The 115,343-nt window shown below is 42.3% G+C and carries 122 protein-coding genes, 1 pseudogene and 1 riboswitch (1 of these 124 only partly in view); of the genes and pseudogenes, 55 read left to right on the top strand and 68 right to left on the bottom strand.

The annotated features are described in order from the left end of the window. A protein-coding gene (locus tag ACGF49_RS00285; RefSeq protein ID WP_113040824.1) for an efflux RND transporter periplasmic adaptor subunit crosses the window boundary here: on the bottom strand, positions 1–170 show its 5' portion. Its footprint begins 1,024 nt before the window's first position; the window shows 170 of its 1,194 coding nt (coding positions 1–170); it begins with the start codon at positions 168–170; its stop codon lies off the left edge, out of view. Between the two features lie 129 nt (positions 171–299). Between ACGF49_RS00285 and acrR the strand changes: the two genes are divergently transcribed. The 4 genes from acrR to ACGF49_RS00305 all read left to right on the top strand — a co-directional run bounded on the left by acrR (position 300) and on the right by ACGF49_RS00305 (position 2,969). Then, entirely contained in the window at positions 300–941 is a 642-nt protein-coding gene (gene acrR / locus ACGF49_RS00290) for a multidrug efflux transporter transcriptional repressor AcrR (protein ID WP_113040825.1), read from the top strand. 138 nt (positions 942–1,079) lie between these two features. Then, positions 1,080–1,754 carry an energy-coupling factor ABC transporter ATP-binding protein gene (locus ACGF49_RS00295; RefSeq protein ID WP_113040826.1) on the top strand — a complete coding sequence of 225 codons (675 nt, stop codon included), beginning with the start codon at positions 1,080–1,082 and terminating at the stop codon, positions 1,752–1,754. Continuing rightward, a complete protein-coding gene (locus ACGF49_RS00300) occupies positions 1,751–2,380 on the top strand; it encodes an energy-coupling factor transporter transmembrane protein EcfT (protein WP_262977772.1) in 630 nt (209 codons plus the stop codon). The genes ACGF49_RS00295 and ACGF49_RS00300 overlap by 4 nt, the downstream gene beginning before the upstream one ends. 40 nt (positions 2,381–2,420) lie before the next feature. Further along, positions 2,421–2,969, top strand: coding sequence for a biotin transporter BioY (locus ACGF49_RS00305; RefSeq protein ID WP_113040828.1), 549 nt, complete (start codon positions 2,421–2,423; stop codon positions 2,967–2,969). Here the strand turns inward: ACGF49_RS00305 and ACGF49_RS00310 are convergent. Beyond that, the gene (locus ACGF49_RS00310; RefSeq protein WP_387488823.1) at positions 2,966–3,871 is read right to left on the bottom strand and encodes a DMT family transporter; all 906 of its coding nucleotides are present in this window, start codon (positions 3,869–3,871) and stop codon (positions 2,966–2,968) included. The genes ACGF49_RS00305 and ACGF49_RS00310 overlap by 4 nt on opposite strands. 31 nt (positions 3,872–3,902) lie before the next feature. After that, positions 3,903–4,667, bottom strand: coding sequence for a hypothetical protein (locus tag ACGF49_RS00315; protein ID WP_228901744.1), 765 nt, complete (start codon positions 4,665–4,667; stop codon positions 3,903–3,905). A 123-nt stretch (positions 4,668–4,790) separates the two neighbouring features. On the opposite strand from ACGF49_RS00315, the gene ACGF49_RS00320 reads away from it, so the two are divergent. After that, the gene (locus tag ACGF49_RS00320; RefSeq protein ID WP_113040831.1) at positions 4,791–5,228 is read left to right on the top strand and encodes a DUF1284 domain-containing protein; all 438 of its coding nucleotides are present in this window, start codon (positions 4,791–4,793) and stop codon (positions 5,226–5,228) included. Positions 5,229–5,357: 129 nt separating this feature from the next. On the opposite strand, the gene rsmS is transcribed toward ACGF49_RS00320, so the two are convergent. Both rsmS and priC read right to left on the bottom strand, forming a co-directional pair. Beyond that, positions 5,358–5,525, bottom strand: coding sequence for a pleiotropic regulatory protein RsmS (gene rsmS, locus ACGF49_RS00325; protein ID WP_074524823.1), 168 nt, complete (start codon positions 5,523–5,525; stop codon positions 5,358–5,360). A 22-nt stretch (positions 5,526–5,547) separates the two neighbouring features. Further along, complete coding sequence (priC, locus tag ACGF49_RS00330; RefSeq protein WP_228901741.1) at positions 5,548–6,090, bottom strand: primosomal replication protein PriC; 543 nt, start codon at positions 6,088–6,090, stop codon at positions 5,548–5,550. A gap of 143 nt (positions 6,091–6,233) precedes the next feature. On the opposite strand from priC, the gene apt reads away from it, so the two are divergent. From apt to ACGF49_RS00380, 10 genes are all read left to right on the top strand, one after another. Continuing rightward, positions 6,234–6,785 (top strand): adenine phosphoribosyltransferase, encoded by a 552-nt coding sequence (gene apt / locus ACGF49_RS00335; protein ID WP_113040833.1) that lies wholly within the window; start codon positions 6,234–6,236, stop codon positions 6,783–6,785. Positions 6,786–6,881: 96 nt separating this feature from the next. Next, a complete protein-coding gene (gene dnaX / locus ACGF49_RS00340) occupies positions 6,882–8,858 on the top strand; it encodes a DNA polymerase III subunit gamma/tau (protein WP_349010494.1) in 1,977 nt (658 codons plus the stop codon). 56 nt (positions 8,859–8,914) lie between these two features. Further along, the gene (locus ACGF49_RS00345) at positions 8,915–9,244 is read left to right on the top strand and encodes a YbaB/EbfC family nucleoid-associated protein (RefSeq protein ID WP_049582543.1); all 330 of its coding nucleotides are present in this window, start codon (positions 8,915–8,917) and stop codon (positions 9,242–9,244) included. After that, entirely contained in the window at positions 9,244–9,849 is a 606-nt protein-coding gene (gene recR / locus ACGF49_RS00350) for a recombination mediator RecR (protein ID WP_113040835.1), read from the top strand. Before ACGF49_RS00345 ends, recR begins: the two co-directional genes overlap by 1 nt. 256 nt (positions 9,850–10,105) lie before the next feature. After that, positions 10,106–11,998, top strand: coding sequence for a molecular chaperone HtpG (gene htpG / locus ACGF49_RS00355; protein ID WP_262977780.1), 1,893 nt, complete (start codon positions 10,106–10,108; stop codon positions 11,996–11,998). 175 nt (positions 11,999–12,173) lie between these two features. After that, positions 12,174–12,818, top strand: coding sequence for an adenylate kinase (adk, locus tag ACGF49_RS00360; RefSeq protein WP_262977774.1), 645 nt, complete (start codon positions 12,174–12,176; stop codon positions 12,816–12,818). Between the two features lie 176 nt (positions 12,819–12,994). Then, the gene (gene hemH / locus ACGF49_RS00365) at positions 12,995–13,972 is read left to right on the top strand and encodes a ferrochelatase (protein ID WP_113040838.1); all 978 of its coding nucleotides are present in this window, start codon (positions 12,995–12,997) and stop codon (positions 13,970–13,972) included. 179 nt (positions 13,973–14,151) lie between these two features. Next, positions 14,152–15,255 carry an LPS O-antigen length regulator Wzz(fepE) gene (wzz(fepE), locus tag ACGF49_RS00370; RefSeq protein ID WP_113040839.1) on the top strand — a complete coding sequence of 368 codons (1,104 nt, stop codon included), beginning with the start codon at positions 14,152–14,154 and terminating at the stop codon, positions 15,253–15,255. A 98-nt stretch (positions 15,256–15,353) separates the two neighbouring features. After that, positions 15,354–16,664: an inosine/guanosine kinase gene (locus tag ACGF49_RS00375; protein ID WP_113040840.1), complete on the top strand. Its 1,311-nt coding sequence runs from the start codon at positions 15,354–15,356 to the stop codon at positions 16,662–16,664. Between the two features lie 1,020 nt (positions 16,665–17,684). Beyond that, on the top strand, positions 17,685–18,296 hold the full coding sequence (locus ACGF49_RS00380) for a LysE family translocator (RefSeq protein ID WP_113040842.1): 612 nt from the start codon (positions 17,685–17,687) through the stop codon (positions 18,294–18,296). Between the two features lie 535 nt (positions 18,297–18,831). Here the strand turns inward: ACGF49_RS00380 and ybaL are convergent. Together ybaL and ACGF49_RS00390 are read right to left on the bottom strand one after the other, a co-directional pair. Further along, positions 18,832–20,538: a YbaL family putative K(+) efflux transporter gene (gene ybaL, locus ACGF49_RS00385; RefSeq protein WP_113040843.1), complete on the bottom strand. Its 1,707-nt coding sequence runs from the start codon at positions 20,536–20,538 to the stop codon at positions 18,832–18,834. Positions 20,539–20,779: 241 nt separating this feature from the next. Next, a complete protein-coding gene (locus tag ACGF49_RS00390) occupies positions 20,780–21,997 on the bottom strand; it encodes an MFS transporter (RefSeq protein WP_113040844.1) in 1,218 nt (405 codons plus the stop codon). 378 nt (positions 21,998–22,375) lie between these two features. Here ACGF49_RS00390 and ushA point away from each other — a divergent pair, with 378 nt between their 5' ends. Then, on the top strand, positions 22,376–24,034 hold the full coding sequence (ushA, locus tag ACGF49_RS00395; protein ID WP_387488833.1) for a bifunctional UDP-sugar hydrolase/5'-nucleotidase UshA: 1,659 nt from the start codon (positions 22,376–22,378) through the stop codon (positions 24,032–24,034). Between the two features lie 61 nt (positions 24,035–24,095). On the opposite strand, the gene ybaK is transcribed toward ushA, so the two are convergent. After that, positions 24,096–24,572: a Cys-tRNA(Pro)/Cys-tRNA(Cys) deacylase YbaK gene (ybaK, locus tag ACGF49_RS00400; RefSeq protein WP_387488835.1), complete on the bottom strand. Its 477-nt coding sequence runs from the start codon at positions 24,570–24,572 to the stop codon at positions 24,096–24,098. Positions 24,573–24,769: 197 nt separating this feature from the next. Further along, positions 24,770–25,582 carry a TraB/GumN family protein gene (locus ACGF49_RS00405; protein ID WP_228901793.1) on the bottom strand — a complete coding sequence of 271 codons (813 nt, stop codon included), beginning with the start codon at positions 25,580–25,582 and terminating at the stop codon, positions 24,770–24,772. Positions 25,583–25,990: 408 nt separating this feature from the next. Here ACGF49_RS00405 and ACGF49_RS00410 point away from each other — a divergent pair, with 408 nt between their 5' ends. Further along, entirely contained in the window at positions 25,991–26,308 is a 318-nt protein-coding gene (locus ACGF49_RS00410; RefSeq protein WP_113040848.1) for a type II toxin-antitoxin system PrlF family antitoxin, read from the top strand. Then, on the top strand, positions 26,308–26,757 hold the full coding sequence (locus ACGF49_RS00415; protein WP_113040849.1) for a type II toxin-antitoxin system YhaV family toxin: 450 nt from the start codon (positions 26,308–26,310) through the stop codon (positions 26,755–26,757). Before ACGF49_RS00410 ends, ACGF49_RS00415 begins: the two co-directional genes overlap by 1 nt. Positions 26,758–26,857: 100 nt before the next feature. Here the strand turns inward: ACGF49_RS00415 and copA are convergent, their stop codons facing one another. Next, positions 26,858–29,605: a copper-exporting P-type ATPase CopA gene (gene copA, locus ACGF49_RS00420; RefSeq protein ID WP_387488839.1), complete on the bottom strand. Its 2,748-nt coding sequence runs from the start codon at positions 29,603–29,605 to the stop codon at positions 26,858–26,860. Between the two features lie 138 nt (positions 29,606–29,743). Here copA and cueR point away from each other — a divergent pair, with 138 nt between their 5' ends. After that, the gene (gene cueR, locus ACGF49_RS00425; protein WP_112877971.1) at positions 29,744–30,145 is read left to right on the top strand and encodes a Cu(I)-responsive transcriptional regulator; all 402 of its coding nucleotides are present in this window, start codon (positions 29,744–29,746) and stop codon (positions 30,143–30,145) included. Here cueR and ACGF49_RS00430 read toward each other — a convergent pair. From ACGF49_RS00430 to tesA, 5 genes are all read right to left on the bottom strand, one after another. Beyond that, positions 30,139–30,594 (bottom strand): NfeD family protein, encoded by a 456-nt coding sequence (locus ACGF49_RS00430; protein WP_113040851.1) that lies wholly within the window; start codon positions 30,592–30,594, stop codon positions 30,139–30,141. The genes cueR and ACGF49_RS00430 overlap by 7 nt on opposite strands. Before the next feature lie 2 nt (positions 30,595–30,596). Next, positions 30,597–31,517: an SPFH domain-containing protein gene (locus tag ACGF49_RS00435; protein ID WP_387488842.1), complete on the bottom strand. Its 921-nt coding sequence runs from the start codon at positions 31,515–31,517 to the stop codon at positions 30,597–30,599. A 24-nt stretch (positions 31,518–31,541) separates the two neighbouring features. Next, a complete protein-coding gene (locus ACGF49_RS00440; RefSeq protein ID WP_387488845.1) occupies positions 31,542–32,399 on the bottom strand; it encodes a co-chaperone YbbN in 858 nt (285 codons plus the stop codon). A gap of 68 nt (positions 32,400–32,467) precedes the next feature. Then, positions 32,468–33,253: an SDR family oxidoreductase gene (locus ACGF49_RS00445; protein WP_349010661.1), complete on the bottom strand. Its 786-nt coding sequence runs from the start codon at positions 33,251–33,253 to the stop codon at positions 32,468–32,470. Between the two features lie 51 nt (positions 33,254–33,304). Then, positions 33,305–33,937 (bottom strand): multifunctional acyl-CoA thioesterase I/protease I/lysophospholipase L1, encoded by a 633-nt coding sequence (tesA, locus tag ACGF49_RS00450; RefSeq protein WP_387488969.1) that lies wholly within the window; start codon positions 33,935–33,937, stop codon positions 33,305–33,307. Between tesA and ybbA the strand changes: the two genes are divergently transcribed. Then, positions 33,908–34,594: a putative ABC transporter ATP-binding protein YbbA gene (ybbA, locus tag ACGF49_RS00455; protein ID WP_271858924.1), complete on the top strand. Its 687-nt coding sequence runs from the start codon at positions 33,908–33,910 to the stop codon at positions 34,592–34,594. The two genes, tesA and ybbA, sit on opposite strands and share 30 nt — an antisense overlap. Continuing rightward, positions 34,591–37,023, top strand: coding sequence for a putative ABC transporter permease subunit YbbP (gene ybbP / locus ACGF49_RS00460; RefSeq protein WP_387488848.1), 2,433 nt, complete (start codon positions 34,591–34,593; stop codon positions 37,021–37,023). The genes ybbA and ybbP overlap by 4 nt, the downstream gene beginning before the upstream one ends. 94 nt (positions 37,024–37,117) lie before the next feature. Here the strand turns inward: ybbP and ACGF49_RS00465 are convergent, their stop codons facing one another. Next, the gene (locus tag ACGF49_RS00465; protein ID WP_228901775.1) at positions 37,118–38,392 is read right to left on the bottom strand and encodes a CynX/NimT family MFS transporter; all 1,275 of its coding nucleotides are present in this window, start codon (positions 38,390–38,392) and stop codon (positions 37,118–37,120) included. 55 nt (positions 38,393–38,447) lie between these two features. Next, positions 38,448–39,335, bottom strand: a complete 888-nt coding sequence (locus ACGF49_RS00470; RefSeq protein ID WP_387488851.1) for an outer membrane protein OmpK — start codon at positions 39,333–39,335, stop codon at positions 38,448–38,450. An 807-nt stretch (positions 39,336–40,142) separates the two neighbouring features. Here ACGF49_RS00470 and ACGF49_RS00475 point away from each other — a divergent pair. Together ACGF49_RS00475 and ACGF49_RS00480 are read left to right on the top strand one after the other, a co-directional pair. Next, on the top strand, positions 40,143–40,319 hold the full coding sequence (locus ACGF49_RS00475; RefSeq protein ID WP_158536465.1) for a hypothetical protein: 177 nt from the start codon (positions 40,143–40,145) through the stop codon (positions 40,317–40,319). 55 nt (positions 40,320–40,374) lie between these two features. After that, complete coding sequence (locus tag ACGF49_RS00480; RefSeq protein ID WP_113040858.1) at positions 40,375–40,995, top strand: riboflavin synthase subunit alpha; 621 nt, start codon at positions 40,375–40,377, stop codon at positions 40,993–40,995. Between the two features lie 108 nt (positions 40,996–41,103). Here ACGF49_RS00480 and ACGF49_RS00485 read toward each other — a convergent pair whose 3' ends face one another. From ACGF49_RS00485 to ppiB, 5 genes are all read right to left on the bottom strand, one after another. Then, on the bottom strand, positions 41,104–41,274 hold the full coding sequence (locus tag ACGF49_RS00485) for a hypothetical protein (RefSeq protein ID WP_158536466.1): 171 nt from the start codon (positions 41,272–41,274) through the stop codon (positions 41,104–41,106). Positions 41,275–41,449: 175 nt separating this feature from the next. Next, positions 41,450–42,535 carry a 5-(carboxyamino)imidazole ribonucleotide synthase gene (gene purK / locus ACGF49_RS00490; protein ID WP_387488855.1) on the bottom strand — a complete coding sequence of 362 codons (1,086 nt, stop codon included), beginning with the start codon at positions 42,533–42,535 and terminating at the stop codon, positions 41,450–41,452. Then, the gene (gene purE, locus ACGF49_RS00495; RefSeq protein ID WP_113040860.1) at positions 42,532–43,062 is read right to left on the bottom strand and encodes a 5-(carboxyamino)imidazole ribonucleotide mutase; all 531 of its coding nucleotides are present in this window, start codon (positions 43,060–43,062) and stop codon (positions 42,532–42,534) included. Before purE ends, purK begins: the two co-directional genes overlap by 4 nt. A gap of 148 nt (positions 43,063–43,210) precedes the next feature. Beyond that, the gene (lpxH, locus tag ACGF49_RS00500; RefSeq protein WP_387488857.1) at positions 43,211–43,933 is read right to left on the bottom strand and encodes a UDP-2,3-diacylglucosamine diphosphatase; all 723 of its coding nucleotides are present in this window, start codon (positions 43,931–43,933) and stop codon (positions 43,211–43,213) included. 10 nt (positions 43,934–43,943) lie between these two features. Then, positions 43,944–44,438: a peptidylprolyl isomerase B gene (gene ppiB / locus ACGF49_RS00505; RefSeq protein ID WP_113040862.1), complete on the bottom strand. Its 495-nt coding sequence runs from the start codon at positions 44,436–44,438 to the stop codon at positions 43,944–43,946. A gap of 267 nt (positions 44,439–44,705) precedes the next feature. Here ppiB and cysS point away from each other — a divergent pair, with 267 nt between their 5' ends. The 4 genes from cysS (at position 44,706) to ACGF49_RS00525 (ending at position 47,155) form a co-directional block, all read left to right on the top strand. Next, complete coding sequence (gene cysS, locus ACGF49_RS00510; RefSeq protein ID WP_113040863.1) at positions 44,706–46,091, top strand: cysteine--tRNA ligase; 1,386 nt, start codon at positions 44,706–44,708, stop codon at positions 46,089–46,091. A gap of 301 nt (positions 46,092–46,392) precedes the next feature. Further along, positions 46,393–46,569 (top strand): type II toxin-antitoxin system HicA family toxin, encoded by a 177-nt coding sequence (locus tag ACGF49_RS00515; protein ID WP_334223573.1) that lies wholly within the window; start codon positions 46,393–46,395, stop codon positions 46,567–46,569. Beyond that, the gene (locus ACGF49_RS00520) at positions 46,566–46,913 is read left to right on the top strand and encodes a type II toxin-antitoxin system HicB family antitoxin (RefSeq protein ID WP_113040864.1); all 348 of its coding nucleotides are present in this window, start codon (positions 46,566–46,568) and stop codon (positions 46,911–46,913) included. Before ACGF49_RS00515 ends, ACGF49_RS00520 begins: the two co-directional genes overlap by 4 nt. A 116-nt stretch (positions 46,914–47,029) precedes the next feature. Then, complete coding sequence (locus ACGF49_RS00525; RefSeq protein ID WP_387488862.1) at positions 47,030–47,155, top strand: hypothetical protein; 126 nt, start codon at positions 47,030–47,032, stop codon at positions 47,153–47,155. Positions 47,156–47,241: 86 nt separating this feature from the next. Here ACGF49_RS00525 and ACGF49_RS00530 read toward each other — a convergent pair whose 3' ends face one another. The 5 genes from ACGF49_RS00530 to atoD all read right to left on the bottom strand — a co-directional run bounded on the left by ACGF49_RS00530 (position 47,242) and on the right by atoD (position 52,068). Then, positions 47,242–48,819 carry a phage tail protein gene (locus ACGF49_RS00530; RefSeq protein WP_387488864.1) on the bottom strand — a complete coding sequence of 526 codons (1,578 nt, stop codon included), beginning with the start codon at positions 48,817–48,819 and terminating at the stop codon, positions 47,242–47,244. 729 nt (positions 48,820–49,548) lie between these two features. Continuing rightward, complete coding sequence (locus ACGF49_RS00535; protein ID WP_349010375.1) at positions 49,549–49,695, bottom strand: hypothetical protein; 147 nt, start codon at positions 49,693–49,695, stop codon at positions 49,549–49,551. Between the two features lie 187 nt (positions 49,696–49,882). Next, complete coding sequence (locus ACGF49_RS00540) at positions 49,883–50,041, bottom strand: hypothetical protein (RefSeq protein ID WP_228901024.1); 159 nt, start codon at positions 50,039–50,041, stop codon at positions 49,883–49,885. Between the two features lie 714 nt (positions 50,042–50,755). Next, positions 50,756–51,406, bottom strand: coding sequence for a CoA transferase subunit B (locus ACGF49_RS00545; RefSeq protein ID WP_112894513.1), 651 nt, complete (start codon positions 51,404–51,406; stop codon positions 50,756–50,758). Positions 51,407–51,408: 2 nt separating this feature from the next. Next, positions 51,409–52,068 (bottom strand): acetate CoA-transferase subunit alpha, encoded by a 660-nt coding sequence (gene atoD, locus ACGF49_RS00550; protein ID WP_387488868.1) that lies wholly within the window; start codon positions 52,066–52,068, stop codon positions 51,409–51,411. A 1,006-nt stretch (positions 52,069–53,074) separates the two neighbouring features. Here atoD and ACGF49_RS00555 point away from each other — a divergent pair. Then, positions 53,075–53,290, top strand: a complete 216-nt coding sequence (locus ACGF49_RS00555) for a cold shock domain-containing protein (protein WP_112879015.1) — start codon at positions 53,075–53,077, stop codon at positions 53,288–53,290. Positions 53,291–53,523: 233 nt separating this feature from the next. Here ACGF49_RS00555 and ACGF49_RS00560 read toward each other — a convergent pair whose 3' ends face one another. The 23 genes and pseudogenes from ACGF49_RS00560 to sctN all read right to left on the bottom strand — a co-directional run bounded on the left by ACGF49_RS00560 (position 53,524) and on the right by sctN (position 71,460). Further along, the gene (locus ACGF49_RS00560) at positions 53,524–53,916 is read right to left on the bottom strand and encodes a CesT family type III secretion system chaperone (RefSeq protein ID WP_228901030.1); all 393 of its coding nucleotides are present in this window, start codon (positions 53,914–53,916) and stop codon (positions 53,524–53,526) included. Beyond that, positions 53,913–54,668, bottom strand: a pseudogene (locus tag ACGF49_RS00565) (YopT-type cysteine protease domain-containing protein). Before ACGF49_RS00565 ends, ACGF49_RS00560 begins: the two are co-directional and overlap by 4 nt. A 320-nt stretch (positions 54,669–54,988) precedes the next feature. Next, positions 54,989–55,606, bottom strand: a complete 618-nt coding sequence (locus ACGF49_RS00570) for an HrpE/YscL family type III secretion apparatus protein (protein ID WP_387488870.1) — start codon at positions 55,604–55,606, stop codon at positions 54,989–54,991. Further along, positions 55,585–56,211, bottom strand: coding sequence for a Yop proteins translocation protein K (locus ACGF49_RS00575; RefSeq protein ID WP_349010831.1), 627 nt, complete (start codon positions 56,209–56,211; stop codon positions 55,585–55,587). Before ACGF49_RS00575 ends, ACGF49_RS00570 begins: the two co-directional genes overlap by 22 nt. Further along, positions 56,212–56,949: a type III secretion system inner membrane ring lipoprotein SctJ gene (gene sctJ, locus ACGF49_RS00580; protein ID WP_271859315.1), complete on the bottom strand. Its 738-nt coding sequence runs from the start codon at positions 56,947–56,949 to the stop codon at positions 56,212–56,214. Between the two features lie 6 nt (positions 56,950–56,955). Continuing rightward, positions 56,956–57,294 (bottom strand): type III secretion system inner rod subunit SctI, encoded by a 339-nt coding sequence (sctI, locus tag ACGF49_RS00585; protein ID WP_113040873.1) that lies wholly within the window; start codon positions 57,292–57,294, stop codon positions 56,956–56,958. A 75-nt stretch (positions 57,295–57,369) separates the two neighbouring features. Next, positions 57,370–57,936: a YopR family T3SS polymerization control protein gene (locus ACGF49_RS00590; protein ID WP_113040874.1), complete on the bottom strand. Its 567-nt coding sequence runs from the start codon at positions 57,934–57,936 to the stop codon at positions 57,370–57,372. Then, positions 57,929–58,282 carry a YscG family type III secretion system chaperone gene (locus ACGF49_RS00595; protein WP_113040875.1) on the bottom strand — a complete coding sequence of 118 codons (354 nt, stop codon included), beginning with the start codon at positions 58,280–58,282 and terminating at the stop codon, positions 57,929–57,931. The genes ACGF49_RS00590 and ACGF49_RS00595 overlap by 8 nt, the downstream gene beginning before the upstream one ends. 2 nt (positions 58,283–58,284) lie before the next feature. Further along, positions 58,285–58,539: a type III secretion system needle filament subunit SctF gene (gene sctF, locus ACGF49_RS00600; protein WP_113040876.1), complete on the bottom strand. Its 255-nt coding sequence runs from the start codon at positions 58,537–58,539 to the stop codon at positions 58,285–58,287. After that, positions 58,505–58,744 (bottom strand): EscE/YscE/SsaE family type III secretion system needle protein co-chaperone, encoded by a 240-nt coding sequence (locus tag ACGF49_RS00605; protein ID WP_113040877.1) that lies wholly within the window; start codon positions 58,742–58,744, stop codon positions 58,505–58,507. The genes sctF and ACGF49_RS00605 overlap by 35 nt, the downstream gene beginning before the upstream one ends. Next, positions 58,741–60,009, bottom strand: coding sequence for a type III secretion system inner membrane ring subunit SctD (gene sctD, locus ACGF49_RS00610; protein ID WP_324251590.1), 1,269 nt, complete (start codon positions 60,007–60,009; stop codon positions 58,741–58,743). The genes ACGF49_RS00605 and sctD overlap by 4 nt, the downstream gene beginning before the upstream one ends. Then, positions 60,006–61,856 carry a type III secretion system outer membrane ring subunit SctC gene (gene sctC / locus ACGF49_RS00615; RefSeq protein ID WP_271865586.1) on the bottom strand — a complete coding sequence of 617 codons (1,851 nt, stop codon included), beginning with the start codon at positions 61,854–61,856 and terminating at the stop codon, positions 60,006–60,008. The genes sctD and sctC overlap by 4 nt, the downstream gene beginning before the upstream one ends. Further along, positions 61,844–62,266 (bottom strand): YscB family type III secretion system chaperone, encoded by a 423-nt coding sequence (locus ACGF49_RS00620; RefSeq protein WP_113040879.1) that lies wholly within the window; start codon positions 62,264–62,266, stop codon positions 61,844–61,846. The genes sctC and ACGF49_RS00620 overlap by 13 nt, the downstream gene beginning before the upstream one ends. Positions 62,267–62,280: 14 nt before the next feature. Continuing rightward, positions 62,281–63,114 (bottom strand): T3SS regulon anti-activator ExsD domain-containing protein, encoded by an 834-nt coding sequence (locus ACGF49_RS00625; protein WP_262978339.1) that lies wholly within the window; start codon positions 63,112–63,114, stop codon positions 62,281–62,283. A 114-nt stretch (positions 63,115–63,228) separates the two neighbouring features. Next, entirely contained in the window at positions 63,229–64,047 is an 819-nt protein-coding gene (locus tag ACGF49_RS00630) for an AraC family transcriptional regulator (RefSeq protein ID WP_112879028.1), read from the bottom strand. 757 nt (positions 64,048–64,804) lie between these two features. Continuing rightward, on the bottom strand, positions 64,805–65,860 hold the full coding sequence (gene sctU, locus ACGF49_RS00635; protein WP_113040881.1) for a type III secretion system export apparatus subunit SctU: 1,056 nt from the start codon (positions 65,858–65,860) through the stop codon (positions 64,805–64,807). Further along, a complete protein-coding gene (gene sctT / locus ACGF49_RS00640) occupies positions 65,857–66,645 on the bottom strand; it encodes a type III secretion system export apparatus subunit SctT (RefSeq protein ID WP_113040882.1) in 789 nt (262 codons plus the stop codon). The genes sctU and sctT overlap by 4 nt, the downstream gene beginning before the upstream one ends. Then, complete coding sequence (gene sctS, locus ACGF49_RS00645; protein WP_112879031.1) at positions 66,642–66,908, bottom strand: type III secretion system export apparatus subunit SctS; 267 nt, start codon at positions 66,906–66,908, stop codon at positions 66,642–66,644. Before sctS ends, sctT begins: the two co-directional genes overlap by 4 nt. A 2-nt stretch (positions 66,909–66,910) precedes the next feature. Continuing rightward, positions 66,911–67,564, bottom strand: a complete 654-nt coding sequence (sctR, locus tag ACGF49_RS00650; RefSeq protein ID WP_112879032.1) for a type III secretion system export apparatus subunit SctR — start codon at positions 67,562–67,564, stop codon at positions 66,911–66,913. Continuing rightward, a complete protein-coding gene (gene sctQ, locus ACGF49_RS00655) occupies positions 67,561–68,490 on the bottom strand; it encodes a type III secretion system cytoplasmic ring protein SctQ (protein ID WP_271859326.1) in 930 nt (309 codons plus the stop codon). Before sctQ ends, sctR begins: the two co-directional genes overlap by 4 nt. Continuing rightward, positions 68,487–69,665: a type III secretion system needle length determinant gene (locus ACGF49_RS00660; RefSeq protein ID WP_387488884.1), complete on the bottom strand. Its 1,179-nt coding sequence runs from the start codon at positions 69,663–69,665 to the stop codon at positions 68,487–68,489. Before ACGF49_RS00660 ends, sctQ begins: the two co-directional genes overlap by 4 nt. 11 nt (positions 69,666–69,676) lie before the next feature. Next, positions 69,677–70,138 (bottom strand): type III secretion protein, encoded by a 462-nt coding sequence (locus tag ACGF49_RS00665; RefSeq protein ID WP_113040885.1) that lies wholly within the window; start codon positions 70,136–70,138, stop codon positions 69,677–69,679. Next, positions 70,138–71,460: a type III secretion system ATPase SctN gene (gene sctN / locus ACGF49_RS00670; RefSeq protein WP_112879036.1), complete on the bottom strand. Its 1,323-nt coding sequence runs from the start codon at positions 71,458–71,460 to the stop codon at positions 70,138–70,140. The genes ACGF49_RS00665 and sctN overlap by 1 nt, the downstream gene beginning before the upstream one ends. 305 nt (positions 71,461–71,765) lie before the next feature. On the opposite strand from sctN, the gene sctW reads away from it, so the two are divergent. The 20 genes from sctW to ACGF49_RS00770 all read left to right on the top strand — a co-directional run bounded on the left by sctW (position 71,766) and on the right by ACGF49_RS00770 (position 84,895). Beyond that, a complete protein-coding gene (gene sctW / locus ACGF49_RS00675; RefSeq protein WP_113040886.1) occupies positions 71,766–72,638 on the top strand; it encodes a type III secretion system gatekeeper subunit SctW in 873 nt (290 codons plus the stop codon). After that, on the top strand, positions 72,619–72,906 hold the full coding sequence (locus ACGF49_RS00680) for a TyeA family type III secretion system gatekeeper subunit (protein ID WP_113040887.1): 288 nt from the start codon (positions 72,619–72,621) through the stop codon (positions 72,904–72,906). Before sctW ends, ACGF49_RS00680 begins: the two co-directional genes overlap by 20 nt. Beyond that, entirely contained in the window at positions 72,903–73,274 is a 372-nt protein-coding gene (gene sycN / locus ACGF49_RS00685) for a type III secretion chaperone SycN (protein ID WP_113040888.1), read from the top strand. The genes ACGF49_RS00680 and sycN overlap by 4 nt, the downstream gene beginning before the upstream one ends. After that, positions 73,271–73,636, top strand: coding sequence for a YscX family type III secretion system protein SctX (gene sctX / locus ACGF49_RS00690; RefSeq protein ID WP_112879040.1), 366 nt, complete (start codon positions 73,271–73,273; stop codon positions 73,634–73,636). The genes sycN and sctX overlap by 4 nt, the downstream gene beginning before the upstream one ends. Before the next feature lie 2 nt (positions 73,637–73,638). Further along, complete coding sequence (sctY, locus tag ACGF49_RS00695) at positions 73,639–73,968, top strand: type III secretion system chaperone SctY (RefSeq protein WP_112894985.1); 330 nt, start codon at positions 73,639–73,641, stop codon at positions 73,966–73,968. Positions 73,969–74,015: 47 nt separating this feature from the next. Next, a complete protein-coding gene (gene sctV / locus ACGF49_RS00700; RefSeq protein WP_228901050.1) occupies positions 74,016–76,082 on the top strand; it encodes a type III secretion system export apparatus subunit SctV in 2,067 nt (688 codons plus the stop codon). Beyond that, positions 76,079–76,513: an LcrR family type III secretion system chaperone gene (locus tag ACGF49_RS00705; RefSeq protein WP_112894986.1), complete on the top strand. Its 435-nt coding sequence runs from the start codon at positions 76,079–76,081 to the stop codon at positions 76,511–76,513. The genes sctV and ACGF49_RS00705 overlap by 4 nt, the downstream gene beginning before the upstream one ends. 40 nt (positions 76,514–76,553) lie before the next feature. After that, positions 76,554–76,832, top strand: coding sequence for an LcrG family type III secretion system chaperone (locus ACGF49_RS00710; protein ID WP_113040889.1), 279 nt, complete (start codon positions 76,554–76,556; stop codon positions 76,830–76,832). 18 nt (positions 76,833–76,850) lie between these two features. Then, on the top strand, positions 76,851–77,768 hold the full coding sequence (locus ACGF49_RS00715; RefSeq protein WP_113040956.1) for a virulence-associated V antigen: 918 nt from the start codon (positions 76,851–76,853) through the stop codon (positions 77,766–77,768). Between the two features lie 9 nt (positions 77,769–77,777). Further along, positions 77,778–78,284, top strand: a complete 507-nt coding sequence (locus ACGF49_RS00720; protein ID WP_036809084.1) for a SycD/LcrH family type III secretion system chaperone — start codon at positions 77,778–77,780, stop codon at positions 78,282–78,284. Continuing rightward, a complete protein-coding gene (gene sctE, locus ACGF49_RS00725) occupies positions 78,268–79,446 on the top strand; it encodes a type III secretion system translocon subunit SctE (protein WP_113040890.1) in 1,179 nt (392 codons plus the stop codon). Before ACGF49_RS00720 ends, sctE begins: the two co-directional genes overlap by 17 nt. An 11-nt stretch (positions 79,447–79,457) precedes the next feature. Further along, positions 79,458–80,342 carry a YopD family type III secretion system translocon subunit gene (locus tag ACGF49_RS00730; protein ID WP_387488893.1) on the top strand — a complete coding sequence of 295 codons (885 nt, stop codon included), beginning with the start codon at positions 79,458–79,460 and terminating at the stop codon, positions 80,340–80,342. Positions 80,343–80,361: 19 nt separating this feature from the next. Continuing rightward, on the top strand, positions 80,362–80,730 hold the full coding sequence (locus ACGF49_RS00735) for a hypothetical protein (protein ID WP_113040892.1): 369 nt from the start codon (positions 80,362–80,364) through the stop codon (positions 80,728–80,730). Continuing rightward, on the top strand, positions 80,721–81,164 hold the full coding sequence (locus tag ACGF49_RS00740; RefSeq protein ID WP_112894993.1) for a type III secretion system chaperone: 444 nt from the start codon (positions 80,721–80,723) through the stop codon (positions 81,162–81,164). The genes ACGF49_RS00735 and ACGF49_RS00740 overlap by 10 nt, the downstream gene beginning before the upstream one ends. Then, complete coding sequence (locus ACGF49_RS00745) at positions 81,161–81,394, top strand: T3SS regulon translocated regulator ExsE family protein (RefSeq protein WP_112879050.1); 234 nt, start codon at positions 81,161–81,163, stop codon at positions 81,392–81,394. Before ACGF49_RS00740 ends, ACGF49_RS00745 begins: the two co-directional genes overlap by 4 nt. Beyond that, a complete protein-coding gene (locus tag ACGF49_RS00750; RefSeq protein WP_113040893.1) occupies positions 81,391–81,780 on the top strand; it encodes a YscW family type III secretion system pilotin in 390 nt (129 codons plus the stop codon). Before ACGF49_RS00745 ends, ACGF49_RS00750 begins: the two co-directional genes overlap by 4 nt. A 657-nt stretch (positions 81,781–82,437) precedes the next feature. Next, positions 82,438–83,427, top strand: a complete 990-nt coding sequence (locus ACGF49_RS00755; RefSeq protein ID WP_113040894.1) for a glycosyltransferase — start codon at positions 82,438–82,440, stop codon at positions 83,425–83,427. Positions 83,428–83,698: 271 nt separating this feature from the next. Next, the gene (locus ACGF49_RS00760; RefSeq protein ID WP_112894998.1) at positions 83,699–84,025 is read left to right on the top strand and encodes a phage holin, lambda family; all 327 of its coding nucleotides are present in this window, start codon (positions 83,699–83,701) and stop codon (positions 84,023–84,025) included. A 9-nt stretch (positions 84,026–84,034) separates the two neighbouring features. After that, positions 84,035–84,436 (top strand): structural protein, encoded by a 402-nt coding sequence (locus ACGF49_RS00765; protein WP_113040760.1) that lies wholly within the window; start codon positions 84,035–84,037, stop codon positions 84,434–84,436. Between the two features lie 9 nt (positions 84,437–84,445). Further along, positions 84,446–84,895, top strand: coding sequence for a lysis protein (locus tag ACGF49_RS00770; protein ID WP_113040895.1), 450 nt, complete (start codon positions 84,446–84,448; stop codon positions 84,893–84,895). An 88-nt stretch (positions 84,896–84,983) separates the two neighbouring features. On the opposite strand, the gene ACGF49_RS00775 is transcribed toward ACGF49_RS00770, so the two are convergent. Continuing rightward, positions 84,984–85,379, bottom strand: coding sequence for a VOC family protein (locus ACGF49_RS00775; RefSeq protein WP_228903073.1), 396 nt, complete (start codon positions 85,377–85,379; stop codon positions 84,984–84,986). Positions 85,380–86,055: 676 nt separating this feature from the next. On the opposite strand from ACGF49_RS00775, the gene ACGF49_RS00780 reads away from it, so the two are divergent. The 3 genes from ACGF49_RS00780 to ACGF49_RS00790 all read left to right on the top strand — a co-directional run bounded on the left by ACGF49_RS00780 (position 86,056) and on the right by ACGF49_RS00790 (position 89,973). Beyond that, positions 86,056–87,201, top strand: a complete 1,146-nt coding sequence (locus ACGF49_RS00780; protein WP_387488901.1) for a polysaccharide export protein — start codon at positions 86,056–86,058, stop codon at positions 87,199–87,201. Beyond that, positions 87,201–87,629, top strand: coding sequence for a protein tyrosine phosphatase (locus tag ACGF49_RS00785; RefSeq protein WP_112879068.1), 429 nt, complete (start codon positions 87,201–87,203; stop codon positions 87,627–87,629). The genes ACGF49_RS00780 and ACGF49_RS00785 overlap by 1 nt, the downstream gene beginning before the upstream one ends. Positions 87,630–87,825: 196 nt before the next feature. Next, complete coding sequence (locus tag ACGF49_RS00790) at positions 87,826–89,973, top strand: polysaccharide biosynthesis tyrosine autokinase (protein WP_387488903.1); 2,148 nt, start codon at positions 87,826–87,828, stop codon at positions 89,971–89,973. A 328-nt stretch (positions 89,974–90,301) separates the two neighbouring features. Here ACGF49_RS00790 and ACGF49_RS00795 read toward each other — a convergent pair whose 3' ends face one another. After that, positions 90,302–91,891, bottom strand: coding sequence for an FGGY-family carbohydrate kinase (locus ACGF49_RS00795; RefSeq protein WP_387488972.1), 1,590 nt, complete (start codon positions 91,889–91,891; stop codon positions 90,302–90,304). A gap of 617 nt (positions 91,892–92,508) precedes the next feature. Between ACGF49_RS00795 and ACGF49_RS00800 the strand changes: the two genes are divergently transcribed. Continuing rightward, entirely contained in the window at positions 92,509–93,876 is a 1,368-nt protein-coding gene (locus tag ACGF49_RS00800) for a sodium:alanine symporter family protein (protein WP_113040899.1), read from the top strand. Between the two features lie 45 nt (positions 93,877–93,921). On the opposite strand, the gene ACGF49_RS00805 is transcribed toward ACGF49_RS00800, so the two are convergent. From ACGF49_RS00805 to ACGF49_RS00815, 3 genes are all read right to left on the bottom strand, one after another. Continuing rightward, on the bottom strand, positions 93,922–95,406 hold the full coding sequence (locus ACGF49_RS00805; protein ID WP_113040900.1) for an aldehyde dehydrogenase family protein: 1,485 nt from the start codon (positions 95,404–95,406) through the stop codon (positions 93,922–93,924). Between the two features lie 33 nt (positions 95,407–95,439). After that, positions 95,440–95,607, bottom strand: coding sequence for a hypothetical protein (locus tag ACGF49_RS00810; protein ID WP_158536468.1), 168 nt, complete (start codon positions 95,605–95,607; stop codon positions 95,440–95,442). Between the two features lie 290 nt (positions 95,608–95,897). Continuing rightward, positions 95,898–96,119, bottom strand: coding sequence for a hypothetical protein (locus tag ACGF49_RS00815; protein WP_387488908.1), 222 nt, complete (start codon positions 96,117–96,119; stop codon positions 95,898–95,900). Positions 96,120–96,494: 375 nt separating this feature from the next. On the opposite strand from ACGF49_RS00815, the gene ACGF49_RS00820 reads away from it, so the two are divergent. Then, entirely contained in the window at positions 96,495–96,827 is a 333-nt protein-coding gene (locus ACGF49_RS00820) for a DUF6694 family lipoprotein (RefSeq protein ID WP_113040901.1), read from the top strand. Between the two features lie 186 nt (positions 96,828–97,013). Further along, positions 97,014–97,185, top strand: a riboswitch (M-box (ykoK) riboswitch). A 74-nt stretch (positions 97,186–97,259) separates the two neighbouring features. Next, positions 97,260–98,330 carry a magnesium transporter gene (locus ACGF49_RS00825; protein ID WP_113040902.1) on the top strand — a complete coding sequence of 357 codons (1,071 nt, stop codon included), beginning with the start codon at positions 97,260–97,262 and terminating at the stop codon, positions 98,328–98,330. Between the two features lie 1,071 nt (positions 98,331–99,401). Here ACGF49_RS00825 and pssA read toward each other — a convergent pair. The 3 genes from pssA to ACGF49_RS00840 form a co-directional block, all read right to left on the bottom strand. After that, the gene (pssA, locus tag ACGF49_RS00830) at positions 99,402–100,757 is read right to left on the bottom strand and encodes a CDP-diacylglycerol--serine O-phosphatidyltransferase (protein WP_191214699.1); all 1,356 of its coding nucleotides are present in this window, start codon (positions 100,755–100,757) and stop codon (positions 99,402–99,404) included. Beyond that, positions 100,757–100,966 (bottom strand): hypothetical protein, encoded by a 210-nt coding sequence (locus ACGF49_RS00835; protein WP_146748039.1) that lies wholly within the window; start codon positions 100,964–100,966, stop codon positions 100,757–100,759. The genes pssA and ACGF49_RS00835 overlap by 1 nt, the downstream gene beginning before the upstream one ends. A 79-nt stretch (positions 100,967–101,045) precedes the next feature. Next, positions 101,046–103,688: a bifunctional acetate--CoA ligase family protein/GNAT family N-acetyltransferase gene (locus ACGF49_RS00840; RefSeq protein ID WP_112895010.1), complete on the bottom strand. Its 2,643-nt coding sequence runs from the start codon at positions 103,686–103,688 to the stop codon at positions 101,046–101,048. A 320-nt stretch (positions 103,689–104,008) separates the two neighbouring features. Between ACGF49_RS00840 and ACGF49_RS00845 the strand changes: the two genes are divergently transcribed. Next, positions 104,009–105,022, top strand: a complete 1,014-nt coding sequence (locus ACGF49_RS00845) for a tRNA/rRNA methyltransferase (protein ID WP_228902365.1) — start codon at positions 104,009–104,011, stop codon at positions 105,020–105,022. Positions 105,023–105,069: 47 nt separating this feature from the next. On the opposite strand, the gene emrB is transcribed toward ACGF49_RS00845, so the two are convergent. From emrB to proV, 10 genes are all read right to left on the bottom strand, one after another. Next, positions 105,070–106,608, bottom strand: coding sequence for a multidrug efflux MFS transporter permease subunit EmrB (emrB, locus tag ACGF49_RS00850; protein WP_387488915.1), 1,539 nt, complete (start codon positions 106,606–106,608; stop codon positions 105,070–105,072). A 17-nt stretch (positions 106,609–106,625) separates the two neighbouring features. Further along, the gene (gene emrA, locus ACGF49_RS00855; protein WP_113040905.1) at positions 106,626–107,810 is read right to left on the bottom strand and encodes a multidrug efflux MFS transporter periplasmic adaptor subunit EmrA; all 1,185 of its coding nucleotides are present in this window, start codon (positions 107,808–107,810) and stop codon (positions 106,626–106,628) included. Between the two features lie 230 nt (positions 107,811–108,040). Then, a complete protein-coding gene (gene mprA / locus ACGF49_RS00860; protein WP_112878058.1) occupies positions 108,041–108,568 on the bottom strand; it encodes a transcriptional repressor MprA in 528 nt (175 codons plus the stop codon). A gap of 129 nt (positions 108,569–108,697) precedes the next feature. Next, a complete protein-coding gene (gene ygaH / locus ACGF49_RS00865) occupies positions 108,698–109,036 on the bottom strand; it encodes an L-valine transporter subunit YgaH (RefSeq protein ID WP_113040906.1) in 339 nt (112 codons plus the stop codon). Then, a complete protein-coding gene (locus ACGF49_RS00870) occupies positions 109,033–109,791 on the bottom strand; it encodes an AzlC family ABC transporter permease (protein WP_113040907.1) in 759 nt (252 codons plus the stop codon). Before ACGF49_RS00870 ends, ygaH begins: the two co-directional genes overlap by 4 nt. Positions 109,792–109,916: 125 nt before the next feature. Continuing rightward, positions 109,917–111,107 (bottom strand): MFS transporter, encoded by a 1,191-nt coding sequence (locus tag ACGF49_RS00875; protein ID WP_113040908.1) that lies wholly within the window; start codon positions 111,105–111,107, stop codon positions 109,917–109,919. A gap of 167 nt (positions 111,108–111,274) precedes the next feature. Further along, positions 111,275–111,436 (bottom strand): hypothetical protein, encoded by a 162-nt coding sequence (locus ACGF49_RS00880; protein ID WP_158536469.1) that lies wholly within the window; start codon positions 111,434–111,436, stop codon positions 111,275–111,277. 161 nt (positions 111,437–111,597) lie between these two features. Next, on the bottom strand, positions 111,598–112,596 hold the full coding sequence (gene proX / locus ACGF49_RS00885; RefSeq protein ID WP_113040909.1) for a glycine betaine/L-proline ABC transporter substrate-binding protein ProX: 999 nt from the start codon (positions 112,594–112,596) through the stop codon (positions 111,598–111,600). A 69-nt stretch (positions 112,597–112,665) separates the two neighbouring features. Beyond that, positions 112,666–113,751 (bottom strand): glycine betaine/L-proline ABC transporter permease ProW, encoded by a 1,086-nt coding sequence (gene proW / locus ACGF49_RS00890; protein WP_113040910.1) that lies wholly within the window; start codon positions 113,749–113,751, stop codon positions 112,666–112,668. Further along, positions 113,744–114,943 carry a glycine betaine/L-proline ABC transporter ATP-binding protein ProV gene (gene proV / locus ACGF49_RS00895; RefSeq protein WP_011145607.1) on the bottom strand — a complete coding sequence of 400 codons (1,200 nt, stop codon included), beginning with the start codon at positions 114,941–114,943 and terminating at the stop codon, positions 113,744–113,746. The genes proW and proV overlap by 8 nt, the downstream gene beginning before the upstream one ends. Positions 114,944–115,343 lie beyond the last annotated feature (400 nt).

Raw genomic sequence — 115,343 nt, forward strand, 5'->3', positions numbered from 1 at the left:
TCCGTCGTGACCATCAGAGGTTCAGTTTTCAGCGTCACGATACCGACTTCAGGAGCCTGTTGGTTCCCAGCAACTTGCTGAGAGTCTTTGTCGTTACATCCTGAAAGAGCTAAGCTGCCTGAGAGTACCAGTACTGTAGCCAGAGGCAAAACTCCCCTGTTTATTCGCATAAGTAAACCTCAATATTTTTAGATGTTGACCCTTCAATCCGTAAAACCATTACTCCATTAATAACAGCATGCTATAATACAAACATACGTGAATGTATGTAAATCCATTTTAGGTTAAAATTAGAGTGTATGGCACGAAAAACTAAACAACAGGCTGAGGAGACCCGGCAACAGATTATAGACGCAGCTATAAAAGAGTTTTCTGAGCGCGGTGTCTCGGCTACTTCACTGACAGATATTGCCACAACGGCTGGAGTAACCCGAGGGGCAATTTACTGGCACTTTAAAAATAAAGTAGACCTGTTTTCCGAAGCTTGTAGAATAACAGATTCTAAGATTGACGAATTAGAGAAAGAGTATCAAGCAAAATATCCTAATAATCCACTCCTGATTTTAAGAACTTTAATCATCCATATCCTGACGTCGGTCACTGATGATCCGAAAAACCGGCTATTAATGGAGATTTTTTTCCACAAATGTGAGTTTGTTGGTGAAATGTCTGCCTTGGTGGAAGTCCGTCAGGAGCTGTGTGTTGCAGATTATGTTCGTATTGAAGCATCTCTTTCCGGCTGTATTGCGTCAGGTCAGCTTCCTTATAATCTTCATTTACGGCGAGCGGCTATCATGTTAAGAGGATTGATAACGGGCTTGTTGGAAAATTGGCTATTTGCACCAGATAGTTTTGATATTCAGAAGGAAGCCGAGTCGTTAGTGGATAGTTTTATCGATATGCTTAAATATAGTGAGCATATGAAAGTCACTGAAAAATGAAGAACCAGAATATAGAGGAAAATTAAGGTGAATTCTATTTTGGTAATTGCTAACAATGTGGCTAATGGCAAAAAGTCATTATCTTATGCTCTTTGTTTATCTGCTGATTAAATTCGGAAAGAGAACGGATAACCATCTATGTTGGAAATACGAAATGTGACGCATGCCTATGGCGAGCGAGTAATATTGAAAGAATTAAATTTGCAGCTTAAGGAAAAACGCATTGCCATCGTAGGTAGTAATGGTTGCGGCAAAAGTACATTCGCACGCCTTCTTAATGGATTGTTGGTACCGAAAAGTGGTGATGTTTTGGTAGATGGTCTGAATACCAGAACGGAAGGTAAAGCGATCCGACGTAAGGTTGGTTTCGTATTTCAAAATCCTGACAATCAGATCGTTTTTCCAGTCGTTGAGGAAGATTTAGCTTTTGGCATGAAAAATCTCGGGTTTACCAAGGATAAGATTCGACAAAGAACGCAGGAGGCCCTTTCACGCTATGATTTACTCCAATTTAGGGAGCATCCTGCCCATCTTTTAAGTGGTGGTCAGAAACAACTCCTTGCGATTTCTGGTGTTCTTGTGATGGAGCCCGATTACATTATTTTCGATGAGCCTACAACCTTGCTGGATTTACGAAACAAGCGCCGTGTTGCCGAAGCAATTGATAACTTATCTCAAACTGTGATTGTAGTTTCTCATGACCTTGATTTTCTGGTGGGATTTGATCGTGTTCTGGTTTTTGATGAGGGTCGTGTCGTTGTTGATGACATCCCCTCTATTGCTATCCCTGAATACGTAAGGATGATGTTATGAGCCTATCTGGGTATAACCCTGGTTCATCATTTGTGCATCGAGTTAGCCCTGGGCTCAAAATTATTTCTTTGGTCATTTTGGGAACATTGCTTTTCGTTATTCCACGTATCGATCTTTCTGTTGCGGCATTGGCGGGCATCGTACTTTTATACTTGTTAGCTAAAATCTCATTAAAAACTGCTTGGATGCAATTACGGCCAGCGCTATGGATCATCGCACTTATTTTTATAGTCCAATTGCTTCTACACCACTGGACCGCAGGTGTACTTGTGGTAGTTCGTCTTGCCTCACTTTTATTGCTGGCCTCGCTGGTCACTCTTACTACTCGCTCTTCTGATATGATCGACGCATTGGAAAAGGGTCTTGGGTGGCTGTACTATCTTGGCATCAATCCTGGAAAAGTGAGTTTGGCTCTATCGCTTGCTTTGCGGTTTATCCCTGTTCTGGCGTCAATTACAGAAGAAGTACGGGAGGCGCAGAAAGCAAGGGGCCTTGATAAGAGTGTCATTGCAATTGCAGTTCCTGTTATTGTGCGGATGCTCAAAATGGCAGACGATATTTCTGCCGCTATTGAAGCGAGGTCCTATGATCCAGAATTTGACAGAAATAAATCAAGCAGCAAGTAAAACAGAGGTTGTGGCTTTATCGAAAAGAAAGGGGGATTAAATGTCTACCAAAGATATTGTTTATATAGCACTATTTGCCTCTTTAACGGTAGCACTGGGTTTATTTCCGCCACTGACACTTCCCGTTGTGGGCGTTCCGATAACAGCGCAGTCAATGGGAGCAATGCTTGCTGGTGCCATTATTGGTGCGAAACGGGGTGGATTAGCATTGTTGCTCTTTTGTGTGTTTGTTTCCGTTGGATTACCGGTAATGTCTGGAGGGCGGGGAGGATTAAGTGTATTTCTCAGTCCAAGTGGTGGCTTTATTTTGGCATGGCCGATTGCCGCTTTTGTTATCGGCTATTTGTATGAGAAAAATCTTGTAAAACTGAATATCTTTAAAGAAGCTGTATTTCTTGTCTTTGGTGGAATTATGGTTGTTTATGTAATCGGTATCCCGTGGATTGCCGTATTTGCTAATATCAGCACCTGGCAAGCAGCCGTAGGTTCAATTGGGTTCATACCGGGAGATATTATTAAAATCGTACTGGTTATTTTGATTGTGAAAACGGTTCGTCGGGCTTACCCCACTCTTGAACCGCGTTCTTAAGTGTCAGTTTTTGTCGTGGGTTGATGTTTGTTGGTGATTACCCAATAGTTACCGCTGAGTGTCATCATTGTGCCAATTATGGCCCAAATGGTTGGACGATAGCCTTCTGTAACGCTGGAGATCGTTAAGGCTACGAGTGGAACGAGAAGCATGGTATAAGCTCCTCGTTCAGCCCCCAAGCGACCAACAACGGCAAAGTAAGTTGTATACCCAATTACCGAAGGAAACAGGATCAAATAGAATAGAGATGTTGCATAGGCTGGTGATAGATCAAAATCAAACGTTTGCTTGGTCAAAAAGGCGTAGCTGAGCAAGAATATGGTGCCATATCCCATAGAAATCCCGGTCATTGGCAGAACAGTGGCACCTTTTCGCTGTAACTGAACTGCGGAAATGTTAGCAAATGAGAATGTCAGGGTTGCTGCGATTGCGTAACCGAATCCTGTCCAATTCCATTCATTATTTAAAAATTCTGGGCTAAAGACTAAAATTATCCCAGTTAGCCCAACTACAGCGCCTACCAGCACTGACCATGAAATCGATTGCCGTAGGAAGAGAATTGTATTTATGGAGTTGAATAATATGACTGAAGAGTAGGTAAGGGCGATTAAACCGGTAGTAATCAAGGCCGTAGCCTTGTAAATCATCAAGAATGTGACAGCGAATCCGAATGCTCCAAGTGCGGCAAAAGAGAGGTGCTCGCGCCAGGTGTGTGTAAGTCTTTCCCGTGAAATCACAGCAATCAGAAGTAGCAGTATCGACGCACACCCAAAACGATAAATCAGGGATATTACAGGTGAAACATCAGTTAATTGCAGTTTTGCTGCATACCACGATGTTCCCCCGGTGATGATCGTCACGACATATAGAGCAGCAGTGGAGCAAGAAGAGGAACTCTTCATATTCAGGTCCCAAGTGTTTCGCTGAGATGTATTACGACCATAAAATCAACTTCTTCTCATTTAATACACCGATGAAGGAGCCTGTTGCAATGCGATTGCCACTTGCAGGCAGGACAATATGAGGGTTAGTTGTGTTGAAAATGACGACTGAACCGACTTGAGGTCGAAAAGTGAAAGATTCGCAATTAACCAATAGAGCACTATCATACGGTTTGTATATTTTATCAATGGTAGTATTCTTGAATGGTTGGTTATAGATCACGGTTTCTCCTCCCTGAGAGGGAGATAAAATATAGAGGTTCCAAGCAAGCTGAGTTGATATATCTCCGACGACTAAATTTCCTTTCGCAAAAGTGGGTGCGTAATCTACATGTAGATCCGAGCCACCGGAGATAATTCGAACGATACCGGTAAAATAGGGACCGAACCCCGGTTCTTCTGCGACTGAAATGCTAAAATTTGTATCATGATTGATGTATTGCATGAACCGATCAACGGGATCAAAAGCTTGATTGATAATTTGGATGCGATCTTGCTCAGCTACGCTAACTTGAGAAAAATATTGCTCTTTTGGTTGATCACGATAATGAGCGAGTGTATTTCCCAAATAAAACCCCGGCCTTCCGAATTCATAGGGTTTTGCCTTCATGCTCAGTATTGCAGACGAAAGTTGTTCTGTTTCTTTTGGCGTTGCAAAATCATCTATCATCGCTGCTGGAATCTTGTTATCTATGATTGCCTGCAAGCTTTCTGATGATAATTTGACAAGCTCGTTTGATACCCACCGTGACGACATAATAGTCGATTCCTAGCCGATTTTCTTTATATTAGAAAAATTGATCTATTGATGGTCAGTATCAATCATATAGCATTGATTGTATAAAAATGCAACACTTGATCACATTCAGGAGCGTAACTCATGACAATATCCCTGAGAGGTCACCACCTCTTGTGTATTCTTACCTACGCGGGTAACGGATATTCCCCTAGTTTTGTTGAAAACTACAATAGGATTATTCCTCGAATTCTGGACGAAGATATCTTGATTGTGGCAGGACCGGATGACATATGTATTCCCTTGCTTGGAGAAGACAAACCTCATTGCTTTGGCGAGAGTGTTATTGTCCGGGATAGTCGAGCTTTGGAAGCAGTTAGCGCTCTTATGGGCCGATCAGTTGAGGTAGGTCATACGCTGAGGCTTGATGAAACCTATTTAAAACAGGCGCGATGGGCTTTCAATCGTGGGATCATAAGATCTGCTTGTATAGGCTGTGAATGGAAACCGCTTTGCACTCGAATTGCTGCGGATGATTATTCTTCAACGTTTCTTAAACGAAATAGTGGAAAGAGCGAGTGACGATATAAAGCCGTTTGAAATTTAGCAAAGGCTGATATTGATATGAATGTATGATCACATACTTAAGACAAACGTGAATCTTTTATAGTATCGATCAAGATATCTATTAAGGTGTTTGAAGTAAATCGTTCAATATTCCTTCGTCGACTGTGATTGCTTCGCTAATTTTGCTTGATAGTCGTGTTTGACTATTTCCAGTGCGGCGAGTGCGATTTCAGGAGCGATTTCATTGCATTCCAGTAAATAGATCAGATCAACAGCAAGTTGAACTTCGGGTGGTGCGTGTTCGACTGACATAAAGTATTCCTCATCTGAATCGTTAATCCATGTTCTCTTTGTATTCGATTGATTTTTCAATTCGTGTCAGAGATTGACGGCAACGTGTTAGTCTTCCGGCTAATGCCGCGATTTCTTTCTGTATTTTTTGTTGATGACTAAGTGTAGTTTGTTGATTCAATTTTAGCTCTCTATCATTGATCATTGCGAGCAGACGGCGTTCATAATCCTGATGTTCAGCCAGTTTGTGGTACAGGTCAGTAGCTTGTTGTTTATGTTCAAATCGGCTCTCTTTTTTTCTCAATGACTGGGTAGACAATTCACGCCTTAATGCTTCTATTTGGGCAACTAAGCGTTCAGTCAGAAATGCGACCTGTTCGGTTCGGTGATCCTGCACACACTCTTTGAGTTGTTCCATGTTGTGCCTAACTTCTTGTAGATAACCACGGAGTTTATCGCTGTGTCGGTTAAATAAAGCTTGATCAAACCGGGCAGTAGAGAATGGTGTGTCTGCTAATGGTGCTATCTCTTCCGCCAGTATATCGACCTGTTTTTCGAGTAAATTTAATAATGGCTGCGTATTCATTTATACCTTAAAATGGTTATGCCTTGCGAAGCAAAATTAATCTGGGACGACAAAAAGTAGGCTGGTGCGTGTTCATTAGTTGCTTTTTTCTATCAGTTTGAATAGATTTTAGCACCTTCGTGTTCTACTCATTGGCACCGATTATGACCGCAAATGCGCAGCAACTGCAATTTATTAAAGACAGTATTGAAACTATTCCTGATTATCCAAAACCAGGGGTTCTTTTTCGTGATATTACCACTTTATTGGATAACCCTCTTGCCTACCAGGCAACAATTGATCTTCTGGTGGAGCGATATCAGGACAAAGGCATCACAAAAATAGTTGGCACTGAAGCTCGCGGTTTTCTGTTTGGAGCCCCGGTTGCGTTACGCCTTGGTGTTGGTTTTATTCCTGTTCGTAAAGCGGGCAAACTACCTCGGGAAACATTGAGTGAAACGTACGATCTGGAGTATGGCACTGATACGTTGGAAATGCATAAGGATAGCGTAAGAGAAAACGATAAGGTGCTGGTTATTGATGATTTGCTGGCTACGGGTGGTACAGTTGAAGCCACTGTTCGTTTAATCCGTCGTTTAGGTGGTGAGGTTTCTGAAGCGGCTTTTGTTATTGGTTTGCTTGGCTTAGATGGTGTTGAGCGCCTGCAAAGACAAGGTGTAAGTAGTTTTACTCTACTTGAATTCCCAGATCATTAATCTGCTTATTTTTGTATTACTAACATATCGGCCTCGCTGTCTGTAGTGAGGCTGTGTTAGCATGATACCCAACTGTATTCGATTTTTCCGGTATCAATGAGCTATCAGGTACTTGCCCGTAAGTGGCGCCCACAAATATTTTCTGATGTAATTGGTCAGGAATATGTCCTGACTGCGTTAGCTAATGGTCTTGCCCATGGCCGGCTTCATCACGCCTATTTATTTTCTGGCACTAGAGGTGTTGGGAAAACAACGATCGCCCGTTTGTTTGCTAAGGGGCTAAATTGTGAAACAGGTATTACTGATAAGCCTTGCGGTAAATGTGTTAATTGCCTTGAAATTGAACAGGGGCGATTTGTCGATTTAATTGAAATTGATGCGGCTTCCCGTACTAAAGTTGAAGATACGCGTGAATTGCTAGATAACGTGCAATATGCTCCGGCTCGTGGGCGTTTTAAAGTCTACCTGATTGATGAAGTACATATGCTTTCCCGCCACAGTTTCAATGCATTATTGAAAACGTTGGAAGAGCCGCCTGAGCATGTGAAGTTTTTACTGGCAACGACTGATCCGCAAAAATTGCCAGTGACTATTCTTTCCCGTTGCTTGCAATTCCATCTCAAATCGCTGGATATTGGTCAAATAAGCGATCAGCTTGAGCGTATTCTTAAAGCTGAACATATAGAGAGTGATAACCGCGCTCGTCAGCTATTGGCTCGTGCTGCTGATGGCAGCATGCGTGATGCATTGAGTCTGACAGATCAGGCTATTGCTATCGGACAAGGCTTGGTGACAACTGAAATAGTCAGCTTGATGCTAGGAACTTTAGATGATGAACAGCCGTTATCAATTATTGAAGCATTGATTCGAGCTGACGGTCAGCAGGTTATGGCATTGGTGGAACAAGTTGCTTCACGGGGGGTTGATTGGGAGGATTTGCTAGTAGAAATTCTTGCATTGCTGCATCGTATTGCAATGCTCCAGCTGTTACCTTCTCAGCCAGAAATCGCTTCTTCATCAATTGAAGGCCGTTTGCGGATATTGGCAAAAGCTGTTTCACCGGAAGATTTGCAACTTTATTATCAAACTTTGCTGATTGGTCGTAGGGACTTACCGTATGCACCGGAGCGCAGGATGGGTGTTGAAATGACGCTGTTCAGAGCCTTGGCATTTCATCCGAAAACAGTTATTGAAGAGGTTGCGGCACCGGTGGTACATCCTGCGGTTATACCATCAGTTACAGCACAGCCGAAACATAGTGATCAGGGAGATGTGCCACCTGCTAATTATATTAATGAATTGGCACAATTGGATAGAACTTCTCAGTCGGAACCCCAGATACCTCAGGCGCTTGCATCAAGCCCAACAGCGCAGTTGCTGAAAGCAAGGAATGTGTTATCCCGACAGCAAGAGCAAACGTCAACAAAAAAGCCTGAATCAGCTACGCCTGTTAAGATGAAGTCAGCAACGTCAGCATTGGAACGGTTTGCCGCAGTGTCAGGACAGCGACCTCAGTCATCAATAGATAAAAAACAGGAAAACAAGCCTGAGAAAAAAGAAGCTTACCGTTGGCGTGCCAAGAATATTGAGGAGAAAACAGAAACTCATGTGGCCACACCAAAGGCTTTAAGAACAGCTTTGGAACATGAGAAAACACCAGAACTGGCAGAGAAATTAACGGAAGAATCTAAACAGAGAGATGCATGGGCCGCAGAAGTTGGTAAACTTAAAATTCCTAAACTGGTGCAGCAATTGGCATTAAATGCATTCAAAGAGCAGGTTAGTGAAAATAATATCCGTTTACATTTGCGTTCGAGCCAGCGTCACCTTAATTCCGCTTTCGCACAAAAGTCATTAGCGGGGGCTTTAAGCGAATTGTACGGCGTAACAGTTGAATGCAGTATTATTGAAGATGATAATCCTGCGGAGAAAACTCCGCTGGAGTGGCGACAAGCCATTTATGAAGAGAAATTGGCACAAGCTCGCCAATCAATTATTGCGGATAAAACTATTCAAACATTGCGGCAGGTATTTGATGCTGAATTGGACGAAGACAGTATCCGACCGATTTAACCATGCTGCAATCTGTACCTTGTTGTACGATGTAGCCATAGCGAAGAGAGAAATCTATGTTTGGTAAAGGTGGTTTGGGCAATTTGATGAAACAGGCCCAGCAAATGCAGGACAAAATGCAGAAAATGCAAGAAGAGATCGCCAATCTAGAAGTGACGGGGGAATCGGGAGCAGGTCTGGTTAAAGTGACTATCAATGGCGCTCATAATTGCCGTCGTGTTGAGATCGATCCAAGCCTGATGGAAGATGACAAAGAGATGTTGGAAGACCTGATTGCTGCCGCATTCAATGACGCAGCCCGTCGTATTGAAGAAACACAGAAAGAGAAAATGGCAGGCATTTCCAGTGGGATGCAATTGCCACCAGGCTTTAAGATGCCATTCTGATGCAAACCAGTCCTCTCCTTGAATCCTTGATGGAAGCATTACGCTGTTTGCCAGGGGTTGGCCCTAAGTCTGCACAGCGGATGGCTTTTCATCTGCTACAGCGTGATCGCAGTGGTGGAATGCGTTTGGCTCAGGCATTGACCAGATCAATGTCAGAAATTGGACACTGCAAATATTGCCGGACTTTTACCGAACAGGAACAGTGCACAATTTGTGCTAATCCACGCCGTCAACAAAATGGTCAAATCTGTGTGGTTGAAAGTCCAGCGGATATTCATGCTATTGAACAAACTGGGCAGTTTGCCGGAAGTTACTTTGTATTGATGGGGCATTTATCCCCATTAGATGGCATTGGTCCAATGGATATTGGTTTAGATCGTCTTGAGGACCGTCTCTCCACTGAGGAGATTTCAGAGGTGATTCTGGCGACTAATCCGACAGTGGAGGGAGAGGCCACTGCCAATTATATCGCAGAGATATGCTTTCAGTATGGTGTAACAGCAAGCCGTATTGCTCATGGTGTGCCGGTTGGTGGTGAACTTGAGATGGTAGATGGTACAACATTGTCCCATTCACTTGCTGGGCGGCAGAAGATTACTTATTAATCTTCTGTTAATGCCTTACGGTTTTGTCGAGTTGTGACCGAATAGTGTTGTAGTCTGGTTAGGGCAAGTCGTAAAGGTTTTGAGGCGCTACATTCTATGTGGCGCATGCCTTTTAGTTCATTCTGCTATGATCAAAAGTTACTTCATAATTCTTTTGGATAATCAAACTTGAAATTCAACTTATTTATCCCCATCTGCATATTATCGTCTGATTTTGTCTGTCTGAACTGGATTTAGATTGAGGTAATAAATGAGTATGAAAGGTCAGGAAACCCGTGGATTTCAGTCTGAAGTAAAACAACTTCTGCAATTAATGATCCATTCACTCTATTCCAATAAAGAGATTTTCCTTCGTGAACTAATCTCAAACGCTTCCGATGCTGCTGACAAATTACGTTTCCGCGCATTATCTGTTCCAAAACTTTATGAAAATGATGGTGAACTACGCGTTCGTCTTTCTTTTGATAAAGAAAAGAGAAGCATTACGATTAGTGATAATGGCATTGGTATGACTCGTGATGAAGTTATCGATAATCTTGGAACAATCGCTAAATCAGGAACAAAAGCTTTTCTGGAATCTATTGGTTCAGATCAGGCTAAAGACAGCCAGTTAATTGGTCAGTTTGGTGTTGGGTTTTACTCTGCATTTATTGTGTCTGATAAAGTCACTGTACGTACTCGTGCTGCTGGCGCTTCAATTGATCAGGGCGTATTCTGGGAATCTGCTGGTGAAGGTGATTACACGATTGCCGATATTGAAAAAGAAACCCGTGGTACAGAGATCACCCTTCATTTACGTGAAGGAGAAGATGAATTCCTGAATGACTGGCGTTTGCGTTCTGTTATCAGTAAATACTCTGACCATATTGCCTTGCCGGTTGAAATTGAAACCAAAAATAAGAGCGAAGAAGAGGGTGAAGAGGATACAGTAACTTGGGAGAAGATTAATAAAGCTCAAGCTTTATGGACTCGTGGTAAATCTGAAATTACAGATGAAGAGTATAAAGAGTTCTACAAACATATTTCTCATGATTTTACTGATCCGCTGATCTGGAGCCATAACCGCGTAGAAGGTAAACAGGAATATACTAGCATGCTCTATATTCCATCTCAGGCTCCGTGGGATATGTGGAACCGTGAGCATAAGCACGGGCTGAAATTGTATGTCCAGCGTGTGTTTATTATGGATGATGCGGAACAGTTTATGCCGAACTATTTACGCTTTGTCCGTGGTTTGATTGACTCCAACGACTTACCGCTAAACGTTTCCCGTGAAATTTTACAAGATAATTCTATTACCCGTAATTTACGTAATGCATTGACCAAACGTGCATTACAGATGCTGGATAAACTGGCGAAAGATGATGCAGAAAAGTACCAGCAATTCTGGCAACAGTTTGGTCTGGTAATGAAAGAAGGCCCGGCAGAGGATAGTACCAACAAAGAAGCTATCGCTAAATTGCTACGTTTTGCTTCTACTCATAATGACAGCTCGGCACAAACAGTTTCTCTGGAAGAGTATGTTAGTAGGATGACGGAAGGTCAGGATAAGATTTACTACATCACCGCAGACAGTTATGCTGCGGCGAAAAACAGTCCTCATCTGGAGTTGTTCCGTAAGAAAGGTATTGAAGTTCTGTTACTGTCAGATCGCATTGATGAATGGATGATGGGATACCTCACTGATTTTGATGGTAAAAAATTCCAGTCAGTCAGTAAAGCCGATGAATCCCTGGATAAACTGGCAGATGAAAACAAAGCCGAACAGGAAGAAATTGAAAAGCAGCTGGAGCCGTTTGTTGAGCGTGTAAAAACATTGCTTGGTGATCGAGTAAAAGAGGTTAAATTGACTCACCGTCTGACTGATACTCCAGCAATTGTCACAACAAATGTGGATGAAATGAGCACGCAGATGGCGAAATTGTTTGCTGCGGCTGGTCAACAGGTGCCGGACGTTAAGTACAATTTTGAGCTGAATCCTGATCATCAGTTGGTAAAACTGGCTTCTGATATCAGTGATGAAGTTCAATTCGCGGATTGGATTGAACTGTTGCTTGATCAGGCATTGTTTGCTGAGCGTGGCACGTTGGAAGACCCAAATCAGTTTATTCGCCGTATGAATCAGCTATTGTTGTCTGAGAAAGCTTGATTTAATCATTTTTTGGTGACGATTGGAAACCACGCCTATGAGATGGGCGTGGTTTATTTTTACAGAAAAATATCACGAAATCGTTTACCTGTTTCCTTGAGCGAACCCCATGCTAAATGGTATGGTGGCTCGTTTTCTCAAAATATAAAAACTAACTAGCAAGGGGATTTACGCAATGCGTATCATTCTGCTGGGCGCTCCGGGCGCCGGTAAAGGGACTCAGGCGCAATTTATCGTGGAGAAATATGGGATACCTCAAATTTCTACTGGTGATATGTTGCGTACTGCGGTTAAGGCTGGCACAGAATTGGGTTTAAAAGCAAAAGCGCTGATGGATCATGGTAAGCTGGTTACTGATGAACTGGTTATTGCTTTGGTCAAAGAGCGCATCAAACAAGATGATTGCCGCAATGGTTTCTTGCTGGATGGGTTCCCCCGTACTATCCCCCAGGCTGATGCAATGAAAGAAGCGGGTATTAATGTTGATTATGTCTTGGAATTCGATGTTCCCGATGAACTCATTATTGAACGTATCATTGGACGCCGTATACATGCGCCATCTGGCCGTGTTTATCACATTAAATTTAATCCGCCAGCAGTGGAAAACAAGGATGATGTTACGGGTGAAGAGTTGACTGTTCGTAAAGACGATCACGAAGATATCGTGTGTAAACGTTTAGTTGAATACCATCAGCAGACAGCACCTTTAGTATCCTACTATCAAAAAGAAGCAGAGGCAGATTATACCAAATATTTTAGAATTGATGGTACTCGTAAGGTATCTGAGATTAGTGAAGAATTATCTAAAATTTTGGATTAATCAACCTGAATGATTCTTAGAGGGCGACTAATAAGTCGCCTTATCCTATATTATTTATTTACTGTATCAGGTAAATTAGTCGATTTTTCCTCATTGTTTTCGTAGATAAACATGATTTTCATCTGTATTTTATTATGCTAGGGTTTTCACTAGCGAAACAATGAAGGATCGACATAATGAACAACGGTAAATTTGGTGTTTTATTAGTTAATCTTGGCACTCCTGATAAACCGACAACTGCGGCTATAAGACGTTATTTAGCTGAGTTTCTTAGCGATAAAAGAGTCATAGATTTATCTCGATTTATCTGGAAGCCAATATTATATGGTTTTGTTTTGCCTTTCCGTTCCTCACGTGTAGCAAAGTTATACCAGAAAATTTGGACTGATGAAGGTTCTCCTCTATTAGTACATGGCCGTCGGCAACAGAAATTACTGGCAGAAAGACTTGCTGACATACCTGTTGAACTGGGAATGAATTACGGTTCTCCATCTCTTGAACAAGCGATTGACAACTTACTTAAGCAGAATGTTGAGCAGCTGATTGTTTTACCACTTTATCCCCAATATTCTGGTTCCTCATCTGCGGCTGTATTTGATGGTGTCAGTCTGGTATTGCAAAAATACCGAACTATTCCTGGAATTCACTTTATTCGTAGTTATGCTGATCATCCGGCTTATATTTCTGCACTGAAAGAAACTATTGAGCAGAGTTTCGATAAGCATGGTCAACCAGACAGATTATTGCTTTCCTATCATGGCATTCCGCAGCGTTTTGTTGATACGGGCGATATTTATGCTGAGCAGTGTAAGTTAACAACACGATTGCTAAAGCAAGCAATTAATTATCCGGCAGAGCAGGTAATGATGGCTTATCAATCACGTTTCGGTCGTGAGCAATGGTTGACACCATACGTAGATCAAACGATGCAAACTCTACCTAATCAGGGAATAAAACATATTCAGGTACTTTGCCCTGGTTTTTCGTCTGATTGTCTGGAAACGCTGGAAGAGATAAAACAGCTAAATAAAGAGATGTTTCTTAATGCAGGTGGGGAAAAATTTGAATATATTCCGGCGCTTAACGACAACGCTAGTCATATTTTACTACTTGAAGAGTTGGTCAACGGGTTTGTCAGAAACAGGAATGAATAGTGATAGGATTAATCTATCATTAGGGTTCATTGGCTTTTTAAGGTATATTGCTACACGGATGCCAGCCTAGTGGAACTGCCATACTTGTTTCAGAGTAAATGGGAATTAACCTATAGGCCCAGTGGGATGATGTTTTGTATATCAATTAGTAACAGCATATTTGAATTTGGATATAAATAATGAGTAATAAACCGATTAAAAGCACTAATTTCAGTGAAGAATATTTTAATTATCACAATTCAAAACAAGATGATGAAATTGATTTGTTTGAGTTATTCTCTGTTTTATTTCAATCAAAGTTATTGATTATCACTATTACTATCCTTTTTGCTGTTATCGGCTTTGTAGCAGCATCTTTGATGCCACAAAAGTGGAGCAGTTCTGCTTCTATTGTTAAGCCTCAACTTGAAGAGATACAACCACTTAGAGATCTCCTGACTAAGTTAGAGGTTTTAAGTTTACAACCATCAGTAACTTCATCGTCACTGTATAATAATTTTTTAAATAATTTTAATTCACGGGTTTTGCGTGAAGAATATCTGGTTAATACAGAATATTTTAAAAATCTGGTGGCTGAATCAGGTGATCATTCACCATTTGCAAAAAGAAAACTTATTGAAAAGATTGTGAATGATAATATTTCATCTTCTTCAAAAGCGGAAAAAGATGATGAAAACGGTGAAACTAAATTGACCTTCAGTGCCGAAACCGCAGAAGATGCATATAATCTGTTAAATGGCTATATTGACTATGCGTCGTCTGTTGTCCATGAACAGGTGAAGAGTGAATTAAGTGATATAGTAAAACAAAAGCTTAATTACTCTGAAGGTTTGTATAACGTTGATTTAAACCGTGTGAATAATATACAGGAAGCTAATATTGAGCGATTGAAACATGCATTATCTATCGCTAATTCGGCAGGAATTAAAAAGCCTATTTCCAGTGAAGGAGCAATGATCAAAGACGATCCAGATTATTCCATTGCTTTGGGGGCTGATGCATTACAACGTAAGTTGCAAATTACAGAGGAGATAAAAGATCCCACCTTGATTGATGCTGACTTACGTAACCGTTTGTTCTATATAGAAGAGCTGAAAGCACTTAAAGTAGATAAAGTTAACTTCCAACCATTTAGATATATGCAGGCTCCTTATGAGCCGACAGCGAAAGATTCACCGAAGCGTCTACTTATCTTAATGGGCAGTGCTTTTCTTGGGCTGATCTTGGCTGTGGTGTCTGTTCTAATTCGTCATATGGTACGTAGTCGTCAGCAAGCGGCTTAAGTTTTCCTTGGCAGTAAATGTCGTAGTGACATTTGCTGCCTGTCAGTTTTTATTGTGCTAATATGCTGCACCTTTTGGCGTTATAGCATCAATCAAAAATGAAATTCCCTGGTAAACGTAAATCAAAACACTATTTTCCCGTCAGTCTGCGTGATCCTTTACTCCAGCCAATTAAAGAGATGATGGATGGTGAGAATAACCGAGCTTATATCGTTGGTATCGATCAGACATTAGTGGATATTGAGGCGAAAGTAGATGAAGATTTTATCCAGCGCTATAACCTTAGCCAAGGGCATTCATTAGTTATTGAAGATGATGTAGCTGAAACCTTGTATAAAGAACTTACTGATAATAATCTTATTAGCCACGAATTTGCTGGTGGCACTATTGGTAATACTTTACATAATTACTCAGTTCTTGCCGATGATCGTTCCGTCTTACTGGGTACTATGTGTAGTAATATTCAGATTGGCGGTTATGCTTACCGCTACTTATGTAACACGTCTAGCCGTACTGATCTGAACTATTTACAGGGAGTGAGCGGAGCAATTGGTCGCTGTTTTACATTAGTAACGGAAAATGGTGAGCGGACTTTTGCCATCAGTCCTGGGCAAATGAATCAACTTAAACCGGAAAGTATTCCTGAGAAGATTATTGCTGAAGCTTCTGCTTTGGTATTAACTGCTTACTTGATTCGTTGTAAACCGGGAGAACCAATGCCAGAAGCAACCATGAAAGCTATCGAATATGCTAAAAAGCATAGTGTACCTGTGGTTCTGACGCTAGGGACGAAATATGTTATTGCTGATGATCCACAATGGTGGCGTGATTTTCTGGTTGAGAATATTTCGGTTCTGGCAATGAATGAAGATGAAGCTTATGAGCTTACTGGTTTCAGTGATCCACTATTGGCTTCGGATATAGCACTAGATTGGGTCGATTTAGTTTTGTGTACCGCAGGTCCGGCTGGATTATATATGGCAGGTTATACGGAAAAAGATTATATGCGTCAGACAACCCATCCATTGTTACCGGGTGCTATTGCTGAATTTAACCGTTATGAGTTCAGTCGTGCTATGCGTAAATCTGATTGTCAAATCCCGATGAAAGTTTATTCCCATATTGAACCTTATATGGGGGGACCAGAAAAAATCATGAATACCAATGGGGCAGGTGATGGTGCTTTATCTGCTTTGCTGCATGATATAACGGCCAACAATCACCACAGAATGAATGTGCCTAATTCCAGTAAACATATCCGTACTTATCTAACATATTCATCACTTGCTCAGGTATGTAAATATGCCAACAGAGTTAGCTATCAGGTATTGAGTCAGCATTCCCCACGATTAAGCCGTGGTTTGCCCGAAAAAGAAGATAGTTTGGAAGAATCTTACTGGGAACGATAATTTTAAAATTTCGGCACCGTATAAATTAATGAGGTGCCGAAATTTAGCTATAAAATCATTTATTAAGATTGTAAATGGTAGTTAGAGTTTATTTTATTAATAGCAATGATTTTTGTCGAATTTATAAAAGGCAAAGTATCTTATTCTTATTTATACCCGTCATCTTTCAAGCTGCCTCTTTGTTGGCTGCACTCACTCACCCCGGTCACATAGTTATCTATGCTCCCGGGGATTCGCTCCCTTGCCGCCGCGATCCATCTTGAAATCCATAGGGTATATATATCTGTTTAAATAAATTCAAATAATATTTAAAAATGTCCTAGAATAGAATATTTATATGACTAAGATAACAATAATATGCAAATTGAATTCTCTGTTTGTTTTTTCTCTTTTAATTATCATTTTGTTTTATATATGAAAATTCCACATGGAGGCGCATTGATAATATAGTTAGATCCCGCTAAAATCACCAATCCGGTTCATGCTGATTTGATTATTTACCTCATTTTCTGTTTATTCTAGTAGGGCTTAGCTAAAGGAAGAATTTGGACTAAAATCACAATTTTTAAAAATATTGAAACTGATTTTTCAATTGTTGATTCTACTAATTATAATCAAGATGATTGGCTAAAGAATACTCCTTTATTAGTAATATACTGAAATGATACTCGCTGTGTATTGAAATGATATTCTTTATATATTGAAATGATATCGACCATATATAGAAATGATATTAGTTATATATGGATTGGAGCTGCTATATTTTAGGAGTATTCCCGAAGTTAATACGGAATTTCATATTTTTTGTATATTTTATTACTGAATTGGAGTTATTGAGATTACTAACATTGAGAGAAAAGACGAACCTAATAGCTATTAAGTGAAAGTAATGGTATTTAATGACCGTAACTTATTATTGTTAATTTAAAGAGATGGGGGGCGTGATGAAATTTTTTACTGAAAATTTCCTATTATATTTCAAATAATTAATTATTATGTATAACAGCCACTGAGGATACTATGAATAGTTACTACGATTATATAAGAATTGCCAGCATGGTGAGTATGGTCTTAATTATGCCGGGACCAACAAATACTCTTTTGGTATCATCTGGATATTCACATGGTTTTATTAGTACACTCAGGCTGATATTAGCTGAGGCATTGGGTTATATAATAGCAATTAGTTTGTGGGGGTTATTTTTATCTACAGTCTCTCATGCTTTCATATGGTTACTGGTTATCTTAAAGATGTGTGCTTCGACATACATTGCTTATCTAGCTTTTAAAGTTTGGCATTTCTCATTAGACAAGAACGTAGTAAAAATCCATTTTATCACGGTATTATTTGCCACGTTGCTTAATCCTAAGGCTTTTGTGTTTGCTACATATATATTTCCTCTTACTGCATTTACTTTGTGGTCAGAATACATCCCATGCATGACGGTTTTTGTTTGTGCATTATTACCCGTTTCCCTGATTTGGGTGGGGGTTGGGAAAATGCTATATGTAGGAAAGCTGGGAAAAGGAATTTTAAAACCCGATTTGTTTTATCGTCTTGCTTCTTTAGTGCTATGTGTTTTCTCTGTTTCAATGTTTTACACGTCAATGAAAGGTGTTTTATATCTTTGACGTAATCGGATATTTGATATTGTGCCCTCCCGACTGATTGGCTTTTTCATTAATAGTCTCATTAAGCTAATAGTGGTTGAAGGTAGCTTGGATTGTATATACCCTATGGATTTCAAGATGCATCGCGGCGGCAAGGGAGTGAATCCCCGGGAGCATAGATAACTATGTGACCGGGGTGAGCGAGTGCAGCCAACAAAGAGGCAACTTGAAAGATAACGGGTATAGAGTTTCCTTGTTGTAGCTGGGTAAATACCATGATCATGTTAAGCAACGCAAAAAATTCAATACATGGTATTTACCCGCTATTAATAAAAAATATTTACCTCAATGGGTTGCTGAATCTTGTTTTAAATGGGCTAAGGATTAATTGATAATCCGATTGATTTTTGTTGTACAGAATTGAGTAAAGCAATACTTCAACTGAAAGTTTTGTTCCCTCTGAGCCGTTCTTATCAATGATACTTAAGTGATAAGAACGGTTCATGATCCCTACTCGGCAAGGAATAGGGAATGATTCCATCAGCAGTCACTTTCCTCAAAGTAATGGCGAAAAAGGCGATGCTGGAGGTGGTTCAATCGAATAGCTTTGCTCACTGTTGGCGAATACAGTTGCCATTGTTTTAGCAATTTCATGCTCACCAATAATGACGTGGCTAGCTCCACGCTCTGTGATATAGGTAACTTCATCGTCATAGTCGGCTCGGACGATAATATTAATATCCGGGCGTGCTTCCCTTGCACAGGCGACAATCTCACCTGCTTCATAGCCATTAGGAATAGTCAGTAGGAGGGAGCAGGCGCAATCTAAGCGTGCCAGTGACATAATATCTTTGCTGGCAGCGTTGCCCATGATTGCACTAATACCTTGTTCACCGAGTTCCTCAAATTTGGCTCTGGTGTTTTCAATAACAACCAGAGGGATCTCTTTTTCCTGCAAGCGTTGGCATAGTAAGCTGCCGACACGCCCGTAGCCGACAACGATAGTGTGGCCGCAGATATCGACAGGAATTTGCGTCTCTTCTTCCAACGTTTCTTCCAGTAACTGTTCCTCAATAGTTTCTGTTTTTTCCAGATAGCGATCCAACAGACTAAATAGAACTGGATTTAGCATGATAGAAACAATCGCGCCAGCCAGAACAAGGTTACGGGCATTTCCATCAAGCAGGCCGAGTGCAACCCCAAGACCAGCCAGAATAAAGGCAAATTCACCGATTTGCGCCAGGCTGACTGAAATCGTTAACGCGGTCCGGCGTGAGTGGCCGAACATCTTTACAAGTAACATTGCCGCGGCGGACTTACCAATAATAATGATTGCCAACGTTGCCAATATCGATAGGGGCTGTTGAATGAGGACCATTGGGTCGAACAGCATGCCAACAGAAACGAAGAATAATACGGCGAAAGCATCTCTGAGTGGCAGCGTATCCTGGGCGGCACGGTGGCTTAGTTCTGATTCGTTTAATACCATACCGGCGAAGAACGCGCCTAGTGCGAATGAGGCATCAAACAGAGCAACGGCACCGTAAGCGATACCTAAGGCGATAACCAGTACAGCAAGGGTAAATAGTTCCCTGGAGCCGGTACTCGCGGTTTTTGCCAGTACCCACGGGATTAGACGGCGGCCAACAACAATCATCAGCAAGATAAAAGCGATAACTTTACCGATTGTCATGGCGAGCTCTATAATTAATTGCCCAATATTGGCTTCCTTATTACCAAGAATACCGGCAGCCGCGGGCAGTAATACCAGAGTCAGCACCATCGCTAGATCTTCGACAATCAGCCAGCCAATAGCTATTTGACCTCGTTGGCTATCGATTAGTTGGCGCTCTTCTAGCGCTCGTAACAGAACAACGGTACTGGCGGTTGATAGACAGAGACCAAAGACGATACCGCTAAATAATTCCCAACCCAGTATTGCTGATAGCCCTACTCCGAGTAGTGTCGCGACCAGTATTTGTGCAATAGCACCAGGGATAGCAATAGATTTTACTGCTAACAGATCTTTGAGTGAAAAATGCAGTCCGACACCAAACATCAATAAGATGACACCAATTTCTGCCAGCTCGGGGGCCAGTGATGCATCAGCGACAAAACCAGGAGTGAAAGGACCAGCGAGTACTCCCGCAGTAAGGTAACCAACCAGCGGTGAGATTTTCAGGCGTTGTGCCAGCATACCAAGCAGATAAGCGATAAAGAACGCGCCAACGATAGTGGTGATAAGTGGTGTCGAGTGCTCCATTAAGACTCCTTCTTGCTGAGGCTAGTAAATAGCATAGTGAAGAGGTAGGTGTAACTGTATTTTATAGATAATTCGAGGTAAATTCGCTAAAAAAATGAATAAAACATCAAAAAATATAGATTGAAAGGATTAAACTACCCGTAACAGGTATTTGTGTTGCTCTATTTGAATATTTATGAGGTAAACAAGCACTATTCCCACATAAAAATTAACTTTTATGTGGGGTTGCATGGTGATTTTTCTAATTCTTATCTTCTATATTAGGTAATAAAGCGGTAAATATGCCAAGTAACGGCAGAAAAGCACAAATCTGATAAACCAGTTCAATACTTGTTCTGTCCGCAATATCACCAAGTACCGCTGCGCCAATACCTCCCATACCAAAAGCCAGCCCGAAAAACAGGCCGGATACCATCCCGGTTTTACCTGGAATAAGTTCCTGAGCGTATACCAGGATTGCAGAGAACGCAGATGCCAGAATCACACCAATAATCACTGATAGAATACTTGTCCAGTACAGAGAAGCGTAAGGCAGAACTAAGGTAAAAGGTGCAACTCCAAGGATAGATATCCAGATAACATACTTTCTGCCGATCCTGTCACCAAGCGGTCCACCAATAATGGTTCCTGCTGCAACTGCGAATAAAAAAATAAACAGATGAAACTGGGCGCTTTGTACAGAAATGCCAAATTTGTGTATTAAGTAAAAAGTATAATAGCTACTGATACTGGTGAGATAAAAATATTTGGAAAAGATTAAGATTAGCAAAATAACTAAGGAACCTATCACGGTTTTTCTTGATAAAACTTTAATGGCAGGGCCAGTTTTGGCTTGGTTTTTCTTGATATAATTCTGAGTGTTATACCATTTACTGATCTGTAGCAGCACGATGATACCCAGTAATGCTGCCAAAGAAAACCAGCCAACGTTGCCTCTGCCATAGGGAGCAATAAACAGAGCGGCCAGCAATGGTCCAAGGGAGCTGCCAAAATTACCGCCGACTTGAAAAAGAGATTGAGCTAGTCCGTGGCGGCCACCGGATGCCATACGTGCTACGCGCGACGATTCCGGGTGGAATACCGAAGAACCTGTTCCGATTAATGCAGATGCTAATAGAATTAACGGGAAATTGTTGGCATAGGCCAGCAATAATAGACCGGATAAGGTGAAACTCATTCCAACAGGTAATGAATAGGGCTGTGGATGTTTATCAGTATAGAGACCTATCAGTGGTTGTAATAAAGAGGCGGTAATCTGATAAGTCAGGGTGATCATACCGATTTGCACAAAACTCAGGTTGAATTCTAATTGTAGTAAAGGATAAATTGCTAGAATTAGCGATTGGATCATATCGTTCAATAAGTGTGAAACACTGATTGCTCCAAGAATAGTAAAAACGGTATTCCTGGTTTTTTTGGGGTGAGATGGAACTATGGTGGTATTGCTTTGTTCGCTCATATTAGCTGCCAGCCTGTCTTAATCAATAGTCAGTATATTGGTTATTTGTTGAATTTTAATACATATTAGGCAGAGAGTTGATTTTTTACTATCTTGGATATAGTTTTATACCCTATGGATTTCAAGATGCATCGCGACGGCAAGGGAGTGAATCCCCGGGAACATAGATAACGATGTGACCGGGGTGAGCGAGTGCAGCCAACAAAGAGGCAACTTGAAAGATGACGGGTATATAGTATTCTCGCAAAGACGAAACAAAACATGTGTTAATAACTGCATAACATAACCTGTCTCAAGAAATGATCAATTTATCCCGCCTTGTTAGCTTTAAAAGCTGTTTTTGCATGGCAATTCACTAAAAAAACATGGAGATATACCATGAAATTCTCGTTCAAGACCTCAGCTTGTGCTTTGGTTGTATCTATAGCACTACTTCCAGCAATCGCAAATGCATGGGAGAAGGATAAAACCTATAACATTACCATTTTGCACACCAATGACCATCATGGTCATTTTTGGCATAACGATTATGGTGAATATGGTTTAGCCGCTCAAAAAACGGTGGTTGATGAAATCCGTCAGGAGGTCGTGAAAAAAGGGGGTAGTGTGTTACTGCTTTCCGGCGGAGATATTAATACCGGTGTACCAGAATCTGATCTGCAAAATGCCGAACCTGATTTTAAAGGCATGAACTTGGTGGGCTATGATGCAATGGCGTTGGGTAACCATGAGTTTGATAATCCTCTGTCAATACTGCGTCAACAGGAAAAATGGGCAACTTTTCCATTTCTGGCTGCCAATATTTACCAAACAAGCACTGGCAAACGTTTGTTCAAACCTTATACCATTTTCGATAAACAGGGTGTGAAAATTGCAGTTATTGGCCTGACGACTGATGATACGGCGAAAATCGGTAACCCGGCTAATTTTCCTGATGTTGAATTTCGTGTTCCTGCGACAGAAGCCAAAATGGTTGTTGAAGAACTAAAGAGAGATGAAAAGCCAGATGTGATTATTGCCGCAACCCATATGGGGCACTATGACAACGGTAATCATGGTTCTAATGCGCCGGGTGATGTTGAAATGGCTCGCAGTTTGCCTGCGGGCTATCTGGATATGATTGTCGGTGGTCACTCACAAGATCCGGTCTGTATGTCTGCGGAAAATAAAAATTATAAGCAGATCGATTATGTGCCAGGAACCCCATGTTCGCCGGATCGTCAGAACGGTACCTGGATTGTTCAGGCTCATGAGTGGGGTAAATATGTTGGTCGTGCTGACTTCCAGTTCCGTAATGGTGAATTAAAGCTGACTCACTATCAGTTGATCCCTATTAACCTCAAAAAGAAAGTGCAGAAGGAAGATGGTTCTACTGAACGTGCTTACTACACTCATGAAATTGCACAAAACCCGGATATGTTAAAGTTGCTGATGCCTTATCAAGATAAAGGTGATAAACAACTTGGTGTAAAAGTGGGTTCTATTGAGGGTAAATTGGAAGGGGATCGTAGCAAAGTTCGTTTTGTTCAGACTAATATGGCCCATGTTGCTCTTTCTGCCATGATGGAACGCGCGGGTGCTGATTTTGCGATTATGAGTGGTGGTGGTATTCGCGATTCGATTGAATCAGGTGATATCACTTATAAAGATGTGTTGAAAGTGCATCCATTTGCCAACACATTGGTTTACGTTGATATGAAAGGCAATGAAGTCAAACAATATCTGGCGGCGATTGCTAATATGAAAGTTGACTCTGGTGCTTATGCACAGTTTTTGAATGTTAGCCTGATTGCTGATGGTAAAGGTGTTAAAGAGGTAAAAATCGGTGGAAAGCCACTAGAGCCGAATAAAACTTACCGCATGGCAATGCTTGACTTTAATGCTATTGGTGGTGATGGCTATCCACGTGTTGATAATTATCCAACCTATGTCAACACCGGTTTTGTTGATGCAGAAGTTTTGAAAGACTATATCGAGAAGCATTCACCACTGAAAGCGGCTGATTATGAGCCAAAGGGTGAAATTATTTATCAATAATCCCTGACAGAATGATAAATCGAAAGGGCTGCAATTTTGGCCGCCCTTTTGGGGTAATAATTTAAGTTTTTGCAATATCAGCGAAATTGCCTCTCAGTAATCTACAGAGATCAGACGACGCCAATTCAATATCTACCCCTCGTTTACCACCCGAGACAAATATAGTTGGGAACTGTTGCGCTTGGTTATCAATAACTGTTGGCAAGTGTTTTTTCTGTCCTAGCGGACTGATCCCGCCGACGAGATACCCTGTCACTTTCTGGGCGATTTGGGGATCAGCCATTTCTGCTTTTTTGACTTTAAAAACTTTGGCGACCTTTTTTAAGTCCAGCTCACTTGAAACGGGGGTGACGGCTACCACCAAATTTTTAGCCTCACCATTAAGTGCAACCAGCAAGGTCTTGAATACTTGCTTGGCATTGAGTCTTAATTTCCTCACTGCTTCATCACCAAAGTTATGCTCATTTTTGTCGTGCTCATAGGTATGAAGAGAGAAGCTAACTTTCTGTTTTTCTAACAAAATGATCGCAGGTGTCATAATTTCATTACATAGGGTAATTTTATAATTAAGGATAACGGATGAAATGGAATGATGGAATTGATAATCTGACTATGGCTCTGTTGCTTGTATACAAACAGGTAATATCCCGCACTTAATAAGAACAACGAAAATGACAGATTATTCCTCATATGATTGGCCAATATTATAGCAATGTATGTAATATTGGCCTTTTTTTAATCCTGTTCTTCTGTCAGCATCTGAGGCAAATTCCCTTCACCATACAGATGCAAAGCACCAACAGCGACAAGATATCGACCGGTAGGTAATTTCCGTAAACGCTTATTCCATCGTTTATTACGTTCAGTCATCAATAGTTGGTATATCTCTTTACTAAAAGTTGTTGGTAAAGCATGCTCTTGCTGTTCAGGTTGATAGTCCATCCACCAACTGATCATGGTTTGTAAAGCGCGGGCATTTGCGTGCCAATGGGTTAATGTATCTTCCAGTAGTGGCAGGCCGTTATTGGGAATTTGATTAAGTAAATTAATTTGTGATTCAGTACCTTCTAGTTCAATAACCGTTTTCCCTTGCGCTTTGGCTGAATTCAGTAGCTGATAATCGATACCGTAGTGGGGATGCAATCCAAGGTTTTGTGCTTGTCCTGCTTGTAAAATTAAAGCGATTTGCCATGAGGGTAATAAATTGAGGAATTCTTCCTGCTGTTGGATTTCATTGCAGCAGTCTTGAAAATTCTGGTACATCTCAGAAGATAAACGTTGTTCGATGCGGTGATATGATTGAAATTCATCATGAAATGGGGAATCTGCCTGAATAATATCTGCTTCCACGATTAATGTATCGGATAGATTAAGTTGTTCTATCAATATTTCCGAAAGTGGGAACATATTTTTCGTACCCATGTGAATACTGCCTACCAGGTGCAAATGTCTATCACCTGCCAGTGTAATATCGTGAGCGGGATAGGGATAACGGTGGGAAGACTTTATTCCCAATATATTGGTAAGGTGTTTAATCAGTCGTCCCATTTGTGTTCCGGTTTAGCATTTATATTTTTAAGGTGATTATCAATATTATAGCTGTACTTCCGCTGTATCTTTATTTATTTCCATTGAATGTTTCTTTTTATTAGTATCAGTATACAAGGAGATTTTTCCTGTTCCTTCCATTTATCTTACTAGCCTTTTAGCACCTATCACAGTCTCTTGGGTATATACCCTATGGATTTCAAGATGCATCGCGGCGGCAAGGGAGCGAATCCCCGGGAGCATAGATAACTATGTGACCGGGGTGAGTGAGTGCAGCCAACAAAGAGGCAACTTGAAAGATGACGGGTATAGAGAGTCAGTAGATTGATATTCACCGTTACTAGGTTATCTTGACGATGTAAGGAATATTCCTTACACTTTGATTGAAGTAATAATTGGAGATTTGTTATGACATCTATCTATGAACTTGCAACATTGACTTCCAAAGGCCAGATAACGATACCTAGGTCTATCCGTCAGGCATTAGGTGTTGATACAGGTAGTAAGCTGGCCTTTGAGTTGCGTGATGGTGAGGTAGTCGTGACTCGTGTAGGGATTGAGCATGAAGATCCTGTCATTGGGGCATTCCTTGAGCTATTGTCTGCGGATATTCAGGCTGGGCATCATGTGAGTGGTTTACCTAAGGAACTGGAAGAGGCTATGCAGTACAATGCTGGTCACGCTATCGATCTGAATGAGAATATTGACGGAGATGTGGTGATTTGATGCAGCGACATGGATGGACACTGTTGTATCACTCATGTGTGATACAACAGCTTCGGAAGCTGCATGATGCAGTAAAAAGGGCCGAGAAGAGTGATCTTCACGGGTTTGAGAGCAATCCGAATGTCAAGCTGTTTCGGGCGTTGAGCAAATTGATTCTAGATGTGGTGCCAAGTGATCCTTCCCGGAACGAGTATCGGCAAGGTAATACCTTAGGGGCCGCCTATCGCCACTGGCGGCGAGCTAAAATTGGTCGAAGGTTCCGCTTGTTCTTCCGTTATGATTCCAGAGCTAGGATCATTGTGTATGCCTGGATCAACGATGAGGAGACCTTGCGTTCGGAAGGTAGTAAGTCCGATCCCTATACAGTCTTTGAGAAGATGTTGGGACGAGGAAATCCGCCCGATGGCTGGGCTGCATTAATCGCAGCCAGTCAGCAGAGGTGGTTATAACTGAAGTAATTTGTCCACAAATTGGCGAGGGGTGATAGGGTAAAAGTGTAAAGAGTGCAGGGATGACAAATTTTTACAATTTACCCCAATATCACTAAATCTAACTCATTTTCGTGGTTTTAGGTTTAAACCTCAATAAGCGGTTAGCATTACTCACCACCGTAATTGAAGACAGCGCCATTGCCGCACCTGCGACTACCGGATCTAACAGGGTTCCAGTAAAGGGATAGAGCACACCAGCGGCAATGGGAATCCCCAATGTGTTGTAGATAAATGCGCCTAATAGGTTTTGTTTCATATTGCGCAGAGTGCCTTTGGATAGCTCAACCGCATCAGCCACACCATGTAGACTATGACGCATTAGCGTTATTGCGGCAGTTTCAATGGCGATATCGCTACCACCTCCCATTGCAATCCCCACATCAGCCTGCGCTAGGGCAGGAGCATCGTTAATGCCATCCCCCACCATAGCAACCTTGCGACCTGCTGCTTGCAATTTCTGGATAGCTTCAGCTTTGCCATCAGGTAATACACCCGCAATCACTTGATCAATACCCGCTTCTTTTGCAATCGCATTGGCAGTCACCGGATTATCACCGGTTAGCATCACTAAACGGTAGCCTTGGTGATGTAATCGTTGCAATGCAGTCATGGTATCTTCACGCAGTGGATCGCGAATTGATAGCACTGCCGCCGCTTTACCTCCTGCTGCCAGAAGAACCGGTGTGATGCTTTGTTCTGCCTGTTGAGCAATCAGCGGTTTTAATTCTTGCGTATCGACTTGATTTTGTTCTAGCCAGGCTTGATTACCTAGCAACAAGGTTGTGCCATTGACTTCACCACTGATACCCAGCCCAGCCAGAGTGCGGAATTGTTCAACTTGCGGTAATTCCAGCCCTTCGGCTTTAGCAAGAATGGCTTTGGCTAATGGATGGTTAGAACCTTTTTCCAGTGCACCCGCCCAACGCAATACCTCTTGTTCACTGTACCCATTAAAGGTATGTATATCAGTCAATTGAGGCATACCTTCCGTCAGCGTACCGGTTTTATCGAAAACAATGGTATCCAATGTGCTAGCTTGTTGCAGTGCATCGGCATCCCGAACCAGTACCCCGAATTCTGCTGCTCGGCCGACACCAGAGATAATTGACATCGGGGTCGCCAGCCCAAGGGCACAGGGGCAGGCAATAATCAACACAGTGGTAATAATGACCAATGAATACATCATCTGTGGTGCTGGCCCAACGAAATACCAAATAGCACCGGCAATCAGGGCAATTGCGACAACAACGGGAACAAACACGGAGGAAATTTTATCTGCTAACTGACCAATTTCTGGCTTACTGCTTTGTGCCTGACGGACCAGTTTAATAATTCGAGCTAATGTTGTCTGGCTGCCAACCGCGGCGGCAGTAAACAGTACTGTACCGTCTTGCACCGTCGTACCGGCATGAATGTTATCGCCTTTGGTTTTTTGCTGTGGAATCGGCTCACCGGTGAGCATTGCCTCATCTATCCAAACCTCACCTTGAATGATTTCACCATCAACGGGAACGCGATCACCGGTTGTCAGACGTAACGTCATGCCGGGTTTGACGTCAGCCAATCGCATCTCTTTTTCGCCATCTCCTGTCACCACACGGGCAGTCGGTGGTGTCAGATCCAGCAGACGCTCCAGTGCTTTTGAAGAACGCTGACGGGCACGTTGTTCCAGAGCATGCCCCAAGTTTATCAGACCGATAATCATCGCGCTGGCTTCATAATAGAGATGACGAGCTTGTGGTGGAAAAATATCTGGCCATAGGTTGACACTGATGGAGTAAAGCCAGGCTGCGCCAGTTCCCAATGCCACTAATGTATCCATTGTCGCACTGCCGTTTTTCAGGCTTTGCCACGCATTGCGATAGAAGTGACCACCGGCAAAAATCATCACGGCAAGCGTGATAACGCCGATAGTCAGCCAGATATGATGGTTTTCAGGTGTGAGCATCATATTATCGCCCATCATGCCCCATACCATCACGGGAATACCGACGACTAAGGCTAATGCTGACTGCCAACGAAAACGGCGCATATTAGCATCAGAAACTTGTTGCTGGCGTTCACGCCGTTCAGTTTCGTCCTGAATCAGTTCTGCGCCATACCCGGCTTTTTCTACTGCTTTAATCAGTGCCTCCGCTGAGGCACTACCGGTAATTAAAGCACTGCGTTCAGCAAGATTCACTCTGGCATTTTCCACGCCATCAACGCCTTGTAATGCTTTCTGAACTTTATTCACACAGCTAGCGCAAGTCATGCCATCCAACAGCAACTGGATGCTCTCATCGCTATCATTCACAACGGATACGTCAGTTTTTTCGACCGGAACAGAGGAGGTTGCCGCTGCCAAAGGTTCCGGTCTGTTTGAAGCAGGTAATGTCAGCGGCTCAGATTTTGGGGAGTTTTGACCAGAAGCGAGTTTTGCTTGATAACCCGCCTGCTCAACAGCGGCAATTAAGGTATCGGCATCGGCTTTACCGTAAACTTTAGCTGTTTCGGTATTCACCTCTGCGGCGATAACACCATCTACGGCTTCCAACGCTTTACGAGTCGTACCGGCACAATGCATGCAACTCAGGCCAGAGAGTGTCAATTCAACATCAGGTTGGCTGGCGATTATCGCATCGTAACCTGCTGCTTGAATTGTTTCGATTAATGATTCAGCAGAGGCTGTACCGATGATTTTGGCATAATCAATCGTGATATCCGCCTGTTCCACATCTGTACGATTTGCTAGTGCCTTTTTCACATTGTTAACACAGTGCATACAGGAGAGTCCCTGCAAGGTTAAAATAGTTGTGTGTGACATAAAAAAACTCCTAACACATAGTGATGTAATTATTCTTCACACCTGTGTGATAATTGATGATATCTACACAGTTCAAGTGAATTTCTGACTTGTTGCGAAGGTTAAACCTTCCCTCAAGGGTAAGGTCAAGGGGAAAAAATGAACATTAGTGAGATTGCCCAAAAAACCGGTCTTACCAGTAAAGCGATCCGGTTTTATGAAGAAAAGGATCTGATCACGCCGCCGGAAAGGGGGGATAACGGCTACCGTTATTATCAGCAGAAACATATTGATGAACTAACGCTGTTGCGTCAGGCAAAACAGGTAGGTTTTACACTTGATGAATGCCGTGAGTTTTTAGTGTTATTTCGCAACCCCAATCGTCATAGTGCTGATGTAAAAGCGGCAACATTGCATAAAGTGGCTGAAATAGAAAAAGCGATTGAAGAGTTGCAGAAAATAAGAAGTAAATTGTTATCTTTGGCGGAAGAGTGCCCTGGAGATGACGGGGCTGCATGCCCCATCATAGATCATTTATCGGGTTGTTGCTCTCATCACTGAGAACTGACCGGTTTTACTTTCAGGGTAATGCCATCAACAGCGATCACTTCTACTTCGGTATGGGCTGGTAGTTCACTATCACAGTGAACTCGCCAGCTTCCATCCGCCAGTTTGACCCGGCTGTAACCATTTTCAGTATCTGAAGTCAGTTTGGCTCGGATACCGATGAGCTGGTGGTCTTTCTGGTTCAGGGTATCGCCGCCTTTTGATGGGCGGCGACGTAACCAGTAGCGCCAGAGCATTGCAGAAAGCAGCGTCAGAGTGGCAAACAAAATGCCTTGCCATTCCCAATCTATTCCTGGTAGCAGCCAGGTGACAAACGCAACAACGATAGCGGCTATACCCGTCCATAATAGATAGCCGCCAGTTCCCAGAAGCTCTGCAATTAACAGTAAGCCGCCAAAAGAGAACCAGAGCCAAGGGGTTTGCGCCGCAATCTGTGCAATCATGGTTATTTACCTTTTTTGCTTTCGCCAATCAGTTCAGTAATACCGCCAATCGCACCCATTAGATTGCTCGCTTCCAGAGGCATCATAATGACTTTGCTGTTACTGGAAGCGCCAATACTGGTCAGTGCATCCGTATATTTCTGGGCAACAAAGTAGTTAATTGCTTGCATGTTACCGTCAGAGATCGCATCGGACACCATTTTAGTTGCGCGAGCTTCCGCTTCGGCGGCACGTTCACGTGCTTCTGCCTGGAGAAATGCCGATTGACGTTCCCCTTCTGCTTTCAGAATTTGAGACTGTTTTTCTCCTTCTGCTTTCAGAATAGCCGCCTGACGGATACCTTCTGCTTCCAGAATATCAGCACGTTTTGTACGTTCTGCTTTCATCTGGGCGTTCATGGCAGAGATCAACTCTTTTGGTGGACGCACATCACGGATTTCAATACGGGTAATTTTCACTCCCCACGGGTTAGTGGCTTCATCAACAATATGTAATAGACGACTGTTGATAGAATCACGCTGCGACAGCATTTCATCCAATTCCATTGAACCCAAGACGGTACGGAAGTTGGTCATTGTCAGATTGATAATGGATAGTTCAAGGTTGCTGACTTCATAAGCAGCCCGAACAGGATCGACAACCTGAATAAAGCAGACTGCATCAATAGTAACATTGGCGTTATCGCGGGAAATCACTTCCTGTGAAGGAATATCCAACACTTGTTCCATCATGTTAATTTTACGGCCAATGCGATCGATAAAAGGGAAGATAATATGCAAACCCGGTAATAAAGTTCGGGTATAACGGCCGAAACGTTCTACCGTCCATTGATAGCCTTGTGGCACTGTTTTTACGCAAGTAAAGACAATAACCACCGCAATAAATATCAAAATGGGTACGGCACCAAAAGCGAATAAATCCATAGCAATTCCTTACAATTAAATAAATCAGTAAAGCAGCGAGTAAACCTGGCGACGGTATTTCGAAGCCAAGGTATTACCGGTCCCCATTGCAGACATAATATCCATCATTGTCTTCCGTACCGCGCCGTTGGCAGCAGAAAGGTCCTTTTTCAGGAAGCTGAGTAATAATTCCAGAGCTTCTTCATTACGGCTGACTTCGTGCAGTTTCAGCGCGAGCTTAACAGCCAGCTCTGCATTTTCCGGTTGAATGGCGAATTCTTGCTGCAATTGTTGGATCTCTGGTGTATCCGCCGCTTGCTTTTGTAACTCAATTTGAGCCAGTAAACTGTGATAATGAGTGTCTTGATCCTGTAATGGAATAAGACTCAGAATTTCCTGGGCTTCTTCTATATTATTGAGCATAATTTGCACTTTGGTCAACATAAGTGCAATTGCACTGTTTTTGGGCGCTAATTGCCAGGCTTCTTTCAATAACGGTAGTGCTTCCTGATGTTTTCCTTCGGCGATAAGTTCCTCTGCTTGGGCGGCTTTCAACTCTTCCGGTTTCGGTAATACACGAGCAAGCATCTCTCTAATCACGTTTTCAGGTTGTGGCCCTTGAAAACCGTCTACGGGTTGACCTTGTTGCATAATATAAACTGTAGGAATGGAGCGTAAGCCAAACTGTGCAGCGACCATTTGCTCTTTATCACAATCTACTTTTGCCAATATGAATTGATTTGCGTATTCGGCTGCCAGTTTATCCAGTGTTACGCCTAATTCTTGGCAATGTGAGCTACGTTCAGACCAAAAATAAAATAAAACAGGCACAGTCATAGACTGCTCAACGGTTTGATGTAGGTTACTTTCGTTAACATTAATTCCAGTAGAGGTTGGTAACATATAATTAGTCTCTTAAATTTGATTATTGCAGGGTATAATTAAATAGATTGAGGTTATTTTATTAACTTTCAAGTTGTACCATTCTGTTTACTCAGTATTTTATCCATTACTCTTCCTGGCAAAATCCGGCGCATAATAGTGACTGCGTGGGTTATCCAAGTCACTGGATAACGTAATTTAGGGTTAGGACTTTCCAAAGCATGAATCAGTTTGCGCACAACAGCTTCGGGGGTTAGGGCAAAATGGCGGGCGATCCTGGGGTTTCTGACCGGCTTATCGCTTTGCGTTTGATTCACGTTTTCTGTAAAACGTGTTTTTATCGGACCAGGGACAATTAGACAAGCTTTAATTCCTGTTCCGGCTAATTCCATTCTTAAGGCATCTGACCATGCTTCCAAGGCATATTTACTGGCAGAGTAAGCACCGCGGCCTGGGGTTGAAATCAGTCCCATAACTGAACTGGTTTGGATAATACGGCCCTCACCATGAAGTTGCATTGCTGGAAGTAATAAGCAGGTAAGTTGATGTGTACCAAATAGATTGGTGGAGAATTGCCGTTCCAGTTGTTCACGACTGATAGTATTAAGCGGGCCATAAATACCAAAGCCGCCGTTATTAAACAGTCCGTAAAGACGGCCATTAGTTAGCCTGATGACCTCGGCGGCGGCGCGTTCCACACTCATTTTATCATCAAGATCCAATTCGATAGGTTCCAGTCCTAATTCGCGCATATGCTGTAAATCTGCGGGTTTCCGGCAAGCTGCTAATACTCTGTAGCCCCGTTGATGTAGTGTTTTGGCCGCCACCAGACCAATTCCACTGGAACAGCCTGTGATAAGAACTGACTTTTGCATAACTTTAACCTGTTTATAGACATCAATTTGTTGAAACTAATAGTTTACTATTCAAGAATAATTAAGATGTGCTGATAGTGTGTCAGACATCCAGTCGGCGATAAATGGTTGAGCTGCCAGATTGGGATGTAATCCGTCTTGTTGCACCCACTCTGGTTTAATAGCGACTTGTTCCATATAAAACGGGAGCAGAGGGATTTGATTGTGTTCTGCCAGTTTGGGGTAAATCTTGGCAAAAGATTCGGTATAACGGCGCCCATAATTTGGTGGCAGACGGATCTGCATCAATAAAGGCTGAATATTGGCTTGTTTCACTAAGGTAATGATCTGTTGCAGATCTTGTTCTGTTTGTTGTGGGGGAAAACCGCGTAGTCCATCGTTGGCACCCAGTTCTATCAGTACCCAACGGGGTTTATGTTGTTTAAGTAATTCAGGTAGCCGCTCAAGGCCCTGAGCGGTGGTATTACCGCTGATGCTGCCGTTGATGACCGTGATTTTATTGCCAGATTTCTGCCACTTTTTTTCCATTAAAGCAGGCCATGACTGTTCAATAGGCAAATGGTAACCGGCACTAAGGCTATCACCGAGAATCAGAAGGGTATCAGCCGCAGTCGCTCTGGCGCTAAATAGCACCATCAGTAAAAGGAAAAGTAAATGGTAACGGGGAATATTCTTGAAGTTCAGCATCTCAGTAAGCACGTTGGTCAGGGGGAACATAAGATCACTATATTGCAGGGAGTTGGGTTGGTTGTCGAGTCGGCACAGACTATCGCTTTGGTGGGAGAATCGGGTTCGGGTAAATCCACATTGCTTGGCATTATTGCTGGGTTAGATGATGGCAGTGACGGTGAGGTTCGGCTGCTAGGGCATAATTTAAGCCAGATGAATGAGGAGCAGCGAGCGCAACTCCGGGCTAAAAGTGTTGGTTTTGTCTTTCAGTCATTTATGTTAATTCCGACGTTAAACGCATTAGAGAATGTCCAGCTTCCTGCTTTATTACGTGGTGAGTCTGAAAATAGTAGCAGGAAACAGGCGGCTGAATTGCTTGAACAACTGGGATTGGGGAAGCGTTTGAAACATATGCCGGCACAACTTTCTGGCGGTGAACAACAGAGGGTGGCATTGGCACGGGCATTCAGCAGCCAACCCAAAATTCTGTTTGCTGATGAGCCAACAGGTAATCTGGATCGGCAAACGGGTGATCGTATTGCTGATTTACTGTTTTCTCTGAATCGTGATTATGCCACAACATTAATTTTGGTCACTCATGACAGCCAGCTTGCGGCCCGCTGTCAACGTTGCTTGCGGTTGGTTGATGGAAAATTGAGGGAAGAGAGATGATTTGGCGTTGGTTTTGGCGCGAGTGGCGCACACCTTCTTTATTGATTGTCTGGTTATCTCTTACCTTGGCGGTAGCTTGTGTATTGGCCTTGGGCAGGATCAGTGATCGCATTGATCAAAGTGTTCATTACCAGAGTCGGGATTTTCTGGCGGGTGATTTAGTCCTGCGTGCTGCTTATCCGGTAGATGAAGAATGGTTACAGCAGGCGAAAAAACGGGGATTAAAATTAAGTCGCCAGCTCTCTTTCACCACAATGACTTATGCCGGGGACATTCCTCAACTTGCGAATGTAAAAGCCGCGGACAGTCATTACCCGTTATATGGTGAACTGGAAACCCACCCACCGGGTTTGAAAGCGGAAAAAGGCACGGTGCTGGTCGCGCCTCGTTTGCTTGAACTATTGAAAATCAAAGTTGGCGATAATCTCGATGTGGGTGATACCACGCTTAAGGTGAGCGGAGAATTAATTCAGGAACCGGACAGTGGTTTCAATCCCTTTCAGATTGCACCAAGGATTTTGATCAATCTTGATGATGCGCAATCTACCGGGGCGATTCAGCCGGGTAGCCGTCTGACTTATCGTTATATGTTTTCGGGTGATAAAGAAGCGGTTTATCAGTATCAGCAGCTCATTGATCCCCAACTTAAAGCTGATCAGCGCTGGTATACCTTGAAACAAGATAGTGGAGCGCTCGCAAAATCTATTGAAAGGGCACAGCAATTCTTGTTGTTATCGGCTTTGCTAACGTTATTACTCGCTGTCGCCGCGGTAGCAGTATCAATGACTCACTATTGCCGTAGCCGCCATGATTTGATTGCGGTGCTTAAAACACTGGGTGCGGGGCGTTGGGCGTTGCGTAAATGGGTGATTGGTCAATGGTTGGTGATATTGATTGCGGCGGCGCTGGTGGGGACGCTTCTGGGATTGATGTTTGAATATCTGCTCGTGCAGATTTTGGCGCCTATGTTGCCGAAGACCTTACCTGTAGCAGGATTCTGGCCGTGGATATGGGCGTTAGGCGCGTTATCTGTTATCGCCTTACTGGTGGGAATACGTCCGTACAAGCAGTTAATGGCAACCCAACCATCACGGGTGCTGCGTGATGATATTATCGCGCCTATCTGGCCGTTGCGTTATTACTTGCCGTTGGCGGTATTGGTGGTCATTAGTGGGCTGAGTCTGTTAGTTGGCACCAAGCCCATGTTATGGGCGTTACTTGCAGGCATGATGATGGTTGCGCTATTACTAGCCGTGTTTGGTTGGGGAGGATTGTGGTTACTACGTCATTTGAAACTCCGCCAACTCAGTTTTCGTCTGGCGGTTAATCGACTACTGCGGCAGCCGTTTCAAACAGTAGCTCAATTGGCGGCTTTCTCTTTATCATTTATGTTATTTGCTTTGTTGCTGGTGGTCCGAGGAGACTTGCTTGACCGTTGGCAGCACCAATTGCCATCGGACAGCCCAAACTATTTTCTGATTAATATGACTGGACAGCAAATTCCACAAGTAGAACATTTGCTGGCTCAGTATCAGGTTAAACCTACGGCATTCTATCCAGTGGTATTGGCTCGCTTGACGGAAATCAATGGTCAGTCAGCCATCGCGTGGGCAGAGGCCAAGGAATCGGATAGCAACACGGTGCAGCGGGAATTGAACCTGACATGGAAAGAGGAGTTACCTCCGTTTAATACCTTGGTTGCAGGCTACTGGCCGCCAAAGGCGGATGAGGTTTCCATTGAGCAGGGTCTTGCTGAGCGTTTGGCAATCAAAATCGGCGATAAGCTAACATTTAGTGGTGATACGCAGCAATTCAGTGCCATAGTTAGCAGTATTCGACTGGTGGATTGGGAAAGTTTACGGCCAAATTTCTTGTTTATTTTCCCGAAACAAGCATTAGAGAATCAGCAGCAAACCTGGTTGACCAGTTTCCATTATGAGGGAGAGGGTCGCCTTCTGACGGATCTTAATCGTCAGTTTCCAACCTTGAGCCTACTTGATACCGGCGTGATGATTAAGCAAATTCAGGGTATTTTGCAGCAGGTCAGTAAGGCATTAGAGGTCATGGTTGGGTTGGTCATGGTTTGTGGCGCATTATTGCTATTGGCACAGGTTCAGGTAGGGATGCGTCAACGGCAACTTGAACTCGTGGTTTACCGCACCTTGGGAGCCAGTAAACAGTTACTGCGTCGTACGCTTTGGTATGAATTTGCTTTGCTTGGATTAATGGCGGGTTTTACTGCGGCACTTGGCGCTGAAGTTGCGCTTTGGTTATTGCAGACCAAGGTATTTGATTTTCCGTGGCAACCAGAATGGCAAATGTGGCTGTTATTACCAATAATCAGCAGCTTGTTACTTTCATTGTGTGGGAGTTGGTTAGGGCTTCGGTTATTACAGGGTACGGGATTATACCGGCGGGTTCAGGGGTAAAAGAGCGATATTTGCAGACATTCAGGGAATGGGTAAGCTCGTTGAGATGTGGAGAACCTATTCCCTGGCTTATTGGTTGGTTTTATTTTTGCATTCAGTTGAGCAATGTATTGTCATCAGAACATTTCTTCACGATTTGTGAAGGTGGTTGCATCATGAATGTGACAATCAAAATAGTGAGTACCGGTATGGTGATAATGAGAAATGCCGGTGTAAAACTACCTGAATAATCCTTAATTGCGCCCACCATAAAAGGGGCGATACAGGCGGTAGTAGAGATCAAATTCATCACCGAGAACAGTTCCAGATAAGGCGTGCGCCCAAAATAATTGAACAGCAATATACTGGATGCCAGAAAAGTCATGCCATAACCGATGCCAATACACAACGTGAACAGGATTAAAAATGTCCATGAGGTGGTGGCACTGAGTGCGATAAGACCACAGATAATTATCGACAGACTGCCGATAAGCATTTTTTTGGGATCGAACCATTCACCAACCGCGCCTCCTGCGAATCGTGAGAATGCGTTGATAAAAGCCAAAATACTGAGCGAGGAAGCAGCAACAGATTCGCTGAATCCGTTTTCAGTAATATGGGCGACCGCAAAACTATTAACGGTTATCCCACACAGTAAAAAAGCAGTATAAGCGGCAGCAATGGCATAAAATTGCCAGGTGTGCAGTGCTTGCCGGACATTCCATATTTCCTTGGTGCGATAGATATTGGAGGGGAGCTGGTCTTGTTGATTTTTGCTAATTCTTTCAGCGTGGGCGTTTTCCTTTTTACCTTCTCGCATAAATAAAATGGTTAATAAGCTGATCAAGGTGAGTGATATCCCGGAAATTGCCCAGTGCATACGCCAGTTTTCCCAAAATACTGTTGCCAGGAAATAGATCCACGGACCGACCACGCCCCCTAATCCACCGATGGTGAAATAGATACCGAAAGCTAATGACTGTTTTTTAAAAAGTCGGCTAATGACATAAGTGCCGGGAACCGTCGCCATAAGACTAAAGCCGATCCCTAATAGTGTTGTACCGGTAAAATAGGCCGCGATACTGTGGGTGTTATAGAGGATGTAAAAACTGGTGATAAAGGTGAGCGTACCAATCATCAAAGTGGCGCGGACGCCTGTACGACGGATAAACATCGCTGGAAGGTAACTGGACAGCCCACATGATAGGCCAAGTAAGGTGAACCCCAGACCGGCATCCGTCCAACTCCAGTGTAATTCCTTGATCATGCTAGGTAATACAACGCCTAGCGAAGTAAATGTGGTTGCGGTGACCAGAAAGTAAATCAAACCTAAAAGTATCAGTAGGAGCCACTGATAAGTACGTCCGAACTGGTCATGTTGAATGGGCATTTTGACTCCATCAGGATAAAGGCCATCAGAAAATTTCTAATATTTTATTCCGATATCAGAAAAAACTATATCGAATAAAGATCCCATAGTTAAATTGATACGTTCGATAATAAGGGGTATCTCTTATTTTGTATTTATTTTTTATGGGGTTCAGAACAATGCCGGTCCATAAATGACCGGGTTGATGACCAAGGAGTTTTCCTAAATCGTAATGTAACTCTGGTTTGAAATCGATAGTTTCAGATTGCCCATGTAAACCTAAGGTATAGTCAAAAGTCCCGACAACCCGGAAATCCCCTAAGCTATTATTGAAGGGAATGCCGTAATCGATATGAATTCGCTGATCATTCCAGCTTCCTTTGGCATTATTCTCAAAATAAAAAATTGTACGTAGCCAGCCAATCCAGCTAGCTTGCCAGTCAATACTGATACCGGGGAAATAGTCGTAATCTATCCCCTTAGTTTTGGCAATCCATTGAGCGAACAGAATATCTTTTACCGGTCCAAAAGAGATGTCATTACCAGTGACTTTACTCAAGCTCACTCTGGGGACAAATTTATAATAGTAGGTGCTTTTATCACCTTGGTAATCACCTTGCAGTGAATTTTGCCAAATACTATAGACATACATATCGCCGACACTGTAGTCGCCGAAAGCCTCTAAAATCGGTGAAATGGTTTTTCTAGGATCGACTCGATTTTCAAATTGCATATAAAGGCTGGTATCAATCGATTGAAAATTAACAAAATGACTGGCCTGAGCTTGATTGATTGCCGGTAGCAATAATAGTATTGCAGGTAATCCGCTTTTCTTTAATCTGGTGTTGATCCAATACCAAGCTGTTGTTTGATAAATAGCGCAAGAAGATGGAAACGAGGACCATAAGGCGGAAAAAAACTGTAGGCGGTTTTTAGTATCGTGGGCTTTCCAGGTAAATAACACGAGGGTTTCCCTTTTCGTATGTTGTCAGACTCATTAATGGTAATAACATTGATCTAATGGAGAGGTTTTGTCAAAGGGATATTTGGTTTTGTTGATGAATGTTGAATAGTATAGAAAAATAAGATTATTCTAACATTAGTGATTTTTCAGTGTTAGTAATATATTGATTATTTAATTAGCGATAGGTTTTTTATTCAACTTGGTGTTGATAGTTGGGGGGTATTGTTAATTAATGTTTTTATGAAAATATTTGTGTAATTATATTTTAGTTAACTTAAATCTATAATTTATTTCCCTTAATTAATCTGAGTTTTTAATGAGAAATAGCCATGATAAATAAAAATAATAAATTGGGTCTGTTTTTTTATCATCAAAATAATTTGTGAATTTAAATAATTATTGCTTTGGTTTTAAAACATGGATGAAAGTATTTTTCATGAAATAAAAACATAATAAATGTTTAAAATGATAGCTGGTTTTATTTTTGTGTAATAAAAAAGAGATTGTAAATGAAATATTGTGAATTATAATTCTTTGGCTGGTGGTTTTATTATGATATGCTTTTAATTAAATGATAAATATTCAAGGTAAAGTGTTTCCATAAGTTAGAAAAATAATTTTCGACTCTATTTTTGCTCATGTTTGATAATTATCAATTTAATAGTAAAAAATCATCCATTCCACAAAAAGCTTGATATAATTAAAAACAATAGGGTAAAGTAGTTTATTGGCTTTTAAATGTGTTATTAAAATTTTGATTTAAATCAATTACATAAAAGATATTTTGTAAATATGGGGTAGGAAAATATGGTTAATAGAGCTAATAAAATTTTATTAGATATATTCGTATATACCCTATGGATTTCAAGATGCATCGCGACGGCAAAGGAGCGAATCCCCGGGAGCATAGATAACTATGTGACCGGGGTGAGTGAGTGCAGCCAACAAAGTGACAACTTGAAAGATAACGGGTATAAACCATAAATTCTCTTAATGTAACAAGGGCATTTCCACTTAATATAAATAAAAGAGGGTGATTATGTATACTGGAATTGTACAAGGAAAAGAAAGTGTATTATCTCTTGATAAAAAAGACGGGTTTAGTACATTAACCGTCAGTAATAATAACCATTTCTTTGATGATGTTTCTGTGGGGGCCAGTGTTGCGATTAATGGTACTTGCCTGACTGTCACTCAATTTAAGAACGATATCGTCTGGTTTGATATATCAGATTTTACGGCTGATGTGACCACATTAAAATTTTTAAATGTGGGGGATGAAGTTAATATTGAAAGATCACATCAAATGAATAAAGAGAATGGTGGTCATAGCTTATATGGGCATATTGAAGGTGTGGCAGAAGTCGTTGATTTTATTAAAACTGGTGAAACTTATCGATTAGTGATTAATATTCCTGGCGATAATGTCAGATATTTTTTCCATAAAGGTTTTATTGGGTTACATGGTTGTAGCTTGACAATAAATGGTATAAATGAAGAAGACAAAACCATAGAGTTGAATTTAATTCCAGAAACGTTAAGGGCTACCAATCTTAGTAATATTAAAGTTGGTGACTTACTTAATTATGAAATAGATCAAACAACGAGAACGATTGTAGACACGATATCCAGATCGATGAATGCTAATAGAACAATATGATAATTGAAGTAATATAAATAAGCTAGGATGAGTTGAAGTGTGAAGCGGTAAGTTACTTTACTTCCGCTTCCACAATTAATCCCAGGCCATTAAATGACAAATTTTTGATTATTTTGATAGATGTTTGTCATCTATTATTTTGTCCCAAAGTTCATCTACGGTATTTACACTTGTATCACCACCATGTTCCAGTTCATGGATCGCTGCCTGCGTTGTAGCATTAGGAACATGGTGTTTTTTTGTTGCTCTAGTTAATACCAGACGGACAAAACTAGACATATCCAAACTATTATCCCGGGCGGCTTGTGCTTCAGTTCTTCAGAAACACGAACTTTCAATATAGTCGTATTCATATGTGCCTCTCTGTCTCTTACTATGTATCCTTTCTGTAAGACTATTGTGGACACGAATCAAGACAACAAGTTCAATAAACAAATAATTCTAGTGTTAGACGTTAGTTAATTAATTTTTCCTGTGCCCATTCAAGGCCACTCTGATATTCAGGGGGCAGCATGGGAACAAGTTTCTGCAATGTATCTTTTAATTCATTTTTATCAAAGTGAGAAAGATTAAGATGACCGACTTTACGTGCAGGACGGACTTCTTTCTCATACCAATGTAAATGTACCAATGGCAAGTTGAGCCATTGGGTGTTGATATCTGTGCCAATCAAATTGATCATAACTGACGGCGCAGTCACTGCTGGTCGAGGCATGGGCAAATCCAGAATAGCACGGAGATGTAATTCAAACTGGCTGATAGATGCGCCGTTCTGAGTCCAATGACCGCTGTTGTGAACGCGTGGTGCGAGTTCGTTGATCAATAAATTATCACCGACAATAAAACATTCCATCGCCATCACGCCGATATATTTCAGCTCGTGCATAATAGCTGACAACATACTCTCAGCCTGTTGTTGTAAATGATAATGCTGTAAATGGTCATTTTCCTGAGGAGAGACAATACTGGCACGGAGAATGCCATCTTGATGCAAATTGTGCGTTAAGGGATAGAACACACAATCGCCATTTTTATTGCGGGCACCGACCAGTGAAACTTCGCCAGAGAAAGGAATGGCTTGTTCAGCAATACACTCACCATAAATATCGGCGGGTAATTCTGTTTCATCGCCGGAACGAATACGCCATTGCCCTCGGCCATCATAACCACCCATGCGGCGCTTAACGATAACGAAATTACCGAGTTCAGAGAATAATTGCGGCCATTGGTTGGTCTCAGAGAGTAATTGCCACGGAGCCGTTGCCAGACCAAGGCTATCCATTAACTGTTTTTGCGGCAGACGGTCAGCCAGACGGGGAAAGATATCTCGATTAGCGAAAGCCTTATGGCGGGCAAGTTCCTGAGTAAGCGCTGTTTCCGGCCAGCGCTCAATTTCAGCGGTAATAACGCTATTCTGATAAGGAACCGCTTCGGGTTCTGCATCGAGGCCAACAGGATAAACCGTGATACCTAAAGGCTCACCAGCTTGACGTAACATGCGGCCGAGCTGACCGTTGCCTAATACACAAACTGGCTTCATGCTTCCTCCCGCGGATCGGGATTATTGAGTACATCCTGAGTTTGTGTTTCACGCCAATGGCTAAGGCGTTTCAGTAAATCTTTATCATGACGCGCCAGAATCTGTGCGGCCAGTAGGGCTGCGTTTGCCGCGCCAGCTTTTCCAATCGCAAGCGTGCCAACAGGAATCCCTTTTGGCATCTGTACGATAGAGTAGAGGCTATCTACCCCATTCAGTGTAGCGCTTTGTACGGGTACGCCGAGAACCGGTACCAGCGTTTTGGCTGCCAGCATGCCGGGTAAATGAGCAGCGCCACCGGCACCAGCGATAATGATATCAAAACCATTTTGCTCAGCTTGCTCGGCAAAACTGAATAGTTTATCGGGTGTACGATGAGCAGAAACAATTTCAACATGAAAAGGTACATTAAGAGAAGTGAGAATATCAGCCGCGTGCTGCATAGTCGTCCAATCGCTTTTAGAACCCATGACAATGGCGATTTTGGCATTGTGTTGAGTTGTTCTTGCTAAATCAGGCTGGGCAGTCATAAATCAAATGCTCCTGTGTTTTAACGTCCACCAGAATGAAAATAACGTTTTAAGGCCGCGGATCATATCATGCTCACAAGCTAAGGAAAACGATTGCGTTACTTTATACTTTTGTTGTGACACCTGTATATCGGGTGTTCCCGGTTAATCAGAATGGGAAAGAGATAAGATCGATTGATTTATCCGTTATTTTGAACATCGATCCCTGATGATGCCATGCGCCAAGTACACCACGGTAGAGGGTTTTATCATGCAGAGAAACTTCATGTACAAAAGGGCGGTGGGTGTGTCCGTGAATCATCCAGTCAGCTTGGTACCGCTCAAAAGTGTCAATAACAGCTTGCTGGTTTACATCCATAATGGCTTCGGATTTTCTGCTGTTGACCGATTGGCTGTTTGCTCGCATTTTTACGGCAATTTTTTGACGGATAGACAGAGGTAGCAGTAGAAACAGACGTTGGACCCACGGGGTATGAACCCGCTTACGATATCGTTGATAACCTTCGTCATCAGTACACAAGGTATCGCCGTGTAGAATAAGCACTCGCTTACCGTACAGTTCCAGTACTTTTTCCTGTGGGAGCAAGATAATGCCACTCTCTTTAGCAAAGCGTGAACCGATCAGAAAGTCACGGTTGCCATGAATAAAGTAACAGGTAACACCTTGTTGTTGCACAGTTTTTAGTGCGCTAGCGATTTCATGGTGGAGAGGGTTGTTGTTATCATCGCCAATCCAGTAATCGAACAGATCGCCGAGAATATAGAGGCTATCTGCCTGAATGGCATCCTCACGCAAGAAACGTAGAAAACCGGCAGTGATTGCCGGTTCATGTTCGTTGAGATGTAAATCCGCAATAAAAAGTGTGCACATATTCAGTGAGTTATTCGCTGACAGTCACTTTTTCGATGATAACATCTTCGAGTGGTACATCTTGGTGCATACCGCTGCGACCGGTAGAAACGCTTTTGATTTTATCAACAACATCCATACCTTCGACCACTTCGGCAAAGACGCAGTAACCCCAGCCATCAGGGCGCTCAGAGCGGAAGTTCAGGAAATCATTATCAACAACGTTAATGAAGAACTGCGCAGTTGCTGAGTGTGGATCGTTAGTACGGGCCATTGCCAAAGTACCACGGTTATTTTTCAGACCGTTATTGGCTTCGTTTTTGATAGCTGCATCAGTCGGCTTTTGTTTCATGCCAGGTTCAAATCCACCACCCTGAATCATGAAACCGTTAATAACACGGTGGAAAATAGTATTATCGTAGAAGCTATTGCGGCAGTAGTTCAAGAAATTCTCAACAGTTACAGGAGCTTTATCAGCGAAAGTATTAATTACAATATCGCCAAAATTGGTATGGAAAGTCACCATAATTGAAATCCTAATAATAGTTTTGATTAACCCGGTTAGGGCATTTGGACCAGGCGGCTTTTATATCACATCTACCATAATGAGTCAGTACCTATTAGTTTCAGTAGACTATATTGATCGCTAACCTTGCAAAGCGCTTAATATCAGGTTTCAATATCCTATTGGATTATGCCATATCGAGCATTTATTGATGAGATAAGGACATAAATCCAGGATTATCAATTCGTTATTTTTAACACACGTACAGTGAATTTACGGAAAATCTCGATGCTAAAAATTTTCAATACCCTCAGCCGTCAGAAAGAAGAATTTAAACCAATTCATCCAGGGAAAGTAGGGATGTACGTGTGTGGTATCACGATTTATGACCTGTGCCATATTGGTCATGGCAGAACCTTTGTCTCTTTTGATGTGGTTGCTCGTTATCTGCGCTATCTGGGATACGATTTAACTTATGTCCGTAATGTGACCGATGTTGATGACAAAATCATCAAACGGGCGGCAGAAAACAGTGAAAGTTGTGATGATTTGACCGGCCGTATGTTGGCAGAAATGTATAAAGATTTTGATGCGCTGAATATCTTACGCCCTGATCTGGAACCTCGTGCGACCCGGCATATCCCGGAGATTATTGCGCTGACTGAATCGTTGATCAAACGTGATCATGCTTATGTCGCAGATAATGGCGATGTCATGTTTTCCGTCGAGAGTGATCAGGATTACGGATTGCTTTCCCGCCAAGATCTCAGCCAGTTACAAGCAGGGGCGCGAGTGGAAGTGGCTGATGTTAAGCGTAACCCGATGGATTTCGTATTGTGGAAAATGTCCAAGCCTGGGGAACCAAGTTGGGAATCGCCGTGGGGAGCGGGTCGTCCGGGTTGGCATATTGAATGTTCTGCCATGAACAGTAAACAGTTAGGTAATCATTTTGATATTCATGGTGGTGGTGCTGATCTGATGTTTCCGCATCATGAAAATGAAATTGCGCAATCTACTTGTGCCCATGATGGCCCGTATGTGAATTACTGGATGCATTCAGGGATGGTGATGGTGGATAAAGAGAAGATGTCCAAATCGCTGAACAACTTCTTTACTATCCGTGACGTATTGGCATATTACGATGCAGAGACAGTGCGTTATTTCTTGTTGTCAGGCCATTACCGCAGTCAACTTAACTATACAGAAGATAACCTAAAGCAGGCCCGTACCGCACTTGAACGATTTTATACAGCTCTGCGAGGTACAGATGCTTCTGTACAGCCGGCTGGTGGTGAAGTATTTGAGGCGCGTTTCATTGACGCAATGAATGATGATTTCAATACGCCAGAGGCTTATTCGGTACTGTTTGATATGGCACGTGAAATCAACCGCCTGAAATCAGAAGATATGGACGCAGCGAATGGTTTAGCGGCTGAATTACGCAAGTTGGCGGGTATCTTAGGTTTGTTGCAACAACAGCCGGAACAATTCCTGCACCGTGGTGTTCAGGCTGACGATGAAGAAATTGCTAAAATTGAAGCACTGATTAAGCAGCGCAATGATGCCCGTAAAAATAAAGATTGGCCGCTGGCAGATTCTGCTCGTAATCAGTTAAATGAGATGGGTATTGAACTGGAAGATGGTCCGCAAGGGACAAGCTGGCGTCGTAAGTAAACCTGATAGAGTACAACTGCCTTGATAATTAAAGCTCCCTTTTGGGGAACTTCAGATTGATGACAAAGGTCTAGCCATCGCAAGCCTTTGATCAACAGAATCCCACTTTTTAAGTGGGATTCGTCAGCAATCTGAAGGGCACTAACGTCCTTTTTTGTTGCACAAGAAACTTGACTTATTTAATGATGTAACCATTGTTAGTTACATCATTAAAAGAAAGGACGAATACATGAGCAAAGCGGAGAAACTGATAGAAAAGTTTCTTAATAGCCAAAAAACTTTTGAATGGTCTTAACTTGTTGTGTTGTTAAGCTTATTAAACTATGAGAAACAAGAAAAGCAAGGTTCAAGGGTACGATTCTTCAATGAATCATTGAATCACACAATTTTAATGTACCGCCCTCATCCTGAAAATTACATTAAAGGTGGTACACTAAAAGCCGTGAAACAGACTTTAAAAGAAGTGGGGTTGATATGAAATATTTAAAATATAAAGGTTATTTAGGTACAATTGAATTTGACCTGGAAAATAATACTCTTTTTGGTAAATTGGAATATATCCGCGATTTAGTGACTTATGAAGCAAAAACAATTGCAGAATTGGAAAATGAATTTAAAATCTCAGTTGATTTGTATTTGCAAGACTGCAAGGAATTAAATAAAAATCCTGATGTGCCATATAAAGGGGTTTTTAATGTTAGAGTTAATCCAGAATTGCATAGAAAAATTGCAGAACTAGCACTTGAAGAAGATGTGACGATTAATGCTTTCGTGAATCAAGCGTTAGAAAATGAAGTCAGTAAACATCATGTAGGGCCTTAATAGCCCCATCGGATTAATGACAAAAGTCTAACCATCGGGGTCCGGTCTTCTTCTAATAGAGGCGCTGGAAAATCGATACCTCGATATACTATACTCTATGGATTTCAAGATGCATCGTGGCGGCAAGGGAGCGAATCCCCGGGAGCATAGATAACTATGTGACCGGGGTGAGTGAGTGCAGCCAACAAAGAGGCAACTTGAAAGATGACGGGTATAAAAGACCCCACACTACAACAATATGATTGACATCAACAGAACCCCACTTTTTAAATGGGGTTCGTCAGCAATTTTGGACTCCCTTTTAGGGAGCCTGATCCTGATTACATTATTATGACTTCTCAAGTAGTTGCACACGAATATTAATTACTCTTCCGTCTGGAATATCGCATGGCTCAGCATCATGGTAATAAACGATTTCTCCTGTGGCCGTTACGCTTTTGACACGCTTATTTTGAGCAAATTCCGGCGCGTCTTTATTTTGACGATGGTAACATTCGATGGTTATATCGCCGCTGGATGTATCTACCGATTCACGCACCCAAATAAGATTTAACCCGTTGCTGTCTGCCGGAATAATAGTCCCGCCGTGAATTCCCCATGCGCCATCTTTGGCAAAACCGTTGCAACCGCTGATTCGATATATCCCTGTATCTATACGCTTAACCGTCACTCCCTCAGCTTCGCTGGTTAACTCGTAAGTTCCGTCTGGATGAATATCGACAACTGGGCTGGATACTCTGAGAATGCCGTTAGTGTCGGAGCGAGCGTTTTTATCTGTCAAAAGTCGGCTAACTTTTGTATTTCCGCCCCCATCATTTCCATGGATAAAGCTAATACCTGCATGGTCATAATGCGCGACAAATCCCGCCCATGTGTCATACATTCTTGTTACATAGCCGCATGACCACGGATATCCAATACCACCATGATTCTCTCCAAATCTAAGTGCATGACCGCCCAGCGGTAATGATCTTATCCATGCGGTAAAATCACTTATATTCGCTGGATTAATATGTTTTGCTTGGATAAATTCAGATCCCTCGGATTTTGCATATGCTCCGATATCTGCCGGCGTCGGTTTATTTTTTGTTGTATAAATATCAGTCCAATCTTCCTCAAAACCATAATTATCACGGGCAGAGCGATAAGCAATTCCCCGGTTTTTGTACAGCACTTTCAACTGAAAAGCTGGGCAGCTTCCAATGCCATTATTGAAATGAGCAATATGCGAAGAATCTATTCCAGGATTCAGCAAATCATATAATCCTGTGTTTGCGTTCCAGGGGATTGGATTATTAACAGTGTATCTTTCTGTTAATCCGAGCTTAAATGCCCCAACATCCCCGGCATTCAGACTGATATCCCCGGTTAACGCTTTCCCATTAATTTTTCTACTATTCGGTACCGCATTTTTAGCTAAATTGGCGGTTTCTGCTAAGCCGAGATTTTTCACAAACGCATTTTTATCAGGAATGTCTGCGCCATTTTGGTTTTTTGCTAATCTGTTGTTAGCATTATCATTTACATCAGAAACAAGTTTTTGAGTGATCGCAAGTGAATTACTGTTGCCTGTTTTATCTGTGAGTTGAACAATTCCTTTCTGAGTTAGTGAAGCACTTGGAATTTCTGTCGCGATCTTTTTTTCTAAGGCTTTATTTAACTGAGTAGTGAGTTTGACTATATCCCCATCATCCAGAACATCATCGCCATATTGTGTCGCGATAAAATTAGCTATTGTAGACGATATTGCTGAAGATTGACGTAATACCTTATTGAGTAAATGAGTGGTAATATTCTCTGGTGGAAATCCAGTCTTTAAAGCCGAGCTTGTTTCATACCCTTCTTGGCTGACTACGTTAGCATTATTACTAATAGAAAAAGCTTTAAAATCATTCTTGGGACTCATATACTTTCCTCAAATTAAATAATACTATTTTATAATTAACATATTGAATTATTGTAAAAACGATTCCTACCAACTCATGCCGATCATAGTCTAGTAAGGAACGAGAATAATGGAATATTTTTATATCTTATGAGGTTAACTATTTTTGTATAATTGGCGGAAATAAAAAATTAAACATTTTATAGCTGGAAATATATCAAAGCTACTTGTATTTAATGTGTGAAATTTATACTTATATTTTTTCCTGCGGTAGCTGTCAGGCGTATGGTATATTTTTTTATTTTTAGCGATTGGGAAAATTGCTCAAAACGGATTGAGTTCTATTAATTTATTTACTATTTCACGTGGTCATTTAGTAATAGAAAACATATTGCATTTATTCGGAATAATATGTTTTCTATATCATGATACTCTGTTTTATGCCTATTTCTATAACTTCATATTACCAAGAATTAGAGTTACAGTAATAATGGATAATAACGTTGTCCATGTAATAATAGATGCCATTGCCTCATGATTACCACCCATTTGTTTAGCTAATATATACCGAATGAACTTCAAGATGCTTGAGTCGTCAGATATAAAAACATTTAAATTCAACAACATAATCGTTTTTCAAACATGCACTTTGAAGTATCTTGAGTATATATACCCGTTATCTTTCAAGTTTCCTCTTTGTTGGCTGCACTCGCTCACCCCGGTCACATCGTTATCTATGCTCCCGGGGATTCACTCCCTTGCCGTCGCGATGCATCTTGAAATCCATAGGGTATAAGCATTGCTGGCACAAGGTACTGAGGAATATAGAATAACAATGTTTGCGGGAACGCCCGATACATCTAAATATTTTATTATCAATATGGTGATAAGTGGCATTAAAACCAACTTACTGCCTATCTCAATAGGGCTATTTTATTTGCCCTTCTTTGCCATAAAGAGCGAACCTGGGCAGTGCTCAAAATCCTCACGTACTACGTGTACGCTCCGGTTTTTCCGCGCTGTCCGTGTTCACTGTTCATTGATAAGAATGGCCTGCAACAATTACGCCTATTGAGATAGGCTCTTAAGTATAGTCGCATAGGAAATCGAAAGTATCTTTTTTATATGCATGCTGATGAATATATAAATCACTACCGGTAGGATCGTAATCAATTTTATTTAATGCTAAAAAGAGATCCTGTTTTTCTTGCATAGTTAATTGAAATATATTTTGGTAATCCATTTATATTCTCTTTGAAAAATAATAATGTTAGTTAACCCTAAAAGTAGGAATATATTACATATATTATTCTTCTTTAAAACCAAAATTAACAAATAGTGTGATTTGAATCACCCAAAATAAAATGATTATATTTGATTTTTTTAAATCTTAAGGTGTGATAAAAATCATCTTTTTAATAGGTGATGATCACTGTAGCTAGATAGTCTAAAGATTAAGTGCGATGTATTAATGGAAAAATAAATTAATTTATCTCTAGCTCTATAATTGAAAAAACTATAAAAATTGTGTGCTTACATGAATGCGCCTAGATTAAATTGGCTGATATGACTACAATTATATGTTAACTGTTTCGTTAAATAAGAATGCTAAGATCCTTCTTATAAAAACACCTATACAAATTTATGATAATTCAATGAGTATTTATTATAATTATTCTATGCTTTATCTAGAATAAAGAGACAGTTCTTGAAGTATTATTACTTCATTTTATTAATATTTGAGTGGCTATTTGTTTTAATTACAGTAATTCCAATATCTTCAAATTTCTTGATATGATTATTGATAATGATGATAAGTTAGCGGGAATATGAGCAATGATAATAATTAGCAGATTTCAGCAGCCATTGCCTCACATCTGAACCGTCTAGGTTGGTGGGACGGTAGGATAGTATTGATAAAACCAGCTAATGATTCTGCTAATTATGCTCATTTCTCCTATATCGGTACAGGCATGACTTTGAGGTCATGTGCGATGCTAAATTCTGCTTCAGTTTTTTCTCGTAGAGTCTCTAATGTGACATTTGGCGCATGTTCTTTCAGGATTAACTGACCCTGTTCAAAGCAGAAGACACCTAATTCAGTGACAATCATGCTGACTTTATTGATGGCGGTAAGTGGCAGAGTACACTGCTTGAGGATTTTTGCTGAACCGTCTTTGGTGCAATGTTTCATTGCAATGATGACTTTACGTGCACCGGTGACAAGATCCATTGCCCCTCCCATACCAAGGACCATTTTCCCCGGTATCATCCAACTGGCTAGGTTGGCATGCTGGTCAACTTGCAGCCCCCCCAGAATACAGGCATTGACGTGACCGCCTCGAATAAGGGCAAAAGAGAGGGCACTGTCAAATATGGCAGCGCCGGGCAAGATGCCACAGGGGTTTCCGCCAGCATTGACCAGATTGGGATCTATTTCTGTAATAGGTCCAAGGCCCAGTATGCCGTTTTCTGATTGGAGAGTAATATGAATGTGATCAGGCAGATAGTTCGGGACTTGCGTGGGAATACCGATGCCAAGATTAACAACATCGCCGTCTTGTAGTTCGAGAGCAGCACGGTGGGCAATAACTTGTTGAGCATTCATTATTAATTTTCTCCTGGATAAACGATGTAGTCGATCAATGCGCCAGGTGTTATCACGCAGTCTGGTGCGATTTCACCGACTTCAACCAGTTCATTCGGCTCGGCAAGTGTAATATCTGCCGCTAGGGCGATTATTGGGTTAAAATTTCGGGCACTGAGTTGGTAGGTGAGGTTGCCATGATGATCGGCAAGATGAGCTTGAATTAACGCGAGATCGGCACGTAGCGGGAGTTCTAATAAATAGTCTGTTCCATTGAGGGTGATTTTTTGTTTTCCCTCTTCTACAACAGTACCTACCCCGGTTGGGGTTAGGAATCCGCCCAGACCGGCTCCGCCGCAGCGAATACGTTCGATCAACGTTCCCAAAGGAACCAGTTCCACTTCTATTTCTCCAGCAAGCATTTTGCGTCCGGTTTCCGGATTAGTGCCAATATGTGAGGTAATGACTTTTTTCACTCTGTTATTAACCACAAGGGGGCCTATGCCGGCGTCGATACGGCCAGTATCGTTAGCAATGATGGTCAGATCTTTGATACCGGAGTTCAGTAATGTGGTGATTAAGCGGGGAGGTGTGCCTATGCCCATGAAACCGCCAACCATAATGGTCATACCGTCATAAAAATGTGCCATAACTTGTTGTATACTAATGAGTTTATTTTTCATATTAATTCCCTATATATGATATATGGATATAAGCGCTTATCTTTAAGTTAGCAATAGGTATGCCAACCACAGGATTTAAATAAGAATATTTTATAATTAACTGAAATTTAATTAATTCTACTTATCGGGTTGAGGAAAGTGTGTTCAGGTTTATACGAACAATAAATAAGCGGCGTGCAAAATCTTGCACAGGTGTGCACGTTTTGTTTCGCCATTTCTTGAATGACAAACAGGTGATTACCCGATAATGAGAATCTCGTTAGTAATGAATGTCGGATGAGGCACGGTGTCGTTAATTGACTTCTTGCTTCATCAATTAGCCTCCGAGAAACCTCGTCGCTCAGGGTGAGGAGGAAAGGCGGTGATTGGGAGTATAGAAAGCGTTGCCGAATGGGGGAAAATGGGTAAGTGTGAGGGGTTTCTAATGGGTTTGATTCACTTTAGCCTTATAGGTGTAGGGATGATCTGGTTAATACCGAGAGATACGGCATTGTATATTAAGGCCGCACCTTTAATCTATTTTTTAAGATAATCGTAAATTAGGATTTCTGAGAGAGATAGTGATAGTGCCAATCGGATTACCGTTGCAGGTATCTTTTCCATAACTAAAATCAAAACATTTCATCTGGTCCCCGGTTTCTACCACCGTTCCATTAATTAGCGATGAAATTTTTACGGAGCATTGTATTTTTATAATTCAGTTAGTTATGGCTATGATAAAGCCATGCAATATGGATAAAGTCGAAATTTAGGATAAAGGAGAACACCAATAGAAAAAAATAAATGAAATTAAAAGTTGCTAATGACCAATCAATGTGATTTAATAGCGTCACTGGTTTGGAAGTACAGACCTATTTATGAAAAGAAAGTTAAAGCAGTTCACCATTTAGCGTTATCCCCGATACCACTTCATTGCGAATTCCTTATAATTAGTATCCATAAGTAAAACTGAAAAACAGACCTAATAACGCCTTATGGCAACTTAATAAAATTAAAGGAAAATTCTATGTCTAATGCAATGACTGGTTCAGTAAAATGGTTTAACAACGATAAAGGTTTTGGCTTTATTTCCCCAAAAGATGGAAGTAAAGATGTTTTTGTTCATTATTCTGCAATTCAGAGTAATAATTTCAAAACACTGGAAGAAGGTCAGGAAGTTTCATTCTCTGTTGAGAGTGGTGCTAAAGGCCCATCCGCAGCAAATGTTATCGTATTATCTTAATTTAACTTGACTGCTTAAATCTATTAGCAACTTTACGATAGCGATGAAGGTAATATCCTGAGTAGTTAAAGTTGTTAATCAGTAAAAAACCGCTTAATTGCGGTTTTTTTGCATGGCGGTAACAGTATTTTGTTTAACTCTTTGTTTGATTATTTCGCCTTGGCAGTTTAAAGGGGAGCAAATATTGAAGCTCCCATTGAACTTATATTCCGGTGGTGGTTTGTATTTAGCGATCAAACCCGCATCAAGGAAGGCGGCAGATTTTTAGGCTGTTGGGTTGTGTTAGGTGTCAGGCGCTGCTCAATATCATCAATAAAGCGCTCTAACCAAGCTTGTAGTTCCGCTACATCTACTCCGGCCAAGGGGCGTTGTGACCACAAAATGGCTTGTCCATCCAAATTACCTTGGACATGAGCTGGCCAATGTTGCCCAAAAAGATTGTTGGCATGACTGACTTCGGGCCCTAATTCGCAGAACAACTGTAGCCAGTTGTCGTGATAACAGCCAATCAATACCTGAAAACGTCCATCGACTTCTAAAGTGTAGATACCATCGTCGGTAGGGGATGCGGGCACTCCGAGTTTAGAGAATAGCGCTTCTATAAGCTGGTGATAGTCGTGTGTCATCGTGTTTTAGACTCGAAGTTGGAAACGTAGAAATTTTCTCCCAGTCCGATTTCCTTGTTGTACATGGATTTGGACCAGAAATCTTGAGAGAACCAGTTGGAGAATGAGGTTTTATCCGGGAAGTTGAACTCGCCGAAGTTAGGATCGAAGAAGGTAACACCTCTCTGGTCATCGACATAGGCGGCTACGGTGTGCCCGGCCATCTGCCCTTCAAAACTGATCTTCTTGTAGCCTGATCCCTTATTACCTGTATCCAGGATAGCGTTTAATAGATCTTTTGTGCCTTTGCTGCCAGTTTCGCCGTTTGTATCAAGTTGGCTTCGTGGTTGGACGCCGTTCTCACTAAGCTAGGATTCGGTTATTTGACTTTGTTCGGCATAGGGGTCCAGGCCATCCATCTGTAATTGCTTAATGGAAACCAGAGAGTCGATATGGAATTGACCTTTCTGGCCGCCTACGTAGAGCTGATCGAAGACACTTTCACCTTTGGCATGGGCACTTATCCAATGGGCTGATATGGATTCACAAACCCCGCCGGAGGTGTCACTATGTTTCATGATTTGATCCAGAAAGGTCCCCTTGGTCTGGGCAAACTTGAAGGTGATTTCGCCGCCGTGCTTACTTGCAGAATTTCGAACACTCCCTAACGTGGTGCTTACCGCAAAGTGGACAATTCGGTCCTTTATCATGCTGAACGAGAAGCGGCTCTCTTGATTCTTTTTGCCATCGGTGGTCAGTTGGCGATCGAGCATAGAGTGGCCCGGTAGATTGCGTTGAATCGCCGCTGAGAGGCGCTCTAATAGCCCTGGTCTGGGTGAAGAGTACCCGACAGTTCACCCTGTGGTTGATTAACGGCTGTGGTATCGAGCTGTTGGGTAGGAAATATTCTTTGTGATTAATACCTGAAATGGGAGACAATGGTCACTCCTTAAGTGGTTTTTTTGAGATATACGCTTGGATATTAGTAGAGTGAATCATAATGTTTTGTCGAAATAGAGAATATTAATAACGGCAGAAGAAATTTTCACTTTCCGTCGAAAACCGGTTATCTCTTTGAAGTGTGATGGTGTCGTCAACTTTGCCATTGGTTATTGATGGCTGACATTAGTGCTTCTAATTGGCTATCCAAACTGGCATCAATGATCCCGACTTCTGTTTCTAAAATACAGCCCCCTTGATCGAGACGCTCATCAGCAGTGATCTCTAAATAGCCGATTTCAGGGAAATCTTTGTGTACCCGTGATATTTGTTCGCGAACTGTTGCGGCCTGTTCAGGATTAACGCGCAGGATAACCTGTTTCTGGTTACTGACTAATGACAGGGCCTCACGAACTACCTGTAAGGTGAGGGAAACTTGGTCATAATTCTTTAGGATTTTACGTACAGCCTGCAATACTACATTGCTCATCTGTTGCTCCACCTGCCGGTAATATTGTTGGCATTGCAACTGGGTTTGATGAATCAGGTTAGCTTGTTCTGCGCGGGCAGCATCAATGCCTGCTTGCCAACCTAACTCTTTTTGTTGCTCATACACTGCCTGCGCGTCATGTTCAATTTCTTGTGCCTGGAGCCGGGCAGCCTCAAGCAGAGATTTGGCACTGAGGCAGGTCTGATAGTCCGCTTTACGCAGTATCTGGAGCTCAGGAGACAGTTGAAGATGCTCTGTCGTTATTTTAATAAATGGTAACATTCTGTATTCACTTGCTTAGCCAATTTGAGACACAATGCTTGTGCCAACGGTCGTTCTGCCTGGCTGACAGGCCAGGCCGCGAGGTTTTCATAAGAGGGAAGCCGCAGGCTCAGGCGATTAGCGAAATCAATAGGAGGAGACTCCATCGCCGTTAGCCAGAACTGTAAGGCACTGGTACGAAAATAGTTTGCATTGATTTCTGGTGGTAATGAGCGCTGCCAGCCAGTCGGCCAGTTGCCGATAATGATGTCGAGATACTTTAAGCAGAAGCGATGTCCCTCTTTTCCTAGTGAGCCATGTAAGTGGCGAAGTTCTGTCGCCATCAGACAATGGCGGATAGCTTGCCCATGAAGTAAAGCTCCTAGCCAAGTAAGAAGTTGTTCTAAGCACGATTGCTCTAACAGGGCGATATTTCCCAATCCAGTTGGTAATTCATAATCCACATTTAGATCAAATTGGGTCAGCAGTAGCCCATTTAGCCTGGGAGAGTTTCGCCACTCAGGTAGGGAAGATAAGACTGCAAGCCATTCCGGTAATAGATGGTCAGAATGAATATAGCTGGCAGGGCAAAACCGAAATTGATAAGGCGTTAATGCGGTTACCATTTATTGCATCCTGCTTCGGTGCCACAGGAATTGCGCCAGATTACTGACAAATAACAAGGCCAACAATAGTACCAACAGCCCAATCAGACGTCCCTGTGACTCTTCAGTCACTTGGATAGAGAACAGCGTGGAGTAGCGTGGTGCCAGCGGTACCTGACGCACGCCCGCTGCGGGCACTAATACGACACTGATCCGATCATAACTCAACCCTTCAATGCTGTTATTAACCAGTTGCTTGATCTGAGGAATGTAAGTGTCGAGTTGCACGTCCGCTGCGTGCTTGATAAACACTGAGGAAGAGGCTGGCGATAGTTTTTTACCTAGTCTGTCTTGCTCTTCGGGTAAAACAACATGTACCCGTGCTACCAGCACACCATCGATCTCAGAAAGTGTTCGAGCAATCTCCTGTGCTTTGGCGAAATTAAGCCGTGCTCGCTCCTCTATTGGTGAAGAGATAAGGCCGTCTTTAGGGAAGACATCTTGTAACGAGGAAAAGTTTTCCCGTGGATATCCTTTACGCTTGAGCACCTCAACAGCTTGGGCGATATCAGACTCTTCGACTAACAGCTTGATATTGCCATCTTTGTCTGGCTGCTTATCAGAGGAAATGCCCGCTTCCCTGAGCAAGGCTAACATTTCGTTGCCTTCTTTTTGGCTAACTCCGGTGTAGAGTTCGATTTTACAGCCAGTTAGCATCAGGACAGCGAGCATAACGCAGATTATATAGTGTTTCTTCACAGCTCCTCACTGGGCTTTCATTAGGGTTTCAATGTTTTGATTGAGCCGTCCTACCGTTTTGGCAATCAGCTCTTCTTGCAGGGTGATCCGCATTAGAGACCACTGCATTTGCATCAGGCTGTTAGGATCACTACTAGGGACTGCTAGCTGTGTTTCCAAATCTTGTTTTGCCTGAGTAAGTTGCTGTCTGAGCTGACCCAATTCATTGATCAGATTGTTTTCAATCCCCTGATCTTGATTGGACATAGCGTGTTCAAAACTCGCAATATTTTCGGCACTGGCCTGATGTGTGTTAAGTTCATCCAGGCTGGTGATCAGTGTCTCGCTTATCTGTGGTAGATCCATAGTTCCTCCAAATTTGAGGTATGTGCAGTTTATTTAGGTTGTCTATCCCTGTTTCATGGTGTTGTGGCTGCTCCATTATTCTTCCAAATCGGGTTTGTGTGAGTTTCGTATCAGGTTATCCACCATACCGTTACGGGGGATCAGCGTTTTTAACTCTTGTCGGATAAGGTCACTCAGGTACTCATTGCCAGGAATAGGCTTAATTTCGCCGAGTACCTCAAGAAGAACCGTCTCCTGCTGTCGACCCGTGGGGGCGAATTCACGAACAATCTTTCTAAGTTCTGGCATATCCAGTGGTGGTTTGATGTTGCCTGTCAAGCCACCAAACTGCGACCATAAGCGCTCTTGTACCGGGGCAATCAGCTTGGCCTGTAACTGAGCACGTTGGGAGGGCTGTTTATCAGGCGATAAAGCCTGATACCACTGCCATGTCACTCTGCGCTGTGTCGCTGGATCAAAATCGCCTAAAACGTTTTCCAGCGATTCTCCCTGTAGCCAGCGTTGTTGGCGCTCTTTCAGCATTTGCTGATCCGGCATGGTTTCCAGTGCTTGCTCAAAGCTGTGCTGATGCCTGGCGCTGACCGAAGGTTGTACCGTTGGTTGCGACACGGTGTTATAGGATGGCCCTTCAATCCTATTCATGAGCCAGTTGTTCCAGCATGCCGTCAACGAAGGAGAGCAATTGTGGATTGTCACTGCCAGCCATTCGCGTCAGCCTCTGCTCCAGAGCTGATGCCAGCCCCAGACGCCACTCACACAACGCTAACCAAGGTTCCAAACTAGGCCAAGGAAGGTCCCGACCAAAATCCAGCGCCTGTTGATATTTGCCTTGGTTTGTTAGAGAAGAGAGCCGAATCAGGTTTGCTGCTTCTTGCCCTTCCTCGCTTGACATCAGCCAGTCGGCAATAATATTGGCTTCGTCATGGCAGTGATGGCCGCTTCCAACCAGAGCAATATCTGCCAGTAGCCCTTTGAGTGAACGTGTCATGATTAGATCTTCTGTAATATTCCCTGCATCAGGTCTTTCATGGACCGGGTGACAGTAGAGTTAATGTTGTAGATGACCGACCATTTGTTAATCTTGTGTTGTAAATCAGCTAGCAAAGCAGGGTTATCAGCGCCCTTGTTGAGAGCAGTAATTGCTTCATCAACGTCTGTGTTGGCTTGGTTAGCTTGTTTACTCAACTGACCAGCAACCTTGTCGAGGGTATTAACTGTTGCTGAGGAAGTGAAAATTTGGGCCATGATGGTCTCCTTCTGTTGTGTTAAGTATTGTGATTGCGGCTTGGATGGCATCAGCCTCCAGTTGCCATTGTTGGTATTCTTGTGCGGAACCGCCACGTCTCAGGTGTTGCTTGATATCGTTCAGCGCCTGAGAAAGGCGATGTTGCATTTCGTTGACATAAGTGGGATCAGCACCAAACAGTCGTGCTTCCAGGGATGTCATCATGAAGCTGGGCTCCTGTTAAGTTTGACGATAAATTGTTGCTTACCCTTGGTAATAACAATCGCATCTTGACGAATGTCCTCGATGATTAAACCGTTTTCTGTGGTTGCTCCAACCGGGTAACGTAGGTTGTTTTTGAGTACCACATAGGGCACACGCCCGAGAGAAACGGCTCGGACGTCGAAATTGAGCTCATCATTGCGGGTGAGCTGCTTATTATTCAGTAATACCAGTGCCGGCTGGTTGCCGAACTCTTGCTTAAATACCTGTTGTAAGCGGTAGAAGTTATGCGTTTGGTGTTCATCCAGTTGACCTATGAACTCGATACGATCATTTTTATCCTTGTAGGTCAGCGTGTCAGGTAAATCATGTTTAGCCAATAACATATCCAGTCGCTTGAGGTGGTTACCGGTGAACCGTGTCTGGTCTTCTATGCCAAGCAAACCCGGAACATCCCGTTTGAGTAGTGACTCGATATTGTTCCATTGCTGGCTGGTATCAGTGACTTCGCCTATAAGGCGGATCCAACCGGGTTGTTTACCATCGCTACTTTGGATCTGGGCATAGCCTAATTTTTGTAAAATGAAATCTACCCCCTGACGTAACTCTTCCATAGTACGTAACTCCAGCCGATAACTGAGAGAGTGGGTATCGAGATACTGTTGCAGGGCCAGCCGTTGGTGGTTGAGAGCCACATAACCTTTGAGCACCGGCGGCCCGTGATTGGGCATCATTTGTACGCTCACCTGGCGATAGGCTGAATCACTACTGAGAAAACGGCGTAGTTCTTGCTCGGCCATACCGTTGGACATGTTGCTTCTTTGCCATCCTTCATGTCCAAGCAGCGCCAGGAAACCAAGTGCCAGTACCAGACAAAGTATCAACATTCCACCAGCTACCCGGCTATGATTTTGCCGGGCAGGACGCTGTGGTGTGACCGCTGGTTCAGCCAGTTGGTTTGGGAATGTATGTTGTTGGTCACAAAAAGCCCACAATAACGGGCCAGCCTCCTGACGGGCCAGCGCTTGCAATGTCGCACCCGGTGACAGCGGTTCGCCATTCTGACTTGGTGCGACTTCCCCGGCCCATTCCAACAGGCGAATTGAGTTTGGTTCGACGTCTAAGATCAGGTGCACAGGAGCAACATCTTCATCCACCAGAACGATATCTGCCTGTAGGGGGTCTGAGCCGATGGTTAAACGCCCCTTAGCTAAATTGACCTCAATACTTTTATTCAGTCCGCGATAAAAGCGAATTTTCCAACTCATCTATTCGCCTTATTTTGTACACGAACACACCAGGTTTCTTTCAGTGAACATTGCTGTTCAATGACTCGCCATCCGTAAGTGTTACCCATTCGGCATGAGTCTAAAAACGAGCTTTTACCTGCTTGCCGGAGCGTTTCTTGTATTTGACGAGCCGAGGATAATGGTTGGCACTGTGCACTCCCTAGAACTTTACCCAACGATAAGCTCTGATTAGAGATATCCTGTGTTGCCAGTAATCCAGGGCGTAGATCTTGTCCGTTACCAAGAGCCAGATAATGGGCTATCCCACTATCAATCAGACGTGGCTCAATAATGAATAGCCGTACTGATCGCCGAACTTGCTCACTGGTATTGCGAAACAAGACCCCCAGGTAGGGGATATCGCCTAAAAATGGCACTTTGCGTGTTATTTGACTCATTTCGTCGCGGTAGATGCCACCAATCAGCAGACTTTGCCCATGTCCAACTCTGGCAACGGTATCGACAACGGTTCGGCTGATAGTCGGGATGCCATCCTGCCCTGAGCTATTAGGTTTCTGGTTACCATCCTCAATATGCAGGTCTAAGCTGATTTCAGGAGAATCTCCTACTTGGATGACTCTGGGGATCATGCGTAGCATAGTGCCATAGGTAAGGCTTTTAAGCTCGGCAACCCGTTCGCCATTAACTTTCACGTAGTAGGTTTCATTGTTGTCAATGACTGCTTGTGTATTCTCCTGCGTTAAAAGCGTTGGGCGGGAAATCACTTGAGCGCTTCCTTTACTCTCTAGCAAGGTTATTTTGGCGAGCAGGTAATCCAGGCCACGGCGATCGACCAGGCTACCTAATGCGGCTGAACCGAAGTTTTCACCTTTTTCTTTGCTCTCTCTCTTTTCCCTGGCAGAAGTTGTGATATCAATGATATGGCGAGGCCCGGTGTTGATTCCGACTTGCCAGTCAACTCCCAGTTCTGAAAGGTTGTTTGCATCGATGTCTACGATGGAAAGGGCAACTTCAATCCGGGCGGAGGGTTTATCCAGTGCGTTGATCAAATGGGCGTACATGGACATCCTTTCCGGGTTATCCCGTACAATGATGGCATTTAGGGAGGGTTCTGCTTGTACGACCGCACGGCTTGAGTAGCTTTCTCCCATAGAAGAAGATGCTTCACCAGTAACAGCGGTCACATTGGTATCACTGAGCAGGCGGGAGAGAATGGTGGCTATGCCCGGCGCCTCAATACTGGTATCACGATACTGGATCTTGCGATCAACCACTGAGGCGTATTTGAGCGGGAAAATTTCCACTGTCAAGGCGCCTGTTTTTTCGCTACGCAGCAATGACTGCTGTTCCAGTGCGGATGTAGTCTGATCAACCAGTTCAAGATAACGAGGAGGGCCTGATACGTAAACCAGTTGGTTGCCTGGATCAGGACGCCAGCCAAAGCGTGGCTCCCAAATACCGGAACGTTTTAGGGCTTGCTGTAACTCCGTTGCATTGGTTCGTTCAAGTTTAAGCAGGCGCGATTGTATTTCACTGTTTTTGAATACATAAAGCACACTCCCGTCGTAGTACCAGACCAGATTATAGAGTGAGGATAAATGTTGCAGGAATTCCTGAGGAGTGTCCTGCTCAAAATGGCCGTTAACTTGATCGGTCACCTTGTCGCTGACAACCACTGATGCTTCATAGTTGGCACCGAAATTAACTAGTACATCCCGCAAGCTTTCTCCTTTTGCCAGATAGTTATAAGGCGCAGGAAACCAATCCAGATCTTGGCTATAAGCAGAAGGGAGCACCACACCGCTGATACTCAACGACAACAGTAGGGAACGGCATAGCCTTTGGAATGGTTTCATGGTTGCCATATTGCCTGTTTCCATTGAGGGGCGGATTGGGTTTCCGACAATAAAGCCATGACTTGTTCCAGTAGATCGACATGCAGAGTTAGCATCTGTTCCAGTATTTGAATATCCAAACTATCAAGGTCAAGGCGTGCTTCCAGAATAAGATTCTCTGATTCATCTAAGGTCAGTGCATGGGGAGCATGACGTCCCCAGCGCGTAACTTGTTGCAATAGTGTTTTCAGTAATTCAGCGCCTGACGGATCTTTTGGGTTATGGCGCCAGCTTAGCGGGCTGGATAACACAAGTTCAGTTCCCTGTTGGCGAAAAAACAGGTTGTAGTTATCAATGTGCAAATGGTAATGCCCTTGTCTATCGGAAACAAAAGGCTTCTGGCCTAAGCGGCTGGCCAAATGATTGAGTAGAATTTGCATGTTTCCTCTAATAATTAGGTCGTCGATTGCCAGTAAAAATTGTCCTGTGGCAGGCACAGAAAATGGGCACAAAGCCATTTTTTCAAGTGAGTAGCTTCCTCGGTGTCATGCTCTAAAGTAGTCAACCACGCCCAACAGGATGACAGTGCTTCGGGAACCGGCATAAAAGCGGTTAGGTCGCCGCCAGTCTGGAGTGCATCTAGCCCAGTAAACCAGTTGGGCCATGCTTCGCGAGCTTGGGTTTCCGTTGTCAACAGCCGTTTTTCTAATAGTTGCTTGTGTTGATTAAGCGCTGCTTGCAAAGATGTAACCTCTTTATGATATTGTTCCCGGCATTGAGACGAGACGCTTTCGGCTTGCTGCCAAAAATGCGCTTTAGCATGCAGTTGCCGTTCTTGGATCTGTAACTGATCAAATTCAGTGAGCCAGAAGTCTATTTCTGGTTCCAACAAACGGAGCCACCAGTCAAATAGCGGCTGTAATACCCAGTGCTGTAAAAGATGTTTGTCAGCTAGGTTTATGCGGTCACCCAGCACCTTATTCCAGTCACATTCCGGTTCTGCCGCCGCTCTAATGAGCTGTTGTAGGTCATCACGCCGCAAAGCTTGCCCGCAATTTAACCGTCTACGAAACCAGACAGACTTCATCAAGCTTTCCAGCAGATGTCTGGGTAGCAAACGTTGTAATAAAATAAACTGTTGGCTATTGATAATGTCTCTATTCTGATACTGAATAGCCGATGATTTTCCGAGTAATTGATCCCGGCGTGGAATTCCCGACTGCGTGACAGAGATCTTGCGGCCGAGAAACATGCTGGTTCGAGTCTGATTATGGTCTTGCTGGCTCATGCTATGCTCATCTTGCTGCTAGTCACTCTTGTCGATTAAATTAGGGATGGCCTTATTTTATCTGTCAGGCCAACGGTTAACTTGTAAAAAACGTCAGATTATTTTAGCCAATCGTTACTCTTTGCCATACCTGGCTCGACTGGGCGTGCAATTAAAGCGTCTCCGATAGCTTTGAGTAAAGTAGGATTGGCTGGAAAATCCTGCTTCCATCGAGATATTAACAATACTCATCTCGCTATTGAGTAGTAGCTGATGTGCATAAAGAATACGGCGTTCACTGATCCAAGCGCGTGGTGATATTCCGTATACCGAACGGAACAGCTCCTTGAAGGTGGTTAATCCCATACCAAATTCTTTAGCGAATTCACTGAGTTTCCACTCCTTAAGGTAGTGATTTTCCATAAAACTCTGTAAACGTTCCACTTGGCGATTGCTCAATTGTCGTAATACTGACATGAGCAAAGTACCTTGTTCTCCAAATGCTAATAACAATAGCAGTTCTTCTGTTCTGAGTTGACCCAGCGCTGTAGGATAATCATGAGCTAATAGATCGACCAACCCATTTATACTTTGAGATAACAGAGGGGATGAGGTAAATGCAATTAATTCGGGTGTTGACATGTTGTGCCGCTCGACTTCACTGAGCAGAGTACCAAAGCGTTGCAGAAACCCGTGGAGGAAAGTCGTACTCAGAGGCAACCAGAGTAGTTTGCAAGTATCACTACGCGTTTTTGCTGCATAACTGCCACGACGAACAAAAAGCAGCTCATTGTGGGAGATATCGTAGGTATTGGTGCTGTCCTGCCATGTCATTTCACCTTCGAGCAGGATATATATCCCTTCTTGGGGGTGCTCTATAACGTTAAAGGCAGGCATGCTACGCTGGAGTAGCGAGATATCCATTCCCTTCCCTGATGTTGTGATGCCGTTCATTCTATTGTCCTGGATCTGTTGGTGTTATGTTTTAAAAATACAAATCACATTATTATTAATAGATATTTTCTTTGGTTTCGCTGCCTGGAATAGACAGTGAAGAATAATTTTACGTATTTAACCTGATGGTTAACTATAGCATCTTTTAATTAAAATGATTTTTGCTAGTGAGCCTATAATGTTCTTTGGTTCGAATACTCTATTATTCTCACGTTTTATAAACGTTTTATAAACGAAGAGTGAAAAGGGATCAGTTTTTTGCACGATAACGATTGCTTATAAATTTTGCGCCCTTAGTTATAAACTGAGTCTTTTGTCTTGATTGATATTGATATTGATATTGATAGTTATCTCCTTTCATTCAGGAAATCTATTAGTGATTCATAATACGTTAGTAATTGTAATGAATGATAGCTAGAGTAATATTAACGAATTAGCAGGTGTAGAAATCAGCGCAAAGTGAAATCCAAATAGCTACGTGTAATATAAATCACTTAATAATTAATTCAATCTGGTTTCAACTATTTGATCAATCGATAAAAACAAAAAATCCACTCAACCTAATTGGATTGTTTATTATAATATTGTTTAAGCAATGTTAGGTTATTAGCAGTAATTTTTATTTATATTAAATTTGTTGTTATTATGTAATTAAATCGTATTTCGTTTGCAATTGAGCATTGGCAAGGTATGTTAAATGCCAATGCTCAGTTCATATATGCAGTTTGACTGTCAAAAAGTGCTGTTTGAGGACAGGTTACAGCTCCGGCGGGCGATCTTGCCACTGTTCTAGCCAGCGCAAAACTTCTGCGGTAGCTTGGATAAGATCAGCAGGAATATATTGGTCTATCAGGCCATCTTGATAAAGCGCTCGGGCCAGCGGAATGCGTTGTAACACCGGAATACCTTCCTCTTCAGCAATACGTCGAACTTGCAGGGCCTGCGCATTGGTGAACTTGAGTGTAATAAGAGGTAACGGTGTTTCGCCTTTTTTGTAACGGATACCTACCGCAATGTGAGTTGGGTTGGCGACGATAACTGATGAATTCTTAACGCTAGCGCGCATATTGCTTGATTGTAATTCTTGATGAAATTGACGTCGTTTGCTTTTGATCTCTGGGCTGCCTTCACTTTCTTTATATTCCCGTTTGATCTCGTCTTTACTCATTCTAAGCTGCTTAATATGTTGGTAGTGTTCGAAGGCATAATCGGCAATAGAAATCACAATAAGCCCCATGCCGCATACGGTCATTAGCTGGGTTAACATTATGCCGAGTACAGGAACAATACATCTTGTTCCACATTCTGGCAGGCGCAGTAGTGCTTGTAGATTGCCTGCCAGAGTAATCCAAACCAAGGTGCAGAGCAGTCCTACTTTAAGTATCGATTTGATGAATTCCACCAGACTCTTGATAGAGAAGATTCTCTTAGCACCTTCAACAGGGTTGATCTTTTTAATATCAGGTTTGATGGAGTGTCCACTAAGTAGAAAACCGTATTGAGCGAAGTGTGATGCCAGCGATAGCAAAACGGAAACGCTTAGAATTGGCAGGCAGAGGTAGACCAGCTCTTGCATTAAGTTTTCAACCACATGGTTGAAGGCTTGGGGAAAGGGTTTCTCCAGCAGATTAGCCGGGATTAGCATCAGTTTACCCAGATGTTCCAAATAGTATTCAGACATGACCATTATCATGCCGATTAGCCCCAATATTAAGGAAGTGGAGACGACTTCGTTACTTTTGGTTACCTGGCCTTTCTTCCGAGCGTCTCTAAGTTTCTTGGGGGTAGGTTTTTCAGTCTTTTCTCCACTCATGGTGCCTCCAGAATAGGGATTAACATGCGCACTGGGGAGAGAATTAACAGCACTTTATCATAGGCATGGTGCATCAATAATCGGATATAGATAACCAGTAACAGGCTGGCAATTGCACTTTTGATCGGCATTGCTAACACGAAAACGTTGAGAGAGGGAGCAAAACGGCTAATCAGTGCCAGCCCGAACTCTGCCAGAAACATGGCAATTAGCAAAGGAGCAGCCATTAAAGCGCAGAGCTGTAGTAGATAGCTAAACTGCCCATAGAAAAAGTGGAGCCACTGGTTGGTAATTTGGGGAAAAAACTGCGTTACCGGCCAACTGTTATAACTTTGAAATAGGGCGCCAAGCAGACCAAGAAAAGCGCCGCCGGAGAAAAAGAGTGTTATCAAAGTTTGAGTCAATAATAGACCCGTGGGTGAGGTTTGACTTCCCAGGGAAGGGTTAAGCACTGAAGCCATTGTTGCTCCCCGTTGGTTATCTATAATAAAACCAGTGGCTTCCATCGCCCAAAATGGGATAGAGGCGATAAAGCCGATGAGCAGACCAAGCAGGACTTCCTTACCGAGCAACAGCGTCAATTCCAGACTACCTAATGTGGGCAACTGACTGCCTGCTACTGTTGGGTAAGCATAAAGGGCCAGTGAGCAGACCACGCTGTTGCGGATTAACCCACCACCTAGCATCTGTTTGCTGAGCACAGGAAATATCACAAAGCAACTCATAATGCGTGGTAACAACAGGGTATAAGCAAGCATTTGTTGCTGGAGCTCTGGTAGGGTCATTTGATTAGCGGCACCTTAAGAAAGGTCATGTTGGCAAAGCTATAGAGTTCGTTGCCAAGCCAGGTAGCTGTAGCGAATAGAGTAATGATGACCGCAATTAATTTGATGACAAAACCAAGTGTTTGTTCTTGTATTTGAGTGAGCGCTTGGATCAATGAAACCAATGTTCCTACTGCCGCAGCCATGAGTACAGGCGGCAGGGAAAGGATTAACACTAACCAGAGAGATTGGCTGGTGAAATGCAAAATATCAGCATTACTCATGTTCAATCTCCATAACTGATAACAAGGCCGTGTGTCAGGCGTGTCCAGCCATCAAGCAGGACAAATAACAGTAGTTTGAAAGGAAGTGAGATAGTCATTGGAGAAACCATCATCATCCCCATTGCCAGCAGAATGTTAGAAATAATGAGATCGATTGCAATAAATGGTAGATAAAGAAGAAACCCAATTTCAAAAGCTCGGGTTAATTCACTGACGGTAAAGGCAGGTAACAGTATCAATAGGCTGTCTGGTTCTAGCCGATCTGCATACTGGCTTGGCCAAATTTGTCGGGTACTATCGATAAAGAAAGTGCGTTCACTGGGTTTAATATGTTGTTTGAGAAAATTCCGGTAAGGTGTCAGGCCCTCTTCCACAAATTTATCTACTGATTGCGCATTGCTGAATGAAACTTCATTTTGACGCAGGTAATCTTGAGTGGCGAAACCCACTGGAGCCATCACATAGATAGTAAGGATAATTGCCAATCCGTACATAGCCATGTTGGGTGGGATCTGTTGTACGCCCAATGCGTTACGCAGTAAGGAAAACACCACAGACAGTTTGAGAAAAGAGGTCGCCATCACGGCAATAAAGGGAAGCAGAGCTAGCAAGGCCAGACCGATGATGAGATCCAATTCGTTTGGTAGCTGGATCATGGTTGCTTCTCCACGGAGAGATGTTCAACTCTTACTCCCAGACGCCCTTCAATATCCACCAATCGCCCTGAACCTAGGCATTTCTGATTGACGAGAATACGTACCTCACCATCTGAAGGAACACCAAGATCGAGTAATGAGCCGGGTTGCAGGCTGGTGAGTGTCTGTAGATCTAGAGTCTGACGGCCCACTTCGAAACTGACATGAACCTCCAGTTCGTTTAAGTCTGTTACTGGCAGAGCGTTGTCAGAACTATCAGGAGAGGGTGTGTGCATAGTGATTAACTCCAATTTATGGTCATGGGATTTAAAGTAGGCCCAAGGGCGTCCTTCCAGATACGCTAATAAAGGGTCATCTGGTTGTTGCTGTGGGGGCAGTAGCAGCACATCCCCTGATTCCAGAGTACGAAACACATCTAAAGTCAGGATTATTGCTCCCCATTGCAGAGAAAGTCGTAATGGAATAGGCAGGCATTCTCCAGGTTGACGTTCTGGCAATATGGCAATTAAGGGGGATGGCTCTGGTGACCAGAGCGGCAATGTGGCCCCTGGCCGTTCAAGGCGTAGTCGTAAGCAAGCTGACAAAGGACGTTCTGACGTGGTACTCAGTGCTGACCATGACAAAGTGGGTAGCACTTTGCTTTGATATTCCAGTAGTGCCAACAGCAGATCTTGAGGGAGTGATGTGAGGTCTGCTTGTTGTAGATCAGGTGCGAGCCACAGCGCTAACTCGGCTGCATGGCAGTACAAGGAGAAGGTTTGTCCCTGCCAATGGGCGATCAGTTTCCTGTCTAACGTCTGAGGAGCAGAAATCACATCCAGCGAGAGAGAGTTATTATCCCAATTAAATTGTTGCTGGTGGCGACTCAGGGTCTGGTGCAGCGTTAATTCTTCCAATGAAACTTTGGATAAGGTCAGGCTATTCATGCATCTTTTTTCCATTCTTCATATACGCTGCGACGTTGACGTGATCCATGTTCATTATCCGTTTGAGACGGAAGGGAGAGTTCAACAGTTTGTGTTGGGTAAAGAAGTTGTAGACGTTCAATCAGTTCAAAGCGTGCCTGTTTCAGGAGTTGTTGAGCGGCCGGATTCGCTAAAATCTCTATTTGAAGTTTGCCATGCTCGCTGGTGAGTTGGATCTCAAGTGCTCCCAGGCTAGGAAGTGTCAGATGTAATGTCGCCGGACGTTGCTGTTGGGTTAGTTCGATACTGATCTCTACACTCAGTTTGTCGATTAACGCTTCCAAAAGGGGAGATATGGTTGAAGTTGCTTGCATCGTGGCGAGGATGCGCTCCCCCGGCAAGAGCTGCGTTTGTGGGAAGAAAGGTGTTTTCCCGTCTGATCCACCAGAGTAAGAGGATTGAGAGTCGGACTCTTTTGGCTTTAATACCAACAAATGGGATGTTTCGATTTCATCCAGTGTCTTTCCTTCCGCAGGGCTGATTTCGTTGGCATGGCGGGCAGGTATAGGTAAAGTCGGGTCTGTTTGTTGGTGAGGAATGGCACCGTGTTGTGTGTCTGGCTGAGATGGGGATCGGCCAGGTATTGTCTGCATCATTGCATGATGTGCCAGTTCATCGTTTACGTCTTGCTGAACAGGCATCATTGTTGTGTCAGGATGAGAAGTTACCGTGATATCAACCGGTTTTAGGCCGGAATCAGTTAAGGTGTTCAGGTTTGACTGACGTGTTGGGACTTCGGGTGCTGACAGAGATTCCCTTATCTCGTTAGCGATCTCATTAAGGCGATGAGCGAGGGCCGATAAGTTTTTTTTCTGATTTTGAAGTGGTGCAGGCATGTCATGGCCTGTCAATGGTAAGGTTTGCTTGCGCGGATCATCAATTGCCGGTTGGGGAGAGTCGAATAGTGGAAGCTCCTCATCTGAGTCATGTGTGGCATGTTGATCCGCTGGTTTATTGTTTGTCGTCGTATTGGTTAACGGTTGTTCCGTCCGCCGTGTGGTTGACTGACGCGTGTTGGCGGCATGAGAGGTGATAGCTTGCTCGAAACGGCGTTGCAAATCTGCGTCTGCTTCTGCGGGAGACGATGTTGGGAGGGAGGATACATCTTTTTTGCCGATAGCTGTCAGTGGGTTCATACTCTTCTGTTTTACACTCTTTCCTGGCGATGGAACTCTTCTTGTTCCAGCTCTTCCTGGTATTCACCTTGGACTCGGATCGCCTCTTGTTGCTGACGACCCAATTCATTAAATTTTTCTTGCTGCTGGCGTGCGTGGTGCAGAACACGTTGACACTCTTTTAATTGGCGGAGTTCCAGCTCCACTTTTTCAGTCATTTCAGCCACTTGCTTTTCCAATTGCGCTTCATTTTCGCGTAACAGGGCAACTTGTTGTTGCCAGCGTTCAAGACCTTTGCGGTCAATAGGTTGGCCCTGACACAATTCAAAAAGCCGTTGTTCTTCTTCTATTCGCCATTGACAGTAATCTTGCAAGGTTTGCAAAGCCTGCTGATGGTGTTGACGGGCCGTTTGCAGTTTCATTTGTTGCAAGGAAAAATGTTTTTCAGCGCGTTCGACTCGCAAGGTCTTTATACGTTGTAAACGGCCAATCATTATTTTGTTATCTGCTGTAATTGAGCTAAGGTTTGCGGTAAATCACTTGGCTCATGGGTGCCTTGGCGTAACCAGCTACGTATTGCTTCAATGTGCGCAATGGCATTGTCAGCAACGGGATCTTGCCCTTTTTGGTACTCTCCAATCTGCAACAAAAGCTCAACTTCTTCATATTTAGCTAGCCATTTGCGCAACAGGCCGGCCTGAGCCTGATGTTCAGGAGTGATAATTTGATTCATCACCCTGCTAGCGGAACGTAACACATCGATAGCTGGATAGTGGTTAGCCGCCGCCAGTTTGCGTGACAAAATAATGTGACCATCAAGGATAGAGCGGGTCTCGTCTGCGACAGGCTCTGTCATGTCGTCGCCTTCCACCAAAACGGTATAGAGGGCGGTAATCGAACCTTTGTCGGATTGACCAGCACGTTCCATTAGCCGTGGCAAAGCGGCGAACACTGACGGGGGATAACCACGTCGGGTTGGCGGCTCACCGGCAGCTAAACCTATTTCTCGTTGCGCTCGGGCGAAACGGGTCACGGAATCCATTAGCAGGAGCACACGCTTACCTTGATCACGAAAATATTCAGCGATTGATGTAGCAACAAATCCTGCTTTAGCCCGCTCCATTGCCGGGCGGTCTGAGGTCGCTACCACCAGCACTGAGCGTTTTAGGCCCTCTTCACCAAGATCCGATTCGATAAATTCCCGCACTTCACGGCCACGTTCACCGATGAGCGCCAGCACGGTAACATCAACTTCGGCGCTACGAATCAACGTAGATAACAGCGTACTTTTTCCGCCGCCAGCGGCAGCAAAAATCCCCATACGTTGACCTTCGCCGCAAGTGAGTAAGCCATCAATAGCGCGTACGCCGAGAGAGAGCGGGTGCTCAATCCGTTTACGACTCATAGGGGCCGGAGCATCTCGGTAAACCGGATACCAGGCTTGTGGCTCCGGTAATTGACCGCCGGAAAATGGATTACCTAGCCCATCAAGGACTTGTCCTAACAGGTAGTCCCCCACGCCAACTTGATGCATGGCTCCGGTTGGACTCACTTCGGTATTTGAAGAGATACCAAACATCTCGCCAAGAGGTGTTAACAAGGCTTGATGTTGTTGGAATCCAATCACCTCCGCCAAAAGCGACAGTGTGTTGTCAGGATTGCGTAAGTGACAAAGTTCACCTATCCGTACACCAGGAATAACGGCTTTAAGTAGTGTACCCGTGACCTGAGTAACCCTGCCGCGAATCTGAATTAGCCGGCATTCATTAATGGCGTGGCGCATTTTGCCGGGAATATGGTCTAGGGAAAGCTTCATGATCGTTTATATAACCTCTGCTATAAATACTATAAAGAAGGGGAGGAGGAAGGGATTGCAACCTGAGTCGGGAGTTTTTAGAAAATGGTTGGAGTTTACCTGGCTGTTCTCTGCTTTATCGGTAAGATTTCCTATTTTATTCACAGTGTGTTGCTCATGTTTTATGAGTCTTATATCAGAACAATGGGGCTATTCCTTGAGTTATGGCGGTTTTTGCTAAAAATTCACGACTGATTTTGGCATAGGCACAGGAGCGGTATCTTTATAATTTGTTCATTATTAACTCTGATATGACAAGGTAGACTATGGATATTATCCAGAATCATCTTCATTCGGTAACTTTATCAGAACTGGGTGCTGGGGTTACCGCACAACAGGAACAAGCTAAGGTAGGTCAGTTTCAGGGAGAGAAAGTTGTGCTGGTATCAGCATCCCAGTCTTTTGCTGATGCGGCCGAAGAGATGACTTTTGCATTTTCGGAACGCAAGGATATGCCACTCTCCAAACGTAAAGTTAGTGATGGACATGCCAGGGTGCGAGAAATTGAGGCACTGGTGGGTGAATATTTGCAGAAGGTGCCAGATTTAGAGCGTCAGCAAAAGGTCAAGGCATTAATCTCCCACTTAAATAATGCTCAACTGACTAATATTGCTCAGTTACAGGCTTATCTGGAAAGTTTCTCTGGAGAGGTGAGTGAGCAATTCTATGCGCTAAGTCAGGCGCGTGATGCGCTGGCAGGCAGGCCAGAGGCACATGCCATATTGACATTGGTTGAACAGGAGTTGTCACGCTTAGCGCGAGAGCAAGGAATTGCTATCGAGTTGGGGGCCCGCATTACGCCTGATGCCACGACAGCAGCTAAAAATGGGGTTGGCAACTTGCAAGCGTTGCGCAACATCTATCGTGATGCAGTGATGGATTATCAAGGGTTGTCGGCTGCCTGGCGGGATATTCAATCCAATTTCAAGAGTAGTTCCCTGATGGAAGTAACAGGATTCATCATGAAAGCGTTGAGTGCTGATCTGGACAGCCAACAGCGGCAACTTGATCCTATTAAGTTGGAACGTGTGATGAGTGACATGCATAAACTCCGTTTGCTTAACAGTTTATCGGTTCAGGTTGAACAGTTATGGAAAAGCGTGGTAGAGGGGGAAAGTCATGGCATACGGGCCTTCTGACCTTATGGGGGATGTCGTTTCTCTGGTTGAGAAACGTTGGGCCAATGTGCGAGATGTTGAAATACTCGGTCATGCTTTGGGATTGCAGGATAACCAAACTCAAATTCATTTCTACCGGGAATTGAAGCGATTGATTCGTTTGATTCCGGTGGAAGTGTTCAGTGATGAAGAGCAGCGCCAAAACCTGCTTAATGCTTGTCAGCTGGCGCTGGATACAGCAATTGAGAGAGAAGAAGACGAATTGTGGTCGGGAGAGGGAGCATCATGAACTGGATAGAGCCACAGTTGCTCCAGTTTTGTCAGGATTTGGGTATGGAGATGTCTGATGCTTCTAGCCCCTTGATCCAAATCGATTTTGAGTATTCTGGTACGTTGCAAATTGAGCGCTATGGTGGCGCATTAACACTTTGGCTGGCCCGTGAAATTCCCTGGCATCAGGGAAAAGAGGTCATGGTGAAAGCGATGCTACTCACTTTCAGTGGTCAGGGGCCCGAGCTGCCCTTGCGTTGTGGCTGGCTGGGAGAAGATCGTCTGTTATTGTTTATGACATTAGATGAACGACATATAACGTTGCCCTTGCTGCATCAGGCATTTCGCTCTTTGCTAAGAGTACAGCGTGAGGTGCTCGCTTCGTGAGCAAAATCGCTGCTGCCCATATAGGAATTGAGCAACTAACGGCGATCAGTCGGGAAGAGATAGAGGTTAGTTTACCTGATCGCTACGCGCTATTGCCCGATGGTCAATCCGTTGAGACACACGCCGCACGTCTTTATCCGGCCAACAAGGCAGATCAGGCTTTGTTGGCTTTTGCCTGCCCGCAAGATGGGTTTCACTCTCTGTTGCGTCCACATGATTTTCGTCAGGCGGTTAGTGGTCTGCGTACAATTTTGCAACAAGGTAATGACATCAGGGTACAGCATGCTGTCTCCCTGTTGGAAAAAATGAATCAAGATGAACAGTTGTTGCAGATGGCTCTGCACCTGTTGCACAAGGTATGACCATGACTCTCAGTGCTAAACAGCAGAGCGCTCTGTTGCTGCTCGGCTGGCTTCAACTTCAATACGGTCATCCTGACCGAGCTCGTATTTTATTGGATGCATTACTGGCTTTGCATCCTGAACATCAGGAAGGGCGTCGCGCCTTGGTGGTTTCATTACTTAAATTGCAAGAGGGGAGTATGGCAAAAGAACATTGCACTCTCTTACAAGAGCAGGGTGAACAAAGCGCCGCCCTCTGGCTTTGTGTTAGCCGTGCTTGTCAACAGGAAGGGAACCTGGAAGAAGCACGCAGTGCTTATCAGCGTTATCTCGCTCAAGGGGCCCTATTGTGAACCGTGGGTTTGAGTTATTGCGTCTGATTGGCGAGCGTAAAGACATCATGTTGGCAGTATTGTTGCTAGCCGTGGTCTTCATGATGGTTTTGCCGCTTCCGCCTGTCCTACTTGACATTTTGATCGCCATTAATATGACCATCTCTGTTGTGCTCATGATGATGGCGGTCTATATCAATTCCCCTTTACAGTTTTCCGCTTTTCCTGCGGTCTTGCTAGTGACCACGCTGTTTCGTTTGGCGCTTTCCGTCAGTACCACCCGGATGATCCTCCTGCAAGCAGATGCCGGTAAAATAGTCTACACCTTTGGTAATTTCGTTGTCGGTGGCAACCTGATAGTCGGGATAGTGATCTTTCTGATTATCACCATTGTACAATTTATCGTCATAACCAAAGGTTCGGAGCGCGTAGCTGAGGTTAGTGCTCGTTTTTCCCTTGATGCCATGCCGGGTAAGCAGATGAGTATCGACGGAGATATGCGTGCCGGCGTTATTGACGTCAATGAAGCCAGGGAGAGGCGTAGCATTATCGAAAAAGAGAGCCAGATGTTTGGTTCGATGGATGGTGCGATGAAATTTGTTAAGGGTGATGCGATTGCGAGTCTCCTCATCATCTTTGTCAACATTTTGGGTGGGATAACTATAGGCGTCACCCAAAAAGGGATGTCTGTGTCCGATGCATTGCAGCTCTACGCCATTTTGACCGTTGGTGATGGTATGGTCTCTCAGGTTCCTGCCCTGTTGATTGCGATTACGGCAGGCATCATTGTTACCCGAGTTTCATCAGAAGACGCCTCTGATCTAGGTAGTGAGATTGGTGATCAGGTCGTTGCTCAACCAAAGGCACTATTAATTGGCGGTGTTTTATTGGTGGTATTTGGCCTTATTCCTGGATTCCCTACATTAACTTTCTTAATTCTTGCACTGGTGGTGGCGGGTGGCGGTTATTTGCTGTTCCAGCGCCAGCGACAAGTCAACGCCAGCCAACAAGCGGATCTTCCTAGACTGTTAGCCCAAGGGGCAGGCGCACCGGCGGCCAAATCTAAACCCAAGAGCGGCAGTAAGGCCAAAGCTGGAAAACTGAGTGAGAAAGAGGAATTTGCTATGACGGTTCCTTTACTTATTGATGTGGATGCGGGATTACAGGCTGAGCTGGAAGCTATTTCACTGAATGATGAATTAATACGGGTACGACGCGCCCTCTATTTGGATTTGGGCGTACCATTTCCGGGTATTCACTTACGTTTTAATGAAGGGATGAAGCAAGGGGAATACCTGATCCAGCTACAAGAGGTACCTGTTGCCCGTGGTCGGCTGCGTTCAGCGCATTTACTGGTGCAGGAACCGGTCAGTCAGTTGGAACTATTAGCTATCCCTTACGAAGAAGGGGAACCTCTATTACCTAATCAGCCTACCTTGTGGGTAGCTGAAGCACATCAGGAACGTTTGGCGAAATCCGGGCTAGCGGTTTTATCCATGTCTCAGGTGATCACTTGGCATTTGTCACATGTGTTGCGGGAGTATGCCGAAGATTTTATTGGCGTGCAGGAAACCCGTTATCTTCTAGAACAGATGGAAGGCAGTTATGGGGAATTGGTCAAGGAGGCCATGCGCATAATCCCATTGCAACGGATGACCGAGATACTGCAACGGTTGGTAGGCGAGGACATCTCTATTCGTAATACACGTACGATTCTCGAAGCTATGGTGGTATGGGGGCAGAAAGAAAAAGATGTGGTGCAATTAACGGAATATATTCGCAGTAGTCTCAAGCGTTACATCTGTTACAAGTATGCTAATGGCAACAATATCTTGCCCGCTTATCTGTTGGATCAACAGGTAGAGGAACAAATTCGAGGAGGTATTCGCCAAACGAGCGCGGGTAGCTACTTGGCGCTGGACCCGGCAGTGACGCAAAGTTTCCTCGAACAGATGAAGAAAACAGTGGGCGATTTAACGCAAATGCAGAATAAGCCAGTGTTGATCGTATCAATGGATATTCGTCGCTATGTCCGTAAGTTAATTGAAGGTGATCACCACGGTTTGCCTGTGCTCTCGTATCAAGAGTTGACTCAACAGATCAACATCCAACCGCTTGGTAGGGTGTGTCTATGAACCGTGATCCGCTTACCCCTTGGTTTGAGGAGCAAGGTTATTCAGTACAGCCTCACTGTATGGGGAATAGTCCAATCCCTCTTGGCTGGCGTGTATGGTATGAAGGTTGTGAAATTGCCTGGCGTTATGATGCACCGCGAGTTTGGATCGTGATGTTACGCCGTACCCGGCAGCGTCGAGGGCTTGCTAATCCATTTGCGCCTCTTTATCTGTTGGCAACAGCAACGATGGCCGTACTTGGGCCGGGTAGCCGGCTTTATGGTCAAGTTAATACTTTGGTTGACTCTCCTCTTAATGATGAACGTTTGGCCCGGTTTTACCATCGCTGGACAGGCGCAAGTGAGGTTGCGGCTGGCTGGTTCGAGTTAGAAGCCAGTTGCGTTATATCGCTACATCAAATGAGAAAACAACAAAAAAAAGTCCAACGTTGACAGGAAGAATCAATATCTCTCTTTATTATAGGAGTCATGGATGCAAGAGGAACCCAACGCCAAGGTACTGCAAGCTGCTGAGGCAGCCATTGAGGACAGTGATCACAGACTGCAACTATTGCAGGAGATGTGGCAGTCTCTTGGCATCAACCCAAGTGTAGGTACAGAACTGTTTGGTCATGCTGACGTTACTTTGGTTCAGAATGCTGAGCAAGAGTTGCTGACAGAAGTTAATCGCTTACGAAGCAACCAACTACCCTCTCTGGAAGAGGGAAAGCGTCTTCGTCGCCCACCTCGTATGCGTGGCATTATTGTATAAGGAGTTTGAAGGTTGAAGGTGGAAATTAGGCCATATCAAAATGACCCACAGCTTTTCTTGGCAGATCTGGAAGGGGTTTCGCTAGAGCAATTACAAGGTTCTAAATCTTCGAAGCTTGATGAATTGGTTAATCTTATTTTTGATAAGGGGATCAAGATTACATCTGATTCTGATGTTGTCACTGAAAATAAGGAGCTCCTGAAAAAACTGATTGCCTATTTTCTGCCAGCGAACGCTATTGTCGAAAATGGTCATTTCGATAGCCAAATAAAGAATGGTATTGAGAATCTTAAATCCTTCTTGAATAGCCCGACATTAAAAACTGATTGGACATTAAGGGATTTTCTGGCTGCGGTTCATTTTAATTTAACGCCGGATCGTCTTGATGATGATGTAATCGATATTTTTGTTTCTGTTATGTCAGGTCATGATAAAAAACGACTTGAGTTGCGTGATGAACTGGCTACATTGACCGCAGAGTTAAAGATTTACAGTGTTATTCAATCGGAGATTAATGCGAAATTAGCAGCTAATGTGACGCTTAATATTACTGATGGCTCCTTCAATTTGTTGGACCATAAGAAATATGGTTTTAGTGATCAGGCTGCTTTTGAGAAAAGTGCTGAATATAAACTGTTAAGGAAGATATCTTCTGACTCTAAAATCTCTATTAAGAAATTCTTAGAAAGTTCCGATAAGCAAAGTGGCGCTATGACAGGTCTGGCAGATTCATATGAATATAATAAGGAAAATAATCGATTAGCCAACTTCTCTACTTCGGTTAATGATCGTGTAAATCCACTAAACAATATTGTCCAGGAAAAAACAACACGTTTAAATGAGGCTAGTTCCCGTTATAACGCGGCTATTGAGGCGTTAAACCGTTTTATTCAAAAATATGACAGCATCATGCGCAATATTCTCGGCGCAATTTAAGGAATGATTATGGAGCATCAAGAAACATCAACGACTTCTGACCAATATGCACAAGAGCTGGAATCTTTTCTTCATGATGGTGGCACTCTTGCCATGTTGAAGGATATTTCTAGTGATACGTTGGAGCAACTTTACTCATTAGCGTTCAACCAGTATCAGTCAGGCAAATGGCAGGATGCACATAAGATATTCCAGGCTTTGTGTATGTTGGATCACTATGATTCTCGGTTCTTCCTTGGATTGGGTGCATGCCGACAGGCAATGGGGCAACTGGAGCAGGCAATTCAAAGCTATAGCTACGGAGCAATGCTTGATATTAATGAGCCCCGTTTTCCATTTCATGCTGCCGAATGTCTCCTGCAATTAGGAGAACTCGATGGGGCTGAGAGTGGCTTCTACTCGGCCCAACAACTTGCGGCAGCTTTGCCGGAACAGGCCGCTTTGGCTGCCAGTTCCAGTGCAATGTTAGAAGCTATTACAATAAAAAGGACTCAGGAAAATGGTTCAAGTCAGTGAATCTAAAGTTCCTCAATCGAGGGTCAACAGTTTTCAGGTTGATGAAATCCGCGCAACTATACCTCCTAAAAGCGAGGAGCACGTCACGCCTAGTCAGGCGGGTAATTTGCTGTCTTCTGATGCCGCTAGGTCACGAGGAGTATCATTGCCAGCACCATTGGTGGTGGTGAATATTCACCCTAACCGAGAAGAAATGGCAAGGATTAAATCGGTTACGCAGGAGGCTAAGCAGGCAGTGGGACTGATAAAAGAGCTGACAGCAAAGCTGACAGAAACTTCGTTGTTGTCCTCTCTGGTATTGTCCTCATCTGAGGCAATAGAGATTGAATTGGGCAAATTGACCAGCGAGCTTAAGAGTAATCAGACTGATCTCAAAATCCAAGATATCCAGCGAGCACGTCAACAAAGCTTGCAGAAAATGGATGAGAACCAGCAGAAGATTAAAGAAGCTGAAAATTCTGCTAAAGAGGCGCAGAAATCTGGATTGTTTTCTAAGATCTTTGGCTGGATCAGTGCAATTGCTTCAATTGTGGTCGGAGTAATTATGGTTGCTACCGGTGTTGGTGCGGTAGCAGGGGGTTTGCTGATTGCCGGAGGGGTAATGGGTGCAGTCTCTCAGGGACTACAACAAGCAGCTCAAGATGGTTTAATCAGCAAGGAAACCATGAAATGGCTAGGGCCGGTCATAACCGCGATTGAGATTACGATGGCGGTGGCAGCGGCGGCGGTCAGTTTCGGTGGTTCGGCCGCCGGTTTGATAGCGAAAATGGGCGCTAAAATGGGCAGTAAAGTGGCTGATATGACAGCTAAGATGGCAGTAAAGGCAGCGGAGCTTTCTGCAAAAGCCGCCGGTACAGCAACTAATACTTTGTCCCGTGGTGTGAAAGTCGGTATGCAGGTAAGTGACATGACGGTGGATCTTGCTAATGGTGCTGCTCAAACTACCAATGCGGCCTTCCAGAGTAAAGCGGCTAACCGACAAGCTGATGTACAGCTCTCGCGGAGCGAATTGACCGTATTTCAGGCTGTTATGGACAGGCTCAAAGAGGAGTTGTCCCAAATGGTAGAGTCTTTCCAACATGTGATGGAAATGATTTTCCAGATGCTCAATGCCAGGGGCGACATGATAAATAACCTTGCCCGCCGACCACAGGAAATTTAGGGAATAAAAAGATGAGAATTAATGATAACGTCAGTAGTCAAGGGGTGACTTCCAGTCATGGTGTTGAAGTTGGAACTGACAACTTTGTGTCGACACCGACAGCACATGAAGCTGCTATTCAACAGCCGGAAAAAATGAGGTTCACGGATAAGGTTGAATTGATTGTACCGAAACAGGGCCTCGATCCCAGTCGCTTAGGAAATGTCGGACAAGAATTAAATAACACGCTGGATATGATGTCGCTGCTTTTTGAGATTGCAAAGAGGATGCGTGAACTGGGTATTTTACAGCGTGACACTGAGAATAAAGCGTCCATCGATGCTCAGAAATCACAAGTGGATGAAATGCGGCATGGCGCCAAATTGATGATTGCTATGGCAGTGGTTTCAGGCTTAATGACGGTTGGTTCAGGGCTGGTAGGTAGTTTTTCTTCCGTTAAAAACAGTCAAGCGGTTAAGCAGCAGAAGACGTTGGAAAGTAATATTGCTGGTCGTAACGAATTAATCGATCTTAAATTGCAACAGCTAGGTAAGAATAGCGATGCGGATCGCGCTGTGGTTGGTAAAGTATGGGCCAAAGATCAGCTTTCTGATGAGAGCACTTTGAAATCTCTTACTTTGGTTTTTGAAAGTCGTAACAGCAAGCAGCAGTTCTTAACTTCAGTGATGAAATCTTTAGAGAGTATGTCCAATAATTCCGTGCAGGTAGAACAGGGGCTTTCTCAGGCTAAAGCCAAGGAACATGAAGTGGATTCATCTATTTCTCAACATGAAAAACAGAAGAGTGAAGATCAGATTTCATTGGATAACAATTTCATGAGAGATGTTTTGCAATTAATACAGCAGCTTTATCAGAACCATGTTCAGGCATGGCGTGCGGCGACTGGCGTGGTGTAATGCTGGCGGAGTAGACCCGTTGAATAATAAGCGTGGGCGCACCGAAAGGTGCGCTCTTATTGATGGATACCGTTATTTGATCTCGTTTTTAAAATCTACTCATACCGTCAAAGGTGCAGAAAAACGAAAATATCCAATTAAGATTTCAGTTCTTAACAAGCAGAATGTGTTAAGGAAAAAAAGCATCTTCCTATGCTCCGGTGTTTGGTTTTTGATAATCACTGGGGTGACCTTTTTATTAAAAGAATTGGCCTTGAGTGACAGAGGTCCAAAAGGCGATGGTAGTAAACTGAGTCCCTTTTCTGCGGGGGTAACCCGTTTGTTTGACTACTCGGTAATTCAAGTTGGTCTGATTGCCTTCTCTAGCAGGAGTAACCCATGGATGTGATAGCCATCGTCAATCAAGTTTTGGCTGAATTTGCTGCTAAATTTGGCTTGCCGCACCTAGCTTTAAATCATGAAGGTGTGGCTGCTCTCTGTTTTGATGAGCACCTTCACCTCTCTTTGATCTTAATTCCTGAACGTGACCAGCTCGTTTTACAGATAGATGTTGCTGACATCACTGTGGTCGGAGAGGGGATTTTCCGCCAATTAGCCAGCTTTAATCGTCATTGGTATCAGTTTGATCTTCACTTTGGTTTTGATGAGTCAACGCTGATGGTGCAGCTTTATCGGCAAATGTCAGCAAGTCGGCTGAATCAGGCTGTTTTTGAAGAGAGCCTTTCAAGTATGTTGGATCATGCTGAATTTTGGCAGGAATTATTGCAAGCTCAACTTCCGATTGGCTCTCAACAGAACGAATCTTTGGGAATGCGAGTATGAAAATTGAGAATTCGTTACCCATTCATTTAACAAATGTGCCCCATGAAAATGATAGCCTTTGTTGTGGTCGTCGGGTTACGTCAGGGTATATACCACAAAACGTTCATGAGCCGCTTTCTGCGGTGCTGAGTAGAGGTCTTGTCATGGGGCTTGAACATGAGACAACATTACAGCGTTTGTTGGATGGGCAGCATACTCCGTTGTCACAACGTAGGATCAGCCTAACATGACCAAGATAGGGTTGGTCATGTTGTGTTTGCTGATTACCGGTTGTGTTAGTGAGGCTGTTGAGCATGAAGCATCACGTCTGATTGAGGGCGATGTGACCATGCAGACCTCTCTACCCAGAACGGCAAACGTTGAGGTGTCATTGTTGACGGTGGTTGAAGGAAAAGTGTTGACAGTGGGTGAGATGAATTATCGTTTGGACATGCTACCCATCACTTTTTCTATGCGTTTGAGTCCGCAGTTTTCTCATGGTGAGTTATTCTTAAGAACTCGTCTACGTTGGGATGAGAAACGGGCAGTGCAGGCGAAAAGCCAACAACGCGTCGTTGCAGGAAAAAGAATTGTAGTGCAATTGTCTCCCTTGCCATGTTATCCAGAATGCCTATGAGTTTTAAATATTTTTGCATTAATAAATAAGGGATAATATTGTCTTTTAAATTTTTAAATGCTATTTAAATTACATGGAATTATACCTAATAATTTCATGTAATATTTTATTGTTCGGTATAAAATAATATATTTTCAATGTTAAATATCTATAGGATAATACATTAACATTTGAATCTCTCATTTTACAATTAGTTGAATAGTTCCTCTTCTGTTATTTCCTTCTATTTCTTATTCTTGATTATATTTTACTTTTTTACCCTCAAAGTATTTAACTGTATTTTTAATATAGGTTACATAAGCCATTTTAAATTAATATCACTTTTAATTGTTTTAATTGTTTTAATTGTTTTAATTGTTTTAATTGTTTTAATTGTTTTAATTTTATCTGCTACATTTGCCGATTTATTTAAACTGTTCCAATAGATTTTTTATACTGTTTCTATCTTTACAAGAAATAGTAATACCTAAATTCCCAGTGCATCCTTCTATCATTATCATACTTAATGATTTACTGTTTTGGTGGAAATTTTCAATCCCATCTATAACTGATGCTCAAAATATTGTATGGTCTGTGAATAGCAATGGGAAAAGGTGCATTTTTATTATGAAAATGGTGTTTTTATCAAAAATAACTAACTCATTAAAAGGATGATAGATGTTTCAGTTTGATATTACTATCATTATCCCTGTTTTTAATGATGAAAATAATATAATCTATTTGTTAGATTCAATTTCTTCGCAAGAAAATGTTAATTTTGAAGTCATTATTATTAATGATGGTTCAACAGATAACAGCTTAGAAGTCATTAAAGAATATGAAAAAAGAGATAATAGAATACGGATACTTAATCAAGAAAATCGTGGTGTTTCAATAGCTAGAAATTACGGCATAAAATATGCGAGAGGGGAGTGGGTTTTATTTGTTGATAGTGATGATTGGCTGAAACCACAAATATTAAGAAAATGGCTTGATCAAGCTATTGAACAGAGATTAGATGTGTTAATTGGCAATGGAGTCAGTTTTACAGAAGATCCATTCTCACAAGGGAATAGAAGAATAACACGTAGACAACCTTATGGCAGAGTGTTAACGGGTAAAGAGTGGATAAAATATTGTGTTGAGTGTAGAGAATGGCCACATTTTGTTTGGTTACAACTTATTAAAAAAGAATTAATTATAAATAACCAACTGAGTTTTATGGAAAATATCTTTCATGAAGATATCTTATGGACAATTAATTTGTCACTTATAGCGAATCGAATCGGCTTTTGTGAGGAGCAATTGTATTGTTATCGACATAATTTGCAATCAATAACTCGCTCAAGAGAAAGTAAAAAATTATATTATCGAGCTGATAGCTATATTACCGTGGTTAATTCAATTATTAAAATCTCAAAAGAAATTAAAGGTGAAAGGTCGTTAAAAAGATCTCTTAGTCGTCATGCAATACGAGAGGTTGGTAGTTTTTTTATTTTGTACAGAAAAAAGATACACGATCCATCCTTAAAGAAATTGCTTGCTAAACGTTTTATTGACCAAATTGGCTTGAGAGATTTATTACCAGGTGTGCATAATTACCATGAACTATGGTTTATTATACGTTGTAATTTAGTCTTAATATTAAGGAGGTTCATGGATGAGTGACTATAACTCTATATGATAAAGAAGTAACTTGAAAGATAACGGGTATATTTATCTGTTAATTATTATCATTCCCTTACACATAATGATACACCAGCAGAGTTTGTTGATGAGCTTGGTATTATATTAAATGTAAGTAATCACCTTATAAAATTTAAGGCTGCACTATGTGTGGCCTTTTCTTATTCTACTGATTTCGCAGTATTCCTATTAACTCAAATTTAAGGCTACACGGCAGCCTATGGATTCCCATTTATGTGAGTGGGTGTGAAGGATGAAATACATGGATAAACAGCCTGACATCTGGATGCAGCTATGGTTATGGCTGCTGTCAGTCAAAGAACAAGGTATAGGTGCGGCGCTGGCTGCCGCAATGGCTTATCTCAGAGGTCGATATAACGGTGGTAAATTCTGGACGACAATTATGGATTCTATTATGTGTGCCATGATTGCTTGGTTTATCCGTGATGTGTTGAATTTTTTTGGTATGAGCACGGATTTGGCTTACATCAGCAGTGTCATTATTGGTTATCTGGGCACCGACTATTTTGGTCAGATCTTAAGAAAAGTTGTTAATAACAAAACAGGTAATAAACAATAGGAGTGAATTATGAGCAGAGGTATTCGAAATAATAACCCAGGTAATATTCGTTGGGGTGATGACTGGCAAGGCTTGATCCCTGCATCACAGCGTACTGATAAATCTTTCTGTCAGTTTGTCAGTCCTGAATATGGTCTTCGGGCGATGATTAAAATTTTGCATAATTACAATCGGAAATATGGCCTTAAAACAGTGAAAGGGATCATTTCACGATGGGCCCCCACTAATGAAAATAATACTGATACCTATATTAACCACGTATGTAAAGACACGGGAGTGACTGGCGATCAGGTTGTTGATGTATTTAATAAAGTATTTATGACAGAGCTTATTAAGTCCATTATTACCATGGAAAATGGTAGTCAACCTTATAGCAATGAGGTCATTGATAAAGCATTTTCACTTTTGTAGAGCGATATTATGAAGTTTAACTCTCGTGGTTATACTGCTATTGCTCTGGCGCTTGCCTCGCTTCTGGCTTATCACTATTACGGTAAGTATACCAAACAGCTTGATACGACAGTTAAGCTACAGAGTGAGTTGCTGGAGCAGCAGAATGAAATCGTTAATCAGCAGGAGAGGATAAGGCTCCTGTCTGAACTGGATAATCAGCATACAAAGGAACTTGCTAATGCCAAATCTGAAATTGATGTTCTGCGCAATGATGTTGCCGCTGGTCATCGCCGGTTGCGCATCGCGGCCACCTGTCATCAAGGCCAAACCGGCTCCTCCGGCAGCGTGGGCCATGCAGCCACCCCACGACTTAACCCGGCAACTGAACAAGATTATTTCGATCTCCGAAGAATGATTGTTGAAAATGAACAGCAAACGAAATACTTGCAAGAATATATCAAAACTCAGTGTCAATAGCTGAGTTTTGATAATGTTATTGCGTAATGTAAAACAACGTAGGTGTGGGTTGGTTATTAGGGCAAGTATGCTTAAGATCGATTAATAATCAAACAAGGAATACTGTGTTTTGTAATACAACCCGATAACCATCAATATCTTCAAATGTTTTACCTTCAATATCCCAATATGGGTTGTAAGAGGGGACTGCAATAAAGCCAGCGTTTTCCATTAATGATATCTGATCTAACCATTCTGAATGGTCTGGTATATAGAAGGCCAATAAATTGTCCTGTGTGGGGGATCTTCCTACTGTTGTGCCACGATGATGCGTAAATTCGAGATGCCAGAGATGATTTGGATGCCCTAGAATGATGCCATCAAAATTTTCATGATTTTCGAATTGCTCTAGGAGAATAAATCCTAAACCTCGGCAGTACATTTCAGCAACTTGAGTTAAATTGTCAGTTGGCCTGGCGATTCTTAGTATAGTAGATTTTTTCATGGTAATCCCAGTTGATAAAGTTTTTGTGGAATATGTCCAATTCTCAGATCTTCTACTGCTATATAAAACAACCGGTAATGGTAGTTGATAAACGTGAAAAGTACAAAGTGGTGATTTTTAAAGTTAAAACAATCTAAAAATATCCGATACTACCAAGCTATTATTTATAATATGACTAAATTTAGGGTTTTATAATTGGGGTTGTTTGATAAATTGATTGTTTGTTTTTTTATTTTTGTCACCATTTCAAGCACCAAAGTCGATGATATGAACACGGATTTGATGTAAGTAGGTATGTGTTTTCTGCACAATGTCATCGAGAGTATGTATTTGGTTTCGATAAATTCTGATAAATATCCTAACTATCCTTTATTTGATAGGTCTGTTCTTACTTTCTGTTTGTAATAATACCTTATAAAATATATTAAATAATAGAATAATTAATGAATTTACTACCTATTATTTAATGGTCTGAATTTTTCAAAGCTATTAAGTTGATTTCTATTGTTTTTACCAAGTGATATGACCAGTAGCCTGGAATCTTGCGGCTCTTAAGCAAAATCTTTATATTATATTATATCTTATTATATTATAATCTAGTTTTGTTAGGGAGATTATAATTAATACTATTTTCTGTATTCTTTTTTGTTTATTATTTTTTAAGGATAAATTTCTTATGAATATTAAGGAATTAATTATAGTTCTGGCATTGTTCGGTTCTATGCTATTAGGTGGTTGTACTGTTATACCTGGGAGTGGCCTTACTGTTTATAATAAAGAAATAATCAATGATGATGATAGTAACTATGATATTAATAATTTGGTAAATGTTTATCCGGTAACACCAAAATTAATTGAAAATTTACGAGTGAATTCTGCTATTGCTCGTCCTAATCCTGAATTAGATAAAGAATTACAACAGTATGAATACCGTATTGGTGTGGGGGATGTCATTATGGTTACTGTTTGGGATCATCCTGAATTGACAATACCGGCAGGACAATATCGTAGTGCTAGTGATACGGGTAACTGGGTGCATTCTGATGGGACGATTTTTTATCCCTATGTTGGTAAACTTCATGTGAAAGGAAAAACGGTCACTCAGGTGCGTACGATAATTACGGATAAGTTATCGAAGTATATCGAATCACCTCAAGTTGATGTCAATATTGCTGCTTTTCGTTCACAAAAAGCCTATGTAACAGGTGAAGTTGCCAGGTCTGCTCAACAACCTATCACTAACGTTCCTTTAACTATTATTGATGCGATTAACCATGCTGGCGGCTTAACCGAAAATGCTGACTGGAGGAGGATCATTTTGACTCATAAGGGAAAAGAAACGATTATTTCTCTTCAAGATTTGATGCAAAATGGTGATCTGAAGCAAAATCGTCTGCTCTATTCTGGCGATATCTTATACATTCCTCGTAATGATGATTTGAAAGTGTTTGTTATGGGGGAAGTCAGAAAACAAACCACTCTACGTATGGATCGCAGTGGAATGACGTTGACCGAAGCATTGGGCAATGCTGAAGGTATAGATCAATTATCAAGTGATGCTAATGGCATCTTTGTTATCCGTTCGCTGCGTAATGTGCCTGATAATAAGGGGAAAATAGCCAATATTTATCAGCTCAATGCTAAGGATGCGACGGCGTTAGTCCTGGGAACTGAGTTTAATTTGCAACCTTATGATATTGTCTATGTTACTAGTGCGCCAGTCGTTCGCTGGAATCGGGTTATCAATCAGTTGGTGCCAACGATATCAAGCATTAATAGCCTGACTGAAACAACTAAATGGATTCGTAAGTGGCCGAATTAATGTTCAATTCTATTCTGATTGTTTGTGTGGGCAATATCTGTCGATCGCCAACAGGAGAGCGTTTATTGCGGCAACTATTTCCTCAGAAAGAGATTTATTCTGCGGGAATATCGGCTTTAATTGGTAAACCTGCAAATGAATTCTCAAGTAGGGTTGCGGCTAGACATGGATTATCCTTAGAAGGGCATATAGCACGCCAACTAACCAGTGAATTATGCCAGAAGTCAAGTTTGATCTTGGTTATGGAAAAAAAACATATTGAGGCTGTAAATAGGATAAATCTAGGGGCAAGGGGGAAAACAATGCTTTTAGGTCATTGGTTAAATGAAATGGTAATCCCCGATCCTTATAAGTCTGATATCGAGGTTTATGAATATGTGTATCAGTTATTATTTAATAGTGCTAATAGTTGGTTAGGGAAACTATAACTTATATACCCTATGGATTTCAAGATGCATCGCGACGGCAAGGGAACGAATCCCCGGGAGCATAGATAACTATGAGACCGGGGTGAGTGAGTGCAGCCAACAAAGAGGCAATTTGAAAGATGACGGGTATAAGTATTTTTATATTATGGGTTTGCTGTTCTTCATTACTTATCAATAAAGTAATTATAGGCTTTTTATGACTACATCAGATAAATCAAGTCACACTCATACGGATAGTGATGAAATTGATTTAGGCCGTCTTCTTAGTGCCTTATTCGATTATCGCTGGGTGATTGGTGGAATTACCCTATTGTTCACCGTTATTGGCCTTTGTTATTCCCTGATTGTGACTCCGATATACAAGGCAAATGCTTTATTGCAGGTTGAAAAGAGAAGTAGTGCATTGACTTTAATTGGCGACATGTCGGATATGTTTTCTGGGAAACCGTCAGATATATCGGCAGAATTGGAGTTATTAACTTCCCGAATGATATTAGGAAAGACAGTAAAGGAGCTAAATTTGGATGTTCAGGTTACAGCGGATTATTTTCCTGTGATAGGTAAGGGCATTGCCCGTCTTCGTGGTATACCAAAGCCTGATATTGTTATTAAACATTTTACAATATCACCTGAATATATTAATAAAGGGATAAAAATATATGTTGACAATGCAGAAAATTATCGGTTGTTTTTTGACGATCAGGTTTTCCACGGACAAGTGAACAAAGTATTTGATACCGATGGTATAAATTTGCTTATCTCAAATATTTCAGCTGCTCCAGGGCAAAGTTTCACGTTGGTTAAACGGGGACAATTGGGTGTTATTCGCGGGCTGCAACAAGCTTTGCGGGTAAAAGAAAAAGGTAATAATACCGGTATTATCTTGCTTGAAATAGAAGGTGATGATCGTGCAAGAATAAAATTGATACTGGATAGTATTGGTAAAAATTACTTGCAACAAAATGTGATAAGAAAGATGGAAGAGGCTGAAAGTAGCCTTAATTTCTTAAAAAATCATTTGCCTAAAGTTAAAATTGAGCTCAATCGTTCTGAAGAATTGCTTAATCAATATCGTCAAGCGAATGAATCTATCGATTTATCACTTGAAGCAAAATCGGCTCTGGAGACATTGGTCCAAATTGAGAAACAGATTAATGAATTGACTTTCAAAGAAGCTGAATTACAGCAGTTGTATACCAAACAACATCCCGCTTATGTTGCGTTGCTTGATAAACGTAAGACTTTGGTTGAGACCAAAAAGGGGCTGAATCAATCAATCAAACGGTTACCTAAAACACAGCAGGAAATTTTACGTTTGACCAGAGATGTTCAAGTTGACCAAGAAATTTATGTGCAGTTACTCAATAAACAGCAAGAGTTGAATATCGTGAAAGCGGGGACAGTGGGTAATGTGCGTATTATCGATGAAGCTATTGTAGAAAGCTCAGCGGTAAAACCGAAGAAGTTATTGATTATTGCATCGATGATGGTATTGGGATTTATATTGTCGGCTGGGTTGATTTGCATACGAGTCATGTTTCGTAAAGGCATCGAAAGCCCCGAACAATTGGAAGAAATCGGTGTTTCCGTTTACGCTACTATTCCACTATCTGAGACTCAGATCAAACTTGATCAACAACAGAAAAAGCAAACTCATTGTCAGAAATTGCGGTTATTAGCTATTCAAGATCCCACTGATTTAGCTATTGAAGCATTGCGTAGCCTTAGAACAACCTTGCATTTTTCAATAATGGAATCTGCAAACAAAATTATTCTTCTTTCAGGTTCTGCTCCTGAATTAGGAAAGTCTTTTATTTCAGTAAATCTTGCCGCTGTATTGGCATTAAGTAATAAACGCGTGCTTTTAATCGATGCAGATATGAGAAGAGGTCGTTTACATAAAATCTTGGAAAGTCCTCAATCTATGGGGCTTTCTGAATATTTGTCTGGTCAACATCAGTTAAAAGGGATTATTACCAGAACGTATCTTACTGAGCTTGATTTTGTCAATCGAGGTGCTATTCCGCCAAACCCGTCAGAATTACTTATGCATAATAGACTTAAAGAATTATTATCTTGGGCAGAAGAGCATTATGATTATGTCTTGGTAGATACTCCTCCTATTTTGGCTGTAACTGATGCTGCGATTGTTGGGAGATATGCAGGAACTTCATTGTTAATTGCACGTTATCATAAAACAAGGGTTAAAGAAGTTAATGTTACTATTCGCCGATTTAGGCAAAATGGCATTCATATTAAAGGTGTGTTGCTAAACGCGGTAGAGAATAAGTCTGGTCTCTATTATGATTCTAGCGGATATTATCAATACAGTTATAAGGTATAAGGTATAAGGATTGATCGCCTTTTCTCCGGCTTATGAGGCCGGAGAAATTTTATCAATGTGCTCTTATTTTCTTTCATATGTTTCTTAATAGTGAGTCAGTTCGTTCAATTTAAGAGAACGTGGATCATTTTTCCTTTCATCTTGAAAGCATGGCTATGGTAAGACCCAGAAAACCCAGAGACTTTTCCTCCGGTTACTTTATGGCTTTAGAGTTGTAGAATGTCATTATAAAATGTATTTTAAATGTAATGCTCCCGGGGATTCACTCCCTTACCGTCGCGATGCATCTTGAAATCCATAGGGTATATAGATGGATTATAACGTTAGGCTAATTACCGGCTTGCATGATTTCGTTGTATCGCTGTTGATCTCGGTACATTTGCAGATAGACCTGATATTTGGCTTGATGAAATAAAAATGTCTCTTTTTCCGGTTTGATAATGTTGCTGTCACGTACCATCGATTTCGCTGCTTGAGCGAAGTTTGCAAAGGAACCGCAAGCAACGGCACCAAGCAAAGCAGAGCCAAGATTGACAGCATCCTCTTCCTGAGTGAGATGGATTTCGCGCCCAGTGGCATTGGCATATTCACGTAACCATAGCGGGTTTTTGGTTGCACCACCACACATAACCAGCCTGTTTATCTGGTGTCCTGCTTCTACTAATGCATCAATAATATGGCGGGTACCATAAGCGATAGATTGCAGTGTTGCCAAGTAATGACGGGCCAGATCATCACGACCATTTGCCAGCGTCAGTCCGCTTACCATTCCCTTGGCATTAGGGTTTGCCCTCGGTGAACGGTTGCCATGATGGTCACTTAAAATATGAAGCTGTGCGGTCGGGTATATTTCTTGTTTTTCTAACTGTGCAACCGCTTCATTCAGTAGCCGGTAGTAATGATGACCAGATTCCTCGGCTTCGGCTTCCAGCTCTAGCCAGCTATTGTGTTGACGAATTGACCATTCAACTAATGCGCCGGCGGCGCTTTGTCCACCTTCGTTGAGCCAGTAACCGGGTAGCATTGCGCCGAAATAGGGACCCCAAACCCCCGGAACCATGACAGGATAAGGACTGACAATCATATGGCAGTTTGAGGTACCGCTGATAATAACCAGGCTGCCCTCTGGATAGGCGCCAGTCAGTGCCAATCCGCCAGCATGAGCATCAATAATACCACCGGCGACGATGATTCCTGTGTGCAGCCCAAAATCTTTAGCCACCTCAGCAGTCAGGTAACCCGCTTTTTCGCCAAGTTCAATGATGGTAGACGGAACTTTATTTGTTAAATCTTCTAACCCTACATCATAGAGTAGTTTTTCGCTGAACTGTTTTTGATGAGCTAGATAGTTCCATTTGCAAGTGAACGTGCAGATACTGGCTATATCAGCGGCAGTTGCTTTCCACACCAGAAAATCAGCTAAATCAAAGAAACGCCATATATCCTGATAACGTTGAGGAAAGTGGTTTTTTAACCATAAGATTTTCGGTAGTTCCATTTCAGGGCTGATTTCACCACCTACATAGCAGAGTGCAGGGTCATTGGTTTGATTTATCGTGATGGCTTCCTTGATGGCACGATGATCCATCCACATGATGATATCGTGTTCAGGATTGCCATTTTCGGCCACAGAAAGAGAGCGTCCTTCTGCTGCTACCGCGACGAGTGAACAGGTGGCATCGAAGCCGATTGATTTAACATCAATAGGATTAATATTTGCCAGTGCAACAGCTTCTCTTACTGTCGCACATACTTGCGCCCAGATGTCAGTAGAAGATTGTTCAACAAAATCAGCTTTTGGATGAAATTGCTGGATAGGGCGAGCGGAGAATGCATGCCGTTTGCCGTATTGGTCAAAAACCGCAGTACGCACACTGGCGGAGCCAACATCAATACCAATGAAATATTGTTGTTCCACCATGAGGTTCTCTCCTTACTCATTAACCCAGGCTGATAAAATGAGTTGAGTGGAACAATAACACAATGAGGTTATTCAATTATTGTGAGGCGGCTCGAAAAAGATTCGGTAGTTTTATGACGATAGAAAAATATCACATATATTTTCTATTGTTCTTTTGGCTGATGTAATAAATACATTTCGGATAGTGGTTTGTTTAAAAGGAAAAACATGATAGGTAGAGCGAGTAAGATATTCTCAGAAAAATCGCTGATAATTTATACTCAATGATTTATTTCTTAAAAAATTGCTTTTAAAAATAATATTAATCAGTTCATTAATTGATAAAAATCGGAGTATAAAGAATAATGTTTTGTTTTTATTAGTTTAAGTAATTAAATATTCTAGTAAGTTATTTTGATTAAGGGAGCGGTTTATACCTAAATATTTTTTAATGTATTGGGCGTGATAAATTTTTGAACATTCTAATCTTAAAATTCTATCAAGTGATATCACTCACAAGTATCAAATCTTTTTCCATTTTTACGAAATTTTTTCTCGCATATTTTCTATAAATATTCTTTATTAAGTTGCTGCGAATATGTTGTTATTTTGTTATGAAACATCCGAGGGAATATATGGGATTAATCACAGAATGGCTGAGTGCTATTAACGGGGTAGTATTGGGAGTACCGATGATGATCGGTCTTTTGGGGGTTGGGTTGTTCATGCAGCTCCGCCTCTCTTTTCTGCCTATACGTAAATTGGGAACGGGTTTTAAATTACTATTTGAGCGTAACCATCAGCGGGGAGAAGGGCAGATATCGCCATTTAACGCACTGATGACTGCGCTTTCTGCCACCATAGGAACGGGTAATATCGCTGGCGTGGCTACCGCAGTTGTATTGGGTGGGCCAGGCGCACTGTTTTGGATGTGGATAACTGCATTAGTGGGCATGGCAACCAAATATTCAGAGGCAGTACTGGCAGTCCGTTTCCGTGAGGTTGACAAAAACGGTCACTATGTTGGTGGCCCCATGTATTACATAAAAAACGGTTTAGGTAAAAAGTGGGCCTGGTTGGGGACGTTGTTTGCGGTATTTGGCAGTATTGCTTGTTTCGGTATCGGTAATACCGTACAGGCGAATTCTGTTGCTGATGTGCTGCAAAGTAACTTTGGCGTTTCTACCATGGTAACGGCCGTCGTATTGGCAATTCTAGTTGGTGCAGTGCTTATCGGGGGTATTAAACGTATTGCTGATGTAGCAGGTAAATTAGTGCCATTTATGACGGTTGCCTATCTTGCTGCCGGGATTATTGTTCTGGGGATAAATTTCAGTGAAATTCCCGCTGCATTTGTTCTGATTGTTAAATCTGCATTTACACCTGTTGCGGCGCAAGGTGGCTTTGCGGGCGCAGCAGTGTGGGCGGCAATTCGTTTTGGTGTAGCTCGTGGCATTTTCTCTAATGAAGCGGGATTGGGAAGCGCGCCGATTGCTCATGCAACAGCTAAAACTCAAAACCCGATTCGCCAGGGGTTGATCGCTATGCTAGGTACTTTCATCGATACTATTATTGTTTGCTCCATCACTGGCTTAACTATCGTCATTACTGGTGGTTGGTTGAACGGTCAGACAGGTGCGACACTGACAGCGACTTCTTTCGCTATGGCGATTCCTGGTGGCAACTATATTGTCGTGGGCGCTCTGGTAATATTTGCCTTTACCACAATTCTTGGCTGGAGTTTCTACGGTGAAAAATGTACTCAGTATCTATTTGGGCAAAAAGCCATTACGCCTTTCCGTGTAGTATGGATTATTGCTTTGATGGTAGGTGCTACTCAGTCATTGGATTTTGTCTGGTTATTGGCGGATACATTGAATGCGATGATGGCAATACCGAACCTGATTGCATTAGCATTGTTAAGCCCAGTTGTTTATCGGCTGACGAAAGAACATATTAAAGATGTGAATGCAGATAGTGTTGATATTAAAGAAAAAATTTGAATAAAAGCCTTCCGTTTGGAAGGCTTTTCTCATCACTGATTGAGATTATTCTTCACTGGTTTTGATATAGATGTTTTTGACCTGAGTGTAAGCATCCAACATCATTTTGTGTGTTTCTCTGCCAATGCCTGATTTTTTGTAGCCACCAAATGGGGCGTGAGCTGGCAGTTCATGGTAAGTGTTAATCCACATACGGCCGGTTCTGACAGCTTTAGCTACGCGTAGTGCTCGGTCGATATCTTGTGTCCAGACAGCACCAGCCAGGCCATAATCAGAATCATTTGCCATTCTGATGACGTCTTCTTCTTCGCTGAATGGTATGACGGCCAATACAGGGCCAAAAATCTCTTCGCGTGCGACTCGCATGTCATTAGTGACATCGGTAATGATGGTTGGTTGAATAAAGAAACCATCGTCATAACCTTTTCCAGTAATGCGTTTACCACCCGTGAAAATGGTTGCACCCTCTTCTTTCGCAATTTCCACGTATCCGAGAATTTTTTCCATTTGTTCCTGGCTGACTTGGCTTCCCATCTGAGTTTCTTTTTCCAATGGATCACCAACCTGGATGGATTCGAATTCTGCTTTCAGCGATTTGAGGAATTCATCATGAATATCTTTATGCAGGAACAACCGGGAGCCTGATTCACACGCTTGACCCTGATTCAGCAAAATAGCTCTGGCCGCATATTTTACTGCTTTTTTCATATTGGCATCAGGGAAGATAATATTGGCTGATTTACCACCAAGCTCCAGTGTTGCAGGGATCAGCTTTTTGGCTGCGGCTTCGGCCACGGTATAACCTACTCTGGTGGAACCAGTGAATGCCACTTTTTCGACATCTTCATGATCCAGAATGGCTTGACCAACGACTGAACCACGACCTGTAACAATGTTAACCACCCCGGCTGGCAGGACTTTATCCAATATTCTGCCCAATTCAAGCAGAGTGATTGATGTCAGTGTTGCCGGATTAATAACAATGGTATTGCCCGCTGCAAGAGCAGGAGCCAGTTTCCATGCTGCCATCAGTAGTGGGAAATTCCAGGGAATTACCTGTCCGACAACACCAATGGGTTCACGGATCACCAAGCTAAGTGTATTGGTATCCAGAACTGAAGCTTCATCGGTATGGGAACGGATCACCCCCGCAAAATAGCGGAACTGGTCAATGCTGGCGGGTAGATCCATATTCAGGGATTCATGTAATGGTTTGCCAGTATCCAGTGATTCAAGGATGGCAAAACGTTCTTGTTCTGCTTCTAGTAAGTCAGCAATTTTCAGCAAAGCTGATTGTCTTTCGATTGCGGAGGTTTGACTCCAGGCGTGGAAGGCTTGTTTTGCAGCGCTGACAGCAAGATCGACATCTTCAGCATTACCGGATGCATATTCAGCCAATAGTTCTCCTGTCGCCGGGTTATAACTTTTGGTCGTTGCTTTGGATACACTATCTACCCATTGCCCACCAATAAGCATTTTGTAGGATTCAACGGGCAACATCTCTTTCTCAATATCATGTAATCGTTTCATTAACATACTCCGAGTACTTTGGTTTAAGAATAGTTACATAAAGAATCTATTTCGTTGGATTATTTTATTTTTCATTTTTGTTAGTAAAGAGCGAATGATTCCTCGCAGATCATCCATATAATCTGGTTTCTGTACCTTGTCTATATACCCGTCATCTTTCAAGTTGCCTCTTTGTTGGCTGCACTCACTCACCTCGGTCACATAGTTATCTATGCTCCCGGGGATTCGCTCCCTTGCCGTCGCGATACATCTTGAAATCCATAGGGTATAGTTTCATTATGTGAATATATTTGTGTTTTATATTTATTACTTAACCGAATTTACCTTGTCATGTTTTATATTTTTTTTGGCATCAACTATAGTAGATTACAAAATAATAGATGTCTATTAGCGTGTTATATAAAATATTAGGTATATTAACGAACAGAAATTATAAGTAAAGGGTGCGATTAAATATCTGTTGGAATATACCAACGGATTGAAAGGCAATATTATTTTGCTGTAACCCAGAATACCCCGTTACCATCAAGGGAGGTAAAAGTTTTATGCAGATATAGGCTGTCAGCTTGTGGATCGATATCTTCAAATAATTTCGGAGGCAGGAATTTAGCAAAGATAACCGGGATACCCGCTTTTTCCAGTAAGATGATGGTTCCAACTACATTATTGGTCTGAATATCGGCAGTTACTGTGATCGTATCTGGATCTGTCATGTTGTCGGTTGATTGGGTGTTTTAAGCATTTGGTCGATTTGGCAGAAAGTCGTTTTTTATGTTGTCGAAGAAATAACAAATGATCGGATTTTGGCATCGTAGCTGCTAACCACAAAGATAATTATTCTGGAATAACATGATGAGAAATTTCATTTTATTTGCTATTTTTTATCAATTTGGCTAATTATATACCCTATGGATTTCAAGATGGATCGCGACGGCAAGGGAGCGAATCCCCGGGAGCATAGATAACGATGTGATTGGGCTGAGTGAGTGCAGCCAACAAAGAGGCAACTTGAAAGATAACGGGTATAAACGGTTTATTGTTTCTGCTTCTGTTATTATTCCCTTGTTTAATATTCTGTGGTGATGAATATGAAAAGATTGTTAGTAATTTGTTTATTAGGATGTGTATTAGCTGGCTGTGATAGCCAACCTAAAATGGATGCTTCTAATGAAATCGCGTTGAAAGCATCCATTGAAAAAGTAAGAGATAGGCTACCTGATGATAAAAAAGTGAAGTTTGATGAATCAATTCAATCGGCTATGTTTAATAGTATCGATTTTAATGATTTGGTTAAATCAGGTTCTAATAATGACATGAAAGAATCGAAACAAAAGTTTTATAAATTGCTGGATGGTAAAACGGCTGACCAATTGATTGCTGAAGTTGAAAAAATTGAGTCTAAGAGATCAAAAAATGAATAACTCCTTCATAGGATTATTCTCATTAAACGGCGAGAGGTGGAAATTTATGCCGTTTTTTTATTATCATCATAAACTTAAATGAAACTTAAATGAAACTTAAATAAAACTTAAATGAAAATTAAACAAACTAACTTTCAATTTTGAATTATTACGACTCTTGTTTACAATGTGCGCCGCATTCTAAGTGCAGTATCTCGTTAGGCGAGGCTCCTATACAAACACAGGTTGCTGATCTGACGACGTCGAGAGACGCCCAAGATTAGGACAGGATATATCGAACCAAGGTATATCCCCATGTAACTTTCTGATAACTCAGGATACGTTGTATAGTGCTAAAACCGAGACGTAGAGATAGTCGTTGCATTCTCTCATCTGGTTTCGCCCCTATGTGAGTGCTGTTTGAAGTTCACAACAGTAATAGGGACCAACATCATGAAAGTCACATCCCATGAAAAAATGGATGCATTAGCGATTGCTAATCATTCTATTAATGAAATAAATGCTGATCAGCAGCGGAAACATCGATTGAAAAATGAAGAGACAACGGTCAGCGCATATATGAGCCAATGTTTCATTTCTGTATCTGTTGCTGATTCTGTTTTGTCGGTAAAAAGTCATTTGATTGATCAGCTTGAAGGTGAGCAGATCCCAACTTACCTATATGTTATTGATGCTGAAGGCTATCTTAATGGCATATTACCGGTGAAAGTGTTATTCACTGTAGCCGATGATTTATTTGTGTCAGATATTATGAGGCAAAGCTATTTTTCCGTATCACCGGAACAGTCGCGTCATGATGTTTATAATTTGATAAATCACAGTGGTATGGATAGTGTCCCGGTTACTCATTTTGGCAAATTGGTTGGGGTACTACGATCACAGGATATTGCTGAGTTGGTTGAAGATGAAAATACGTTGGATGCTCATTTGCAGGGGGCAACTTTACCTCTGGAGCGGCCTTATCTTAGTACCAGCCCAATAACATTATGGCGTAAGCGTGTCGGGTGGTTATTATTACTATTCGTTGCAGAAGCTTATACCGGTGCTGTGCTTAAAGCATTTGAAGATCAATTGGAAGCGGTAATCTCTCTCGCATTTTTCATTCCGTTATTAATAGGAACGGGGGGCAACAGCGGGACGCAAATTACCTCAACTTTGGTCAGAGCAATGGCATTGGGGGAAGTGAGTTTGCGTAATCTATGGGCTGTGTTACGTAAAGAGATTTCCACTTCATTTTTAGTTGCAATAACGATAGGTTTTGCCGCGCTTATCCGTGCCTGGGTATTAGGTGTCGGTATTGAAGTGACGATTGCTGTTAGTTTGGCCATCATTGCAATCACCCTCTGGAGTGCCATTGTTTCTTCCATTATTCCAATGGTATTGAAAAGGCTATCTGTTGATCCGGCTGTTGTATCTGCTCCTTTTATTGCCACGTTTATTGATGGTACAGGGCTGATTATCTATTTCGAAATAGCGAAATTAGTGATGACAGAACTCGTTTAAAATTACCAATAAGATGCCCATATTTATTGGGTATCTTATTGATTTAAAAAGAGTTTAATATATATTTTCATCTGTAATGGTAATTAAAAATTCTTGGTTTTCTGTTTATATTGTTAGATGAAAGAATGTTTTTTAATATCTTTTTATTAGGGGTTTAAATAGGTTTTTTATTTAAATTAACTTACTGCCTATCTCAATAGGGCTATTTTATTTGCCATTTTGAACCTGGGTAGTGCTCAAAATCCTCACGTACTACGTGTACGCTCCGGTTTTTCCGCGCTGTCCGTGTTCACTGTTCATTGATAAGAATGGCCTGCAACAATTACGCCTATTGAGATAGGCTCTTAATGTTTTTATATATTTAATTTTGGGTTTAATTATTAGCTAATATAAATAAAATGAACGGATTTAATATGGTTAAATAAATTGAGTTATTTTCTGTTTTAATGAATTTATTTATTTAATTTGTAATTAATCGATATTATTTCGATATATTTTTAAATGGTTTATTTTTAATTTAAAATTTACTTGTGGTGATAAAATAGGTGTTTTTATGCCTGAGGTTTTAATAAAATTCTATTTTACCCCAGGCATAATTAGTGACGCGCGTTATATACCCGTCATCTTTCAAGTTGCCTTTTTGTTGGCTGCACTCGCTCACCCCGGTCACATCGTTATCTATGCTCCCGGGGATTCACTCCCTTGCCGTCGCGATCCATCTTGAAATCCATTGGGTATATAAATGAATGAAATTGGGAAAAGGAATTATATATATTAAACTTTAAATCGGTATATGATTAATAAGATATTCCGAGCAGAGAAATAACATTTCAAAATAGAATATTTGAGGATTGTAATTCGATTAATTTTTTGTTGAAAATAGAGTGTTAACAGAATTGGTTGTTTTATATTTTTTTAATCTATAAATCTAGATTTACGTACTTTTGAATATTACTATTATTTAAACAAAGTTGAGATTTATCAAATTAAAGTTAGATGGTAAAAATCTCCCGCGATTATTCAATATCAGGAGATTTGATTTAGAAAAGATAATTCGCTTTATCGATTCAATTAAAGAATACGACTAATCAGTTTGTCTACCCGGATGCGACGTAAGCGGCGGATAAGTTTACGTACTTTGACTGGGTAAAGCTGGATGCTGTCCAATTCCTGATAATCACTGACAACCGTAGTATAAGTACGGATACAGTGCAGTTCTTTTGTACGTTGCTCCTGCATTTCTTTATGAGGATCGTGGATAAGAATGGCATTTTCTAAATCCAGTCCCCAGGCACGAGGATTAAGATTATTTCCTGTAATCAATTGCCATTGATTATCCACCCAAACACCTTTTAGATGGTAGCTATTATCACCATCTTTCCATAACCTGATAGTCAGTTGATTGTTGTCAACATAACGCTGTAGTCTACTGATGAAACGGCGCAGATTAATTTCATATAAATAGGGCAATGCACCGATAATTTTAAATGGTTCTTCCGGTGGAATATAAAAATCGTTGGCAGTTTTATCGCCAACAATAATTTCCACATGTTTACCTTTACGAAGTAGATGAACAATCCGTCGGACAATGATGGCTGGAAGATTAAAATACGGAGTGCAAATAATCAGCTTTTGTTCTGTGCTGGCGATCAGATGACTAATGGTTTTATTTAGTAGATTTTTCTTTCCCAGACCGGCAAGTGGAGTGACAGATAGTTCGTCATTCGTTGCCTGATTATTTATTTTATAGGTAGTGTGCCGCAGAGAAAAACGTAATTGACGGATCAAATTTTTAATTTCAGGAATACGAGGACGGTTTTTACAATCCAGTTTCTGTACGGCTCCTGTAGCGATAATGTAATTATCAACAAAGTGTTTCATTATTTCTGCAAGTTTTGCATTGTGAAGCAAGTGGTAGCGATCATAACGGTATTTATCATGTTGGTGGAGATAAACATCATTAATACTTGCTCCGCTATAAACCACAGTATCGTCAAAGATAAAACCTTTTAAATGTAAAACACCCAGTGCTTCGCGGGTATTTACAGGTACACCTAGTACCGGAATTTTCACATCAGGATAAGCTTCTGCCATAGAACAATACCAATCGGCATTCGTTACCATTGCAGCCGCACCAATTCGTCCACGTTGTGCTCGATGCCAGTCAACGAGCACTTTAATGTCCAAGTCTGGGCGTTGTTGTTTAGCTGTATAAAGTGCATTAAGGATATCTTTCCCTGCATCATCATTTTCCAGATAGAGGGAGATGATATAAATATGTTTTTCAGCGTTAGCAATTTTTTCCAGCAGGGTGCTGCGGAACACTTCAGGTTGATAAAGTGTTTTAACATCAGCAACTGACTGAGGTAGCTTAGGCAGTTGTGCAAGGTGTTGTTGATGTTTAGCTTGTTTGAATTTAGACAACATCACAGTGCGCTTTTTCTCTTATGTTGGATGGCTAAAAGACTATTATACCCGTCATCTTTCAAGTTGCCTCTTTGTTGGCTGCACTCACTCACCCCGGTCACATCGTTATCTATGCTCCCGGGGATTCGCTCCCTTGCCGTCGCGATCCATCTTGAAATCCATAGGGTATATGTAAAGCAATGAATCAAATGATCTGGCGATAATACCATTAGTCTGGCTAATTGTGAGCATGATTTAACGATCTAATGCCTAATGATGCAAGTCTGTGCGGTTCATCACGTAGTTGATTCAGAGTTCAAGGGATAAGTTTACAATGCTATCCTCAAATTGAACATCTATGGTAAATCCCAGTTTTTTAGCCAGTTTTATCATCGTACGGTTTTCTGGCATGGTGATGGCGTTGAGGCGGCTTATGCCATGTTCTCGTGTATAGTTAATCAGTTTTGTCATAAGTTGATATCCAAGGGTGATCCCTTTTAAGTCAGAACGCACTAGCACAGCGAATTCTGCTTCGACATTATCAGGGTCAGCTATGGCACGAGTAACCCCGATAATTTCTGGGGTCGTTTTAGGATGTCGTACGGCAACAAATGCCATTTCACGGTCGTAATCAATCTGAGTCATATTTGCCAGATCATCGTGTGTGAATTCGCTGATTTCACTAAAGTAGCGGTAATAGAGATCTTCTTTCGTAACCTGGCCGATAAAATCTTTCAGCAACGGTTCATCTTCTGGCAGAATCGGACGTAGCAGGCATTCTGCGCCCCCTTTGAGTTTTATAGTTTCTTCTAGTTCGCTTGGATATGGACGGATAGCTAATCTAGTTCGTGGATCACCGTCTATCGAAGATAATTCCATTGATACATCCAATAATGTGAATTCATCGCCAGAAGCCAGTAATGGATGAATATCTAGTCGTACAATTTGCGGGCAATCAAGTAACAGATTAGATACCTGAACTAACAGTCGGCTGAGTGCCAGTACATCTAATGATTGAGGCGCTCCCCTGAGCTTAATTTTTCTACTTTTAATCGCCTGAATAACCAGATATCGCGCTAACGCCATATTAAGAGGTGGCAGCGCAACGGCTGCTTGTGTTTCCTGTGACCACTCAATACCTCCTTCACCTAACATAATCAGTGGGCCAAATACTTCATCTTGTTCAACCGCAATTCGTAGCTCTTGTGCACCAGCACGGTTTGCCATGCTCTGAACTAATAGTCCTTGAATTCTTGCGTGTGGGAAATTCTGATTGACACGTTCGATAATCGCTTGAGCAGAAGCCTTGACCTCATTTGCATTTCGCAAATAGAGCATCACTCCCTGAACTTCTGATTTATGCGGGATATCTGGCGAGCGTAATTTCAACGCAACAGGATAACCGATCTGTTGGGCAATATTGACTGCTTCATCACTGTTATGAGCAATCCATGTTGGCAATGTATTGAGACCATAAGCTTCCAGAATAGGTTGAACTTCATGAGTATCCAGACGAGAATTTCCCTGTTCCAGAGCCTGTTGTATGCACTGATGGGCACGTGCTGTGTTAGCTGTGATGTTTGCTGGTAGCGCGGGTGTTTCTGTTAATTGTTTCTGATTGCGGCGATATTCAACCATGTGCATGAAAGCAGTAATCGCGCCTTCAGGGGTGCGATAAGTTGGAATACCTGCTTCACTGAACAGACGGCGGGCTTCTTGTGAAGAGTATTCACCGCACCAATTGGTAAAGATAGTTAGCCATTTTCCCCGTGGGTGTTTGCGGATTGTTTCAATGACTTTGGTTGCGGTTTGAATACCGGGAGCAATTGCGCTAGGAGAGTGAATAAGTAACAGAGCATCATGGTCGTGGCTATCTAGTAACGGTTTTAACGCAGCGATATAACGTTCCACCGTGGAGTCATCTTTTAAATCTAGCGGGTTATGTAGGGAGATAGTTTCTGGTAGTTGTGTTTTTAATGCCTTTGTTGTCTCTTCACCTAATATTGCGAGCTTACCGTTACGGCGGAATAACGCATCCAGCGCCATTGCGGCTGGAGCAGCACCATTGCTGACGATAAATAGCCGTTCTCCCCGTAAAGGTGACATATGGCTTAACGTTTCTACAGCAGAAAACATTTCATGTGTATCTTGCACGCGTAATAACCCTGCTCGCTGAATTGCTGCATCATAAGCCGCATCCAGATTTTGTTGTTCACCAAGTAATTTCTGTGCCCGCTTAGTACGGCCGCTTTTAACCACCAAAATAGGTTTATTGCGGGAGGCACTTCTAGATGCTGAAAGAAAGCGACGGGCATCATGAATATGCTCTAGATAGAGCAGGATAGCGCTGGTTTTACTGTCACGAGCCAGAAAATCAAGCAGATGATCAATATCGATATCTACACTGTCACCTAACGCTATAAAGTAGGAAAATCCGACTCCCCGGTGTTTTGCCCAATCAAGAATCGTATTTGAGACTGCCGCCGATTGAGAAATAAAGGCTAATTTCCCTTTGAGTATTGGAACCGGAGAAAAGCTGGCATTCAGCCCTTGCCAGGGGGCTAATACGCCTAAACTGTTTGGCCCAAGTAGTCGGATACTATAGCGCTGGCAGCACTGCTTTAGTTCAGCGAATTGGGATGTTGGTGAAGAAAGGATAATCACCGTTTTGCAACCTAACTGCCCCAGTTGTTCTAAACATTGCAAATTACGGCGGTGATGAGTACAAATAACAGCCAAATCTGGTGTGATCGGTAATTTATCTATTGAAGGGTAAGCTAAAACCCCTTGAACAGAACGGCTATTGGGTGTAATCGGTAGTATTGGTCCAGCAAAGCCTCCTGCAAGCAAGTTACGCATCATAACTGAACCCGCTCGTTCTGGTTTTTCTGAGGCACCAATTACAGCAATGGATTTAGGGCGTAATAAAGCTTCAAGTCCGCGCTGGCTCATCAGGAGGCTCCTTATCTGTGGTGAGTCGATAACTGTAGCGGATTTCGCAAATTGTTGCTGTGATTTACGCTATCGGATGCAGTTGCTGAGAAGCAATTAAATTGTCAGTTTGTTGCAAAATAGTACCAAACTGTAGTTTGAATATCTTCGGTGGGGGTTGTTTCAACAGGTGGCCTGACTGTGCCCTCCATAGCAAGTACAGCATGTCTCGCCAAGAGCAGGAAAATTAAGGGCGCATTTTAATGGATTGTGGTTGTCAGAGGTAGCTTAAGATGCGCACATCAGGTAATCTTCGCGCCATAAAGCAGTTGGAGAAACGAATGAACGATTCATACAGTGGTAAAAATGGCAAAGTCAAAGTGATGTATGTCCGCAGTGAGGGCGATAATGACAGCCGCAATAATAAACGTCCATCTGGCAAAGGACGCGATCAAGGTCAGCGTCGTCGGGACAATGAGCGAACATCCCGTTCTCCGCGTGCCAATGAGCGTGAAAGATCGCCTTGGAAAACAGTGTCACGCCCTGAGAGTGATTCTGTAACGCCAGTGCATGGTGGTATCAGTGGGAAAAGCCAGATTGATCCTGAACAGCTCCGTCGTCAGCGAATGGAAGAAACTCGGATTTATGGCGAAAATGCTTGTCAGGCGATGTTTAAAAACCGTTCTGAAGCGATAGTTCGTGCATGGTTCGTTGAGTCAGTGACACCACGTTTCCGTAATGCGCTAAAATGGATGGCGGCTAACCGTAAAGCCTATCATGTTGTGGATGAGGCTGAACTGACAAAAGTGTCAGGCACTGAACATCATGGTGGTGTTTGTTTTCTGATTAAGAAACGCAATGGTTTGGATGCAGAGACCTACTTGAAAGATGCTCCAGTAAAAGATTGTGTTTTGGCTCTTGAAGATGTGGGTAATCCTCACAACCTTGGCGCGATTATGCGAAGTTGTGCACATTTCGGTGTGCAAGGGGTGATTTTGCAAGATGTGGCCTTGCTAGAGTCGGGTGCGGCTATCCGTACAGCAGAAGGTGGTGCTGAGCATATTAAAGGTATTGATGCTGATAGCTTGATCACTACACTGAATGACTTTCGTCAAGCGGGTTACACCATTGTAACGACATCCAGCCATAAGGGTAGTACCGATTTAGCGAAAGCTGAATTACCGGAAAAAATGGTTCTGGTACTTGGTCAAGAACGTGATGGTTTGAGTGACAGTGCTTGGCAACATGGTGATATGAGTTTGTTCGTTGGTGGTACGGGTTTGGTTGAAAGTCTGAACGTTTCTGTTGCAACTGGCATTCTGTTAGCTGAATGGTGGCGACAGAATAAAGCTTGATTAGGAAAAGCGGGAGCTGGAGTGCTCCCGGTTTTGCCATTTAAGATTCAGTGGGCTCCGCCCATGCCTTTTTTACTTCCTTGGGTAAATGGCGGCTTGGCTAGCCAGACGAGCATAATCAAAATCAGGAATACTCCGGCTGAAAGCCAAAAAATTTCATTTGCTGAGATTATGAGTCCTTGATGGGTAACTTCTTTTGCTAGATAAGCAGAAATTTGCTGGTTATTCATGCCTAATTCCGATAATTGTTGATAGATCTGTTGAGTATCGGGACTATAAGGATTGATATGCTCAGTAAAATGGGAATGATGCATTGACTCGCGTTGGGTCCACATGGTTGTCGTTAGTGATGTGCCTATTGAACCCGCCAGTGTTCGAATAAAATTCGATAAACTGGATGCAGATGCCACTCGCTCTGCCGGCAAGCCGGAAAGGGTAATGGTTGTGAGTGGCATAAAGAAACAGGCAATAGCAAACCCCTGGATAAACTGAGGCCATGCGACTGCGGCAAAATCCATGCCTGGTTCGAATGTATATGCACGCCAGTAATAACAGATGGCATAAACAACAAAACTGAATGTCACTATGTAGCGCATATCTGCTTTATTGCTGAATTTACCAATCAGTGGCGAAATGATTAGTGGCAACAATCCTACCGGTGCTGATGCAAGACCTGACCAGGTTGCTGTATAACCGAACACTTCCTGTAATAACTGAGGTAATAACACAATTGTGCCGAAATAGAGCATATAAGCTAAGCTCAAACAGAAGCAACCAATGGTAAAATTGCGCTCTTTAAACAGTGATAGGTCAATAATTGGGCTATTATCGGTCAGTTCCCATACCACCAGAAATGCTAATGAGATGATTGCGATAACGGTCAAAACGATAATTTCTGTAGAATTAAACCAGTCCAGTTCTTTCCCCTGATCTAGCATAATTTGTAAACAACCAACGCCGACCACTAACAACACGAGTCCTATTGTGTCGATAGGTTTAATCTCTGTTTGGGTTTCACGCCCTTTCAGCGTTTGCATAGTAATCAGAATAATCGCTATACCAACAGGAACGTTGATAAAGAAAATCCATCCCCAATGGTAGTTATCACTGATGTAGCCACCCAAAATAGGGCCGAAAATGGGCGCGATGATAATCGTGATTGACCATAATGCCAACGCCATATTTCCTTTGGCTGGTGGATAATTGTTCAGTAGTAGACTTTGTGAAAGGGGAATAAGAGGACCCGCAACTAATCCTTGAATAACCCGGAAGAAGATTAGCATACCAAGACTGTTGGAAATACCGCATAACCAAGAAGCTATGGAAAATAGAGCGGTTGACCAGATGAATAACTTAACTTCGCCGATGCGTTTTGCCAGCCATCCAGTAATTGGGATAGAAATCGCATTGGCAACCCCGAAAGAGGTAATTACCCAGATCCCTTGAGAATTTGATGATCCTAAGTTACCTGAAATCGTGGGTATCGCTACGTTAGCAATGGTAGAATCTAACACTTGCATGAACGTTGCCAAGGATAACGCAATGGTCATCCATGCAAGTTTGGCACCTGTAAGCGGCTGTCTCATCACCTTGACCTCCGATATTATTTTCCAGCATTACTATTAGTAATGTCATTAACTATTTTATTGGCAGGAGACATATCTATTGTCAGAGCAGTGGTGTGATAAGCTGATTTAGTGCGTGTTCTATCAGACAGAACGGGTCCATCAGGATTCGTAGTATCTACTCTGACTTTAGTCGAGAGGCCGATGCGTAATGGGTATTTTTCTAGTTGTCCAGGATTAAGCTCAATGCGGACGGGTAAACGTTGTACAACCTTAATCCAATTACCACTGGCGTTCTGAGCGGGTAATAAAGAGAAAGCGCTGCCGGTACCCATATCAAGGCCAGTGATTTTGCCGCTAAATACTCTGTTTCCACCATAGAAATCGCTGGTGATTTCCACGGGTTGACCAATACGCATACCAGAAATTTGTGTCTCCTTGAAGTTGGCTTCGATCCACATATCGTTTGCCGAAATTATCGCCATCAGTGGAGTATTTTTATTGATTTGTGCACCAACTTGTACACTACGGCGTGAGACATAACCATCGATTGGGCTGACTATTTTCGTGCGTTGTAACGCTAGCCAAGCATTACGGACTTCCGTTGCAGCTTGTTCAATAGCCGGTTGCTTCTCTAAAGGTGTATCCAGGACAATTGCTTGATTAGCGTTGTATTGTTCAATTGCAATATCTAGAGCAGCTCGGGCGCTGGCGACAGCTTCCTGTGCATGTTGTAGCTCTTCTTTACCAATGACTTTTTGAGCGCTAAGTATTTCACGACGGCTAAGATCATTTTGAACTTTAGTTAATTCGGATCTGCGTAGCGCGATGTTAGCCTGATATTGTTTGCTGTTAACTATCTGTTGATGAGTCTGGCGAACGCTGTTAGCTAATGTTGTTTTTGCTTTTTCTAATGCTAATTCTGCATCACGGGGATCGAGCTGTACCAATATACTACCGCTTTTCACAAAGTCAGTATTATCAAAGTTAACTGTGATTACAGTGCCAGCAACTTGCGACATGATCTGAACTTGATTACCTGTAACATAGGCGTTATCTGTTTCTTGATGGTGGCGTGAAATGAGAAACCAATAGAAAAAGTAGGCAACACCGAGCAGGGTAAAAATAAGGGTTAATAACACTAAGGCACGACTGCGTTGCCTTTTTTTGCTACTGGTTGGATCTTGTGCCACTTGTACTTCTATTGACTCATCTGCACTCATAGTAACTCCCCATGCTTGTTGTTTATCTTCTAGTAATACTATTTTTAGATCACTTTCCAGTAGCGGTATAGATCACTACTGGAAAGATGAATGACACAGGATCCAATGTTATCGAAGAATAGTCGTTAGCTTTTTGCAGAAAATATCATCTTGGCTAACTGGAAAATTTTTTCGAACAATTGAACCAAGAAAGTATTGTTTGGATAAAAATTGATCGATTAAACAACAAGCTATTTTTTGATACAATCGCCCATTGTATCAAGTCTGACCAGTAATTTTCTCATTAACTTTTCTAACTGTTTTTGTTCCTCCTGGTCAAGGCATGACCAAAGTCTTCTCAGGCATTCATGTTGAGGTGGAAGCAAATTATTTAAAAATTTTGTACCTTGTTCTGTCAGATGAAGATGAAGGCAACGGCGGTCGTTATGACTTTCCTTTCTTTCAATCCACTCCTGCTTTTCTAATTCATCAGCAATACGCGTGGCGTTAGTACGGGAAGAACCTAATGCGGCACTTAATTCTGATGGTTGGATGCTGTGGCTTTCTTTAGTATCAAGGATCATCAGGGCCATGAACAAAGTTTCATTGATACCTTGAGCTTTCAGCATATTGTTACGGTTTTCAAGCAATTTACTTTGGACGTGCATTGATAACCTAGTCAACAGGATCTCTTGATAAGGGATATCTTTATTTAATTTGGCTTGCTGTGCTGCACGAATATTCAGTAATTCTTCGGTAGGCGTAAACGAACTTTCCATTATTTAGATACCTTATTAGTTTCAACTGGTAAGATAACTTTTGTTATCAAACATCCAAATGGTATATTAAAAGATAAATTTAGCAATTGTAGTTATTTGTTATCATCATATTTCTTTTGATATTGATACCTAATTCATAAATATTTTGAATGTTAGTCCAAAAAGTAGCGCACCAAATAGTGTTGCGAGTATAATTTGCTTTGTTTTGTAAAAGACTAAACAGATGGTCAGACAACCTATGAGGGTAGGGAGTAGTTTTTGACTCTCTCTCATCACATCAGGTACACCTGATACAATGAGTAAAGAACAAATGGATGCAATACCAATACTGTCAAGAATAATGCTTGTTTTTCCACTTTTCCTGCCGGCAGATTGGCGTGCTTTCCCAAATCGTAGTGGCAGATAGCGAAATGAAAAGTTAGCTAACCCAACAAATAGTCCAATGAGCAAAATCTTGCTATCAATCATGGTGTTTCCTTTTGTTCAGAAGAGTCATTGCAATTGTTTTGTGGTTGTAACAGTGCCGCGATACAACCACCGACAATACCTGCCAGAATAGCAATTGGAATTGAGAAAAATGTAATCCCTAAAAGTGCCCCGGTTAGTGCGGTTGCAACACAATAACTATTTTGCTTTCTACAAGAAGCAAGAAGAAAACTGAGAAACAGTGCTGGTAACATGAAAATCATGGCAGCTTCTACAGCAGGATAGGATTCCAAATAACCGTTACCAAGAAATGCGCCGGCTACGGTACCTGCGACCCAGGCCAGCCAGGAACAGATGGCAATAGCAACCATCCAATTTTCACTCCAGCTCCGGTGGTTCTTAATGAGTTTTGCAGTAGCGGCGGCAAAAACTTCATCTGTCAGGCCGAAAGCCCAGATAACGGTTTTTTTCTCCGTTAACTTATCTTTGATACGGTGCCTTAAAGATGGACCATAAAGAATATGGCGGACATCCATTGCCATGATTGTTAGGGCAGAAATCCATAATGATGTACCCGCACTCAGTAAAGCTGTGATGACGAACTGGCTTGCACCGGCGTAGATGATGCATGAAAAGAAAATGGCTTCTATTGGGTTGAAGCCAAGTTTGACAGCATTGAGACCAAAAGCAAAGGCGACGGGAATATAACCGATAACAATGGGTAAACTGTCTATTATTCCTTCAGTAAAAGAAGATTTTTTACTGGCTAAGGGGGATGATGTATCAGAAAAAGGCATAAAATCTATCTGGTTATATGAATGTTATATAACATTAACAAAAGGAAACCAAATAGAAAATATCATCCCTAACAAATGTTTCATAAATGTTTTTATTTAAGCATTCTTTTACTATGATCTGTTTCTTACAACGTCTTTGGTTCGTACTTTTTGCCTAAAAACCACACGATTAGACTTATTATACAGATAGCCATGCCAGCGGTGGCAACGCCATACCAACCTGAATGTTTGTAAGCATAGCCTGAAACCAGAGAGCCAAGGGCTCCACCAATAAAATAGCTGGTCATATAAGCGGCGGTGAGTCGATTTCTAGCTTCTGGCATGATGCGGTATATCGTACTTTGATTTGTAACGTGAACACCTTGAATCGCAATATCAAGGAGAAAAACACCAATTATAAAGCCAATTAGTGATTCTTTGACTAAGCCGATCGGTATCCATGAAAGAAGTAGTAGCACCAGAGAAATGCTGGTGGTCAGAGGGCCTTTTCCTTTATCAACGAGTTGCCCGGTTTGGGTTGCCATCAATGCTCCGGCAGCACCGACTAATCCAAATAAGCCGATGACTCCTTCGGAATAGTTAAAAGGAGGTGCTGAAAGCAGGAATGCCATTGATGTCCATAGCAGGCTGAAGTTGGCAAATGTCAGTGCACCTAGTAGGGCGCGTACTCTTAGAAGCGGGCTTGTAGTGATAAGGTTTACAATAGAGCCAAGTAACTGGAAATAATTGAGATTGGTTACTTGTTTATAACGGGGCAGGTAGCGCCACAGTGTCAGAGAAAGAATCACTAATGAGACACTGGCAACCCAGAAAACAGTTCGCCAGCCACCAAGAGTTGCCATTGTTCCTGAGATGGTTCTTGCTAGTAATATTCCAAGCAGTAAACCGCTCATAATCGTACCGACAGCTTTTCCTCGTTGATGGGGAAGAGCAAGTGTTGCGGCCAGCGGGACCAGTATTTGAGCGACCACCGAAAATAATCCCGTCATTGCCGTTCCTAGTAACATTTGCCAGATGTTCTGCGACGTGGCGGTAATCAGTAATCCAATGGTGGCTAATATTGTCATTGAGACAATTAAACTGCGTCGTTCGAACATATCACCTAATGGCACAAGGAATGTTAGACCAACGGCATAGCTTAATTGAGCTGTGGTTACAATAAACCCCGCTTCGTTGACGGTCAGATTAAATTGTAACGCAATCGTATCGAGTAGCGGTTGTGCATAGTAGTTGCTGGCGACAACCAGACCTGTGGCAATGGCGATCAGTGCAATCAAAGCTGGACTTAATGGTGTACGGGAAATATTTTCTTCCATAAATGTATTTTCTTATATTTAAACGGCAGGTTAGGGGTGAGTGGACAGCTCGTTAAAGGTCTGTAGTCACGAGCTAAACTTTTTGCATTGTAATGAATTTTTATTCAGGTTCAATGATAAATCCGAGAGGATGGTTACTAAAGAAATTCTATTGAGTATTCATTGTTTTAGGTAGCTTTAACTTGTGATTTAACTATCAAATTGAACTGAGAATGAAATATAAAATCGATATTAATTCCTATTATTTTCCATAATATAGCGATAATGACTATATACCCGTCATCTTTCAAGTTGCCTCTTTGTTGGCTGCACTCGCTCACCCCGGTCACATAGTTACCTATGCTCCCGGGGATTCACTCCCTTGCCGTCGCGATCCATCTTGAAATCCATAGGGTATAAAATTGTTGAAATATAAATTTTAATAAGAATTCTGAATCAGAAAAAATAACAGTGAATTGTTTTATACCAATTCACTGTTACGCTCTAAATATTAATTTTTTCCAGCGGCTTCAACGGCAGTTTTAACCCAACTATCAAACAATTTCTGATGAGCCTTAATCCAACCGTTGGCGTGACGTTCAATATCCGCTTGTGATGCCTCACCATTATGCATCCGCAAGTTTTGGGCATTGATATCCGCAAGGGGCATTCTCATGATAGAAAATAACTTAGCGGCGGTTGGGTTGTCTTCTGCCCATTTTTTATTGGCAGCAATATGCATAATACTTGGTGGAAAACCATAATTAGCGCCATTTGGTAATTTCGTCTCTATTTTCTCATCATTAGGCATAGCGGAGAAAGGAACTTGCAGCCAGACAACATCTTTACCTGGTTTCAGCACGTCACTAACCCAATAAGGTGTCCATGTGTAATATAAGATGGGTTTGCCTTCTTTATAGCGGGTAATAGTATCTGCCATCATGGCTGCATAGTTACCTTGATTGTGTTCAACGCTATTGTTTAAACCATAGGCTTTAAGGTGATGATTAATGGCGATTTCACAGCCCCAACCGGGATTACAGCCAGTTAAATCAGCTTTGCCGTTACCGTTGGTATCAAATAATTTGGCTATTTTCGGATCTTTTAATTGAGCAATATTAGTAATGTTGTATTTTTCCGCTGTTTTTTTATCGATCAAGTAGCCTTGTGCTGCATTTTCTACGTAGTTACCAACACGGTAAAATTTGGCATTACCACCTGCTGCCTGATATTGGGTGTTGTGCAGTGGTTCCCAACTTACGGCCATAAAGGTTGCGTCACCAGAAGCAATAGAGGAATAGGCGACGTTGTAGTCCACTTCTTTGATGGGTTTGATATCATAACCAAGTTTTTCCAATGCTTTACTGACGATCAGCGTCTGGAATGTTTCTTCGCTAAGGGTGCTTTGTATGGGTTGTACACTGATACCTTTACCCGGTAATTCGACAGCGAATAATTGAGAACTTATCAGTGATGACAGGGATATAGCCCAGATAACTATTTTGCGCATGGTTTTTCCTCCTGTTGCAGTCATCATGTGTTTACCAAACAATTGTTGCTTGATAGGTGTTTTGGAAGGTTATGCTTTTTGGCTAAATAAACGGGTAACTAATCCAATTGGGCCAGTGGCATACCAGCGATTTACGCCTTTAGCCCGGTTGCTGTAGCCAAAAGACTGTGTTAGGCGGTCAAGGAGAATCGCAAGAATAACAATCCCGACCCCACCTACTGTAGCAAGCCCCATATCGAGACGCCCAATACCTCGCAAAACCATTTGGCCTAAACCACCAACGGCAATCATTGATGCAATAACGACCATTGATAGGGCCAGCATCAGGGTTTGGTTGACACCGGCCATAATGGTTGGCATAGCCAGTGGTAATTGAACTTTAAACAGCATCTGACGAGGGCTGGCGCCGAAAGATTCGGCTGCTTCTATCAGATCTGCTGGAACCTGTTTGATGCCTAAAATTGTCAGACGGACAATTGGGGGTAGAGCAAAGATAATGGTGACGATAACTCCAGGCACGTTACCGATGCCAAACAGCATGACAATCGGAACCAGATAGACGAATGCTGGTGTGGTTTGCATAGCATCAAGCAGAGGTTGGATAATTTTCGCGGCTCTCTTGCTGTGTGCCAGCCATATGCCGAGTGGTAAACCAACGATAATGCAGAACAATAGCGATGTCAGAGCCAGTGATAAAGTGACCATCGATTCGTGCCATGCACCAATTGCACCAATAATTACCAGAGAAATCAGAGCAGTAATACCCATACCAATGCCTGATAACTGCCAGGCAATCAGGGCAAAAAATAGGATGGCAATGGGAGCAGGTATTGATGTCAGACATTGTTCAAAGCCACTGAGAACAAAATCAATGGGGACGCGGATTCCCTGAAATGCAGGACGAAAATTTAGCACAATCCAATCAATAGCATGGGTTACCCATGAGTCTAAAGGGATAAGTGGGTGCTGGAATGGGTCCATGATATTAAAATGTTCAGGCTGTACCGCAGTTGCGGGGGCATCCAGCCAGTCAGAACCCGTTGCATCGTCAGCATTGGTTCCACTGCTCCAGGGGTCGGAATTATCGGCAGCGATGGACGGGGTATCCTCTGAATTCTGTACAGGCTGAGTTTGATGTTCGTTTTGATTACTCATTTGGTGTCTCCTTATCTAATGCCTGCAATAGCATCCCTTTGGAAATAACGCCGATATATTTGTCATTATTTCCAACCACCGGAACTGCACAAGGTGATTGTGCTACAACAGCAATCAGCTCATTGAGGGGCATATCTGCGGCAACGGAGGTTGGTTCCGCCAATATGGCGTGTTCGATAGGTTTTTTTTCCCGTAATGCTTTTTCCAATGAATTTACGGAAACGATACCGGCGAATTTTTGTCCACGTTCGATCAGGTAACCATAGTTTCTGTTTTCGTCATCGAGGACTTTCAATGCAGAAAGAGGACCAAAACCGGGTGCAATATGAAGCAGAGAGTCAGGACGGCGACGGGCAATGTCTTTAGCACTGAATACATGGCTGATATCTACGCCACGAAAGAAAGTTTTCACATAGTTATTCGCTGGATTATTCAAGATTTCATCAGGTGTCCCGACCTGCACAACAACACCGTCTTGCATAATGGCAATCCGGTCTCCGATACGCATTGCCTCATCCAAATCATGAGAGATAAAGACGATAGTCCGTGGCTGATTGCCTTGCAGGCTTAGCAGTTCATCTTGCATTTCTGTACGAATTAATGGATCAAGGGCAGAAAATGCTTCGTCCATTAGCAAAATATCTGGGTTATTAGCTAATGCCCTGGCAAGCCCTACACGTTGGCGCATCCCGCCTGAGAGCTCATCTGGATAAGATTGTGCATAATTTTCCAGGTTTACCTGTTTCAGTGCATCCAATGCTTTTTTATTGCGTTCTTGTTTGGTGATTCCGGCAAGTTCCATACCAAAGGCGCTGTTTTCCAGTATGTTTAAATGTGGCATCAGTGCAAATGATTGGAAAACCATACTGATTTTGTTACGGCGAATTTCTCTTAACGCTGCTGTTGAAATCTCAGAAATATCTTCACCATCAATTAATACTTGGCCGCGAGTCGGTTTTATCAGACGATTGAGAAGGCGTACCATTGTGGATTTGCCGGAGCCAGATAATCCCATGATGACAAATATTTCGCCTTCTTCAATAGTCAGATTGGCATTTTGTATACCAACAACCATACCTGTCTTTTCAAATATCTGATCTTTGCTCAAACCAGAATTCAGTAACTTGAAAGCATATTCTGAATGGTCGCCAAATATCTTATAGAGGTTTTTAACTTCGAGTTTAATTGCCATGAAATAGTTACTTTCCTTTCAATGGTTATTTAATGGTGTTATGCATTATTCATCTCTGCATGATTCTTTGAATATATATACCCTAACATACTGAGAGAGCCTGACAACCCTATGTTAATGATAATTAATGTAAAAAATAGTGATATTGAATGACTTAAATTAGATATATTTGTAGTCATTTCATGGTTATTAGTCATTCCTTTTACCCAAATTCATGTTGTCATTGTAAGGGTTAATTGTATATATGCTGTTGTTATTAATGAATTTTAAATTTGATCGGCAAATGAATTATTCACTATGTTGTAAATAGAATCGATTATTAGTTTATCATGTTGATTATGTCTTATTAGAATGAAATTTAATTTAAAATTAATTAGCTACATTAATGTTTTTTGTCGTT

It is taken from the genome of Photorhabdus sp. RM96S (assembly GCF_042879335.1).
In the GTDB taxonomy this organism is placed as follows: domain Bacteria; phylum Pseudomonadota; class Gammaproteobacteria; order Enterobacterales; family Enterobacteriaceae; genus Photorhabdus; species Photorhabdus kayaii.

Coding starts and splice junctions, on each gene's coding strand:
- ACGF49_RS00710 (WP_113040889.1), top strand. CDS start 76,554: ATGCAAGAGGAACCCAACGCCAAGGTACTGCAAGCTGCTGAGGCAGCC.
- ACGF49_RS00815 (WP_387488908.1), bottom strand. CDS start 96,119: ATGACAGATCCAGATACGATCACAGTAACTGCCGATATTCAGACCAAT.
- ACGF49_RS00555 (WP_112879015.1), top strand. CDS start 53,075: ATGTCTAATGCAATGACTGGTTCAGTAAAATGGTTTAACAACGATAAA.
- ACGF49_RS00570 (WP_387488870.1), bottom strand. CDS start 55,606: ATGTTACCATTTATTAAAATAACGACAGAGCATCTTCAACTGTCTCCT.
- ACGF49_RS00575 (WP_349010831.1), bottom strand. CDS start 56,211: ATGGTAACCGCATTAACGCCTTATCAATTTCGGTTTTGCCCTGCCAGC.
- ushA (WP_387488833.1), top strand. CDS start 22,376: ATGAAATTCTCGTTCAAGACCTCAGCTTGTGCTTTGGTTGTATCTATA.
- adk (WP_262977774.1), top strand. CDS start 12,174: ATGCGTATCATTCTGCTGGGCGCTCCGGGCGCCGGTAAAGGGACTCAG.
- ACGF49_RS00380 (WP_113040842.1), top strand. CDS start 17,685: ATGAATAGTTACTACGATTATATAAGAATTGCCAGCATGGTGAGTATG.
- proW (WP_113040910.1), bottom strand. CDS start 113,751: ATGAGTAATCAAAACGAACATCAAACTCAGCCTGTACAGAATTCAGAG.
- sctU (WP_113040881.1), bottom strand. CDS start 65,860: ATGAGTGGAGAAAAGACTGAAAAACCTACCCCCAAGAAACTTAGAGAC.
- ACGF49_RS00545 (WP_112894513.1), bottom strand. CDS start 51,406: ATGAATGCTCAACAAGTTATTGCCCACCGTGCTGCTCTCGAACTACAA.
- ACGF49_RS00665 (WP_113040885.1), bottom strand. CDS start 70,138: ATGATTGGCCGTTTACAACGTATAAAGACCTTGCGAGTCGAACGCGCT.
- purE (WP_113040860.1), bottom strand. CDS start 43,062: ATGACTGCCCAGCCTGATTTAGCAAGAACAACTCAACACAATGCCAAA.
- sctI (WP_113040873.1), bottom strand. CDS start 57,294: ATGGATCTACCACAGATAAGCGAGACACTGATCACCAGCCTGGATGAA.
- ACGF49_RS00540 (WP_228901024.1), bottom strand. CDS start 50,041: ATGGATTACCAAAATATATTTCAATTAACTATGCAAGAAAAACAGGAT.
- ACGF49_RS00300 (WP_262977772.1), top strand. CDS start 1,751: ATGAGCCTATCTGGGTATAACCCTGGTTCATCATTTGTGCATCGAGTT.
- sctR (WP_112879032.1), bottom strand. CDS start 67,564: ATGATCCAGCTACCAAACGAATTGGATCTCATCATCGGTCTGGCCTTG.
- ACGF49_RS00405 (WP_228901793.1), bottom strand. CDS start 25,582: ATGGGACGACTGATTAAACACCTTACCAATATATTGGGAATAAAGTCT.
- ACGF49_RS00760 (WP_112894998.1), top strand. CDS start 83,699: ATGAAATACATGGATAAACAGCCTGACATCTGGATGCAGCTATGGTTA.
- ACGF49_RS00805 (WP_113040900.1), bottom strand. CDS start 95,406: ATGAAACGATTACATGATATTGAGAAAGAGATGTTGCCCGTTGAATCC.
- ACGF49_RS00875 (WP_113040908.1), bottom strand. CDS start 111,107: ATGGAAGAAAATATTTCCCGTACACCATTAAGTCCAGCTTTGATTGCA.
- ACGF49_RS00485 (WP_158536466.1), bottom strand. CDS start 41,274: ATGTCTAGTTTTGTCCGTCTGGTATTAACTAGAGCAACAAAAAAACAC.
- recR (WP_113040835.1), top strand. CDS start 9,244: ATGCAAACCAGTCCTCTCCTTGAATCCTTGATGGAAGCATTACGCTGT.
- sctS (WP_112879031.1), bottom strand. CDS start 66,908: ATGAGTAATGCTGATATTTTGCATTTCACCAGCCAATCTCTCTGGTTA.
- acrR (WP_113040825.1), top strand. CDS start 300: ATGGCACGAAAAACTAAACAACAGGCTGAGGAGACCCGGCAACAGATT.
- sctV (WP_228901050.1), top strand. CDS start 74,016: ATGTTGGCAGTATTGTTGCTAGCCGTGGTCTTCATGATGGTTTTGCCG.
- ACGF49_RS00870 (WP_113040907.1), bottom strand. CDS start 109,791: ATGCCTTTTTCTGATACATCATCCCCCTTAGCCAGTAAAAAATCTTCT.
- atoD (WP_387488868.1), bottom strand. CDS start 52,068: ATGAAAAATAAACTCATTAGTATACAACAAGTTATGGCACATTTTTAT.
- ppiB (WP_113040862.1), bottom strand. CDS start 44,438: ATGGTGACTTTCCATACCAATTTTGGCGATATTGTAATTAATACTTTC.
- ygaH (WP_113040906.1), bottom strand. CDS start 109,036: ATGATTGATAGCAAGATTTTGCTCATTGGACTATTTGTTGGGTTAGCT.
- ACGF49_RS00705 (WP_112894986.1), top strand. CDS start 76,079: ATGAACCGTGATCCGCTTACCCCTTGGTTTGAGGAGCAAGGTTATTCA.
- ACGF49_RS00595 (WP_113040875.1), bottom strand. CDS start 58,282: ATGACACGTTCACTCAAAGGGCTACTGGCAGATATTGCTCTGGTTGGA.
- ACGF49_RS00775 (WP_228903073.1), bottom strand. CDS start 85,379: ATGAAAAAATCTACTATACTAAGAATCGCCAGGCCAACTGACAATTTA.
- sctF (WP_113040876.1), bottom strand. CDS start 58,539: ATGGCCCAAATTTTCACTTCCTCAGCAACAGTTAATACCCTCGACAAG.
- ACGF49_RS00845 (WP_228902365.1), top strand. CDS start 104,009: ATGAACGATTCATACAGTGGTAAAAATGGCAAAGTCAAAGTGATGTAT.
- ACGF49_RS00440 (WP_387488845.1), bottom strand. CDS start 32,399: ATGTTACCAACCTCTACTGGAATTAATGTTAACGAAAGTAACCTACAT.
- ACGF49_RS00530 (WP_387488864.1), bottom strand. CDS start 48,819: ATGAGTCCCAAGAATGATTTTAAAGCTTTTTCTATTAGTAATAATGCT.
- ACGF49_RS00465 (WP_228901775.1), bottom strand. CDS start 38,392: ATGCCCATTCAACATGACCAGTTCGGACGTACTTATCAGTGGCTCCTA.
- proX (WP_113040909.1), bottom strand. CDS start 112,596: ATGCGCAAAATAGTTATCTGGGCTATATCCCTGTCATCACTGATAAGT.
- ACGF49_RS00445 (WP_349010661.1), bottom strand. CDS start 33,253: ATGCAAAAGTCAGTTCTTATCACAGGCTGTTCCAGTGGAATTGGTCTG.
- ACGF49_RS00315 (WP_228901744.1), bottom strand. CDS start 4,667: ATGTCGTCACGGTGGGTATCAAACGAGCTTGTCAAATTATCATCAGAA.
- ACGF49_RS00750 (WP_113040893.1), top strand. CDS start 81,391: ATGACCAAGATAGGGTTGGTCATGTTGTGTTTGCTGATTACCGGTTGT.
- purK (WP_387488855.1), bottom strand. CDS start 42,535: ATGAAGCCAGTTTGTGTATTAGGCAACGGTCAGCTCGGCCGCATGTTA.
- sctW (WP_113040886.1), top strand. CDS start 71,766: ATGGATATTATCCAGAATCATCTTCATTCGGTAACTTTATCAGAACTG.
- proV (WP_011145607.1), bottom strand. CDS start 114,943: ATGGCAATTAAACTCGAAGTTAAAAACCTCTATAAGATATTTGGCGAC.
- ACGF49_RS00730 (WP_387488893.1), top strand. CDS start 79,458: ATGAGAATTAATGATAACGTCAGTAGTCAAGGGGTGACTTCCAGTCAT.
- htpG (WP_262977780.1), top strand. CDS start 10,106: ATGAAAGGTCAGGAAACCCGTGGATTTCAGTCTGAAGTAAAACAACTT.
- ACGF49_RS00480 (WP_113040858.1), top strand. CDS start 40,375: ATGTATACTGGAATTGTACAAGGAAAAGAAAGTGTATTATCTCTTGAT.
- ACGF49_RS00720 (WP_036809084.1), top strand. CDS start 77,778: ATGGAGCATCAAGAAACATCAACGACTTCTGACCAATATGCACAAGAG.
- ACGF49_RS00835 (WP_146748039.1), bottom strand. CDS start 100,966: ATGGTATTATCGCCAGATCATTTGATTCATTGCTTTACATATACCCTA.
- ACGF49_RS00520 (WP_113040864.1), top strand. CDS start 46,566: ATGAAATATTTAAAATATAAAGGTTATTTAGGTACAATTGAATTTGAC.
- ACGF49_RS00765 (WP_113040760.1), top strand. CDS start 84,035: ATGAGCAGAGGTATTCGAAATAATAACCCAGGTAATATTCGTTGGGGT.
- emrA (WP_113040905.1), bottom strand. CDS start 107,810: ATGAGTGCAGATGAGTCAATAGAAGTACAAGTGGCACAAGATCCAACC.
- ACGF49_RS00410 (WP_113040848.1), top strand. CDS start 25,991: ATGACATCTATCTATGAACTTGCAACATTGACTTCCAAAGGCCAGATA.
- ACGF49_RS00345 (WP_049582543.1), top strand. CDS start 8,915: ATGTTTGGTAAAGGTGGTTTGGGCAATTTGATGAAACAGGCCCAGCAA.
- ACGF49_RS00375 (WP_113040840.1), top strand. CDS start 15,354: ATGAAATTCCCTGGTAAACGTAAATCAAAACACTATTTTCCCGTCAGT.
- sctQ (WP_271859326.1), bottom strand. CDS start 68,490: ATGAATAGCCTGACCTTATCCAAAGTTTCATTGGAAGAATTAACGCTG.
- ACGF49_RS00390 (WP_113040844.1), bottom strand. CDS start 21,997: ATGAGCGAACAAAGCAATACCACCATAGTTCCATCTCACCCCAAAAAA.
- ACGF49_RS00320 (WP_113040831.1), top strand. CDS start 4,791: ATGACAATATCCCTGAGAGGTCACCACCTCTTGTGTATTCTTACCTAC.
- ACGF49_RS00305 (WP_113040828.1), top strand. CDS start 2,421: ATGTCTACCAAAGATATTGTTTATATAGCACTATTTGCCTCTTTAACG.
- ACGF49_RS00840 (WP_112895010.1), bottom strand. CDS start 103,688: ATGAGCCAGCGCGGACTTGAAGCTTTATTACGCCCTAAATCCATTGCT.
- ACGF49_RS00820 (WP_113040901.1), top strand. CDS start 96,495: ATGAAAAGATTGTTAGTAATTTGTTTATTAGGATGTGTATTAGCTGGC.
- ybbA (WP_271858924.1), top strand. CDS start 33,908: ATGGTAACGGGGAATATTCTTGAAGTTCAGCATCTCAGTAAGCACGTT.
- lpxH (WP_387488857.1), bottom strand. CDS start 43,933: ATGTGCACACTTTTTATTGCGGATTTACATCTCAACGAACATGAACCG.
- hemH (WP_113040838.1), top strand. CDS start 12,995: ATGAACAACGGTAAATTTGGTGTTTTATTAGTTAATCTTGGCACTCCT.
- emrB (WP_387488915.1), bottom strand. CDS start 106,608: ATGAGACAGCCGCTTACAGGTGCCAAACTTGCATGGATGACCATTGCG.
- rsmS (WP_074524823.1), bottom strand. CDS start 5,525: ATGTCAGTCGAACACGCACCACCCGAAGTTCAACTTGCTGTTGATCTG.
- mprA (WP_112878058.1), bottom strand. CDS start 108,568: ATGGAAAGTTCGTTTACGCCTACCGAAGAATTACTGAATATTCGTGCA.
- apt (WP_113040833.1), top strand. CDS start 6,234: ATGACCGCAAATGCGCAGCAACTGCAATTTATTAAAGACAGTATTGAA.
- sctC (WP_271865586.1), bottom strand. CDS start 61,856: ATGGCAACCATGAAACCATTCCAAAGGCTATGCCGTTCCCTACTGTTG.
- ACGF49_RS00295 (WP_113040826.1), top strand. CDS start 1,080: ATGTTGGAAATACGAAATGTGACGCATGCCTATGGCGAGCGAGTAATA.
- ACGF49_RS00310 (WP_387488823.1), bottom strand. CDS start 3,871: ATGAAGAGTTCCTCTTCTTGCTCCACTGCTGCTCTATATGTCGTGACG.
- copA (WP_387488839.1), bottom strand. CDS start 29,605: ATGTCACACACAACTATTTTAACCTTGCAGGGACTCTCCTGTATGCAC.
- sctE (WP_113040890.1), top strand. CDS start 78,268: ATGGTTCAAGTCAGTGAATCTAAAGTTCCTCAATCGAGGGTCAACAGT.
- cueR (WP_112877971.1), top strand. CDS start 29,744: ATGAACATTAGTGAGATTGCCCAAAAAACCGGTCTTACCAGTAAAGCG.
- ACGF49_RS00435 (WP_387488842.1), bottom strand. CDS start 31,517: ATGGATTTATTCGCTTTTGGTGCCGTACCCATTTTGATATTTATTGCG.
- ACGF49_RS00755 (WP_113040894.1), top strand. CDS start 82,438: ATGTTTCAGTTTGATATTACTATCATTATCCCTGTTTTTAATGATGAA.
- ACGF49_RS00590 (WP_113040874.1), bottom strand. CDS start 57,936: ATGAATAGGATTGAAGGGCCATCCTATAACACCGTGTCGCAACCAACG.
- ACGF49_RS00475 (WP_158536465.1), top strand. CDS start 40,143: ATGGTTAATAGAGCTAATAAAATTTTATTAGATATATTCGTATATACC.
- ACGF49_RS00660 (WP_387488884.1), bottom strand. CDS start 69,665: ATGAACCCACTGACAGCTATCGGCAAAAAAGATGTATCCTCCCTCCCA.
- ybbP (WP_387488848.1), top strand. CDS start 34,591: ATGATTTGGCGTTGGTTTTGGCGCGAGTGGCGCACACCTTCTTTATTG.
- ACGF49_RS00790 (WP_387488903.1), top strand. CDS start 87,826: ATGACTACATCAGATAAATCAAGTCACACTCATACGGATAGTGATGAA.
- sctT (WP_113040882.1), bottom strand. CDS start 66,645: ATGACCCTACCAGAGCTCCAGCAACAAATGCTTGCTTATACCCTGTTG.
- ACGF49_RS00770 (WP_113040895.1), top strand. CDS start 84,446: ATGAAGTTTAACTCTCGTGGTTATACTGCTATTGCTCTGGCGCTTGCC.
- ybaK (WP_387488835.1), bottom strand. CDS start 24,572: ATGACACCTGCGATCATTTTGTTAGAAAAACAGAAAGTTAGCTTCTCT.
- ACGF49_RS00780 (WP_387488901.1), top strand. CDS start 86,056: ATGAATATTAAGGAATTAATTATAGTTCTGGCATTGTTCGGTTCTATG.
- ACGF49_RS00740 (WP_112894993.1), top strand. CDS start 80,721: ATGGATGTGATAGCCATCGTCAATCAAGTTTTGGCTGAATTTGCTGCT.
- ACGF49_RS00430 (WP_113040851.1), bottom strand. CDS start 30,594: ATGATTGCACAGATTGCGGCGCAAACCCCTTGGCTCTGGTTCTCTTTT.
- ACGF49_RS00620 (WP_113040879.1), bottom strand. CDS start 62,266: ATGCAAATTCTACTCAATCATTTGGCCAGCCGCTTAGGCCAGAAGCCT.
- dnaX (WP_349010494.1), top strand. CDS start 6,882: ATGAGCTATCAGGTACTTGCCCGTAAGTGGCGCCCACAAATATTTTCT.
- sycN (WP_113040888.1), top strand. CDS start 72,903: ATGAACTGGATAGAGCCACAGTTGCTCCAGTTTTGTCAGGATTTGGGT.
- ACGF49_RS00745 (WP_112879050.1), top strand. CDS start 81,161: ATGAAAATTGAGAATTCGTTACCCATTCATTTAACAAATGTGCCCCAT.
- ACGF49_RS00535 (WP_349010375.1), bottom strand. CDS start 49,695: ATGCCACTTATCACCATATTGATAATAAAATATTTAGATGTATCGGGC.
- ACGF49_RS00630 (WP_112879028.1), bottom strand. CDS start 64,047: ATGAACGGCATCACAACATCAGGGAAGGGAATGGATATCTCGCTACTC.
- ACGF49_RS00680 (WP_113040887.1), top strand. CDS start 72,619: ATGGCATACGGGCCTTCTGACCTTATGGGGGATGTCGTTTCTCTGGTT.
- sctN (WP_112879036.1), bottom strand. CDS start 71,460: ATGAAGCTTTCCCTAGACCATATTCCCGGCAAAATGCGCCACGCCATT.
- ybaL (WP_113040843.1), bottom strand. CDS start 20,538: ATGGAGCACTCGACACCACTTATCACCACTATCGTTGGCGCGTTCTTT.
- priC (WP_228901741.1), bottom strand. CDS start 6,090: ATGAATACGCAGCCATTATTAAATTTACTCGAAAAACAGGTCGATATA.
- ACGF49_RS00825 (WP_113040902.1), top strand. CDS start 97,260: ATGAAAGTCACATCCCATGAAAAAATGGATGCATTAGCGATTGCTAAT.
- sctD (WP_324251590.1), bottom strand. CDS start 60,009: ATGAGTTGGAAAATTCGCTTTTATCGCGGACTGAATAAAAGTATTGAG.
- pssA (WP_191214699.1), bottom strand. CDS start 100,757: ATGTTGTCTAAATTCAAACAAGCTAAACATCAACAACACCTTGCACAA.
- ACGF49_RS00625 (WP_262978339.1), bottom strand. CDS start 63,114: ATGAGCCAGCAAGACCATAATCAGACTCGAACCAGCATGTTTCTCGGC.
- ACGF49_RS00605 (WP_113040877.1), bottom strand. CDS start 58,744: ATGATGACATCCCTGGAAGCACGACTGTTTGGTGCTGATCCCACTTAT.
- sctY (WP_112894985.1), top strand. CDS start 73,639: ATGACTCTCAGTGCTAAACAGCAGAGCGCTCTGTTGCTGCTCGGCTGG.
- ACGF49_RS00560 (WP_228901030.1), bottom strand. CDS start 53,916: ATGACACACGACTATCACCAGCTTATAGAAGCGCTATTCTCTAAACTC.
- cysS (WP_113040863.1), top strand. CDS start 44,706: ATGCTAAAAATTTTCAATACCCTCAGCCGTCAGAAAGAAGAATTTAAA.
- ACGF49_RS00800 (WP_113040899.1), top strand. CDS start 92,509: ATGGGATTAATCACAGAATGGCTGAGTGCTATTAACGGGGTAGTATTG.
- ACGF49_RS00785 (WP_112879068.1), top strand. CDS start 87,201: ATGTTCAATTCTATTCTGATTGTTTGTGTGGGCAATATCTGTCGATCG.
- ACGF49_RS00415 (WP_113040849.1), top strand. CDS start 26,308: ATGCAGCGACATGGATGGACACTGTTGTATCACTCATGTGTGATACAA.